Raw genomic sequence first — 115343 nt, 5'->3', positions numbered from 1 at the left:
CGAGCATAAGAGGGGAATATGACAACACTGACCAAGGCGGAACTCGCCGATCTGCTGTTTGAAAAAGTGGGCTTGAACAAGCGCGAAGCAAAAGACATGGTGGAAGCGTTCTTTGAGGAAATCAGGATGCAACTGGAACAGGGGGAAAGCGTCAAGCTTTCGGGTTTCGGCAATTTCCAGTTGCGCGACAAACCCCAGCGCCCCGGCCGCAATCCCAAAACCGGCGAAGAGATTCCGATCACCGCCCGCCGCGTGGTCACCTTTCATCCCAGCCAGAAACTCAAGAGCATGGTAGAAAAGACCTATCATGGAACACCACGTAACTAATTCCGAACTGCCGCCCATCCCGGCGAAACGCTACTTCACCATCGGCGAAGTCAGCGAATTATGCGGGGTGAAGGCGCATGTGTTGCGTTATTGGGAGCAGGAATTTACCCAACTCAAGCCGGTGAAACGCGGCGGCAACCGTCGTTACTACCAGCATCACGAAGTTCTGCTCATCCGCCGTATCCGGCAGTTGCTCTACGAGGAAGGTTTCACCATCAGCGGTGCACGCAGTCGTCTGGATCAGCACGCGATCAATCAGGAAGAGCGCAGCGCGAACATTCCTGGTGAATTCAACATGAGCTCGTTCAAGCGGGAATTGCGCGAAATCATCACACTGTTGCACGCCTAACGGCAAAAAATCAACAAAACTGCTTCAAGTAACGAACTTAGCTCTGCTATAATTCGCGCCCTCGGGGCGTAGCGCAGCCTGGTAGCGTACTTGCATGGGGTGCAAGGGGTCGGGAGTTCGAATCTCCCCGCCCCGACCAGTAGTAACAAGGACTTGCAACAGAAATGTTGCAAGTCTTTTTTATTTTGATCAGCGCGCTTTGAAGATACACACACCTCTCTGGTAACAAACATTGATTAATTCGCCAGTGCGGTTCTTATCGCCATTTGCGATTCCTCAACGCGAGGTAATTACATCGTATTCCACTTGGTGCAATATCCGTTGGGCGATATCTCGTCGTCATCGGGAATAACCTTGCACTTGCCCGGGTCCTGGCTACTCTTCCCCGCGATAAATTCAAGGCAGGTGTTGCAACTCATATTGTCTTTGGGCGAATTCTGGTATTTCAGCTGCGCACGCACGGTCGCGTTCGTCTGCGCGCTGGCCTGTCTGGGAATAACGACAAGCGGTATCAGTGCCAAGGCGATGCTGGCTGATTTCAGAAAATTTCGTCGTGTCATATCTGTGTTCATGCGGACTCCTTGCGATTCGCTTAACCGCGATGCGGTGTCGCCATAAGTGATGAAAGCAGGCGGCTCGTTCTGTCAGTTGCTCGTATCGATTCTACGACTGCTGTATGTCGCAGGCCAGTGCTGCTGCATTCATGGAATACATGCCAGCATGGTTATGCATGATCGCCCCGGATGGATTGCAAATCATTTCAGGCCGAATTTGTTTGTCCAGGAGGCCAACTATTCGTTAAATATTAATTAATATAAATTAACCATAATCCCAATATAATTTTTGGGGGCACTCGAAGAAGTACAACCAGATCGGCCATGTTCCGTACGCAGCAGCGATCAACGGGCGCGCCGTCAGCCAAACCTTGAGGTGATCGCCATGCAAGGATTGACCAGTAGCGAGGCACAGCAGCGGCAATTGCAGTATGGACCGAATGCCGTTGCAGAAGAGCGGGCCAATCCCTGGCTATCCTTCCTGAAGAAATTATGGGCACCCGTTCCATGGATGCTCGAAGTGACGATTGTGCTGCAGCTTGCACTGGGAAAACTGGATGAAGCCGCCATCATCGCCGCCTTGCTTGTATTCAATGCCATCCTCAGTTTTATCCACGAGAACCGCGCCAACAATGCGTTGACGCTGTTGAAAGGTCGTCTGGAAATCCAGGTGCGCGTACTGCGTGACCGGGTCTGGCAAAAAATCCCGGCACGTGAGCTGGTTCCGGGAGATGTGGTGCATCTGCGTATGGGTGATCTGGTACCGGCGGATGTCCGCCTGATGGAAGGGCAGATTCTGCTCGACCAGTCATCGCTCACCGGCGAGGCAATGCCCATCGAAGCCATGGCCGGAAAGACTGCCTATGCCGGCGTGATCGTGAAACGCGGGGAGGCCTCGGGAGAGGTCACTGCGATTGGCGCACATACCTATTTCGGCAAGACCGCAGAACTGGTGCGGAATGCCCGCACCACGAGCCATCTGGAAAATCTCATCTTCACCATCATCAAATATCTGGTGGCGCTGGACTTGGCTCTTGTTGCCGCCTTGCTGCTCTATACCCTGGCAAGCAACATCCCGATCACCGAAGTCATTCCGTTCGCCCTGATTCTGCTGGTGGCTTCGGTGCCGATTGCATTGCCGGCCACCTACACACTTGCAACTGCGCTGGGATCGCTGGAACTGGCCAAGAACGGCGTACTGGTTACGCGGCTATCTGCCATCGAGGAAGCCGCATCCATGGATGTGCTGGCGAGCGACAAGACTGGCACCATTACCCAGAACAAGCTGGCGCTTGAGGTGCTTTATCCCTATTCGCCATACACGACTCCGCAGTTGCTGCACCTGGCGGCACTGGCCTGCGACGACGCTACCCAAGATCCCATCGATATGGCGATCATCGAGGCTGCCCGGTCTCAAGGTCAGCTCGCCGATGTTCCGCGCAGATTGCACTTCGTGCCATTCGATCCGGAAACCAAACGTTCCGAAGCGCTGTTCGACCTGGATACGGGTAAGCTGAGAGTGATCAAGGGAGCGCCGCGCGTGGTTGCGGCACTGGTTCAGGGCAATGTGCAGATCGCCCAGGATGTCGAGCGGCTGGGGGCAGATGGTTCGCGCATGCTGGCCATTGCTGTGGAGACAAGCGACAGGGCGTTGCATGTTGCCGGACTGATCGGCCTGCAGGATCCGCCGCGCGAGGATTCACGGGCCCTGATCCAGGACCTGCATGATCTGGGGGTGCGCGTAGTCATGGTTTCGGGCGATGGACCGGCGACCGCACGTGCCATCGCCGGACAAGTCGGCATCGGACAACGTGTGTGCCCGCCTGAAAACCTGCGCGAAGAGATCCGGCGGAATGTGCTGGACTACGATGTATTTGCGCGGGTACTGCCGGAGGACAAGTATGCGCTGGTCCAGTCGCTACAACAGGCCGGCCATGTGGTCGGCATGAGCGGCGATGGCGTCAATGATGCACCCGCGCTTAAACAGGCCGAAGTGGGGATCGCGGTAGCCAATGCCACCGATGTTGCCAAGGCTGCAGCCAGCCTTGTACTCACCAATCCCGGCCTGTCCGATGTGCGGGCAGCGGTGGAGACCAGCCGGCGCATCTACCAGCGCATGCTGACCTATACCCTGAACAAGATCATCAAGACGCTGGAGATCGCGATCTTCCTGAGCCTGGGGGTGATGCTGACCGGCGTGTTCGTCATTACGCCGATGCTGATCGTCCTGTTGCTGTTCACCAATGACTTCGTGACCATGTCCATCGCCACGGATAATGTGGCCTATTCGAACAAGCCGGAACGCTGGGATGTGCCCAAGCTGATGCTGACGGCTGGTATCTTGGCCGGTTTTGTGCTGATCCTGTCCTTCAGCGTATTCTTTGCCGGCCGCGACTGGCTGCATCTTCCCTTGCCGCAATTGCAGACGCTGGTGTTCGTGATGCTTGCCTTCACCGGGCAAGGCAACGTGTACCTGGTACGCGAACGCCGGCACTTCTGGCAGTCGGCACCAAGCCGCTGGTTATTGCGGGCGTCGATTCTGGACATTGTTGTGGTCGGCATACTGGCCAGCCAGGGCATCCTGATGGCACCGATCCCGCTCGCTTTGGTCGCTGGAGTCCTGATCCTGGTACTCGGCTATTTGCTGATCATGGACTTCGCCAAGATCCGGATATTCAGGGCTATCGGTTTGTGACACCGGGCACAGGTTCCTGCACTGGCCCGGCTTTTCCTAGTTGACGTTGGCAATACAGGGCGAGACGAACAGGTGGCCTTGCCAGCCGCCATGAAGGGTGCGCGCAGCGACCAGCAGCCACATTACCGCGAGCACGATGCATAAAAATGTCCCGAAGATCGAAAAAGCCACGATGCCGAGTTGCGTTCCCAGCTTGAGTGTCGCGACAGTGTAGACCCCCAGCGGGAAAGTATAGCCCCACCATCCCAGGTTGAACGGAATCCCGGCGCGGAAGTGGCGGAACGTGATGAGGCTGGCAAGCAGCAGCCACCAGAGACCGGCTCCCCAGAGCAGTATGCCGGCAATCAGGCCGATGCCGGCCGCAATCGTCCCGATGCCGGCCATGCCATGCGCAGCCAGGATGGCGGGGGCATCCGCACCCAGCACCAGCATGCCGAGCGCGCCGGTTCCGAGAGGGCCCAGCGGCAACCAGCTCGATGCGGCCATGCTTTCCGGCGGTAACTTGTGCAATGCCATGCGCAGGATCAATATCGTGATGATGCCAAGCGCGACCGGAACGGAATAGGCCCACAGCACATAACTGGTGACGAGCATGATGAACTGATTGCCCGGGTCGCCCAGGTAGGGGGCAATCAGGCCACCGCTTGCTGCTGCAACTTCGGCCGCTACGATAGGCAGCAGCCATACTGCCGTCATCTTGTCCATGCGGTGTTCCTGACGCGTGAACATGAAGTAGGGCAGGAGCACGCCGCAGACGATAGATAAGGCGACGTCGAACCACCATAGTATCTGGGCGACGTCGATCATTCCGTTGCCCCAACGCGGCAGGCCGAACACGATAAAGCCATTGATGATCGTTGCCAATCCCATTGGGATGGTACCGATGAACATCGACACGATGTTATGGCTGAAAATGCGTTTGGCTTCCTGCCAGAACATGATCCAGCGGGCAGCGTAAAGCAGCGTGAACAGGCTGAACAAGCCGATATTGAATAACCACAACCATTCACCCATGGTCCGCATTGTCTGGCCTGCGCCCGGCACTTGAGGCAGTGCGAGCGCCAGGATGCCGGTCCCCATGGTGGAGGCGAACCAGTTGGGCGTGAACTGGCGGATCATCTCGCGCGGGCTTTCGAGTTGCGAGAGCGGGTTGAGATGGGCAGAAAGCGGCATAGCGGGCTTGGAGCTCATGAATCGTATTCCTTTATCAAATCGAGTAATGCATCTGCCGCCTTGCTGCGGTAGCGTTCCTTGTGGTGCATGGCGAAGAAGGGACGTGCCGGCAGTTCGAAGGGCATGGCGTGCAGGACGCCTGTCTTCAAGGCTCGTGCAACCACCAGCGCAGACAGAACGGCAACCCCGGCCCCGGATTCGACTGCTGTGCGTACGGATTCATTCGATGGCAAGGTCAGGGCAACGTCGAGACTGTCCGGATCCAGGCCGCGACCACGCAATGCCTCCGCAAAGGTCGAGCGCGTACCCGAACCCGATTCGCGCATGATCCAGCGTGCCGTCTTCAGCCATTCGTTATCGATCTGTGCGACCGGCTTGCAGCCGACCAGCAGTAATTGATCGTGCGCAATCGGCCAATGCGATATCGCAGCATCTTCGATCACGCCTTCGACGAAACCCAGCTCGGCGCTTCCGGCAGTGACACTGTGTATCGCTTGCTCCGTGTTGGCGATGGCAAGTTCTATCATGATCTGGGGGTGGCGCTCGTGGAAGCTGGCCAGGTGTCGAGGCAGCCAGTAGCCGGCGATCGTCTGGCTTGCAACCATGCGCAGTGTGCCGCGTTTCAACCCGCCGAATTCGGATAACACCAGTTCGGCACTGGCAGACCGGCCCAATACAGCCCGCGCTTCATCCAGGAAGATGCGGCCGACATCGGTAAGTTCGATCCTGCGTCCAATGCGATGGAATAAAACGACTCCATGCCGTTTTTCGAGGGCGGCGATGGCTGCGCTCGCGGCTGATTGAGTCACATTAAGCGCAACCGCCGCCTTGGTCATGTGTTCGCGTTCGGCGACGCCGACGAATATCCGCAATTGTTCCAGAGTCATTCTCGACCTCAATAATCAGACGCTAATATGCTCGAATATGATTAATTTATCAAATGAATTGTAGCGATTAAATCAATTATCAATTTCGATTGATTTGATTGCTGTCGCCGCGAGGATGGCGAGTGAGCCAGAAGCGATTATCGTTGTATCATTTAATACATAACGATGTAGCTAATGCGACAAAATATCAGATTTAAATTGATGAATATAAAGCTTTTTAATTTGGAACGTAAATTGACAAAGCATCGTTGCAGGTACAAAACATGCATTTCAAAAACGAAATCAGGAGATAACGATGCTCAAAATCGAATTGACGAAGATCTTGGCAGGTATGGCGGCATTAACTTTGATAGTAATAGTTGCACCAGTTCGGGCTGATGAGACCGCAATGGTCCCCGCCGCAAGTCAAACCGATCCCGAATTGCAGGTCACTCTATCTGACGCAATGCCGGACAAGAACGGTCATGCCAAAACGCCGGCAGGAGTCTATGCGGTGAACATGTCGGCAATGTCATCAAGCAATGTGCGGCCTGTCATGCGGCATATCGTCTTAATTAAATCGCCGGCACGATGTGCCGGCCTTATAGCTGCACTGAACCGCCAATCAAATGATGGATGGCAGAGCGAAAGGGATTACATGCGTCTATCGTCGTTATAATCCAGTTCGAGGTTCGGTACACATGCCGGAATCCCCTGGCGGAGTTTGTCGCGATGTGCAGGCATACCATCCGACAGGTGTGATCAGTTGAAATATCGAGGTGTAAAAGTATGATGAAAATCCAAAGTTCCTCTGCGGTTCCGGCTTGCGACGAAAGCGAGATCTATGAACAGTTATTGCCGCTCAAGGGTGCCGAAGTGCTTGAGCTTGGATGCGGCAAAGCCGAGAAGACGTTAAAAATCGCGCAGGCAGGGCCGGTGAAGAAGATCGTGGCGCTGGAAGTGGACGCAATCCAGCATGCAGAGAATCTGCGCCGCAGTGTGCCTGCAAACGTCAGATTCGAGTCAGGCGGGGCGCAGGCGATCCCGGCTGAGGGCGAGTCCTTTGATATCGTACTAATGTTCAAGTCGCTGCACCATGTACCTGTCGAATCGATGGATACGGCCATGCATGAAATATGCCGTGTGTTGAAGCGAGGCGGGCTGGCCTATTTTTCCGAACCGGTATTTGCGGGAGACTTTAACGAGATACTGCGGCTGTTCCATGACGAACGGATGGTGCGCGAAGCTGCATTTGCTGCCGTGACAAACGCTGTCGCATCAGGGCAATTTGCACTGGTAAGCCAGACATTCTTTTCAGCGCCGGTTCATTTTGAAAGCTTTTCACAGTTCGAAGAGAATGTCTTGCGTGTGACGCATACGCGGCATCAGCTTTCGCCCGATATGTACCGGCAGGTGCAGCAAGGATTCATGCGCCATATGACCGATGAGGGCGCAAGATTCGAGATGCCGATGCGGGTCGATTTGCTGCGCAAGAACGGGTAAGTTCGATGGCCTGAAAAACAAAAGCCCTGGAAGCCAGGGCTTTTGTGTGTTCCGGGACGGGAATTTACTTCAGTTTCTCGATGCCCAGCATCTTGAGGATGCTACCTTCATAGAACGGTTCGGAATTGCCTTTCTTCATTTTGCGGATGAAGTATTTCTCGAACGCGACCTTGGCGAGGTGCACCCATTTTCCTTCGGAGAACCAGTTCACGTTGCGGGGAGGAATTTGCGGAATTGCCACGAAGGCCACACCGCTTTCGCCGAAGTCGGCCAGACATACGGCGTTCCACGTTGCTTCAGTATCTGCCGGGGTTCCTTCCAGATCGGCATGGATGTTATGCACGGTGGCAGTCACCATGGATTCGATCATATAGCCCGTCTTGGGGGTGCCGCATGGAACCGGGGTGGCTTCCACCGGAGGAATGGCGACGCACACGCCGACTGCGAACACGTTCTTGTATTTCGGATTGCGCTGATGCTTGTCGACAATGATGAAGCCGCGAGGATTGGTCAGGCCTTCGATGCCAAACACTGCATCCACGCCCTTGAAGGCGGGCAGCATCATGCTGTAGCTGAACGGAAGCTCATGCTTCTTCTTTTCTGCGCCCATGTCGTCATGCTCGGTGACATACATCTTGCCGGCCTCGATCTTGGTGACTTTGGCATTGCAGATCCATTTGATGTGCTTGTCGCGCATGCCGGATTCCAGGATGCCGTTCGAATCGCCCACGCCACCCAGGCCAAGATGCCCGATGTATGGCTCGGAAGTCACGAAGGTCATCGGCACTTTGTCGCGAATCTTGCGCTTGCGCAGGTCGGTTTCCATGATGAATGCGTATTCGTAGGCCGGCCCGAAACAGGATGCTCCTTGTACTGCTCCGACTACGATGGGGCCTGGCTTCTTGCAGAAGTCATCCCAGACCTCATGAGATTTCATTGCGTGATCGACGTGGCACACGGAGTAGGTATGGCCTCCGTGCGGTCCCAAGCCTTCGACTTCTTCAAAAGCGAGTTTGGGGCCGGTGGCGATCACCAGGTAATCATAATCGATGCTCTTGCCGTCATTCAGTTCCAGCTGATTCTTGTCGGGATGGACACGTTTCACGCCAGTCGAGATGAATTCGATACCCTTGCGCTCCAGATAGCTGCGCACCGGGAACTCGATCTGCTTGCGGTCGCGCCATTTCACCCCGACCCAGGGATTGGAGGGCACGAAGTGGAAATTCTCGCTGTTGGAGACGACCGTGACCTGGTGCTTCTTGTCCAATTTGTCCCGCATCTCGTATGCGGCCGGCATGCCGCCGAGACCCGCTCCCATAATGACGATGTGTGCCATGATTTCTCCTTTTTATAAATCGATTGAAGGAACGAATTCCTGATTCATCTACTGCCTTGCTGCTTGGATCCAACCGGTTTGCTCGATGTTGAAATATCGTTTTCCTCTGGCGTTCCTTGTTCCTTGGCGAACAGCACGGCAGCCTTGACCCGCGACGACAGGTTCAGCTTGTTGAGAATGTGGCGCACATGCTGTTTTACCGTGTCATAACTGATCGACAAGGTAAGCGCGATGGCCTTATTGCTTTCCCCGCGGGAAAGCAATTGCAGGATCTCACGCTCTCGTTCGGTCAGCAGCTTGAGCGAGTTCCGGGGTTCTTGCCCGGATTGGTCGCCGCGGAGCATGTCGATCATCTTGACTGTCATGGTCGGGGCAACGACGAGTTCACCTGCAGCAACACGACGAATGGCATCCACCACTTCTTCCGGAGCCATGTCCTTGAGCAGATAGCCACGCACCCCGGCACGAATGGCATTGCCAAGATCCACTTCCGAATCACTCATGGTCAGCAGGACGGCGGGGACATTGCATCCTTCCTTGCGCAACTGCTCAATCATGGCCAGGCCATCCATCGGTTTCATGCGCAGATCCATCACCAGCAAATCAGGCTGCTCTTTGAGCAACTGGCGAAGTTCTTCGATGGTTCCGACTGCACCGAGCACGTTGAAGCCGTAACAGCGCGACAGCAATTCACTGAGTCCGCGCCGACACAGGCTCTGGTCGTCCACCAGTACGATTTTCAGTTCATCAGGCATGTACAGCTCTCCTATTCGTCCCCGGTTCAGGGAAGAATAATTGTACGCATGTTCCCAGCCCTTTGGTACTTTCGACTTTGATCTCTCCACCAATGCGTTGCGAGCGTTCGCGCATGATGATGATCCCATAATGGCCCTCTACGGGAGAGAACGTCCCGATACCGTTGTCTTCCACGGTAAAAACGTAGTAACCGCACAGATGATCGACGATCAGGCGGGCGTGGCTGGCATTGGAATGCTTGGCAATGTTGGAAAGTGCCTCGCGTACGATGTGGTAAGCCTGTATCTCATGTTCGAGGGGCAGGTCGAGGTCGGCAACGCGGATGGAGCAATCGAGCACGATGTTGTGCTGTTTGCGGAATTGCTCGCTCAGTGTTTGCAATGCCTGCAATAAGCCTGCAGGGTCCATCTCGCTGCGAAAATCGGTGATCAGCGTACGGACCGCTTTCTGGCCGATCTCCAGGGCTTCATCGATATCGCGCGTATATTTTGTCGCCATGACTTCATTGTTGTTGCGTATCGCGTCGCTCAACAGGGTGGTGTTCATGCGTGCGTAGTTGAGGGTTTGCGCCAGAGAATCGTGGATCTCGTTGGCGATCGACTGCCGCTCCATCAGCAATTCCTCCCGCTTGGCTTCACGGGTCGCCTTGATGTGCTCGAGCAGGGTGGCAAGCAGGTCGGAGAAACTGACCGCCATCGCGGAAGCGTGGCCGGAAGTCGATTGCGGGGTGTCGAAGAAGAGGGTGAAAACGCCGAGCATGACTCCGGGGGTATTGCGGCTTTCCAGCGGAATGGAAATGGCGGAACGGAACTGCCGGTGTGGCCGGTCGCTGTGCCTGGTTTTGCAGGTGTCGACTTCGGAAGAGCAGAGGCCATGCTTGAACGCGTCTTTGCCGCAATCTTCGCAATCCAGTTCGACGATACGTTCAGCCTCCAGCTCTTCGCCGGTCAATCCGACCGCGCTGATGACTTGCAGGGTCTGTTCGTCGGGGAGCAGGACGCGCACTACACAGGCCTTGGCTTTGATGAAGCTGGTGGCCGTTTCAAGGAAAGTGTTCAGCAGGGTTTTTAGATCATTGCTGCGCGATGAAGCGAATTCCTGCTCCACGCAGGTATCCAGTCCGCCGTTTCTGCCCGGCAGCACGAATTCGGGATCGCGCGTCCAATAGAACGCTCCATTGGGATCGGATTCGTCAATTGACTTAATCTTTCTGCTCATGATCCTGGCCTTCAGTGAATGGCAATAATGTCTGGTAAATCTCTCGACTACTGCTGAAAAAACATGCACCTAAACTGCCCCAATACCGTTGCATAGAGTATGCCGCTTTCCTTCCAATATCAATAAATCAGCAAGGGATTTTAATGCATTAGCCCATCAGGGTTATGATCCCACCCACCCTATGAGGTTATAGACGCTGCGTACGCTAATTATGCCTAATGCCACGCAATCGCCGCGATACACGCTAAGGGTATGAAGATCTGCATCGTTTCAGACAGTCATGACCACTCCAGCCCCCTCGCGGAGGCGATTGTGGAGGCGCAGTCTTCCGGGGCTCAGGCCGTCATCCACTGCGGCGATCTCATCGGCGCCAACACCCTGCGTGCTTCCCTTAAGCTGGGCCTTCCTATTCATGCCGTGCACGGCAATAACATCGGCGACATTGCTGCGTTATACCGCATGATGGCGAAATCCGCTGGTTTGTTCATTTACCATGGTCAGGAGGCTACGCTGGAACTCGGCGGACGCAAGATATTCGTCACTCATATGCCGCACCACGGCCAAGCCTTCGCTTGTACCGGAAACTATGACCTGGTTTGCCATGGGCACAGCCATACGGCCCATATCGGGATGCAGGCCAACGTCAATGGTGGAAAAAGCTGGCTGGTCAATCCTGGTTCGGTCGCCGGCATCGACGCGCCCGGTGTGCAGGCCGCTCCTACCTGGATATTGGGCGATCTTGAGCACATGCATTTTGAAATACGAACCCTGCAACAAGACGGGTCAGAGGCTTGACTGAGTCCATCCATCGCAGCCAATCAGGCCATCCTGAACATCGGCAGTGGCATGACGACAGCGCTGCAAGCTGTAGAAAGTTGCAAACAAGTGATTACGGCCGAGCGCAATACCAGACTGGCCGGTCGTACCGACTGTCATTACGTTCTTCGCCTGGAGGCGCCATCCCACCTATGGGCTGGAGGCCAATCTGAGATCACCAAGAAGCAGGACACAAAGTTCGCATTCCCAGTGGAGTACCATATCCCATCGCTTCATTGATACGCATTGCCTATGGCGACTCTGCCAAACAGGCCGGGCAGATTTTCCAGCCGAAGCAGCCAAAAGACATTGTGGGTCTGCAGGAAACACTGGTTTCATCAAACTCGATTAAGATAACCGCAGGGTTATAATTGTTCTGTTCCGATTTGATCAAGAAGGAGAGCGGTAATGCAACATTTCGAGCCCAAAGAAGCATACGAATTCCTGCAAGCCAATCCGGAAGCGGTATTCATCGATGTTCGCAGTGAAATGGAATATATGTTCGTTGGACATCCACGGGGTTCCATCCTTATTCCATGGGTGGATGGACCGGACTGGGAAATCAATCCGCTATTCGTCGCTCATGTGCGCAAGGCAGCCAGTGTTAATCGCCCTATCGTACTCATTTGCCGTTCTGGACGCCGTTCCGCCGATGCCGGCCTGGCGCTGGAAAATGCAGGCCTGAAAGACATCTACAACGTTACGCATGGTTTCGAAGGTGATCTCGATGACAGTCACCATCGCAATTCCCACAACGGCTGGCGGTTTGATGGGTTGCCTTGGGCGCAGACCTGAAACATGGGGCAGTGCATTTGCCCCTTTTTGCCATACGCTATAATCTCTCGGCCTGTTTACAATCAACTGATGAGGGTAACAACTTGGCATCGAATAAAGCACGCGCCTACTTTGCACTCAGAGGTTATCATTTTGATCCTGATGACATCACACGTCTGCTTGGCATCGAACCTACATCCGTTGACGCATCTGGCGCACGCAGTCCTCTTGATAAACCCGTGATCAGTTCATGGGAGCTATCAACGGAAACGATGACGGACAATATTGACGTTTATAAAATGACGGACGTCATCATCAAGAAGATCGAACCGGCCAAGGAAAAGATACTGCAGGTGATTAAAAGCCACAACTTATCGCCCAGAGTCGGCGTAATACTGGTGCTGTCGACAGATAAAGGCGCAACTCGTCCAGATGTCGGTTTCGGCGCTAGAACTATTCGTTTCCTGGCTGATATTGGCGCTTTTGCCGATGTGGATTGCCAGTTTGCTGAGCATATCTAGGCTTCGCCAGCGCATATGAAAAAGAAAAGCACGCTGTACCAAGCGTGCTTTTCCGAAACCAAATTCCGTCCTGAATTATTCGCGCGGCCTTCGACCATCTTTCAAGTGCCGCGCCGCTGATTGCCTTAAATATATCGTTATGGCCTCTTGGGAGTGGTGTATGGAACTTCCTTCTGATGCGGTTCCCATGTGGTTTCGTAGCCTACAAAAAACTGTCCTGGCTTGATTTCTTTCTGACGCGTGATCACGTGGAATGCGTGGCCATCTGGAACCTTGGGGCGGGTAAAGGGTTTCTTGTCATCACTCATGATCCTATCTCCTTGCTGGTTGAGAACGGGAGGAATTTTACTCTGGTTGCCAGTCCCTCCCACCTAACTGGCCGAACTGTACTATCTAGCGCGTGTAATGAGCTTTTTTCGGAATCACATGACGCACGCCTCCTTGGGGATTCTCGACATCACCCAGGTAGCGCGGAATGATGTGGATATGGACATGGAATATACTCTGCCCGGCCGCCGGTCCTATGTTGACGCCGATATTGTAACCATCAGGCTTGAATTCCTCGTCCAGTTGCATGCGCTCCTCGGCGATCAGCTTCATGCAGGCATTGACCTCTTCGGGGGTCAGGTCGAAAAAACTGGCGACATGGCGACGTGGGATAACCAGGGTATGGCCAGGGCTCACCGCATAGGTATCACGCGCACTGAAAGCAAGTTCATGCTGCAGCGATACGCCGCGCGGATCTTTGCAGAACAGGCATGGATTGTTCGGATCCCGCTTTTTTTCTGTCTTTTCTTCAGCCGACAACTTCTGTCCCCCATTCAACAGCTTGCGCTATTCGCAAGCGCCAGCGATCTTGCCTTATCCATTTGCTCCTCACAATGCCTTAAACAGAGTGGCTGGAGAGCATGCGAAAAACATTCGATAATCACTTCAAACTCATCGGCCACTTCTTCTGCAAGCCGAGTATCGTTTGTCAATTCTGCCAGTGCATTCTGTGCTGTCGCCTTGTTTACCCGGCATAGTACCGCCAGATGAATAGGAAGTTGCTGCTCCATACTGACCGTCAAAGCCTTTTCATATGAATTTATCGCTTCTTTCAGTCGATCAGGATTTTCTTCTGATTCGCCGAGATGATGCAAAGCGGCAGCCCGATTATTATGTGTGGCAGTCAGCTCCAATGCGTAATTGTCAGCGTCGAGTACGGCAAGCGCATTTTTATAGGCAACAATGGACTTCTGAAATTGACGGTTGCCTTTGAGCAATGTTCCGTACGTATGCAAAGTAGAACCCAGTTGATGCATGGTGCACATCCATTCTTCCGGAAACTCATCTCGAGTCCAAACCAGCAAAGCGTTGGTATAAGCATCGACGGCGATCTTTAACGGCTTGGTATCGTCAAGCAGCCGCCCCAGCGCCTGGTTGGCCGTGCCCAGGCTGTATTGCGTAGCTGCCCATTCCAATGGTGAAGACTCCTGTTTGAATTCCTCTAATGCACTGCTGAAACACTGGATGGCCTGTTCAAACGATTCAGCATCTCTCCGCTGCTGTCCCTGTGCTGCAAGGATATTCCCCAGATTATTATGGGTCTCAGCCCAGGCGAGAGGTTCCTGATCGCGACGAATATTGGGAGCGGGGCGGGCAGTAGCAGGTGTATCTATCAGCGATAGCTCAAGCGCCTCACGTAAGCTCTCGAAAATCCTTGAACTGAAACGGTGCTGCTCATAATTTCCCCGCGTGTAACGAAAATTGTCCGCTACCGCCACTTGGGTATCCGGTACAGCCGCAGCGGCCATATCTGCGCTCAGCAGGCCTGCTGCGTTCGCTATTGCACGTTTCAGTATCCTGTTTTCAGGATAAATTATGTAGTTTGTCGAGAATTTCATTTTGCCCGGTCGAGTATTTCATTTAAGTCCGGATCTGCGCCGACCGCTCCGCCAAGCTCGATCTCTTCCTCGGTAGCATCGCGTATCGACAAGACCTCCAACGTGAAAGTGACTTCTCTGCCGCAAAGAGGGTTATTGCCGTCGACAGTCAATGTCTTGTCGTCGAATCGGGTAACGATGAAGTTTCGGGGCTCACCCTTTTCATTTTCCATGGTGATAGTCATACCGACCTCGCGATACTCTTCCGGGACGTTTTCTATGCGATCGGTAAATACCAGTGATTCGTCTCTCTCGCCGTATAGCAGCGTGGTATCAATTGGCACATCGATGATGTCGCCTACTTTCTTGCCATATAGTGCCTTGGTTACGGCTTCAGACATCACATCATTCACGCCATGAACATAACCCAACGGATAATCCACAGTAACGAGTATGTCGCCGGTTTTGTTATCGATGACCTTGTAATTCAGTTCAACGAATTTTTCGTCTTCAATGGTATCTGACATATCGAATCTTTATATAAACCTTGTCTAAAATATGGTAGCGCCAAAGATTCTTACCTTGTCTTTTTCATAACCCAACACCAGCCTGCCCAGCCATTCGCCGGCTTTCTTCGAGCTTCTCTGTTTGTATAGCACGGTAACATGTTCACCACGACGTATGATGCCAAGATACTCATAGTCCGGTGACAGGTTCTTTGCCAGTTCACTTCTGGCAAATTGCTTTCCCATTTCAACCTCATTGGCGCCGGCAATCAGAGTGCTCGAAAAATTGCGTGTAAAAGCACCGTAGTTGCCTTCATTCGAGTATTTGACCAAATCCGCCCACATGGGATTTGCGAGCTCCAATATCTCTTCATCTGTCTTATCAATGATATTCATCCAGCCCGCTCCATTAAAAATATTTCACCTGATCATGATCTTTCATGGAAACAATTATTCCACGTTGGCGAAACAGATAAAAAGAGGACCAACAGGAATATGCCGGTCCTCATTCAATACACTGACAAGTTGTTGCAAATAGCTGCATGGGCTCGATTGAACAAAACGGCTAAATCAAGCCTGAAATTGCTTAGTGATGGCTTTCTGGGGGAGCTTTTTCTACATCGCCTACCAAGTGGTAGAGCGGTGCTTTTTCCATCGTGTACTCCCCCGTCTTGGGATCACGGCGGGAAACTGTCAGTACGTGCCAGTTCTCATCATCCAGCTTCATCGCATCACCACGGTAGTAGTAACCCGGCCAGCGCGTCTCCTTACGGAACAGCGTATGCTGGAATACACTTTCGGACGTCAGGAAACGATGCTTCAGCTCCCATGCGCGTAACAACTCGTGTATATCGGAAGCGGCGACTTTTTCCAGATCCTGCCCCAGGATGAACATCTTCTTGAGGCCGATATTCAGGAGCTTGTCGTTGGTCATGTAGTTAACACCAAAACCGCCACAGTACTCATCCATCAGCTTCTGCAAACGATCAAGCCCCTGTCTTGGATTGATGAAGTTGGGATTGACGCTACCCGCAACCACTTCGTTTTTATAAACGCTATAAGTTTCCAGAGGCTTGTAGATCTCTTCTTTACGGCGATTGATCTGAGCGTCAGAAACGCGGATGCCCGCTGCTTTGCCATCATCAATATATTTACAGGCAGCCTTGGCAGCCAGACGACCTTCAGTGAAGGAGCCTGATGAGAATGCGTGAGGTGTACCGCCAGCCGCATCACCCGCACCGAACAGACCTTCAACGGTCGTCATGCGGTTGTAGCCCCAGAAGTATTCTGGCGGAGATACATCTTCCGGCCCGGAAACCCAGGCGCCACAACCGGTAGCGTGCGAACCCATTACGTATGGCTCGGAAGTGGTCAGTTCGGGGTTTTCGTATTTCGGGTCAACGTCGGTGGCAGCCCAAAGTACTGCTTGGCCAACTGTCATGCCCAGGAAGTTGTGCCAGCCGATCTCTTCCAGATGCGGATCCTGGAAGGCTTCCATAGTGACCATGTGAATAGGACCGCGACCCGCATTCACCTCGGAGATGATTGCGTGGTTACGCAGACAGGTCGGAATGGGACGATGAGTACGGTGTGAAACTTCCGGATCCAGGTATTCCTTACCGACCATTTTCTGTAGCTCCGGGAACCACTTGGACTCGTACTCTTCACCGTAGGCATTCTGGGTGTAGGTCTTGAGATGCAGAAAGTAGGCACCTACGGGACCGTAACCATCCTTGAAGCGGGCCAGCACGATGCGGTTTTCCATCTGGGTCATCTTCGCACCCGCCTGGATCATAAGGCCATATGCGGAGCCTGATGACCATGGTGCGTACCAGACCCGGCCGGCACCTTCGCCCACGGATCGCGGCTTGAAGATGTTGGATGCGCCACCGGCACCGCAGATAACGGTCTTGGACTTGAATACGTGGTAGTTGCCCGTGCGGACATTAAAGCCCACGGCACCGGCAACGCGGTTCTCTTTCGACTCATCCATCAGGAGGTGCGTCACGCAGATGCGGTTGAAAACCTTGTCCGCTGACTTCTTGGCCGCTTCTGCAACGATAGGTTTGTAGGATTCACCGTGGATCATGATCTGCCAGCGGCCTTCACGCAGGAACGAACCCTTCTTCTCGTTGCGCATGATGGGGAGACCCCATTCTTCGAAGTTATGCACAGCGGAGTCTACGTGGCGTGCCATGTCGAACAGCAGGTCTTCGCGCACCATGCCCATCAGGTCGATACGCGCATAGCGCACGTGATCTTCGGGATTGTTCTCGCCAAAGCGTGTTCCCATATAGCAGTTGATCGCATACAGGCCCTGTGCGACCGCACCGGAACGCATGATGTTCGCCTTTTCGGCGATGACGATCTTCTTGTCCTGTCCCCAATATCTCGCCTCGAATGCCGCACCCGTACCGCCCAGGCCCGCACCGACAACCAGGATGTCGATATCGTCTTCAATAATTGTCTGGTAGCTCATTAGTATTGCACCCCTTTTTTGATTTCCAGGCCATTGGATTGCAGTGTGTGCAATCCACCGTCATCCATGCGGATATATTTAGGCTCATTGAACAGCAGTTGGCTGTCGCGCATCTCCTTGCTGGGGGCGGGCACCTTTGCGAGGTCCGGTGTCGCCGAGCCCCAGGGTTTGGTCGTGATGGGGGCTAACAACTCCATATCTTTTTTGCCGTTGCGGAACTTGATGCGCCATGCAATGGTGCCTTTTTCCTCATCCCGGATCACTCGTACCGAGTGACCGAGCGGTGCAAAGTCCGCATAACCGCGTACATCAATCGCATGGTGCGGGCAGGCTTTTACACAGGAGTAACATTCCCAGCACATGTTGGGTTCGATGTTGTAAGCGCGTCGAAGGGTTTTGTCGATGTGCATGATGTCGGACGGACAGATGTCAACGCATTCTCCGCAACCATCACAACGAGTCATATATACAAAGGTCGGCATAAGTTACTCCTCTAATTCTTATGGAAAATTGGTCAAGTCGGCATTAGTAGTGCTTTGCTCTTTCAGCCTTGATGCACAGCCCCATGTTTGGCGGGTTTTTGCCCATATACATAGGCACATCCGGAAACTTCCGCTGCACTTCAGGATCCGTCAGGTCATAGTCGGGAGGCAGATTCTCCCGAGAACCATCGGCCCGGGTAATTTTTTTCTGGTAGGCGGCAGCGGGCTTAAAGAACATGTGGGCAAACTTGGACCAATAAACGCCGCCAAAGAGAGCCGTGCTTGACAGGATGAACAAGGCAAAGAATATGGTTAATCCACCGCCAGTGAATGACCAGATCAGCGCGAAAGTCGAAGTGGCAAGCAGCGAGAGGATAAATAGATCAGCACGTTCGAACCGGAACCATGGAAGGCCTTCCGCAGACACATCAACGCGGATGAAGAACCAGAACCAGTATCCGCCAACGGCCAGCATCAGTGCACCGATATGCCAGAGCTGCGGCAGCAATACAGGTGTGGGCGTTGCCGGCGTGGGATAGCCAAAAATCATAATCGCGGTAGTCACGATGAAAATAATGGTTCCCCACATGGTCAACAGATGGGAAAGCCTGCGTCTGGGATTGCTGAATTCGCCAGAAGTCAGTACTTCGTTCACAAGCACCGAGGCGGCAATCGAGGCTTTTTCTCCACCACTCACTGACCGTTTTGCGCTCTTCTTCGCTTTTTCCGCATTTGCGAAAAAGTACTGCGCACTTTTCTTATGCATCATGTCAAGTATCGTCCCGATCATGACCAGCAGGACCATCAAGACGATATACCCCTGCATGACGTTGGTTGGAATTGATGCCGAAAGCTCGGCAAAGGGGTTGCTCGTGAACATTAGATTCTCCTCAATAATTGCAGACGAATGACCATCCTGAATGACCGGAATGTCCGCTGGCCTTACTTCGCGGAATGCCCCGTCAGTTTTACTTCCACCTTCTCATGCTCTTGCAGTCCCGCGTAGTATTTGCGCAATATCTCCAGTACTTCCGGGCGGCTGAATTCTGCCGGGACATCGGAGCCTTCGGAAAGCATCTTGCGCAGCTTGGTGCCGGAGAGCAGCAGGCGATCGGCATCATCGTGAGGGCAGGTGCGGGCGGAAGCCATGCCGCCGCACTTGTAACACCAGAACGTCCAGTCGATCTTGAGCGGCTGTGTTTCGAGCGCATCCTTGGGAATCTTGTCGAAGATATGGTGTGCATCGAACGGACCGTAGTAACTGCCGACCCCGGCGTGATCGCGACCGACGATCAGGTGCGAACAGCCGTAGTTCTGGCGGAACAACGCATGCAATAACGCTTCGCGGGGACCGGCATAGCGCATGTCGAGCGGGTAGCCGGCCTGGGCGATGGTCTTGGCGACGAAATAGTGTTTGGTCAGCGCCATGATGGCATGGGTGCGCACTTCGGCCGGTATGTCGCCTGGCTTCAGGTTGCCGAGCAGGGAGTGGATGAGCACGCCATCGCAGACCTCGATGGCCACCTTGGCCAGATATTCATGCGAACGGTGCATCGGGTTGCGCGTCTGGAATGCGGCAACCTTGCTCCAGCCCAGTTCGGTGAACAGGGCCCGCGTTTCTTTCGGCGTCATGAACAGCGTACCGTATTTCTGCGGGAAGCCACCTTGCGACAGGACTTTCACCGGTCCGGACAGGTTCACGGCACCTTGTTCCATCACCATCTTCACGCCGGGGTGTTCCATGTCGGTGGTGCCGAACACCGTGGCACATTCATGCGCCTTGTCGATGGAGTATTTTTCGGTGACCCGCATCGTGGCGAGGATGCTGTCGTCGTCCGGGTCGATGAGGGCGATATCCGTGCCGGTGGGGATGGTGTCTGCGGTGGGTTTGTCGGTGGAGAGGGTAATCGGGATGGGCCAGAACAGGCCGTTGGTCATGGTCATGCCGTCGCATACGCCTTGCCAGTCGGCATGGCTCATGAAACCGTCCAGCGGCGTAAAGCCGCCGATGCCGAGCATGATCAGGTCGCCTTTTTCGCGCGAACTCACGATTACTTTCGGATACGTGCGAGCCCGTTTCATTTCGGCGGTCAACTCTTCCCCCACCAGCAGCAAGGGTTTGAGATCGCCCCCGCCATGCGGGTTTACTAATGCCATACTTGCCTCCCTATTTCGGTTCAGCTACTTATGGAATCTCTGGTCAGCACACTAGAGCAACAAGAGCGGGGCGGCGATACCCCTCATGGGTTGAAGGTCACACCCCCCATATGGGTTATGTCTTCATCACTCATCACGGCTATGGCAGCACTGTGGTGCGATACGCATACTTGCCGCCCTGCAAAGCCGACTATTTTGGTGAGGCTGTCGCACCTCGATAATCACTAAATTACCAGCCATCCATGTCATCGACTCCATTGCACGACCCGTTTTCACCCCCCGTCGCGGATGCAAAGACCGAAATTCGCAATACCACCTGTTATATGTGTGCCTGCCGTTGCGGTATCCGTGTGCACCTGCGTAACGGCGAAGTTCGCTACATCGACGGCAATCCGGACCACCCGCTGAACAACGGGGTCATCTGCGCCAAGGGCTCTTCCGGCATCATGAAGCAGTATTCGCCGGCTCGTTTGACCAAGCCGTTGCGTCGCAAAGCAGGAACGGAGCGGGGTGCGGGCGAGTTCGAGGAGATCAGCTGGGAAGAGACGTTCTCCATCCTGGGCGAGCGCCTCGGCAAGCTGCGGGCGACCGACCCGAAGAAATTTGCGCTGTTTACCGGGCGCGACCAGATGCAGGCCTTGACCGGCTTGTTCGCGCGCCAGTTCGGTACGCCCAACTATGCAGCGCATGGCGGGTTCTGCTCGGTGAATATGGCTGCGGGCATGATCTACACCATCGGTGGCTCCTTCTGGGAGTTCGGTGGCCCGGATCTCGAGCGCTCCAAGCTGTTCATCATGATCGGCACGGCCGAAGACCATCACTCCAATCCGCTGAAGATCGCTTTATCGAAATTCAAGCGTGAAGGAGGTCGTTTCATCTCGATCAATCCGGTGCGCACCGGTTATTCGGCCATTGCGGACGAATGGGTGCCGATCCGCCCGGGAACCGACGGCGCATTGATGCTGGCGTTGATCCACGAGATCATCGCGCTCGGTCTGTATGATCGTGATTTCCTGGTGCGCTATACCAACTCCGGGCAGCTGGTGAACCTCGATGCCGAGCATGACGAGTTCGGCATGTTCGTGCGTACCGAGGTACCTCAGGAAGAAGGCTGTTACGATCCGCAGAACAAGCTTTGGTGGGATCGCAACACCGAGAAAGCGGTGGTCACGCATACCGAAGGCGCCGACCCGTACCTGTTCGGGGAATTCAAGATGCCGGACGGTACCAAGGTCAAGCCGGCTTTCCAGTTGTTGCAGGAGCGCGTCAAGGATTACACGCCGGAGTGGGCGGAGCAGATCACCGGCATTTCCGCCGAGACCATTCGTCGCCTGGCGCATGAGATGGGCATCACTGCGCGCGACCAGAAGATCGAACTGCCGATCGCCTGGACCGACTCCTGGGGCAAGGAGCACGAAACCGTCACCGGTAATCCGGTCTCTTTTCACGCGATGCGCGGACTGGCCGCTCATTCCAACGGTTTCCAGACGATACGCGCACTGTCCATCCTGATGACGTTGCTGGGCACCATCGACCGTCCGGGAGGCTTCCGCCACAAGACACCGTTCCCGCGTCCCATCCCGCCTTGCGCGCGTACGCCGAACGATCCTCGTGCGGTACAGCCGAACACGCCGCTGGACGGCATGGCGCTGGGCTGGCCGTCCGATCCGGACGATCTGTTCGTCAATCCGGATGGCAGTCCGGTGCGCATCGACAAGGCTTTCTCGTGGGAGTATCCGTTGTCGGTGCATGGCATGATGCACAACGTCATTACCAACGCATGGCGCGGCGACCCGTACAAGATCGACACGCTGCTGCTGTTCATGGCCAACATGGCATGGAACTCGAGCATGAACACGTCCGAGGTGCGCAAGATGCTCACCGACAAGGAGGAGAACGGCGAATACAAGATCCCGTTCATCGTGGTGTGCGATGCATTCCATTCCGAAACCACCGCGTTCGCCGATCTGATCCTGCCGGACACGACCTACCTCGAGCGTCATGACGTGATGTCCATGCTGGACCGCCCGATCTCCGAGTTCGACGGCCCGGTGGATTCGGTGCGCATTCCGGTGGTGCCGCCGACCGGCGAGTGCAAACCGTTCCAGGAGGTTCTGATCGAACTGGGTACGCGTTTGAAACTGCCGGCATTCGTCACCCAGTCTGGCGAGCGCAAATACCGCGACTATCCCGATTTCATCGTCAACTGGGAGACGGCGCCGGGATCCGGCATCGGTTTCCTGAGCGGCTGGCGCGGCAAAGGCGGCGAGAAATCGATACGCGGCGAGCCGAACCCCAACCAGTGGGAGATGTATGCCAAGAACGATTGCGTGCACCACCATGTGTTGCCGCGTTCCTACCAGTTCATGCGCAACTGGAACAAGGGCTATCTCGAATGGTCGCAGCGCAACGGCATCACGCGCTATTCCGAACCGATCCTGATCCATCTATATTCCGAGGTGTTGCAGAAGTTCCGCCTGGCTGCGCAGGGCAAGAGCATCACGCGACAGCCGCCCGCGCATCTGGCGAAGCGCATCGAGACTTTCTTCGACCCGCTGCCGTTCTACTATGAACCGCTGGAGACGCAGACCAGCGACAAGCTCAAATATCCGTTGACCGCGCTGACGCAGCGTCCGATGGCGATGTACCACTCCTGGGACTCGCAGAACGCCTGGTTGCGCCAGATCCACGCGCACAACTACCTCTACGTCAATGCGCAGACCGCGAAGAATGCGGGCATTGCCGACGGCGACTGGATATGGTGCGAGTCGCAATGGGGCAAAGTGCGTTGCATGGCGCGTTACAGCGAATCGGTGGAGCCGGGTACGGTATGGACCTGGAATGCCATCGGCAAGGCGGCAGGGGCATGGAACCTGTCGCCGGATGCGAACGAATCGCAAAAAGGGTTCCTGCTCAATCATCTCATTTCGGAAGAGCTGCCCGCCCAACACGATGGCAAGCGTTATTCCAACTCCGACCCGATCACCGGGCAGGCGGCCTGGTATGACGTGCGTGTGCGTATCTTCAAGGCGGAAGAAGGAGAGCCAGAGCAGACCTCGCCGCAATTCGAACCCATGAAGAAATATCCCGGCATGAAAGAACATCCGAGCTGGCTGGCATATTTTGGCGGCGGCAAGAAGAAAGGCGGTGCGCAATGATCCAACCCCGACACATCAAATCGAGAGGTTCGCTATGACTCAGCTCGCATTGGTCATCGACCTCAACGTCTGCGTGGGTTGTCATGCCTGCGTGACCAGCTGCAAGGAATGGAATACCTCCGGTTCCGCCGGACCTTTGTGCGATGAACGTCCTTACGAGGCCGATCCGACCGGCACCTTCTTCAATCGCGTGCAGACTTTCGAGATCGGCCAGTTTCCGCACAGCGAAACGCTGCACTTCCCCAAGTCCTGCCTGCACTGCGAAGATCCGCCCTGCGTGCCGGTGTGCCCGACCGGTGCATCTTACAAGCGCAAGGAAGACGGCATCGTGCTGGTGGATTACGACAAGTGTATCGGCTGCAAGTATTGCACCTGGGCTTGTCCGTATGGCGCACGCGAATTCGACGAGAAGCAGAAGGTGATGAAGAAGTGCACCTTGTGCGTGGATCGCATCTACGATCAGTCCCTGGCCGAGATCGACCGCAAGCCGTCCTGCGTGAAGGCTTGCCCGACCAGCGCGCGTCTGTTCGGCGATATCCACGATCCGGAATCGGCGGTATCGCAGGCGATCCGCGAAGACGGCGGCTATGCCCTGATGCCGGAGTGGGGCACTCATCCGGCCAACCATTATCTGCCGCGGCGCAAGACCAAGCTCAAGATACACGAGGACGAACTGGAGCGAGCGGATAACCCGCTCAAGGTGGATGGCCTGCTGCCCAAGCCGGGCAAGGGCGAGTCGTCCATGGACGATGCGTCTGCCTGGTAAGGATGACTTCCGGCATGATCCGTCCTGCGGCATTCTGTAATCCCCAAAGTGCCTGGTCATTTTGGGTGTAGATAAGTAACTTGATTGAGCGAAAACTATGAAGCCAGCTTTTTCCGTGATCTTTCTGACAACGCTGCTGGGAGCCGGGCAGGGCCTGTTCCTCGCGTTGTTCACACACCAGTCCTATGCGCTGTTCGGCTTGCTGCCGATGCAGTCCGATGCTTTTTATGGCTATGGCAGCACACTGGCCCTGCTGTTTCTGGCTTGCGGCCTGATCGCCTCGTTCTTCCACCTAGGGCGCCCGGAACGCGCGTGGCGTTCGGCCACGCAGTGGCGCACTTCCTGGTTGTCGCGCGAAGTGATCGTGTTGCCCGTGTTCATGGGCGTAGTCTTCCTGTTCGGACTGTCGCACCTGGCCGGTTATCGGCCTGAGATCGTGACTTTGCCCAGCGGCTTGCTGATCGATCTGTCCATCGTGATCGGCACCATTGGAACGCTGCTGGCGTTTTTGCTGTTCATCTGTACCGGCATGATCTACGCTTGCCTGCGATTCCTGCGCGAGTGGAACTCGCCGCTGACGGTCATCAACTACATCCTGCTTGGCGGCTCATCGGGATTCATCCTGGCTTCGTTCTATGCGGCTTCTGCCGCTCCGTCGCAGACTCATTTCTTTGTCGGCTGGGCGATCATTATCACATTGCTGGCCTTTGTCGGGCGCACTGCATCGCTGGTGCGCAATGCCCGTCTGAAACCCAAATCGACGATGCAGACTGCCATCGGCGTGAAGCATCCGCACATCGTACAGCGCTCGATGGGCGCTATGGGAGGCTCTTTCAATACACGCGAATTTTTCCATGGCAAGAGTCCAGCGTTCCTGCGGACGATCAAGCCGGTATTCCTGCTGCTGGCTTTTGCGGCCCCGCTTGCCTTGCTGGCGCTGGGAATGTCCACACCGTCATTGCTCGGTTTTGCGTTCGTGCTTCAATATATCGGCCTGCTGGCGGAGCGCTGGTTCTTCTTTGCGCAAGCCAACCATCCACAGAACCTTTATTATCAATGCGTCTGATGCTGATAGACGACTGGCAAATGTGAAGGCAGGCTGCATCGATGATGGCGGAGGCGAATAAATGAACCTGCAGGCTTACTGGCGCAATTTCACCAGCCGTTTCGATATGCGGGCCGGCACAGTCAAGGCCGATCTGCTGGCGGGCATTACCGTCTCGCTGGTTGCGATTCCGCAGTCTTTGGCCTATGCCCAGCTGGCCGGCGTGCCGGCCTATTACGGGTTATACGCAGCCCTGATTCCCACGGTGATCGGTGCTCTGTTCGGCTCTTCCAACCAACTGTCGACTGGGCCGGTCGCCATGACGTCGCTGTTGACAGCCGCCAGCATCGCGCCGCTTGCGGCGCACGGCAGCGACCTGTTCTACTCCTATGCCATCCTGCTGGCATTGATCTCCGGGATATTCCAGATCGCTTTCGGCGTGTTGCGCATAGGCATCCTGCTCAATTTCCTGTCTAACCCGGTGCTGATGGGCTTCATCAACGCCGCGGCTCTGATCATCGGTTTGTCGCAGCTGCCGACATTGTTGGGCATCCCGGCCGCACAATCGGAGCATTTCCTGCTCGATATCAGCCGGGTGGTCATGCATATCGACACCGCGCATGCATTGTCTCTGGGCTTCGGCGTGGTTGCGATCCTGCTGTTGCTCGGCTTCAAAAAATATGCGCCGAAGTTGCCTGGCGTGCTGATTACCGTAGCTTCATTGACCTGGGGCAGCTACGAGATTGACTATGCCGGCCTTGGGGGCAGGGTAGTGGGGGCCGTACCGCAGGGGCTGCCGACCTTGAGCCTGCCGCCGCTGGATTGGCATGCGACTATTGCGCTTTTGCCGGCTGGTTTTGTGATCGCCCTGATCAGTTTCATGGAGGCGATGTCGAGCTGCAAGGTGATCGCCATCAAGACGCGCCAGCCATGGGATGAGAACAAGGAACTGATCGGGCAGGGATTGGCCAAGGTTGCAGCCGCTTTCAGCCAATCGATGCCGGTGAGCGGATCGTTTTCCCGGTCGGCGCTGAACCTTGCCTCCGATGCCAGGACGCCGCTCTCGTCGTTGATTTCGGCGGCATTTGTGCTGCTCACCCTGATCTTCTTCACCTCGTTGCTATACCATTTGCCCAAACCGGTGCTGGCCGCGATCATCATGATGGCCGTGCTGAATCTGATCAACGTCCAGTCGATCAAGCATGCATGGCGGGCCAACAGGGACGACGGCCTTGCCGCAGTGGTGACCTTCTTTGCGACCCTTGCGTTCGCGCCGAACATCCAGAACGGCATTCTCACCGGCATCATCCTGTCCCTGTCGCTTTTGCTCTATCGCATGATGCGTCCCCGGGTGGCGGTATTGGGCTTGCACAGCGACGAGACCCTGCGCGATGCGATCCGTCATAACCTGCCTCCCTTGCATCCCAGGCTGGGGGCGATCCGTTTCGATGGTGCGATGCGCTTCGTGAACGTTTCATATTTCGAAGATGCGCTGCTTAAACTGGAGCGGGAGAATCCGGAGCTTTCCTGCATTCTGGTCCAGTCCAGCGGTATCAATGAGATTGATGCCTCCGGTATCGAGATGCTTAGTAACCTGCTGGATCGATTCAAGAGCAGCGGGATCAAGCTCGCCTTCAGCGGGCTGAAGAAGCAAGTCTCCGATGTGATGGATCGAACGGGCTTGACTGACAAGATCGGCAAGGAGAATATCTTTGCGACAGACAAGCAGGCGCTCGAAGGGCTGTGCCAGCGCCTGGACCAGCAGGTTGTCGATGTTTGAGCAGCATGGATTTCGAGGCTGAATAAATCGGAGGTTTGCTTGAGGTGTGAGGCAATTTGCGTCGTCGGCAACACCTTTATAAGCGGATGCTTAAAGATAACCCTAATGGGCTATCCGATTTTACCCTTGGTGGCTATGGACGCTGCAGGCTTGCATATCCCTATAATGCCACTCAGGATTTAGTGCAGCATCGCACTTTAAATTTATAAACAACTCGTGGGAGAAGAAACAATGAATTTCGATAAAGAGCTGAACGCACGCGGTATGTCCTGCCCATTGCCTATCGTGAAGACCAAGAAGGCGCTGGCCGAAATGACTTCGAACCAGGTGCTCAAGGTCATTTCGACCGATTGCGGTTCGGTCAAGGACATGGCTGCATTTGCCGAGCAAACCGGCAATCCGCTGCTGAGCCAGGAAGAGGCGAATGGCGAATACGTGTTTTACGTGAAGAAGAAGTAAGTCTTATCACCTCCAACCAATAGAACAAGGGGCAAGCATGGCAACCAAGAAAATGGCGATCATCGCCACCAAAGGCACTCTGGACATGGCGTATCCGCCGTTTATTTTGGGCTCCACCGCTGCCGCGCTGGGTTACGACGTACAGATCTTCTTCACATTCTATGGCCTGCAATTGCTGCGCAAGGATCTGTCCAGCGTGATGATCAGCCCGCTGGCGAATCCGGCCATGCCGATGCCGATACCGATGCCGGTGATGGTGCAGATGCTGCCCGGAATGGAATCCATGGCGACCATGATGATGAAGCAGAAGCTGAAGAAGCACGGAGTCGCTTCCCTGGAGGAACTGCGCGATCTGTGTCTGGAAGCGGACGTGAAGTTCATCGCCTGCCAGATGACGGTCGATCTGTTCGAATTCGAAAAGAGCGAGTTCATCGATCAGGTCGAATACGGTGGTGCAGCGACCTTCATGGGCTTTGCCGGGGATACCGATATCTGTCTGTTCGTTTGATTAGATTAGCAGTGGTTGTATCTTGAGATGCCATTCGGGTATCCATAATAACTAGGGAGAGAGACGCATGAGAATCAAGAAGATCGTAGCTACGCTGGCTTCATTTGGATTGATCGCATCACCGTTGGCGTATGCCACCGATGGTTACTTCTCGGATGGCTACGGCATGAAATCGATCGGCATGGCAGGTGTGGGGATTGCTCTGCCGCAGGATGCGATCGCAGCTGCCAACAATCCAGCAGGCATGGTGATGGTGGGTGATCGTATTGATATGGGAATTAGCCTTTTTAGGCCAGACAGAAGTGCTGAAGTTTCGGGTAGCCCTGGTTTCAAGAATGGCACGTTTGATGGTAACGGCCGGGCAAATTTCCTGATCCCCGAGTTCGGCTACAACAAGATGGTGAATAACAACACCTCACTGGGCGTCTCGGTGTACGGCAACGGTGGCATGAACACTCAGTACAACAATAATATGTTTAACGGCGCAGGCCCAGCTGGTATCAATATGTCGCAGCTTTTCATCGCTCCGACCTGGTCCATGAAGCTGAATCCTAGCAACTCCATCGGTGTTTCGCTGAATCTGGTTTATCAGACCTTCTCTGCTACAGGACTTCAAGCATTTCAGCCTTCGTCGAGCAATCAAGCTGCGGTTACCAATAACGGCACAGATACTTCCACCGGCGTAGGCGTCAAGTTGGGTTGGATCGGCGAGGTCACCTCGGCAATCACCTTGGGCGCGGCCTACCAGCCCAAGACCAGCATGAGCAAGCTCAGCAAATACAGCGGCTTGTTTGCCGAACAGGGCGGCTTCGATATACCGGCTAACTACGGCGTAGGTATCGCAGTAAAGGCCGCTCCGGCGACTACCGTCGCTTTCGACGTCAAGCAGATCAAGTACAGTGGGGTCGCTTCTGTGGCCAATACCGTTTCCCAAGGCGGTCCGCTGGGTGCCAATAACGGCATGGGTTTCGGCTGGCAGGACATGACGGTGCTCAAGATCGGTGTGAGCCAGGCAGTCAGTTCGACCCTGACGCTACGTGCCGGTTTCAGCCACAATAACCAGCAGATCCCTGCCAGCCAGACCATGTTCAATATTCTGGCACCGGGTGTGGTGCAGGATCACCTGACATTGGGGGCTACCTTTGTACGTCCGGACAAGTCCGAGATCACCGTGGGTTACATGCACGCATTCAAGAAGACCGTCAACGGGCCGAATTCTATGGCAGCTTTTGGCGGTGGCAGCGCGAACCTCACCATGTCGGAAGATTCGATTGGCATTGCTTACGGCTGGTAGTTGAAAGCAGTACTGGCAACGATGAAAAGCCCGCCCTTGGCGGGCTTTTTTATTTTGCCAAGTGGATAATTAGTACAAAATTCATTGCGTATGCATCTGGCCGGACGTATTATGAATTAGCAATTTCTAATATTGTGAGGTGCTAATCATGGACATCGAACAGAAACGGGCATTAGGTGAACAGGCTTATGCCAAAGCGCTCAGATACGAACTCGATTACGGATGTTGTCCGCAGTGCGTGCTGGCGACCGTGCAGGAAACCGTCGGTGGCATCGACGACCAGACGGTGAAGGCGAGCCATGGGCTTTCGGGCGGCGGCGGGCTGCTGGGCGAAGGCGTCTGCGGGGCGCTCACGGGCGGACTTCTGGCGCTGAGCGCAAAATATGGTCGCGACCGGGACAAGCTGGACCAGGGGCGCTATATAAACAATTTCAAGAAAGCGAAGGAACTGACCGAGCGTTTTCGCGAGGAATTCGGCGGTGTCACCTGCAGCCAGCTGCAGCAACAGTTCACCGGGCGTACCTACGACATGTGGAATGTCGACGAATACAAGGCTTTCGACGAGGCTAGGGGCCGGCAGTGTGCCCATGCCACCGGCACGGTGACGCAGTGGGTGGTCGAGATGCTATAGGAGCGCTCGATGGGCATATGCCGAATATCCGGTGTCACAGCAAGGCAATATGATTTGGCGAAAATGTCGCCAGCAGCCCATTCGGAAGATTGACGCAGATGGAGCAAGCGGCAGTGACATTGCAGGAAAGCATCGCGCGCCAGCGCAAAGAACTTTCCGATGTTTTGCAGGAGCCGCTGCAGCAGTTGGCGGCGCGATGCATGCCGGTCTGGACGGATCGCGCGCAGCTTGATCGGGTGCTGGCGGCAGGGTTGAAGATGCTGCCTTACGGCAGGTCGTTGTATGCGCTGGACACCAGCGGAATACAGATCAGCAGCAATGCCAGCGCAGAAGGCCTGATCGAGACAGCCATCGGTCGTGATCGCTCGAAACGTCCCTATATGAGCGAAGTGCTGCCGATTGCGGGGGCATTGCTTTCGGAAGCTTATATCAGCCAGCTTGGGCGGCGCCCATCGCTGACTGCGGTCCAGGTGGTGCGCGCTCCTTCCGGTGCGGTACTGGGATTCATCGCCACCGATTTCGATTTGCGCGACCTGCCACTGACCCACAAGCTATACGAAGAACCGGTCTTCTGGCGCCAGCTCAAGGGCGACCCATCCATTCGTGACAGCGTTTTCCACCAGAAACGCGTCGAGAGCGCCATGGACCGGCAGATCGATACTGTCCTGGGGGTGATCGAAGAGTTGATGGTTTATCACGGCGTGTACCACGTGATCCTGCATTTTTCGAGTAGCCGTGCGGTTGTCTGGGTGATGGCTGATCCATATCGATACCGGTTGCTGGATATCGATGCGCTGATCGACCCGGATATCTGCCTTGCCTACCCCAAGACTCCCTATCCGTCCGATGCGCTGGTGCCGCACCACCAGATACGTACCGTGCTGGACTCATTCCGGGCACTGCGTTTCATGGACGACATGTTCTACCTGCGCTCGGGCACCCTGAATCTCTTTAACGGCATCGTCGGCCTCACTTTTTCGTGCGATGGTTCGCATTACATACCCCACGACGAATTCCTGAAGGCGGGCTACGACTTCTGGGTGGGCAGCAAGTAACAGCTGCGGCAGCATCGGACTGACACCAGTGCTACGCGGAACTGGATGGTCAAGATGTGCCCAAGGGGGATTTTCAGCGGGCCAGGCTGATCCGATCCAGATAGCGTGCGCGATACAGCAAACGCGGCGGATGGGTCGGATCGTCCACAAAAGCTGAGCGGTCGTGCAGCACGTTGTTGCATAGCAATCCCATGCCCGGCTCCAGATGTGCCTTGAAGACATGGGGGGTGTCAGAGGCCAGCAACCTTTCCAATGCGGCGACTGCCGCCACCGTGGCGCTATCCTGCTTCCACTCGATGCTGCGGGTTCGCGCGGTATAGCGCATGTGCAGGTTCCCGGCCGCGTCCAGCGAAAACACCGGGCCGCTTTGTGCGGCACGCACTCCCTCATCCACCCGTTCGGGGATGGTCATTGCATCGGCCTGCATCAGTGCCCTGATATGCCTTGGATCTTCATCGCGGAGCAGGAGATAGGCCATCTCGTGGTCCATCAGCTGGTTTTCGCCGCCGCTGCTGGCGCTGCGCACGCAATGCAGAACCATGCCGCGGATCGTGCGATCCGGCGGATTGTAGTAGCCGTCGGTATGCCATTTGATCGGCCGGTCGGTGTAGGGGATGTAGTGTTGGCGCGTGCCGTTGTCGAATACGCGAATTTCCGAGATGCCGTCCTCGCCAGCCAGCCAGTTGGCATCGAGATGCGCCAGGCCGAACTGCAGGCCCAGCAGGCGCGGGATCTCGGTGTCCGCATCGTGCACCGGGCTGGCGTAGATCACCATGTTGCAGCGGCGTAGGCGATCGGCGATCGCGTCGTATTCGATCTGCGTCAGCGCGCGAGGGTCGCGCACCTCGACGACCAGTTCATCGGCGGAGTTCGGGGCATCAGCGAGCTTCTGTTCGCGCCAGCGCCGGTAGTTTTCGGCATCGTCGAGATCGAATGGGGTGCTCATTCAATCCCCGCTGGAGGAGGCACGGCGACGGCGTGGCTGTCTGGGTTCGGTTTCGTTCAGGCCGCGCAAGGTCTTGTCAACCATTTGTATCGCTTCGGGCGCTTCAAAGCTGATGATCTGGTCGATGATCCAGCCGCTGTCGGCGTCATTCATGATTCCGCCTATGCAATACGCAAGATAGCGATAGAAGGCGTAAGAGGGGCCGTTCTCGTCGTAACTGAAGTCGGCGTATTCGCCGGCGCGCTGGTTGAGCAGGTCGATGAAATCCTGCTTGCACTGCTTCAGGTCGCCGACAAGCAGGCGACTGCGGTTCTCGGCATAGGTTTCGGCGACCCGGTTCGCCAGATTGCCTGTAAAAATCTGGCGGTCTGCCTCGGAAAGCGTCCGATAGGCGATGCGATCGGCGGAGAGGATGAGGAATATCAGGAATTCGGCGAGGAAATCGAAATACCGTGGCCCGGCCTCGATCTCGAATTTTGCCTGGCGGGTATTGTTCAGCGCATTATTGGCAATGCGCGACACGACGAACGCCAGGGCATCGGATATCTCTTGCGGAGTATGTGCGCGGCCTTCCTTGAACCAATTGCTCTTGATGCGCAACGCCGTTCAGCCTTTACGGATGTAGAACTCGTGCAACCCGGGCGCAGCCTCTACGGATTCGAGCAGGGTCATGCCGGTCGCGGAAGCCCAGCCGCCGATGTCGGATTGCACGCCCGGACAATCGCTGACCAGCTTCAATATTTCGCCAATCTGCATCCCGTTCAGGAGTTTTTTCGCTTCGACGATGGGGCCTGGGCAGACCGCTCCGCGTATATCCAGCGTCACATTGGCATTGTGCGCATGCCCTTTGCCTTTCTGGATGTGATAGCCGGTGCCGCCATCGGGCATCTTTTCGGTCTTCAGAATCTGGTTGCCGGTCTGTTTTGCCCAGGCGAACAGGTCGTCCGGTGTGCCCGGACAGTCCGATACCAGCAGCAGAACCTGCCCGGCGGCAAGCTCGTCGACCATGCGTTTTGCGCCGATCAGCGGTCTGGGGCAGGAAAGCCCCTTCATATCAAGCACTACATTTACCATATCCATTTCTTTCTCCATTAGTAGCCGCCCTTGCCCAGCGGTTGCGTCAACCCGGCGACCTTGGCGGCCTGTTTGGCCGGGCCGATAGGGAACAGATCGTACAGGGCTTTGCTGTCTGCCTCGGGCCAGAATTCGTTGATCCCCTTCAGCATGTTGCGGAAGTTGGGGGTATGACCGTTCTCGCGGTATTGATCGCGCATGTAATTGATGACATCCCAATGTCTGGGCGTCAGTTCGATACCTTCGGCAGCGGCGATGACCTTGACGACCTCTTCGCTATAATCCGGCTCCAGCAAATAGCCTTCCGCATCAGTTTCCAGTTCGTTGCCCGCTACTGTGTATCCCATCGTACTTTCCTTTCATCAAGAATGTCATTCCAGTCCGGAAATGACTTTATACGGTATGAAAATACCGCAACCAAATCTTCGTTCCTTGCCGAGCCCGGCATATTGCACCCGCAGCGAATCTTCCGGTTTGAGATCGTGCAATACCAGGCTGTAGCCGCTGATCGAACGGCTTCCATCTGTCAGCGTATGGCGCTGTCCGCAGATCAGATTCGCTTCGACCTCCATTGCAGCCAGGGCCGCTTCGATTTCCTTTACAAATGCGATTTCATCCTCTGCGCCGGTTACCAGGTGCGCATGCAGGGTGGGGTAGTGTTGTATCGGTCTTGTCTTGCATGAGCCCAGCAGCAATTCGCTCCCGGCCACGCGTACGCGCTTCTGGGACAGGTCGGCGGCGATAGCCGCAAGTGCAGCGGGGAGCCGCAGTGCCAGTTTGGCGCGTTTGGGTATCAGCATCCCTTCATTGCTTGCCGACATGCGCAAGGGGATCACGCCTACGTTTTCATCTCCGGCCAGCTGCGGCGCGAGCTGGGTCAACGCGTTCCAGAGCTCGTAGTGATAGGTAACCGGCAGTGTCCCGCCGCTTATCTCGAACACCAGGTCGATCATGTCAAGGCGCGGGGCGGTCACTTGTTGCCTTGCGTGGCCGCCCATTGATGCATGGTGTCGGCCCATTGGGTTGCGGTTACAGGGTCAATATCGAAGATGGTGAAGCGCTTGCCTTCGCGGATGCGAACGCGCAACATGCTCATACCGCCTTCCGCATGGTCGATCTGCTGCAGATCGATCTGCTGCCCGCCCAAAGGGACATTGATTTTGCTCAGTTCGGTGATTTTCGCCATATTTGTTCTTCAATCGTTTGCAGGAATGAATCGGAAAGCGTATCGGCGAACCCAGTATATGCGATCTGTCCCCAGTCTATCGCCAATACTGCCCAGTTTGGAATACTACTGGGGAAGTGAAAAGTACCACCCTTAAGGGTTATTTTGCATAGCCGCTACGGGTGATGGTTAGGCTTGAAGTAGCGCCGTACCATGCGGAACCATTAAGAAACCGGGTCGGTTAGTAGTATTTGTGCCAGAGCCCGTACGACACCGTCATTCCAGCCCCTCGCCGGGCAACATAGCGCAACGCGACTTGAAAGGAAAATATCATGGCGAAAAAGATGCATAGCACTCCGAATCTGGATGAACTCGAAAAGGGTCAATGGCCAAGCTTTGTGACCGGCCTGAAACGTCTGGCCAAGGAAAAGGATCTCATGGTCGACTTGCTGGGACAACTGGAGACCTCGTACAAGACTCGCAAGGGTTTCTGGAAGGGTGGCACGGTCGGCGTATTCGGTTATGGTGGCGGCGTGATCCCGCGCTTTACCGAACTCAAGGACGAGAATGGCCAGGCGATTTACAAGGATGCCGCTGAATTCCACACGCTGCGCGTCATGCCTCCTCCCGGCATGCATTACGATACCGACACACTGCGTAAATTCTGCGATATCTGGGAAAAGCACGGTTCCGGTCTGATTGCATTTCACGGCCAATCCGGGGACATCATGTTCCAGGGATGCAGCACGGAGAATGTGCAAAAAGCCTTCGACGAGATCAATGAAATGGGTTTCGATCTCGGTGGCGCCGGTCCTGCAGTCCGCACTTCGATGTCTTGCGTTGGCGCGGCCCGTTGCGAGCAATCCTGTTACGACGAAGCCCAGGCACACCGTGCCGTACTGAATACCTTCCTTGACGATCTGCACCGTCCTTCCTTGCCGTACAAGTTCAAATTCAAGTTCTCGGGCTGCCCGAACGACTGCATGAATGCGATCCAGCGCTCCGACATGGCCGTGATCGGTACATGGCGGGACAATATCCGTACCGATGAGGGACTGGCGAAGAAGTGGTTCGCCAAACACGGCATGGATGAACTGGTTAACGATGTGGTTGCGCGCTGCCCGACCAAGACTTTCCAGGTCAAGGAGATCAAGAAGATCAAGAAGGGCGAACACATCACCAGCGTGGCCATCAGCGACACGCATGCCGTCGAGATCAACAACCAGGACTGCGTGCGCTGCATGCACTGCATCAATGTGATGACGGGCGCACTGGCTCCCGGCAAGGACAAAGGCGCGAGCGTGCTGGTAGGCGGCAAGAGCCACCTGAAGATCGGCGGCCTGATGGGTACCGTGGTGATCCCGTTCATGAAGCTGGATACCGAAGAGCAGGTCGAGAAACTGGTCGATTTCGCCCAGCGCACCATCGACTTCTTTGCCGAGAATGCTCTGGAGCACGAGCGTACCGGCGAGATGATCGAGCGCATCGGCCTGGCCAACTTCCTCGATGCGATGGAGATCGATGTTGATCCGGCCATGATCAATTCTCCGCGCATGAACCCGTATGTCCGTACCGACGGATGGGACGACGAAGTCGCCAAGATCAAAGCCAAACAGCAAGCAGCCTGAGGAGATAGAAGATGAATGCACCTTTACAGATGCGCAAGCCGAAAGAGACTGGCGTACCGGACAACAAGAAATATCTGCATCCGTTGCTGGCAAAGAACTACGGTAACTGGAAATACCACGATCGTCCCCGCCCCGGCGTGCTGCACCATGTCTCCCACAGCGGCGACGAAGTATGGTCGGTGCGTGCCGGTACGCAGCGCCAGATGGACGTCTATACCATCCGCACGCTGTGCGACATCGCCGACAAGTTTGCCGAAGGCCGCGTACGCTTCACCATCCGTTCCAATATCGAGTTCATCGTGTCGGACGAGAAGAAAGTCGCGCCGCTGATCGCCGAGCTGGAAAAGCACGGCTTCCCGGTCGGCGGTACCGGCAATTCCGTAACCATGATCGCGCATACCCAGGGCTGGCTGCATTGCGACATTCCCGGCACGGATGCTTCCGGTGTGGTCAAGGCGCTGATGGACGAGCTGATCGTCGAATTCAAGCGCGAAGAGATGCCGAACCGTGTGCACCTTTCGACTTCGTGCTGCGAGATCAACTGCGGCGGTCAGGCCGATATCGCCATCATCGTGCAACACACCAAGCCGCCGGTCATCAACCATGACCTGGTTGCCAACGTGTGCGAACGCCCGGCTGTCGTTGCGCGTTGCCCGGTTGCGGCGATCCGTCCTGCAATGGTGAACGGCAAGCCGTCCCTGGAAATCGACGAGACCAAATGTATGTGCTGCGGCGCCTGCTATCCACCTTGCCCGCCGATGCAGATCAACGATCCGGAGAACTCCAAGCTGGCGATCTGGGTGGGCGGCAAGAACTCGAATGCGCGCGGCAAGCCTACATTCATGAAGATGGTTGCATCCGGTTTCCCGAATAATGCACCGCGCTGGCCGGAAGTTTCCGAGGCCGTGAAGAACATCCTGCGTGTGTACAAGGAAGATGCGCGTCCATGGGAGCGTTTGGCTGACTGGATCGATCGTATCGGCTGGCCGCGTTTCTTCGAGAAGACCGGATTGCCTTTCACCAAGTATCTGATCGATGATTGGCGTGGCTCGCGTTACAACCTGAATGCGTCGACGCATATCCGTTTCTGAGCGAGGGACCTGAATGAAATTCGGAATCGTCGTCAATGAAGGGCCGTACCAGCATCAGGCAAGTGACTCGGCTTATCTGTTTGCCAAGGCGGCCATCGAGAAAGGACACGAAGTATGGCGTGTGTTCTTCTATCACGATGGCGTCAACAATGCCTCGAAGCTGACCGAGCCGCCTCAGGACGATCGGCACATTGTGAACCGCTGGGCCAAGCTGGCGGAAGACAACAAGATCGATCTGGTGGTCTGTGTGGCGGCAGCCTTGCGTCGCGGTATCAAGGAAGAGAACCTGGCTCAGGGATTCCGTATCTCCGGCCTGGGGCAACTGGTTGAAGCCGGCATCAAGTGTGACCGTCTGGTCACCTTCGGCGACTAAGGGGAAGCGAAATGAGTGACGCGAAAAAATTCATGTTCGTCAACCGCAAAGCGCCTTACGGCACGATCTATGCCTTGGAGTCGCTGGAGGTGGTATTGATTTCCGCCGCCTTCGACCAGGATGTGTCCCTGGTATTCCTGGACGACGGCGTATACCAGTTGAAGAAGGGGCAGCAGACCAAGGGCATCGAGACCAAGAACTTCTCGCCGGCCTATCGTGCCCTGGAAGATTACGATGTAGAGAAACTGTACGTCGAGAAGGAAGCCATGGAAGCGCGTGGCCTCACTGAAGAAGACTTTCTGGTGCCCATCACTGTGCTCAGCCGCGCCGAGATGGGAAAGCTGATGGATGAACAAGACGTTGTCTTGAGTTTCTAAGGGGAACCCATGCTACATATCATCAATAAATCTCCCCTGACCGGCAACACGCTGGATAGCTGTCTGAATACGGCGACAGGCGGGGACATCCTGCTCATCGAGGATGCCGTCTATGCGGCGACTCGGGGAAGTGCCGTCGAGGCCAGGTTGCGTGCTGCACTGGGGAAATTCAAGATTCATGTCTTGATGCCCGACCTTGAGGCTCGCGGCATGGGAGATCGGCTCATGGAAGGCGTTTCGCCAGTAGATTATGGCGGTTTCGTCGAGTTGACGGTCAATAACAAAAACTGCCAATCCTGGCTTTAATTTGCAACACACAGAAGGAGAATCAACATGGCAAGCATCGAAGTTGGCGGTAAAAGCTACGAAACGGACGAAGAGGGTTATCTGATCAATCTGTCCGACTGGAACACTGATGTGGCGAATTACATCGCGCAGACCGAAAGCATCAATATGACCGAACAGCACTGGGAAGTCATCAATTTCCTGCGTGAATATTTCGAGGAATATCAGATCGCTCCGGCAGTCCGCGTCTTGACCAAGGCGATCGGCAAGAAACTCGGCGCAGAAAAGGGCAACAGCGAATACCTGTATGGCCTGTTCCCGTATGGTCCAGGCAAGCAGGCGTGCAAGATCGCCGGTCTGCCAAAACCGACCGGTTGCGTTTGATTCAGAGCCAGAGACAGGGAATCCTCCATGGCGAGCATCGTCTTCGCGATCCTGTTTTATCTCGCTACGCTGTTGCTTGTCGTAGGGGTGCTCTTTCGTATTAGCACCTACGCCGGCACACCGGCTCCGCTGAAGATACCGACCACGCCCGCACCGACCACAACGGGCGGCGTGGTGTTGCGCATGACTCGGGAAGTACTGTTTTTCGAGAGTCTGTTCAAGGCGAATCTGTGGACCTGGGTGCTGGGCTGGTTGTTCCATGGCAGTCTGGCGCTGGTGATCCTGCGCCACCTGCGCTATTTCACCGACCCGGTATGGGATTGGGTCGCATTCATACAGCCGTTCGGCATGTATGCGGGTATCACCATGTTGCTTGGCCTGTGCGGATTATGGGCGCGCCGCCTGTTCGTCGAGCGTATCCGGTACATCTCCACACCATCCGATCACTTGATGTTGCTGCTGCTGATCGGCATCGCCGCTTCCGGTTTGTCGATGAAGTTCATCGCGCACACGGATGTGATTTCGGTGAAAAACTTTTTTATCGGCTTGATGCGTTTCGACATCAAGCCGTTGCCAGCTGATCCGTTGCTGGTTGTGCATTTATCGTTGGTTGTGCTGCTCCTGGTCGTGTTCCCCTTTAGCAAATTGCTGCACGCACCAGGAGTCTTTTTCTCTCCAACCCGCAATCAGAAGGACGATCCTCGCGAGAGGCGTCATATCGCCCCTTGGGCGAAGAGTTTCGAGGTCAGCGAATGAGCGATATCACTGCACCAGCCTATCGCACCATCCCCATCATCCCGGCCCTGAAACCGGGCGCGATGGAAGGCAAGGGGCCTTTTGTCGCCAGCGACAAGCTCAACGAGGCCATCGGTTTTCCCGGCCAGCTGGTGGAAGACTGGCATGACCGCGCCATCGCCAGAATGGGCGAGCTGCTCACAAAATACCGTTCGCTCAAGGTGTTCATGGATGCCTGCGTGCACTGTGGCGCCTGTTCGGACAAGTGCCATTATTTCATCGGAACGCAAGATCCGAAGAACATGCCGGTGGCCCGCCAGGATCTGTTGCGCAGCGTATACCGCCGTTATTTCACCTTGCCCGGCAAACTGTTTCCCAAACTGGTCGGTGCGCGCGACCTGACCCGCGAAGTGCTGGACGAGTGGTACAACTATTTCAACCAGTGTTCCGAATGCCGCCGTTGCTCAGTGTTCTGCCCTTATGGCATCGATACGGCTGAAGTCACCATGGCGGCGCGCGAGATACTCGATTCGGTCGGTTACGGCCAGAAATATTCCAACGAGATCATCGGCAAGGTGCACAAGATCGGCAACAACCTCGGTTTGCCCGGTCCGGCGCTGCAGGATACGCTGGAAGGGCTGGAGGAAGACGTTAAGGATGCCACCGGTATCGACGTGCGTTTCCCAATGGATGTCAAAGGCGCAGAAGTGCTGCTGATCACGCCGTCCGCCGATTTCTTTGCCGAGCCGCATATCGACAGCCTGATCGGCTATGCCAAGGTGTTCCATGCCACGGGCACCAGCTGGACGCTGTCGTCAATGTCGTCGGAGGCCGGTAACTTCGGCATGTTCATCGGCAACTACGACCAGTTGCGCGCCATTGCCATGCGTATCCGTCAGGCTGCGCTGGAGCTGGGCGTCAAGCGCATCGTGGTAGGCGAGTGCGGCCATGCCTGGCGCGTGGCGTACAGTTTCTGGAATACCTTGACCGGCGTGGGCGACGGTGCGGATCCCAACGACCGGTTCGCGCAGATGCTGCAGAAACAGCTGGATCATCGCTACAAACAGCCGGCACATATCTGCGAATTCACCTGGGACATGATCCAGGACGAGCGTCTGACCTTCGATAAAACGGCCAACGACAAATACATCATCACGTTCCACGATTCCTGCAATGTGGCACGCGGTTCGCGCATGGGGGATCTGCCCGGAGGCCAGTTCGAGATCCCGCGCAACATCATCAAGGCAGTCGCCAACAACTTCGTCGAGATGGCGCCCAATACCACGCGCGAGCAGACGTTCTGCTGCGGCGGCGGCGGCGGCCTGCTGACCGACGATCTGCTCGATTTGCGCGTCAAGGGCGCATTGCCGCGCATGGAAGTGCTGCAACAGGCGGTGGACGAGCACGGCGTCAATTTCATGGCGACCATCTGCGCCATCTGCAAGGCTCAATTTACCAAGGTCATGCCCATCTACGGATTCGATAGACGGATGGTGGGCGGCGTGCATCAACTGGTCAGCAACGCGATCCAGTTGGGTGCGAAATAAAGAGGAGATAGGCAAATGTCAGTAACAACCGAGACACCGCAAAAGATTACATTCCGTCGTTACAAGGATGGCGATAATAAGGTGCGCCGTCTGAACGAGAAGATCTTTCAGGCAGGATATTCCTATAAATGCCCGACCTATATCCAGTCTACGCCTCCATGCCAGGGCAGCTGCCCGGCTGGCGAAGATATCCGTGGTTATCTGGCCATCGTGCGCGGCACCGAAAAGCCGCCGGTCGGTGCGGACGGCAAGCCGCTCATGCCGTGGCAGGAATACGCCTGGCGTCGCCTGACCGAGGCCAATCCGTTCCCGTCCGTGATGGGACGCGTGTGTCCGGCGCCATGCGAAAGCGGGTGTAATCGTAACGAGGTGGAAGACCACGTCGGCATCAACTCGGTAGAGCATTTTCTCGGCGAATACGCAGTCGCCAACAAGCTCAAATTCAACAAGCCCAATGTTGCGTCCTCCGGCAAGAAGGTGGCGATTCTCGGCGGCGGTCCTGCCGGCCTCTCCTGTGCCTATCAGCTGGTGCTGAAAGGGCATGAGGTCACCATTTTCGACGAGCACGAATATCTCGGCGGCATGATGCGCTATGGCATTCCTGGTTTCCGTACTCCGCGCGATGTGCTGGATGCCGAGATTCAGCGCATCCTCGATCTGGGCGTGAAGACGCGCATGAAGACCCGCGTCGGCACCGATATCACCATGGACCAGATCCGCAAGGAGTTCGATGCCGTATTCCTCGGCATGGGAGCGCAGGCCGGCCGGGCATTGCCCATTGCCGATGCGCTGGCGCCCAATGTGGTTACCGCGACTGCCTTCCTGAAGGCATTCAACGACGGCCGTTTGCAGCATGTGGGCAAGCGCGTGGTGGTGGTTGGCGGCGGCGATACTTCCATCGACGTGGCGACCGTGGCCCGTCGCTTGGGACATATCGCACATGCCAAGCCGACCGACGCCGAACTCGCCATCGCCGGCCGCATGGCCCACGATGTGGCTGACATCTCCGCCAAGCAGGGTGCCGAAGTGACGCTGACCTCGGTGTTCAACATCGACAAGATGCAGGCCAACAAACACGAGATCGAGCAGGCGCTGGCGGAAGGCATCCATATTCTCGGCAGCCTGGTGCCAATCGGCATTGTGCGCGACGCGAATGGCCGTGCCACAGCGCTGCGGGTTGCCAAGTGCGAAGCCAAACTGGCTGGCGGCAAGCTGGAGATCAAAAACATCGAAGGCAGCGAGCACGACATCGAGGCAGACCTGATCGTTTCCGCGATCGGCCAGGCGGTCGACTTCACCGGATTGGAGCAGTTCAACAACGGCAAGGGGGCAGTCTCTACCGACCGCAACTATGTGGTGAACGGACAGCCGGGAGTGTTTGCCGGCGGCGACGTGATTCGTCCGCACTTGCTGACGACGGCGATCGGCCACGGTTCCATTGCGGCCGACGGCATCCATAACTTCCTGCTGGGCCGCGATCTGGAGAAGCGTCCCAAGATCGATGCGCACCAGTTCGATCTGATGCGCAAGCTGGTCGAAAAGGGAATCGAGATCAAGGAATCGCACGAACCGATGCGCGGTACGTTCAAGTCCGATGTCGCGGTGCACAACTTCGACAATCGTTCGGACCGTTACATCATCCCGCACGACAAGCTGTTCCTCGGCCATTTCTCCTTCGTTTCGCGCAACCAGCGTAACGTGATCACGCTCGACAAGGAGAGTGCTCTGGGCAATTTCCAGGATCGCCTCGGCGTGCTGGACGAGAAACAGGCTGTCGCTGAGGCCAAGCGCTGCATGAGCTGCGGCATGTGCTTCGAATGCGACAATTGCGTGGTGTATTGCCCGCAGACTGCCGTGTATCGGGTCAAGAAGACGGAATCCACCCTGGGCCGTTATGTCGCCACGGACTACGACAAGTGCATCGGTTGTCACATCTGTGCGGATGTGTGTCCGACCGGCTATATCCAAATGGGCCTGGGTGAATAATGAAGCTGCTCGCATCTCTGCTGCTCTGCCTGTTCGTCTCGGTGGCCTGGGCTGCCGAAGGAGATACTCCCAAGCTGGATATCGGCAAGGGAGGGCAGTGCGTAAGGGATCCGCAATGGATGCGCAAGAACCATATGCATCTGCTAATGCACCAGCGCGACGAGACGGTGCGGAAAGGAAACCGCATAGAGCAGGACGGCCTCAAGAACTGCGTGGAGTGCCATGCCAGTTTGAGCGACAACAGCGTGATCGCACGCGATGACAGCTTCTGTGTGGGCTGCCACCGCTATGCGGCGGTCAAGATCGACTGTTTCGAATGCCATGCCAGCAAACGCCGGACAGCGCTCGTCATGAAGGATGGGAAATGAGCGATCTCAATACACAACGCAGGCAGTTCCTGAAGACCTCGCTGGGGGCGGCTGCAGTCGCGATCGCCCCGGGCATGCTGTTGTTCGATACCGCACATGGCAAGGCAGAGGCAGGCAGCAGCAAGGTGCGCTGGGGCATGCTGATCGACACTGCGCAGTGCAAGGATGGCTGTAACGATTGCGTCACTGCATGCAACAAGGAGAACGGTCTTTCCGGCGGCACCGCTGCGACCGATTCGCAATGGATACGCAAGATCGAGCTCAAGGATATCCGCAGCGGACGCGAACTGTCGCTGCCGATGATGTGCCAGCATTGCGAGGAGCCTCCCTGCGTGGATGTATGTCCGACCGCGGCTTCCTTCAAACGGGCCGATGGCATCGTGCTGGTAGACAGGCATCGCTGCATCGGCTGCCGCTATTGCATGATGGCCTGTCCCTACAAAGCGCGCTCATTCGTGCATGAGCCGTTGCAGGATCAGAAACCGGACGTGCCGCGCGGCAAGGGAACCGTTGAGTCGTGTACCCTGTGCGTGCATCGGCTGGACAAGGGGCAACAGAACACAGCCTGTGCAGAGGCGTGCAAGAACAAGGCGATCCTGTTCGGCAATCTGAACGACGAGAACAGCGAGATCGCGCAGAAGATACGCAGCGTCGCATCCGTTCAGGTGCGTGCCGACTTGCAGCTGAATCCCGGCATCCGTTACCAAGGACTGTAAATCATGGCAGATCTGACCGCACTACGCTTCAGGAACCGTTTGTACTATGTGCTGCTCGCAGCAGGCGGTTTGGTCGCCCTGGCAGGCCTCTATGCCGTGCATATGATGGAATCGCACGGGCACATCATCACCGGCATGAACAACCAGATCGTATGGGGCATGCCGCATGTCTTCGCCATCTTCCTGATCGTCGCCGCATCCGGGGTGCTCAATGTCGCCTCCATCGGCTCGGTGTTCGGCAAGAGCATCTACAAGGCGCGCGCGCCGCTGGCCAGCCTGTTGTCGATCGCCATGCTGGCGGGCGGATTGACCGTGCTGATGCTTGATCTGGGCCGACCGGACCGCCTCATGGTTGCTGCCACCAACTACAATCCCACATCCGTGTTTGCCTGGAACGTGCTGCTGTATTCAGGCATGTTCTCGCTGGTGGCCATTTATTTGTGGACGATGATGGAGCGGCGCATGAATCAATGGTCGAAACCGGCGGGGCTGGCCGTGTTCGCCTGGCGCTTCATCCTCACCACCGGCACCGGCCTGATCTTTGCCTTCCTGACCGCGCGTCAGGCCTACGGTTCGGCCTTGCTGCCGCCGATGTTCATCGTGCTGTCCTTTGCCTGGGGGCTGGCAGTGTTCCATGTGGTTCAAAAGGTGATCTATGCGTGGAACGAAAAAACGCTGGATCCTGCGATCCTGCAGCGCACGAAGAACCTGCTGGGCATATTCGTCATCGGTTCGATGTACTTGGTCGCCACCTACCATCTGACCAACCTCTATTTTGCGCATCAGAGCGGCTTCGAGCACTTCATCCTGGTGGATGGCGGCGTCTATCCAACCCTGTTCTGGTGGGGGTATGTCGTACTCGGCAACCTGCTGCCGTTGCTGCTGATCTACCTGCCGGGGCTGGGCAAGACCGGGTGCGTGGTGGCCGCATCGTTGCTGGTGGTGGCGGGCGCATTCGCGCTGCTGTATGTGTTCATCATCGGCGGGCAGGCCTATCCGCTCAACATTTTCCCGGGTTTTACCGTCAGCAGCAGCTTCGGTGATGGGCAGATCGCGAGCTATCATCCGTCGATCTACGAATTCCTGCTGGGGCTGGGTGGTTTGGCGATCGCCTTCATCATCACCACTGTCAGCGTGCGCGTGCTGAATTTCATGCCGCAAGACAAAGCCTACATCCCGGACTGAACCGCTCAGAAGGGCTGCCATGAACCGCATGCTGATTTCGGCAGCACACAAATCCTCCGGAAAAACCATGGTCAGCATCGGCCTGTGTGCGGCGCTGCGCGCGCGCGGCCATGTCGTGCAGCCGTTCAAGAAAGGCCCCGACTATATCGACCCGATGTGGTTGTCGCAGGCGGCCGGGCATGCCTGCCGCAATCTCGATCTGTACCTGATGGAAGACGACGATGTGGTTGCCGCTTTTGCTCGCCACAGCGCGGAAGTGAATTTGGTCGAAGGTAACAAGGGCTTGTACGACGGCCTTGCGCTGGATGGCAGCAACAGCAACGCAGCCCTGGCCAAGCTGCTCGACCTGCCAGTGATGCTGGTGATCGATGCGCGTGGCATGACACGCGGCATCGCACCGCTGATCCTTGGTTATCAGGCATTCGATAAGGACATCCGCATTGCCGGAGTGATCCTCAATAACCTCGGCGGCAGCCGGCACGAAGCCAAGCTGCGGGCAGTCATCGAACATTACACCGATGTGCCAGTGGTGGGCGCGATCCAGCACGATGAGCGGCTCAGCATCATCGAACGCCACCTGGGCCTGATGCCGAGCAATGAATCGATCGCCGCAACTGCCAAGATCAGGCAGATCGGCGATGCCATCGCAGAGCAGGTCGATCTGGACAAACTGCTGACACTGTCCCAAAAAGAACCATTGCAGGTGCCGCATGTCGCCGAAGTGGTGGCGATGCCCGTCGGCGAGAGAGTGCGCATCGGCATTGCGCGCGACCGCGCCTTCGGTTTTTACTACGCGGACGATCTTGATGCGCTGGAAGCGGCGGGGGCGGAACTGGTGCCTTTCGATGCGCTCAACGATGTGCACCTGCCGCAAGTGGACGGGCTGTATATCGGTGGCGGCTTTCCGGAGGCCTGTGCCACCGAACTGGAAGCGAACTCATCCCTGCGTGCCGAGATCCGGCAGGCTATCGGCAGCGGCCTGCCTGCCTATGCGGAATGCGGCGGACTGATGTACTTGTCGCGCAGTATCAGCTATGAGGGGCGCACCTTCGAGATGGTCGGCGCGATCCCGGGGGACGTGAAGATGCATGCCAGGCCGATCGGCCGCGGCTACGTGCATCTGCGCGAGGATGAGGCGCACCCGTGGCCGCGCCCGAATGCGCCGGCCAAACAGATCAAGGCGCACGAATTCCACTATTCCAGCCTGGAGAATCTTCCGCCCGACACGCGCTTCGCTTACCATGTCGAGCGCGGTTATGGGATAGATGGCCAGCGCGACGGACTGATGTTGAACAACCTGCTGGCTTCATATACCCATTTGCGCACCATTGGCAGCTGCTACTGGGCGACGCGCTTCGTTGCTTTCATCCGGCGCTGCAAGGAAAGACAGAACCGAACCACCTCAACCAACGAGAAAGCAATATGACCCAGAACCGTTACCAGGCTGCCATTGCGGCCTTCGACAAGGCCAATGCCGAAGACCCGAACAAAGAGATATTCAACGGCAAGGAATACCCCAAGGAACTGCTGTATGCCCAGCGCATGACCGAGATGCAGGAGCGTTATGCACCGGAAGCTTCGGAAGCGGTCAAGCTCGCCGTGCGCGCCCAGCATATCCAGCGCTGGAAATCCCCGCGCAGCAATTTCCCGATGGACAGGCAGGGCTACCTGCAGTGGCGCACCGGACTGTACAAATTCCACGCCGAGACTGCAGGAAGGCTCATGAAAGAGGTGGGTTACGACGATGAGATGATCGAACGCGTGAAGACCATCGTCAGCAAGAAAGCCTTGAAGATGAATCCGGAAACGCAGCTGATGGAAGACGTGGTGGATCTGGTGTTCATCGAGCATTACATGTTGCATTTCGCCGGGCAACATCCCGAATATGACGAGGTGAAGTGGATCGAGATCATCAAGAAGACCTGGCAGAAGATGTCGGCCCGCGCGCACGATTTCGCGCTGGCAGGCAAGATCAAGCTGCCGGAAGCGCTGGTGCCCCTGATCCTGAAAGCAGTAAAAGGCTGACGTGGACTTCCTGCCCGTATTCCATAACGTCAAAGGCAAGCTGTGCCTCGTGGTCGGGGGCGGCGAAGTCGCCAAGCGCAAGGCCGGTGTGTTGCTGGAGGCTGGCGCTAAGGTGCGCGTGGTCGCGCCAGAGATCGATCCAGGCCTGGCCAAACAGCAGGGTATCGAACCTGTCGTCGCGCGCTTCGAGGCAAGACACCTCGACGGCGCGACGCTGGTCATCGCCGCCACAAACGACCGCAGCGTCAACCAGCAGGTCTCCGAACTGGCCCAGGGGCGCAACATCCCGGTGAATGTGGTGGATGACCCGGAATTGTGTTCGATCATCATGCCGGCCATCCTTGACCGCTCGCCGCTGATGGTGGCCTTCTCCAGCGGCGGCGCTTCGCCGGTGCTGACGCGCATGATGCGCGGCAAGCTGGAGACGGTCATCCCGCAAAACTACAGCCGTCTGGCTGCTTTTGCCGAACGCTTCCGCGAACTGGTCAAGACTCGCGTCACCAATCCCGCCAAGCGCCGCATCTTCTGGGAGAACGTGCTGGAAGGCGTGGTCGCTGAAAAGGTGCTGGCCGGCGACGAAAGCAGCGCAGAGGCGATGCTGCAGCAAATGCTGAAGGACGAGGACAACATCCAGCGTGGCGAAGTCTATCTGGTCGGTGCCGGTCCCGGCGATCCCGATCTGCTCACCTTCCGGGCGCTGCGCCTGATGCAGAAGGCCGACGTCGTGGTGTACGACAATCTGGTGTCCAAGCCCATCGTCGAGATGACGCGGCGCGACGCGGAACGCATCTTCGTCGGCAAGAAACGGGCCGACCATACCCTGCGCCAGGAAGAGATCAACGAACTGCTGGTACGTCTGGCCAAGGAGGGCAAGCGCGTATTGCGCCTGAAAGGCGGAGACCCTTTCATCTTCGGGCGGGGTGGCGAGGAGATCGAGACCCTGGCAGCGGAAGGCATTCCGTTCCAGGTGGTCCCCGGCATCACCGCTGCTTCCGGCGTCGCATCCTACGCCGGCATCCCGCTGACCCATCGCGATCATGCCCAATCCTGCATGTTCGTCACCGGCCACCTCAAGGACGGCACGATGAACCTGGACTGGGAGGCGCTGGCCCGCCCCAGGCAGACCGTGGTGGTCTACATGGGTTTGCATGGGCTGGAGACGCTGTGCGGCGAACTGGTCAGGCACGGCATGCCGGACAGCACGCCTATCGCCATCGTGCAGCAGGGCACGACGCAGAACCAGCGCGTCATCATCGGCACATTGGCGACATTGCCCGGCATCGCCGAACGCGAGAAGCCGCAGGCACCGACGCTCATCATCGTCGGCGGCGTGGTCACGCTCCGCGAAAAGCTGGCGTGGTTCCATCCACAACAATCATAAAGCTTCATCAATTCAATAACGGCAAACAGGGAGAGGCAAGATGATCAGAGTGTCGATGAGAGGTGTGCTGCTGTCCGTATTGTTTCTGTTCAGTGGCGTTCAAGCCCAAGCTGCGGATGCGTTGCTGAAACCATTCGTGCTGGCTTCCAAAGGGGCCGGTACGGTGGCCGAGAAAACGGCTCAGGTAAAGGCCGCCCTCACCAGCGCCGGATTTACCGTGGTCGGCGAATATGCTCCCTTTGCCGGAGCGGATATCGTGGTCGTCACCAGCGACGAACTGAAGAAGAATGCGGCGGCCTCGGAATTCGGCGGCTACGGGGCAATACAGCGGGTGTCGGTCACCGAAGCCGGCAAGGAAGTGCAGGTGAGCTATACCAACCCGGTGTACATGGCGAACGTGTATCGCATGCAGGGCGACCTGGGTACGGTAGCGGCGTCGCTTGCCACTGCGCTGGGCAAGGTGGAAGAGTTCGGTGCAGAAGGCATGACCGCCAAACAGGCGCGCAAATACCATTACACCATCGGCATGGAATACTTCGACGAACCGAGCGTGCTGGCGGAATACGGCAGTTATGAAGAAGCGGTACAGGCAGTGGATGCAAAACTGGCCAGCAACAAGAACGGCGTCGGCAAGGTCTATCGCGTCGACATTCCCGGCAAGCAGGAAAGCGTGTTCGGGGTGTCGCTGAAAGGCAGCGGCGACAACAAGTACATGGACGACCAGTACATCATGTCCGAGATCGATTTCCACGATGTGAAGTCCACGGCACACCTGCCGTATGAAGTGCTGGTCTCGGGCAACAAGGTTTACGCGCTGTATGCCCGTTTCCGCATCGCCATCGATTTCCCCGATCTCAGCATGATGGGGAAACACAGTTTCATGAATATCATGAAAACGCCGGAGGCGATTCGTAACGCATTGCAGAACACGGTCAGGAAATAGCCGGAACAGGAGGGCATATGTCTACAGAGCTGTTGGCAGCAGTCAAGGCAGGCGCGATCACTTCGGCACAACGCATGTTGGCGGCTGGAGCGGATGCCAATTTTCGGGATGCGGAGGGGGCTACGCTGCTCATGCTGGCCGCGCATGCCGGCGACCTGCCCATGGTGGAACTGCTGATCGAAAGCGGTGCCGATGTGAATGCGGGCGATGCGCAAGGCTGGATGCCGTTGAGCAAGGCGGTGTACAACCCGGAATTGAAGCGCGGGTTCGCAGACGTGGTCAAGGCACTGATCGATGCCGGAGCCAATATCGAATCGGCCATCGGTTACGGTGTGCGCCCGTTGATGCTGGCGGCAGGCTATGGCGAGACCGCCGTGGTCGAACGGCTGCTGGATGCCGGTGCGGACGTGCTGGCCTGCAACGAAGGCGGCTACACTGCGCTGATGATGGTGAAACAGAAGCATTATGTGGATGTCATCAACCTGTTGCATGAGGCCGAACAGCTTGCCGGCGTCGGGGAGGGGAGTTGCGCGAGCAAGAACACTCCCGGTTCCAACGTCATCACCTTCATGAAACGCCCGACTGCCTGAATCTTCGCCCATCTTGCACGCAACGGAACGAGACTGACCATGCCCTACTTTATCTACCAGGTAACCGAGTTCCCCTTCCGGCAGCTCAAGAAACTGGAACAGCACGATGCCTACCGGACTGCATCGGTACGAGTCAAGCAGTTGCGCACCGAGCTTGCCGTCGGCTCGCCCGCGATGATCAAGATGATCCATGCCGAATCGGAGTTGCAGGCCGAGGATCTGCTCAACCAGGTGCGCGATCCCGCCCCGGAGCTGGGGGACGACTAACCTCCATGGACGAGACTGCCTTCCGGCAGAGGTTGTCCGGCATGATCGAACGTCCATGCACGTTCGGAAAAGCAGTTCTGGCGCGCTGTGTGGCATGCAGCCGTTCGGAACGGATCCAGATCGCCGAGCGCGAGGTCGTCAGTTGCCGGGATGCAGCCAGCCTTTCGCGCTGCACTTCTCTGCACGAACGCTTGCGCCACAATTTTTCCTTTGCGCTCAGGAAGACTTCGGAGCATGCGGTACTGTCGCATGCCCAGGAGATGCGCATCCAGTGCGGCGGCCTGAAAGGATTACATCAGGTCCTGTACGACGATTGCGAAGTGGAGGATGTGGATGCGCTGCTCGCCTCGATCCTCATGCGATGGGGAGATTTGGCGGATTTACCTTATTCCGAAGTCGTGCATGCTGCGGCCCTGTGCTACAAGGGGCGGCACGGTTGATGGCTGACAGCGGCAAGTGCCGGGCAGCTATCTTGGGTCGAAAGTGGGCGAGTATTTTTGCAGGACCGGTTTCATCAGCAGGTCTTCCTTGATGACATGATTGATTAACCAGTCGCGCAAAAAGCCGGTGAAATGTTCGGTCGCTTCGGCCGACCAATCTGGCCCCATTGCGGCAATCTCGCCTTTCATCTGGTCAAGCTGCTTCAGCAACTCCTGGTGAGACTGATTCAGATGCGGAACCTGCGTATATTTCACCGCTGCGGCAATCTTCTCTTCCCGGTCAAAGTGCACGCGAGAATATTGAGTAAGGCTGTCGAGCGCGGCGGACAATTCGTTTCGATTCCGCTTTACCAAGGCTTGTTCGACCTTATTGATGATCTCGATAAGATATTTATGGTCGGAATCGATGATGTTGTTTCCGACGCTCAACTGGGCGCGCCATACCAGACTCATGAAGTATTTCCTGGAATTCGATATCGTGTATGGTAGCAAAGATCGAAGGGCGCCTGCCAATCAATCCCTATACCGATTTCAATGTGTGGAACGGTCTTCCGGTGCGCGCTGGGGGAAAAGCAGCAGGCAGGCAACAATGAATACGATGAGTGCCGCAGAAGCCGAGTAGCGGCTCAATGCAAGGCCCCCGGCATCCACTGGCTTGTCGAGAAGATCGCCGACCACGGCGCCAAGGGGGCGGGTAAGGATGAAGGCTGACCAGAACAGCAGGGTTCTGGAAATTGTTGTCCAGCGCCAGGCCGCAACCAGCACCGCCAGCAGGCTGCCGAAGACGAGTGCTCCGCCGTCGTAGCCGATCCCTGCGCTATCGGCCGTCCAGTCTCCCAGCGCGGTCCCCAGGGTTTGCGAAAACATGATCGTTACCCAATAGAACATTTCTGATTTTGGGGAGATGACCGTTTCGATGGAAACAGAGCCAAGCGATCTGTACCAGACGGCCAGCGAGGCCATCAACAGCACAAACAGCAGGGTGGTGCCCCCTGCATAGCCTATCCCGAGCGAACGATCAGCGAAATCGGCCAGTGTGGTTCCGACCGTGGTCGTGGCGATGATGGTTGCCCAGTACAGGAATGGATGAAAACGCCTGATACTGATCTGGGCTGCTACAGTGATAAAAAAGATCGCCGAGAATATCGCCGTTCCGACCAGGTAGCCCAGGCTCATCGACATGGAGACGGCATCGCCACCGGTCTCCCCCAGGGTAGTGGCCGCAATCTTGACGATCCAGAAGGTCGCCGTGACCGCAGGGACCTTGCTTAAAATCCGTTCGTTATTATTGTTCATGGCGAACTTTGATCAGGCCAGTTGCTGCTGCAATGCAGCACGCAACTCATCCACTTCCTGCGGCCTGTCCAGCACCTCGCCACTGATCCAGAAAGTATCCTCGGCGCGTGAACCCAGCGTGTTGATCTTGGCGCTGCGCAGTTCGATGTGGTGTTTTGCCAGCAGGTAGGCGATCCGGGCCAGCAGGCCGGGACGGTCGCCGGCCACGATGGACAGGATATGCTGCCCCTTCTCGTCGCGCGCAATGCCGACTTGCGGCACGATGGGGAAGTGCTTGAGCTGACGGCTGACCCGGCCGACATTCGGCGCTGCGGGCGGCGTGCTGTCGGCGAGTTGCTGTGCCAGTTCGTATTCGATGTAGTTCATCACGTCGCGATACACCGTCTTGCTGTTGTTCGCATCCATCACCAGGAAGCTGTCCAGCGCATAGCCGTGCTGGGTGGTGTGTATCTTTGCCTCCATGATGTTGTAGCTCATGCGTGCAAAGAAATTGCAGATGCGGGCGAACAGATAGGGGCGGTCCTGCGTGTAGACCAGTATCTGCAGGCCTTCGCCGATGCGGCTCAGGCGTGCCTTGACGACCGGGACGTCGCTGTTCACGCGATGCGCCAGCATGCGGGTATGCCAGGCGATCTCGTGCGGTTCGTGGCGCAGGAAATAATCCGCATCGAACTGGGCCCAAAGCAATTCGTAAATATCTGGATGGATGGCGTACAGGCTGAGCGTCTCGGCGCTGCGCTTCCTGATTTCGCCCACCAGGTCGGCGACCTTGCCGCTGGTCATGAAGCGGCGCGTGGCGTGATACAGACTTTCCAGCAGCTGGCCTTTCCAGGCGTTCCACACTTTTGCACTGGTGCCGCGTATGTCTGCGACGGTGAGCAGGTAGAGTGCGGCGAGGTAGCGTTCGTTCCTGATCTTGGCGGCGAATGCGGCGATCACATCCTGGTCCGAGAGGTCCTGCTTCTGCGCCGTAGCGGACATGGTGAGGTGATGCTCCACCAGCCACACGACGAGATCGGCATCTTCGCGCATCAATCCGTGCTGCTTGCAGAAGCGCGCGGCATCGACGCGGCCCAGGGTGGCGTGGTCGCCGCCCCGCCCTTTGGCGATGTCGTGGAATATGCCGGCGATGTAGAGTACTTCCGGGCGGGCAAAATCGTGGATGAGCTTGCTGCACAGCGGATATTCGTGCGCGTATTGCGGCAGCGTGAAGCGGCGCAGGTTCCGCACCACCATCAGGATATGTTCGTCCACGGTATACACGTGGAAAAGATCGTGCTGCATCTGGCCGACGATGCGGCCGAAGGGAGGCAGATAGCGCCCGAGGATGTCCTGCTGGTTCATGCGTCGCAGCGCGTGCGTAAGGCCCTGCGGCTGGCGCAGGATGGCCATGAACAGTTCGCGATTGCGCGGATCCTTGCGGAAACCGGAACCGATGGTCTTGCGTGCGCGCCACAATGCGCGCAAGGTCTGGGCGGAAAAACCGGTCAGGCGCGGGTGCTGTTCCAGCAGCAGGAAGCTTTCCAGGATGGCGGTCGGTTGCGTCTCGAACAGCGCTTCATCCCGAGCCTCCAGCTTGTCGTCGCGGGCAACGAAGCGATCGTTCAGGGGGAAGGTCTCGGCAGCCGGGAAGATGCGCGCGCGCATGGTTTGCAGCAATACGGCATTGAGTTGCAGCACGGCCTGTTTGGTACGGTAGTAATGCTGCATCAGGTGTTCGCTGGCGCGACGCTGGGCGCTGGCAGAGATGCCGAGCTGCTCGGCAAGGGCGGTCTGGTATTCGAACAGCAGGCGGTCGTCGTGCCGGCCGGACAGGTAATGCAGGCGGATGCGCAGGTCCTGCAGTAGGTGTTCGTGATGCGCAATCTGGCGGGCTTCGGTGGGGGTGATAAGGTCGGCCTGCGCCAGTGCCTTCCAGGTATGCCCGAAGCCGCAGGCGCGCGAGATCCACAGCACCGACTGCAGATCGCGCAATCCTCCTGGGCTTTCTTTCAGATTGGGTTCCAGGTTGTAGTCGGTATCCACAAAACGGGTATGGCGCTGTTCCTGTTCCTGAACCTTGGCGAGGTAGAAGGCTCGGCGGCTCAGATGCGCTGCCAATGTCTCGCGCATCTCCAGGAACAGGGCGTGATTGCCGGTGATATGGCGGGCTTCGAGCAGATTGGTCTGTACCGTCACGTCCGAGGACTCGGCCATGCAATCGCCGATTGTGCGTACGCTGTGGCCGACCTCCAGCCCGATGTCCCAAAGGTTGCCGACCAGCTCCTGCAGGCGTTGCTGCAATGCCTGGTCCGGTTGTGCGGGCAACAGGATGAGCAGGTCGATGTCGGATTTCGGGTAGAGCTCGGCGCGCCCGTAGCCGCCTACGGCGACCAGCGCCAGCTCCGCCGGCAGGTCGAGCTGGCGCCAGACCCGGCGCAGATGTTCATCGACCTGTTTCGAATGGGCCAGCAGGTAGCGTGTCGGCTGGGGATGGGCGAGATAGTCTGCCTGCAGTTCGCCACGTGCTATGCGCAGACTGTCACGTATTTCCGCTATCGACATCGCGCTGCCGGAATCAGGCCGGGATGGGGGGAGAACCAGCGGACAGGGTCAGCACTTCGAAGCCGGTTTCGTTGACCAGGATGGTATGTTCCCATTGTGCCGACAGGCTGTGGTCCTTGGTGACGATGGTCCAGCCGTCGCCAAGCTGCTTGATGTCTTTCTTGCCGGCATTGACCATCGGTTCGATGGTGAAGATCATGCCGGGCTCGAGCTTGACGCCTGTGCCGGCCTTGCCGTAGTGCAGCACCTGCGGTTCTTCATGGAACTTGCTGCCGATGCCGTGGCCGCAGAATTCGCGCACGACGCTGTAGCCCAGCCCCTCGACGAACGTCTGGATGGCATGCCCGATGTCGCCGAGGTGGGCGCCCGGCTTGACCATGCGGATGCCGCGCCACATCGCTTCATAGGTGACTTCGCACAGGCGTTTGGCCTGGATCGACGGCTCGCCGACGCAGAACATGCGGCTGGTGTCTCCGTGGTAGCCGTTCTTGATGGTGGTGATATCGAGGTTGACGATATCGCCGTTCTTCAGTTTTTTGTCGCTGGGTACGCCGTGGCACACCTGATGGTTGATCGAGGTGCAGATGGATTTGGGATAGGGGGTATGTCCGCCCGGTGCGTAGTTGAGTGGGGCAGGGATGCAGCCTTGCACGTCCACCATGTAGTTGTGACACAGCCTGTCGAGCTCAGCGGTAGTGATGCCGGCTTGCACGAAGGGCGTGATGTAGTCGAGTACCTCGCCGGCCAGGCGGCCTGCGATGCGCATCTTTTCGATTTCCTGCGGGGTCTTGATGCTGATGGGCATGATGTCTATGGAAGAAACGTACAGCTGCGAGGATAGATGATAGAACGCAGCAGCACAACATTTTGCGCAGGTACGGCAATGAAAAAGGCACGCTGGAAGCGTGCCTTTTTCATTGCGCCATGCGGTGGAGTCTAGCGTTTGTTGCCGTTGGGGTTGCTGTTATGGCCACGGCCAAGGGCGAAGCTGGTGCCCTGGGGGCGTCGCGCACCGGCGTGCTGTCCGGTCGGGGCACGGTTGCCATTGACATTGCCGTTCGCATTGCCTTGCCCGAAGTTGTTGCCACGCGGGCCGGAATCGTTGCTGAAACGGCTGTGCTTGTGGCCTTCGCGGCGCTGTCCTTGCGGATGCCCATGACGGCTGTCCGGGGCGGAATGGCGACCGAAGCCGCCACCGTTGCTGCGGCCTGCGCCGCTGCGCGGTTGCGAGGAAGCGGGCCTTGGCTTGAACTTGGGCTCCAGGCCGGCGATGGTGTGCGGCTGGATGGCTTGGCCGGTGTAACGTTCGATCTTTTTCAGGTGCATCGCGTCGCGGTTGGACGCGAACGAGACGGCGATGCCGGAAGCGCCGCCGCGGCCGGTGCGGCCGATGCGGTGTACATAGTCTTCAGCAAACTTGGGCAGGTCGAAATTGATGACGTGCGAGATGCCGGAGACGTCGATCCCGCGTGCGGCGACGTCAGTGGCGACCAGCACGCGCACGTTGCCTTTACGCAGGTTGAGCAGCGTGCGGTTGCGTTCGCGCTGGTTCATGTCGCCGTGCAGGGCGGCGGCAGCGTGGCCTTGGGCGGACAGCTCGTCAGCCAGCGTGTCGGCGTCGCGTTTGGTGGCGGTGAACACCACCGCCTGGTTCAGTTCCACGTCGCGCAGGATGTGGTCGAGCAGGCGGTTCTTGTGCGCCATGTCGTCCACATACATCAGGCGCTGTTCGATGTTCTCGTGGCGCGCCTTGCTCGAAGTGATCGAGATGCGTTTGGGTTCTTTCAGCAGGCGTTGGGCCAGGTTGCCGATCACGCCGTCCAGCGTGGCGGAGAACAGCAGGGTCTGGCGTGTCGCCGGCGTGGCTGCGGCGATGCGCTCCACATCGTCGATGAAACCCATGTCCAGCATGCGGTCTGCTTCGTCCAGCACCAGCATCTCCAGTCGCGAGAAATCGATGCGGCCGCGTTCGATGTGGTCGATCAGGCGGCCCGGTGTGGCCACCAGGATGTCAACGAATCCCGACAGCAGCTTGTTCTGCAGCGGATAGGGCATGCCACCGAGGATGCTCACCACCTTGACGCGCATGTTCTTGCCGTACTTGTTGGCAGCGTCGGAGACCTGTTGCGCCAGTTCGCGTGTCGGGGTCAGCACCAGGATGCGCGGCCCCTTGCTGCGCACGGCCGATTCGACCGACAGGCGTTGCAGGGCTGGCAGGATGAATGCGGCGGTCTTGCCGGTGCCGGTCTGGGCGGAAGCCATCAGGTCGCGTCCGGCCAGCGCTTCGGGGATGGCCTGTGCCTGGATCGGCGAAGGCACGGTGTAGCCGGCGTCCTGCACGGCTTTCAGAATGGCGGGAGTCAGTCCCAGCGTGGCGAAAGAGGCGACGTTTTCGGCAGCGGCAGGTGCTGCAGTTTCAATGATATTTTCAGACACAGTTGTTCCTTAATTTTTTATAAGACACAGCGCATGCATGGCTCAAGGCCATACAATGAAATTCAGCAGGGGGTGAACCTCTACCGGCGCAAACAAACATCGTCGCTAACCGGTGAAGCCAGGCGCATCCAGAAGGGATGCCAGAGGGTCAGAAAACGATGGACTCAATGCCGTCCAGGGAACGGCAAGGCGCGCATTATACTCAGCGACGGAATAAAAGCCAGCGTTATGTTGGGGGTCTGGAAGACATTGGACCAGGCCTGGATTGCGAGTATATTTGCGCCGGAACATCGATTGAATGCAGATTGCTGGTTTCGCGATGGGGAGAACGGGGATGAAATGGCATATTGTGGCGTTTGCCGCATTGCTGATCGCCGGTTGCGGCAAGCAGCAGGAAGAAACCTATCAACCAGTCTTTTCCGAACGCGGTGCAAACGAGCCTAGGGAGTATGTCGTGGGCATCCATCCCCTGCACAACCCAAAGCGCATGGTCGAGGTATACGGCCCGCTCATCGACTACCTTAATACGGCCGTTCCCCAAGCTCGTTTCCGGCTGGAAGCTTCGCGCAATTATGAAGAGTTCGAGAAGCGGCTCTACGGCGGGCAATTCGATTTTGCCATGCCCAATCCCTACCAGACCGTGCGTTCGCTGAAATACGGCTACCGCGTATTCGGCAAGATGGGAAACGACGAAATGTTCCGCGGCATCATCCTGGTGCGCAAGGACTGCGGCATCCGCAAGGTGGCAGATCTCAAGGGCAAGGCAGTGTCATACCCGGCCTTGTCTGCGTTAGCGGCAACGATCATGGTGCAGTATTATCTGCACACGCACGGCATCAACGTGAACAAGGACATCGAGAACCTGTATGTCGGTTCGCAGGAATCTTCCATCATGAACGTATTGCGCGGCCATGTGGCGGCAGGGGCGACGTGGCCTGTCCCATGGAAGACTTTCCAGCAGGAAAATCCTGAGATGGCGGCGCAACTGGAAGTCAAGTGGCAGACCGGGACATTGCCGAACAACGGCTGGGTGGTGCGCGACGATATCCCGCCAGGACTGGCTGCGAAAGTAGGCAAAGCGCTGGTTGACCTGAAACAGGCTCCGGAGGGACGCGCGATGCTGGAAAGAATGGGCATCACCGGATTTGAGCGGGCCGGCAACGAGACTTATGACCCGGTGAGGCAATATCTCAAGGTCTTTTCCGAAACCGTGCGGCCCGTCGAATACTGATGAAGATCGGCAAACACATCAGCCTGTTGTGGCGAGGGTCGATACGGAGGCAGCTGATCCTCGGCTTTGCTCTGGCTTCGCTCGCATTGATGCTTGGCTTCGGTTACCTGACGCTGGAACAGCAGCGAGAGGCCCTGTATCGGTCCTCCGAAGAACGCGCTTCGTCGCTGGCCCATGCGCTCGCCATCAGCGGAACCTCATGGGCCGTGGCGAATGACCTGATGGGCTTGCAGGAGGTGGTGCAGGGATTCGCCCGGACGCAGGATCTGCAACGGGCGTATTTCGTGAATACGCACGGTGAGGTTCTGGCCTCAACCAATCCGGACGAAGTCGGATTCTTCGTGACGGACAAGGTGAGCCGCGACATGCTGGTTTCTTCCGCCAGGGACCAGAGCATACTGGTGAACCAGCAGAACCTGATCGTCGTGGCGCATCCGGTGATGGCCGAAGGCAGGTTGCTGGGTTGGGTACGGGTGGAAATGTCGCGGGATACGGTGAACGCAAACCTGTCCGCGCTGACCCGAACCTGGGCAGAGTTCATCCTGATCGCGGTGCTGGCAGTGTCGCTCATTGCGCTGGTGCTGGCGCGGAGACTGACGCGCGGCCTGGATCATCTGATGCAGGTCGCTGCCGCAGTCGAGCAAGGCCTGGGCAAGCGTCGTTCCGACATCGGCCGGCTTGACGAGATTGGGGTACTGGCGCGCCATCTCGACAGCATGCTGGATGCACTCGACCAGCAGAGGAAGGTGATACATGAAAGCGAGGCGCGCTACCGTTTCCTCGCCGACAACATTTCCGATGTGATCTGGATCGCGAATCTGGAGACCAAGACCTGGGTGTATATGAGTCCCTCGGTCGAAAAATTGCTTGGCTACAGTGCGGAAGAGGTGATGGCAATGCCCTTCGCCCAATTGCTGTCGGCCGATTCCCAGGCCAATGTGCGGGAATGGATAGCCGAGCGCAGCCAGGCGTTTCTGGACGGCAGTGAAGGGGATCACGTGTATACGGACGAGGTCGAGCAGTATTGCCGCAACGGCGATAAGTTGTGGACCGAGGTGACGACGCATTTCGCCAGAAGCGATGCGGGCGAACTGATCCTGCTTGGGGTGACGCGCAACATCACCGAGCGCAAAAGGGCAGAAGAACAGATACGCAACCTGGCTTTCTACGATGCGTTGACGCAATTGCCCAATCGCCGCCTGCTGCAGGATCGCTTCAACCAGGTACTGTCGGCCTGCAGGCGCAACAACCGCTATGCGGCACTGATGTTCATCGACCTGGATAATTTCAAGCCGCTGAACGACGAACATGGGCACGATGTGGGCGATATCCTGCTGGTCGAAGTGGCACACCGCATCGTCGGCTGTGTGCGAGAAGTCGATACGGTTTCGCGTTTCGGCGGCGACGAATTCATCGTGATGTTGAGCGAGCTGGACGCCGACCGGACGATCTCGATGACTCAGGCCAGTGTGGTCGCCGAGAAGATCCGGCAATCGCTGGGCGAGGTTTACCGGCTTGGTGTGGCGCAAAGTGACGGCCGGCCGGACCGCGTCATTGAGCATCACTGTACCGCCAGCATCGGCGTGGTGCTGTTCAGCAATCACGGCGCCACCCAGGAAGACCTCATCAAGCTGGCCGATGCGGCCATGTATCAGGCCAAATCTGCCGGCCGCAACCAGGTGTATTTCGCTGACATATAGTTGTCATATGGATGGCCTTGCTCTGTGCTAGAATGCGCCCCCTTTGAATTCTGCACAGGTAGTACGACATGTCCCGCGCCCTTCGCAACATCGCCATCATCGCCCACGTTGACCACGGCAAGACCACTCTCGTCGACCAGCTCCTGAAACAGAGCGGCACCTTCCGCGACAACCAGAAAGTGGATGCCCGCGTGATGGACAGCAACGATCTGGAAAAGGAGCGCGGCATCACCATCCTGGCGAAGAATACCGCCATCGAATACAACGGCACCCACATCAACATCGTCGACACCCCGGGACACGCCGACTTCGGCGGCGAGGTGGAGCGCGTGCTGGGCATGGTGAACGGCGTGCTGCTGCTGGTGGATGCGGTGGAAGGCCCGATGCCGCAGACCCGCTTCGTGACCAAGAAAGCGCTGGCGCTGGGCCTGAAGCCCATCGTGGTGATCAACAAGGTCGACCGCCCGGGTTCGCGTCCGGATTGGGTGCTGGACCAGACTTTCGACCTGTTCGACAAGCTCGGCGCCAACGATGAACAGCTCGATTTCCCGGTGATCTACGCTTCCGGCCTCAACGGCTGGGCTTGCCTGAACCTGAACGACGCTCCCTCCAAGGGCGGCAACGCTTCCGACATGAACCCGCTGTTCGACACCGTACTGAAGCACGTGCCGACACCTCCCGGCGATCCTGAAGCCCCGTTGCAACTGCAACTCGCCGCGCTGGACTACTCCACTTTCACCGGGCGCCTGGGCGTCGGTCGCGTGCTGAACGGACGCATCAAGCCCGGCCAGCAAGTGGTGGTGATGAATCACGAGAAGCAGGTCGGCTCCGGCCGTATCAACCAGGTGCTGGGTTTCCAGGGGCTGGATCGCGTGCCGGTGGAAGGCGCCGAAGCAGGCGACATCATCATCATCTCCGGCCTGGAAGACATCGGTATCGGCGTCACCATCTGCGACAAGGACAAGCCGGTCGGCCTGCCCATGCTGACGGTGGATGAGCCGACGCTGACCATGGACTTCATGGTGAACACCTCGCCGCTGGCGGGCACCGAAGGCAAGTTCGTCACCAGCCGCCAGATCCGCGACCGCCTGACCAAGGAACTGCTGACCAACGTCGCTTTGCGCGTGGAAGACACGCAGGATGCAGACGTATTCCGCGTCTCCGGCCGCGGCGAACTGCACCTCACCATCCTGCTTGAGAACATGCGCCGCGAAGGTTTCGAGATGGCCGTGGGCAAGCCGCGCGTGGTTTACAAGGAGATCAACGGCGAGAAATGCGAGCCGTACGAGAACCTGAGCATCGACCTGGAAGACGAACATCAGGGCGGCGTGATGGAAGAGATCGGCCGCCGCCGCGGCGAACTGACCAACATGGAATCGGACGGCCACGGCCGTACCCGCCTGGAATACCACATCCCGGCGCGCGGCCTGATCGGTTTCCAGTCCGATTTTATGACCATGACGCGCGGCACCGGCCTGATGAGCCATGTGTTCGACGATTATGGTCCGACCAAAGCCGACCTGCCGGGGCGTCACAACGGCGTGCTGATCTCGCAGGAAGACGGCGAAGCGGTGGCCTATGCGCTGTGGAACCTGGAAGATCGCGGCCGCATGTTCGTGTCCCCTGGCGACAAATTGTATGAAGGCATGATCATCGGCATCCACAGCCGCGACAACGACCTCATCGTCAACCCGATCAAGGGCAAGAAGCTCACCAACGTGCGCGCTTCCGGTACCGACGAAGCGGTGCGTCTGACCACCCCGATCAAGTTGACCCTGGAATCGGCCGTGGAATTCATCGATGACGACGAACTGGTGGAACTGACCCCCAAATCCATCCGCATCCGCAAGCGCTACCTGAAGGAACATGAGCGCAAGCGCGCGACAAAATCCGAATAAATCGGGATGGACGGTCTTCAATGACAAAGGGCGCGCAAGCGCCCTTTGTCATTTCATCTTGATTTATACTGCCTGCTCGTTCACGACAGGAGAAGAGCTATGAAAAGACCGCTTTATTTCATTGGCCTCATGTTTGTTGTCGCGGCAGCTCATGCCGAGGTGCAGGGAAAGGAAGTCAGCTATGAAGCCGACGGCACCAGGCTCAAGGGGTATGTCGCCTACGACGACGCGGTACAGGGTAAGCGTCCGGGCGTACTGGTGGTGCACGAATGGTGGGGCCTCAACGATTACGCGCGCAAGCGCGCCCGCATGCTGGCGCAGCAGGGTTACACCGCACTCGCGCTCGACATGTACGGCAACGGCAAGATGGCGCACCATCCGGACGATGCGCAGAAGTTCTCCAGCGAAGTAAGCCAGAACGAAGCCTTGGCCAAGGCACGCTTCGAGGCCGCACTTGCGCTGCTCAAGCAACAGAAGACGGTGGATGCCGACAACATCGGGGCCATCGGCTATTGTTTCGGCGGATCGGTGGTGCTGAACATGGCGCGCCTCGGCGAGCCGCTCAAGGTGGTGGAGAGCTTCCACGGCGGGCTGAAGACATCGCATCCGGCTGAGCCGGGCGTGGTGAAGGCGCGCCTCGCCTCATTCACCGGCGAGGCCGATCCGTTCATCCCGGCCGAACAGGTCGCGGCATTCCGTCAGGAGATGGAGAAGGCCGGCGTTACTCCTCTGGTGGTGACCTATCCGGGGGCAATGCACAGCTTCACCAGTCCGGATGCGGACAAGCTGGGCAAGGAGTTCAAGTTGCCGATGGCCTACGATGCTGCCGCGGACAAGGATTCCTGGAGCAAGGGCATGGCGCTCATGAGCGAAGCGTTCAAGGCTAAATAGCAATTTGACTGGTAAGTGATATGACGCTGGACGTAATTCTGATCGTTGCCGCGCTGGTGTTGCTGGCCGTGCTGTTGGCGATGCAGTTCAGGCAGCCCGCACGGGCTGCGCAGATGCTGGAGCAACAGCATCGCGCCATGCTGACCGACCTGCATGATGGCCTGAACAAGCAGGGTGATCGCCTGATCGCGGCACAGGCAGCCGAATCGGAACGGCTGCGCGCTGCCGTGAGCGAAGAATTGCGCGCCACCCGCGATGCGATCAATACGCTGCAAGCCAGGCAGGACGGCCTGCGCAGCGAGATGCTGGCGCAGACGCTGGCGAAGCTGGCGGAGCAGGGCCGTGCCGATCAGGAACTGATCCAGAACTCGTTCCGCAATGCCACCCAACACCTGGCAACCAGCATCGAGACGCTGAGCAAGACGGTGGACGGTCGTCTGGAGCAGATCGGCGGCAAGGTCAACGAGCGGCTGGATGAGGGTTTCAAGAAAACCAACGAGACGTTCGTCAGCGTGATGGCGCGGCTGGCGACCATCGACGAAGCGCAGAAGAAGATCGACGGCCTCACCACCAATGTCGTCAGCCTGCAGGAGTTGCTGGGCGACAAGCGCTCGCGCGGCGCGTTCGGCGAGGTGCAGCTGGAAGGGCTGGTGCGCAACATCTTGTCGCCGCAGGCTTATGAGATGCAATACACTCTGCCCAACGGCAGCCGCGCCGACTGCGTGCTGAAGCTGCCGGAACCGACCGGCATGGTGGCGGTGGATTCCAAGTTCCCGCTGGAAAACTATCACCGCATGTTCGACGCGGCGAGCCCGGCGGAAAAACTGGTGGCGGAAAAACAGTTCAAGGCCGACGTGAAAAAGCATGTGGACGACATCGCCGGCAAATACATCATCCCGGATGTGACTTCGGATGGTGCAGTGATGTTCATTCCTGCGGAGGCAGTGTTTGCCGAGATCCATGCGCATCATTCCGATATCGTCGATTACGCCATGCAGCGCCGGGTGTGGATCGTTTCGCCGACCACGCTGATGGCGGTGCTGAATACCGCACGTGCCGTGATGAAGGACGTGGAGACGCGCAAGCAGGTGCACATCATCAAGGACGAACTGGGCAAGCTGGGCAAGGAATTCGGACGCTTCGACGAGCGCATGAAGAAGCTGGCTGACCACATCCGCCAGGCACATGAAGACGCGCAGGATGTGCGCACCACCAGCCAGAAGATTTCCAAACGCTTTACCAGCATAGAACAGGTGGAACTGGAGCATATTGCTGCCCTGCCGCCCGATATTACGGCAGCTGATCTCTGAATGACTCTTGGGGAGTAAAGCAATGGCGAACCCGACTCATACATGGAAATTCTTCCGCGCCGGCGGGTTCGACCAGGTGCAACTGGATAATGGTGCCGACCTGCTCGCGTTACCCCGGCTCGATCAAAAGCTGTGGGTGGCTTTGAGCTGTCCGACGCGCGGAATCGAATTCGATAACCGCACGCTGGATATGATCGATGCCGACGGTGACGGGCAGGTGCGTGCCAACGAGGTTCTGGCTGCGATCAGCTGGGCCGGTGCGCTGCTGAAGAATCCCGAATTGCTGGTGAATGGCGCGGATAGCCTGGCGCTTGCCGACATCGCGGACGACAGCGAAGAAGGCAAACAGGTGCTGGCTTCCGCGCTGCATATCCTGAAGAGCCTGGGCAAACCGCAAGCAACCTCGATATCGCTGGCGGATATGGCGGATATCGAGAAGTTCCTGGCCGGTTTGCAGTTCAACGGCGATGGCGTGATCTGTGCCAAACAGATCGCGGACACTGCGCTGAGCGCGACGGTCAACGACATCGCGAAGACATCAGGTTGGCTCGCCGACATGAGCGGCGACAACGGCATCAGCCAGGAGATTTCCGACAGGTTCTTTGCCGATGCCAGGGCTTATGCGGCCTGGTATGCGCGAGGCGAGGCCGACGCAACGGTATTGTTTCTGGGCGCGGACAGCCGGGCTGCGGCAGAAGCGTTGCAGGCGGTGCATGAAAAAGTCGACGACTATTTCACCCGCTGTCAGCTGGCGAGCTACGACGCACGTGCCGCAGCACCATTGAGCCGCTCCGTCGAGGATTACCAGCAGTTGGCTGCGAAAACATTGTCTGCCCGAAATGAAGAAATGGCCGGCTTTCCGCTGGCAACCATATCGGCGGACAAACCGTTGCCTTTGATTGCAGGGATCAACCCAGCCTGGCACGCCAAAGTCGAAGCGTTGCGTGTACATGTAGTGCAGCCCTTGCTGGGCGACAAGCCAGGCATCACGGCGGCCGAATGGACGGCGTTATGTGCAAGATTTGCGACTTACGATGCATGGCAAAGCGCGAAACCCGCATCGCCGGTAGGCGAACTCGGCATCGCCCGCCTGCGCGAGATGCTTGCCAGCGATCATCAGGCTCGGATCGATGCGCTCATTGCGCAGGACAAGGCAGTCGAGTCCCAGATCAAGTCCATCCGTTCGGTGGAGCGCCTGATCCGCTATCGGCGCGACCTGTTCCGGCTGGCGAACAATTTCGTGTCGTTCCGCGAATTCTATTCCGGCAAGCAGAAAGCAATCTTCCAGGCTGGTACGCTCTACCTGGATGGTCGCAGTTGCGAGCTGTGTATCAAGGTAGAGGACGTGAATGCGCATGCCACCTATGCCAACACCAGCGGCGTGTGCCTGGCCTACTGCGAGCTGGTGCGCAACGGCGGATCCGAAAAGATGAATATCGCTGCCGCATTCACGGCGGGAGATTCGGATTTCCTGATGGTAGGACGGCATGGCGTGTTCTACGACCGCAAGGGACAGGATTGGAATGCCACCATCGTGCGCATCACCGATCACCCCATCAGCATCCGCCAGGCATTCTGGTCGCCCTACAAGAAAGTATCCAGGGTCATCAGCGAGCAATTGCAGAAGTTCGCCGCATCCAAAGCCAATGCGGTACAGGAAAAGATGGTCAAGGCGGTCGTGGAGAGCGGCAGCAACGCCGTTGCTGCGGTACCCGGTGTGCCGCCCAAAGTGCCTTTCGATGTCGCCAAGTTCGCCGGTATCTTTGCCGCGATAGGATTGGCGATCGGCGCCATCGGCGGAATCATCGCCTCCATCGTCAGTGGTATATTCAGCCTGAAGCTATGGCAAGTGCCATTGGCTGTGGCAGGCCTGATGCTGGCAGTTTCAGTCCCCTCCATGTTGCTGGCCTGGTTCAAATTGAAACGCCGCAACCTTGGCCCCATCCTGGACGGCTGCGGCTGGGCGATCAATGCCAGGGTACGCATCAACATCCCGTTCGGCACCTCGTTGACGGCCTTGCCCAGTCTGCCAGCAGGTGCACATCGCTCGCTGGTCGATCCGTACGCGGAAAAGAAGCCGTTGTGGCCTTATATCGTTATCCTGTTGCTGATTGCAGCGCTGGCGTGGGCCTGGCAGGCAGGATATTTTTCTTGATGGATTTGCATAGAGTAACTCGATGAAGATCGCAATCGCACAGATCAATTGTACCGTTGGCGACCTGGCCGGCAATGCCGCCAGGATTGCGGATTATGCGCAGCGCGCCAAGGCACAGGGCGCGGACCTCCTGCTTACGCCGGAACTCGGGCTATGCGGCTACCCTCCCGAGGATTTGTTGCTGCGCGACGGCTTCTACCATGCTTGCGATACAGTGCTGCGCGAGCTGGCGCAGCGGGTGCAGGGCATCACCGTGCTCGTCGGCCATCCGCACAAGGTCGGCAAATCCTGCTACAACGCGGCTTCGGTCCTGCGCGACGGTGCCATTGTCTCCACCTATCACAAGCATTCGCTGCCGAACCACAGCGTGTTCGACGAAGAGCGCTATTTCACCCACGGCAACGAGGCGTGCGTGATTGAGATGGGGGGCGTCAAATACGGCATCATCATCTGTGCCGACGTCTGGCACGAGCATGCGCCATTCCGTGCCAGGGAAGCGGGGGCGCAAGTCCTGCTGGTATTGAATGCCTCGCCGTACCACTTCGACAAGCAGGCCACGCGCTATGAGACCATCCGCGAACGCATCGGCGAGATCGGCGTGCCGGTCATCTATGCCAATCTGGTGGGCGGGCAGGACGAACTGGTATTCGATGGCGCCTCCTTCGTCATGGATGAAGACGGCGAGCTGACGCACCAGTTCCATGCTTTCGAAGAGGTGCTGGGCTTTGTCGAGATGCAGGGAAGCAAGCCGATCCCAGGTGTATGCGAGAACGTGGTGAAGGACGAGGCCAGCATCTACCGCGCCCTCTGCGTCGGCGTGCGCGACTATATCCAGAAGAACCGTTTCCCCGGTGTGCTGCTGGGCCTGTCCGGCGGCATCGACTCCGCGCTGACGCTGGCCGTGGCGGTCGACGCGCTGGGCGCGGACAAGGTGCTCGCCGTGATGATGCCGTCGCCGTACACCGCGCAGATCAGCATCGACGATTCGCGCGAGATGGTGAAACTGCTCGGTGTGCGCTACGAAGAGCTGGATATCGTGCCGACTTTCGATGCGCTGCAGCAGACGCTGGCGCCGATGTTCCAGGGCCTGCCCGCGGATACCACCGAAGAGAACCTGCAGGCGCGCATCCGCGGCACGCTGCTGATGGCGATCTCCAACAAGACCGGCTCGCTGGTGCTGACCACCGGCAACAAGTCCGAAATGACGGTCGGCTACTGCACGCTGTATGGCGACATGGCGGGCGGTTTTGCAGTGATCAAGGACGTGAGCAAGACCTGGGTGTATCGCCTGGCCAGGTGGCGCAACGCGCAGGGGCATGTGATCCCCGAGCGCATCATCACGCGGCCGCCCAGCGCCGAGCTGAGGCCGGACCAGACCGACCAGGACAGCCTGCCGCCGTACGATGTGCTGGATGCGATCATGGCCTGCTATGTCGAGAAGAACATGAGCATCCCCCAGATCGTGGAGCAGGGTTATGCCGAAGCCGACGTGCTGCGCGTGGTGAAGCTGATCCGCATGGCCGAATATAAGCGCCGACAGGCACCCGTCGGGGTGCGCATCACGGATCGCGGCTTCGGCAAGGATTGGCGCTATCCGATCACAGTACGTTATCGAGACGACTTTTAGTTATACTTGCAGCAAACATTCCGGGAGAACAATATGAAAAAGATCGAAGCCATCATCAAACCGTTCAAGCTCGATGAAGTTCGTGAAGCTTTATCCGAGTTGGGGGTGAGCGGGCTGACAGTCACCGAGGTCAAAGGTTTCGGGCGCCAGAAAGGGCATACCGAGCTGTATCGCGGTGCGGAATATGTGGTGGACTTCCTTCCCAAAATCAAGGTTGAAGTGGTGATCAGCGCCGCCATGCTGGATGCGGCGGTCGAAGCCATCGTCAAGGCGGCCAATACCGGCAAGATCGGCGACGGCAAGATTTTCATCACCCCGGTGGAGCAGGTTATCCGCATCCGTACCGGCGAGACCAACGAATCGGCGCTGTAACTGCCCCGACTACTGTGCCCGGCGGGATCTTTGAATGTCGATCTGCCGGCAAAACCCTTCCGCTCGGCCCAGCCTGAATGAGCCTGATTCTGCTCAAACGCAATGAGATCGTGGCCGGCATGCCGGCCCCCTGGCCTATATACGACCAGAATTACACGCTGCTGCTGGGGCGGGGTGAGCTTGTCCGGGATGAGGCGCACATCGATGCGCTGCTGGCCGGCGGTGCCTGCCACGAATTGTCGTGGGACGTGCCGGAAGGCGAGCAGCCGGAAGAACGTCAGCCGGTGCAGGAAGAGCCGCTTGCCAGATCATCCGGCGCCAATGGAACGAAGACAGCTTTCACTTTCGAGGACTTGAATCTGAAGGTGGAAGACAAGCTGCAGCTCGAACCCCCGGCGCAGCTCACTCGCGAACGCTTCACCGTCAAAGTGATCGGATTCCTGCGCGGAACCAGTTTGCTGGTCACCATGCCGATCACCGCCAATGGCCTCAGGCTCCAGCTCCTAGAGAAGGAAAAATTGGTGATGCGCTCTTTTTCTGGGCAGAATGCTTTCGGATTCGCCTGCACCATCGAGCGGATCATCAAGATTCCCTTTGAATACATGCATCTGTCGTTCCCGGAGCAAATCCAGGGCATCATGATCCGCAAAGCGCCGCGCGTAAAAACGCGCATCATCGCGGCAGTGCGCGACAGCAAATCTGCAGAGGCGGAGCAGGTGTCGGCGCTCATCTCGGATATCAGCGCCAACGGCGTGTCACTGGAGGCCAAGGCTGCGCTTGGCGAAAAAGGCGATATCCTCAACCTGTCATTCCGTGTACAACTGCACAATATCGATGCCTACCTGTCCCTGAAGGGGATCATCCGGGCCATCTCTACCGCCGATGCTGGCGACTCCGCAAGAACGGGCATGGTGCGCCACGGTATCGAATTTCAGGATTTGCCGCCCAATGACAGCGTCATCCTGCAGAGCCTGATCTATCAACAGATGATCGAAAACCCGCACAAGTTGGCGTAGGCGGGATCAGCAAGCGGAGTTTCAGACGGTTCGCCATGCCCGTTCCCGCGACGGGAGGACTTCCGCCCGCTTTCGCAATCCCGAATCCAGCCGTTGAGTCGAAGCGCCGCTTCGGTTACAATGCGCGCCCTGTTTATCCGGCAACCGCGGGATAAACGGTAATTCGCACACTCGTTCATGTTGGGGTGTCCCTTCTGGGGATCAGGCTGGCGGGTGGAAGACTTAACCCTTAACGATTGGAGTAATCAAATGGCTGTAACTATGCGTCAAATGCTGGAGGCGGGTGTCCATTTCGGTCACCAGACCCGTTTCTGGAATCCCAAGATGGCCCCCTATATCTTCGGCCATCGCAACAAGATTCATATCGTCAACCTGGAAAAGACCGTCGTGATGTTCAACGACGCGCTGAAGGAAGTACGCAAGATCGCAGCGAAAAAGGGCACCATCCTGTTCGTTGCTACCAAGCGTCAGGCGCGCGAGATCATCCGCGAAGAAGCCCAACGCTGCGGCTCTCCCTTCGTCGACCACCGCTGGTTGGGGGGCATGCTGACCAACTTCAAGACTGTGCAGACCTCCATCAAGCGCCTGCGCGACCTGGAAGCAATGATCGAAGACGGCAGCATTGAAAAAGTCTCCAAGAAAGAAGGCCTGATGTTGCGCCGTGAACTGGAAAAGCTGGATCGCAGCCTGGGCGGCATCAAGGATCTGCAAGGCCTGCCTTCCGCCATCTTCGTGATCGACGTCGGCTACCAGAAAGGTACCGTTACCGAAGCGCAGAAACTGGGTATCCCGGTCATCGGCGTGGTGGACACCAACCATAGCCCGCTGGGCGTGGACTACGTGATCCCGGGCAACGACGACTCCAGCCAGGCGATCCGCCTGTACGCGCGCGGCGTGGCCGATGCGATCCTGGAAGGTCGCGAGCAGGCACTGAACGATCTGACCGCACAAGTCGCTGAAAGCGCCGCATAAACGGCCTTCCCGCAACGAGGGGGCGCAAGCCCCCTTTTTTGTAACCTGAATTTAGTTGAAATCATTAGGAGTGTGACATGGCAGAGATCACCGCAGGTATGGTGAAAGAACTGCGCGAGGCGACTGGCCTCGGCATGATGGAATGCAAAAAGGCGCTGGTCGAGACCAACGGCGACGCCAAGGCGGCAGAAGAGCTGCTGCGCATCAAGAGCGGTGCGAAGGCCAGCAAGGCAGCTTCGCGCGTGACGGCAGAAGGCGTGATCGGTTCGTTCCTGGCGGCAGACGGCAAGACCGGCGCCGTGGCGGAAGTGAACTGCGAAACCGATTTCGTGGCCAAGAACGACGATTTCATGGCGTTTGCCAGGAACGTGGCGCAAACCGTGGCGCAAAAGAATCCCGCAGACATCGATGCGTTGCTGGCATTGCCTATCGCCAACGGTTCCGATACGGTCGAAGAGACCCGCAAGGCGCTGGTGATGAAACTGGGCGAAAACCTGTCCGTGCGCCGTTTCGAGCGCTATGAAACGACCTCCGGCAAGCTGGCGACCTACCTGCACGGCAACAAGATCGGCGTGATAGTGAACTTCACCGGCGGCGACGAGTCCTTGGGCAAGGATCTGGCGATGCACATCGCCGCGAGCAAGCCGAAGTCGGTCGATGCATCGGGCGTGAATCCGGAAGACATCGCCACCGAGCGCCGCATCGCGATCGAGAAGGCCAAGGAATCCGGCAAGCCGGAAGCGATGCTGGAAAAGATCGCCGAAGGTACCGTGCAGAAGTTCCTCAAGGAAGTCACGCTGCTCGGCCAGGTGTTCGTCAAGGCCGAGGACGGCAAGCAGACCATCGAACAGTTGCTGAAGAACAAGGGCGCTTCGGTGACCGCCTTCCAGATGTTCATCGTCGGCGAAGGCATCGAGAAGAAAGTGGAAGATTACGCTGCTGAAGTCGCCGCCGCTGCCGCTGCCGCGAAAAAAGGCTAAGAGGAAACGATACCCATGACCGCTCCCGCCTACAAGCGCATCCTGCTCAAACTCTCCGGCGAAGCCCTGATGGGCGACGACAGCTACGGCATCAACCGCGCGGTCGTCGAGCGCATCGTGGCGGAGATCAAGGAAGTGTCCGGGCTGGGTGTGGAAGTGGCGATGGTGATCGGCGGCGGCAACATCTTCCGCGGCATGGCACCTGCCGCTGCGGGAATGGACAGGGCGACCGCCGATTACATGGGCATGCTGGCCACGGTGATGAACTCGATGGCATTGCAGGACGCGATGACGCGCGCCGGGCTGGAATGCCGGGTGCAATCGGCGTTGAGCCTGGAGCAGGTGGCCGAGCCGTTCATCCGCGGCAAGGCCCTGCGTTATCTGGAAGACGGCAAGGTGGTGATCTTCGCGGCGGGTATCGGCAGTCCGTTCTTCACCACCGATACCGCTGCTGCCTTGCGCGGGGTGGAGATGTCCGCCGATGTGGTGATCAAAGCCACCAAGGTGGATGGCGTATACACCGCCGACCCGAAGAAAGACCCCAAAGCGACGCGATACCAGAAGGTGAGCTTCGATGAGGCCATTGGCAAGGACTTGAAAGTGATGGATGCGACAGCGCTGACGCTGTGCCGCGACCAGAAGCTGCCTATCATCGTGTTCAGCATCTTCAAGGAAGGTGCATTGAAACGGGTGGTGATGGGGCAGGACGAAGGAACTCTCGTACACTGTGATTGAATAGAAATCCGAATTTCATCGCCAGCTGGCGGCTCGCGCCTTGCCCGGCCGGGAAATTTGAATTTTTGTAAGCATCCTTGATGGAGAATGAAGATGATTGCTGACATCAAAAAGAACGTCGAACAGAAGATGCACAAGTCGCTGGAGGCATTGAAGGCGGACCTGGGCAAGATCCGTACGGGTCGCGCGCATACCGGCATCCTGGACCATGTGATGGTGGACTACTACGGCAATCCGACGCCGGTGAACCAGGTGGCGAACGTCACGCTGACCGATGCGCGCACCATCGGTGTGCAACCTTACGAGAAGAACATGGTTGGCCCGATCGAAAAGGCGATCCGCGACTCCGATCTGGGCCTGAATCCGGCCACCAACGGTGACTTGATCCGCGTGCCGATGCCGATGCTGACCGAAGAGCGCCGCCGCGACCTGATCAAGGTGGTCAAGAGCGAGGGCGAGAATGCCAAGGTCGCCGTACGCAACATCCGTCGCGATGCGAACGAACAGCTCAAGAAACTGCTCAAGGACAAGGAAGTCGGCGAAGATGAAGAGCGTCGCGCGCAGGAGGAGGTTCAGAAATTGACCGACCGTTTTGTCGCCGAGATCGATAAATCCTTGCAAGCCAAAGAAGCTGACTTGATGGCGATATAGGCGAGCCGTCGATACGATAATGGCGTTGCCCTTCTTCAGTTCCACCCGCACCATCCCCGACATCACTGCTGTCCCGCGTCATATCGCCATCATCATGGATGGCAATGGGCGCTGGGCGAAGCAGCGCCTCATGCCTCGCGTCATGGGGCATCAGCGTGGCGTGGAAACGGTGCGCGAAATGGTCAAGGCCTGTCGCCAGATGGGGGTCGAATATCTCACGCTGTTCGCCTTCAGCAGCGAGAACTGGCGCCGCCCTGCCGACGAGGTCTCGTTCCTGATGCAGTTGTTCCTGAAGATGCTGGAGCGTGAAGTGAACAAGCTGCACGAGAACAACATCCGCCTGAAGGTTATCGGCGATCGCAGCCGCTTCGATGCCGAACTCGTGCGCCATATCGAGGCAGCCGAACATCTTACGGCGGGCAACACCAGTCTGACCCTGACCATCGCGGCCAATTACGGCGGGCGCTGGGACATCATGCAGGCGATGCATGCGCTGAGCCAGGCGCATCCGGAGCGAGCCACCGCGTTTGCCGAGGAAGAACTCACCCCTTATCTTTCCATGCACTATGCCCCCGAACCGGACTTGTTCATCCGTACCGGCGGGGAACAGCGCATCAGCAATTTCCTGCTGTGGCAACTGGCCTACACGGAACTGTATTTCACCGACACCTTATGGCCGGCGTTCGACCGGGCAGCGCTGGAGGCGGCCATCCAGTCATACCAGAAGCGCGAGCGCCGTTTCGGGCGTACCAGCGAACAATTGAGCGAGGACAAGAAGAATGCTTAAACAACGCATCATTACAGCCAGCATATTGTTTGCCTTGTTCCTTGGCGCGCTGTTCGGTTTGCCCACGATAGGCTGGCAAGGACTGGTGCTGCTCATGGTGGGGCAGGGCGCGGTGGAGTGGGCGCGCCTGTCGGGCTTGAAAGGCCATGCCGCCTCGGCCTATTGGTTGTTCACCCTGGCGACGATGGGCGGCATGATGTGGTTCGACGGTAGCGTGGCGCCAAGCCAGCAGAGCTTGCTGCATCTGGCCTGGTATTCCCTGGCCGTGCTGCTCTGGGTGCTGGTGGTCCCGGCCTGGCTGATCGCAGGATGGCGCCCGCAGAGCCGCTGGTTGCTGGGCGCGGTCGGATGGGTCGTGCTGTTGCCGACGGGATTGGCGATGCTCGATCTGCGCGCATTCAGCCCCTGGGTGCTGCTGTTCGTGATGACGGTGGTGATGATGGCGGATATCTCGGCCTACTTTGCCGGCAAGCGCTTCGGCAAGAACAAGCTGGCCCCGGCCATCAGCCCCGGCAAGACCTGGGAAGGGGTGGCAGGCGCAATGCTCGGCGTGACGGCCTATGTGATCGTCGTGGTCTGGTCGAGCGGGCTGTACAAGCACTATCCGCTGTTCCCGGGGATCATCGTTGCCGGATGGTGGTGGGTGGCGCTGGCAGTGATCGGTGACCTGTTCGAATCCGCCATCAAGCGCCAGGCTGGCGTCAAGGATAGCGGCGCGTTGTTGCCGGGACACGGCGGGTTGCTGGATCGTATCGATGCATTGACCTCCACGCTGCCGTTCGCGGGCCTTGCGCTGATCCTGCAAAGGCTGGAATGAACACGCTTACGCGCCTCACTGTACTCGGTTCCACCGGCAGCATCGGCAAGAGCACGCTGGATGTGGTCGCACGTCATCCGGACAGATACCGGATCGTTGCGCTCACCGCGCAACGGCAGGACGAACTGCTATTCGAGCAATGCCGGCGTTTCCAGCCCGTTTACGCGGTGCTGCTGGACGAGGGGGCGAGCGAGCGATTGAGCAAACGGCTGGCTGCGGCCGGAATCGACACCGAAGTGCTGTGCGGCACGGCGGCACTGGAACGGGTCTCGACCTTGTCGGAGGTGGATGCCGTGATGGCGGCCATCGTCGGCGCAGCGGGCATGCCGCCGACCCTGGCGGCAGCGCGAGCCGGCAAGAAAATCCTGCTGGCCAACAAGGAAACGCTGGTGCTGGCCGGGCATCTGTTCATGGAAGCGGTGCACCGCAGCGGCTCGGCCCTGTTGCCCATAGACAGCGAACACAACGCCATCTACCAGGCCTTGCCGCGCGGATATGCCGGAGACATGAAGCAAAGCGGCGTACGCAAGATCCTGCTGACCGCGTCCGGCGGTCCGTTCCGCAACGCCACCCTGGAACAGCTGCAGCATGTCACGCCGGAGCAGGCCTGCGCGCATCCGAACTGGAGCATGGGGCGCAAGATATCGGTGGATTCGGCCAGCATGATGAACAAGGGGCTGGAAGTGATCGAGGCGCACTGGCTGTTCAATGCGCCCGCCGACGATATCCAGGTGGTGGTCCATCCGCAGAGCGTGATCCACTCACTGGTGCAATACGTCGACGGCTCGGTGCTGGCCCAGCTCGGCAATCCCGATATGCGTACTCCCATCGCCTATGCCCTGGCTTATCCCGAGCGCATCGATGCCGGGGTGACGCCGCTCGACCTGTTCCAGGTGGCAAAACTCGATTTTGCCGCCCCGGATTTCAGCCGTTTTCCCTGCCTGGCGCTGGCATATCAGGCATTGCGGGCAGGCGGGACGATACCCGCCTTGCTGAACGCGGCGAACGAAGTGGCCGTCGCCGCCTTCCTGGAGCGGCGCATCTCCTTCCTCGACATCCCGCGCCTGATTGAAAACGTGCTGGGCGAAGTGGCGCGCGCCGAAGTGCATGCCTTGCAGGATGTGCTCGATGCCGATGCCGCAGCACGTTGCGCAGCGCAGGAGTGGATTGGGCGATGAGCACCTTGCTTGCATTCGTCGTCGCGATCGCTATCCTGGTGGTGTTCCACGAGCTTGGGCACTATGCGGTGGCGCGTTTGTTCGATGTGAAGGTGCTGAAATTCTCCATCGGCTTCGGCAAATCCATCTACTCCAGACGCATAGGCCGCGGCGAGACCGAGTGGGTGATTTCCGCGATCCCGCTCGGCGGTTACGTCAAGATGCTGGACGAACGCGAAGAGGAGGTGCCCGAGCACGAGTTGCCGCGGGCCTTCAACCGCAAACCGGTATGGCAGCGCATGGCCATCGTGGTGGCCGGCCCGGTCGCCAACCTGCTGCTGGCGGTTGCCCTGTATTTCGTCCTGCTGGTCCACGGGATACCCGGCATCAAGCCGCTGCTGGGCGAGATCGCGGCAAATTCCCCGGCGGCAACGGCTGGCCTGCAAAGCAAGCAGACGATCGTCAGCATCAACGGCCAGCCGACGCCGAGCTGGCAGGAGATACGCTGGATCCTGCTCGATCTGGTGTTGCAGCAGAAGGCCGCCAACTTCGAATTGCAGGACAGCCAGGGAGGCAGGTCGTTCCGGGTGATGGAGGTGAGCAGCCTGACGGCAAGCGACCTGGACGGCGATTTCATGCAGAAACTCGGCCTGCAGCCCTATCAGCCGCCGGTCTATCCAGTCATCGGCAAGCTGGTCGAAGGCGGAGAAGCGCAACGTGCCGGATTGCAGGTAAACGACCGGGTGCTGAGGGCGGATGGACGGGATGTCGCGCTGTGGGATGACTGGGTGAACCTGGTTCGCAGCCATCCCGGCATGCCGATGGAGGTGAAGATCGAGCGCGCAGGTACCATTTTGAAACTCAGTCTGACACCCGCGGTCATCGACGAGGGCGGCAAGAAGATAGGCCGTATCGGCGCGGCGGCCATGATCGACAAGCCCGCATTCGAGGCGATGCTGACCAGGGTGCGTTACCCGCTCCGGGCCGCTTTTCCCGAGGCACTGCGCCGGACTTGGGAGACCGCCATGGTGAGCCTGAAGATGATGGGCAAGATGGTGCTGGGTGAGGTGTCGTTGAAGAACCTCTCCGGTCCCATTACCATCGCCGACTATGCCGGACAGTCGGCACAGATGGGGATCGGGGCCTATATCGGATTCCTCGCCCTGATCAGCATCAGCCTGGGCGTGTTGAATCTGATGCCCATACCTTTATTGGATGGCGGCCATTTGCTGTATTATTCCGTGGAATTGCTCAAAGGCAGCCCGGTTTCCGAGGGGGTGTGGGAAGCAGGACAAAGAGTAGGGATTGCACTGTTGGTTACCATGATGGCTTTTGCGTTGTATAACGATATCAGCCGCCTGATTTTAGGTTGAACACAATAATGAATTTGATAAAACTGGCGGGTTTGTTTCTGTTGTTGTACAGCACATCTGTTTTGGCGATCGAACCGTTCACCATCAAGGATATCCGTGTTGAAGGTGTCCAGCGGACCGAACCGGGTACGGTGTTCAGCTATCTGCCGGTCAAGGTGGGCGACGTCATGGATGACCAGCATGCGACCGCATCGCTGCATGCCTTGTTCGCTACCGGGTTTTTCAAGGATATCGAACTGAGGATGGAGGATGGCGTCCTGATCGTGGTCGTGAAAGAACGGCCGACCGTGGCCAGCGTTGAAATCACTGGCGTGAAAGAGTTTCCCAAGCAGCAATTGATCGATAACCTCAAGTATGTGGGGCTGGCGGAAGGGCGCATCTTCGACAAATCGGCGCTGGAGAAATCCGAAAACGAATTGAAGCGCCAGTACATTGCGCGCGGCAAATACTCCGTGGTGGTGAAAACCGTGGTGAAAGACCTGGAACGCAACCGCGTGGCGGTAAGTTTCAACGTGGAAGAGGGCGGCTCTTCCAAGATACGGCGCATCAATATCGTGGGTAACCAGGTATACAGCGAGAAAGAACTGATCGGCGTGATGCAGCTTACCACCCCGGGCTGGTTCACCTTCTTTACCAAAAACGACCAATACTCCAAGCAGAAGTTGTCTGCCGACATGGAGAGCCTGCGTTCTTACTACATGAATTCCGGTTACATGGACTTCAACATCGAATCGACGCAAGTGTCGATCTCGCCGGACAAGAAAGACATCTATATCACCCTGAATATTTCGGAGGGTGAGAAATACACGGTTTCGGACGTCAAAGTGGCGGGAACCCAGGCTGTGCTCACGCACGACGAGATACTCAAACTGATCAATCTCCACCCGGGCGATGTATTCTCGCGCGATGCCGTCACCGAATCCACACGCAAGATATCGGAACGTCTCGGCGAAGAAGGCTATGCATTTGCCAACGTGAATGCGGCACCCGACGTGGATAAGGAAAAACACCAGGTGGCATTCACCTTCGTGGTCGACCCCATGCAGCGCGCCTACATCCGGCGCATCAACATCACCGGCAATGACAAGACCAGGGACGAAGTCATACGCCGCGAGTTCCGCCAGATGGAAAGCGGCTGGTTCTCCACCTCCAAGATCAAGAAATCCAAGCAGCGCGTCGACAAGCTGGATTACTTTTCCGAGGTGAATCTCGATACTTCGCCGGTACCGGGAACCAGCGACCAGATGGATGTCAACATGAAGGTCACCGAGAAAACGACCGGCAGCTTCCAGATCGGCGCGGGTTACAGCAGTCTGGAAAAAGTGACGCTGATGGGCGGCATCACGCAGGCCAACGTATTCGGTACCGGTAACGTGCTGTCCACACAGGTCAATACCAGCAGGTTCAACCAGGTCTATTCGGTCAACTATACCAACCCTTACTACACCGACGATGGCATCAGCCGGGGATTCAACTTCTATAAGCGCAGGACCGATACCACCATGCTGGCGATCATGAGCCAGTACACGTCGGATACTTATGGCGCAGGAGTCAGTTATGGAATCCCGATCAACGACGACGAGATGTTCCATCTGGGCGTGTCGCTGGAGCAGACCACGATCGGCCTGACTCCCTATAGTCCTCCGCAATTCACAAGTTACATCAACACCTTCGGTCCGACGAACAAGAATGAGATAGGTAATATTGGCTGGTCGAGAGATACGCGCGACAGCGCAATCTATACTACATCCGGAACGATACAACGCTCTTTCATCGAATTCAGCATCCCTTCGTCCGACCAGCGATATTACAAATGGACCTATCAGAATCAGTGGTTCCATGGGCTCACGCGCAATCTGACCCTGATGACGAATGGGGATGTCGGGATCGCGGGCGGATATGGTGGAATGCCACTTCCATTCTTCAAGAACTTCTATGCAGGCGGTGTTGGTTCGGTGCGCGGTTATGATCCGAATACCCTGGGTCCTCGCGACATGTACGGATTCTCGATGGGCGGTAACAAGCGCCTGGTGGGGAATGTCGAGCTGATGTTCCCGATGCCGGGGATGGAAAAAGATCCCTCGGTGCGACTGAGTGCATTTGTAGATGGCGGTGAGATAATAGGCTCCGGCGGACAGACGCCGGGAACAGATGGGATGCGCTATTCTTCCGGTATCGCGTTGACCTGGTTCTCTCCGGCGGGACCGCTTAAACTGAGTTGGGCGCGGCCTTTGAACAATCAGCCGCAAGACAACATACAGCCTCTCCAGTTCACCTTGGGCTCGATGTTCTGACCTATTCGAAGGAGCATGAAATGAAGACGTTATTTTGTGCAGGTTTGATGTTTTTCTCCTGTGTCATACAGGCTCATGCGGACGGCTCGCGCATCGGCGTGGTCGATACCGAGCGCATCCTGCGCGAATCCGAGCAGGCCGTCCGTGCCGAGAAGAAGATCGAGCGCGAATTCGCCTCCCGCGATCAGGAGATCAAGAAGCTGATCAAGCAAAGCAAGGATCTGCAGGCCTCTCTGGAGAAAGACGGATCGAACATGTCCGATCCGGTGCGCCGTACCAAGGAACGCGAACTGGCCAATATGAACCTGACGCTGCAGACGCTGCAGCGCGAATTCCGCGAAGACCTGAACCTGCGCAAGAACGAAGAGCTGACGGCGGTACTGGCCCATGCGGACAAGGCGATACGGGAGATCGCGGAGAGCGAGCAATATGATGTCATTTTGCAGGAGGCGGTCTACCGCAACCCCAAAGTGGATATCACGGACAAGGTTCTGAAGTATCTCGCCAACGAGGCGCCCGATAAATCCGAGAAGTGACCTGAAAGAATCGTTTTGATGGAACGTACAGCCTACCGACTGGCAGACATCGTAGCGCGTTTCGGCGGGCAGGTGATGGGAGATGCCGATACCCAGGTGCGGCAGATCGGCACACTGGAGCATGCGGCGGCCGGCCAGATCACATTCCTGGCCAATGCCAAATACCGCAGCCAGCTCGAACGCAGCCATGCCTCTGCGGTGATTTTGTCCAAGGCCGATGCGGATGCAACATCGATGCCGCGTATCGTTTGCGACAACCCCTATTCGTACTTCGCCAGGCTTTCGGCATTCCTCAATCCGTTGCCGGAATGCATACCCGGCATCCATCCTTCGGCGGTCATCGGTAAAGACGCGCAGATATCCGGGCAGGCCCATATCGGCCCGCATGTGACGATAGGGGCAGGTGCAGTGATCGGTGCGGGCACGGTGGTGATGGATGGGTGCAGTATCGGCGAGCGCGTGACCGTGGGGCAGCACACGCGCTTGTACCCGAGAGTGACGGTCTATCACGACTGTATCGTCGGCAACCATGTCATTGTGCATTCCGGCGCGGTGATCGGCGCGGACGGCTTCGGCATCGCCATGGAAGAAGGCAGATGGCTGAAGATTCCGCAGATCGGCCGTGCGGTCATCGGCGACCACGTCGAGGTCGGGGCGAACACGACCATCGACCGCGGCGCGCTGGACGATACGGTGATCGAGGAGGGCGTGAAGCTGGATAATCAGATTCAGATCGCGCACAACGTGCGCATCGGCGCGCATACCGCCATCGCAGGCTGCGTGGGCATCGCCGGCAGCGCCACGATCGGAAAATATTGCCGAATCGGCGGCAGCGCCGGCATCCTGGGGCATCTGCAGATCGCGGATCATGTCGAAATCGCTTCTTTCACGCTGATCGGAAAATCCATCACCGAAGCAGGCAGCTATGCCGGAGTGTTCCCATTCAGCAAGAACGAGGAGTGGCGCAACAATGCAGTGCATCTGCGGCATCTGGGCGATCTGGTCAAACGCGTCAAGGTATTGGAAAAAGAGCTGGAATCATTAAAAGGGGAGAGAGTATGAGTACCGCGATGGACATCCATGAGGTGTTGCAGCATTTGCCGCACCGCTATCCGTTCCTGCTGATCGATCGAGTGCTCGAAGTCGTTCCGAACGAAAAGATCGTGGCGCTCAAGAACGTTTCCATGAACGAACCGTTCTTCCCCGGGCACTATCCGCATCATCCGGTGATGCCGGGCGTACTGGTGATCGAGGCGATGGCGCAGGCTGCCGCCATCCTGTCGTTCAAGACCATGGGCACTTTGCCCAGCGACGATTCGGTGTATTACTTCGTCGGCATCGACAACGCGCGCTTCAAGCGCCCAGTCAGTCCCGGCGACCAGTTGATCTTCACTGTGACGATAGGCATGAACCGGCGCGGTATGTGGAAATTCATCGGCAAGGCTGAGGTGGATGGCCAGGTCGCCGCCGAAGCCGAACTGATCTGCACCCTGCGGACCAAGTAATGGACAGCTTGCGCCACCCGACCGCGATCGTGCACCCGCATGCCAAACTGGCCGACGATGTTTCGGTCGGCGCCTATTCCATCATCGGCGAGCACGTCGAGATCGGCGCCGGAACGGTGGTCGGGCCGCATGTGATCATCGACGGACACACCACCATCGGCAAGGGCAACCGCTTTTTCCAGTTCAGCTCCATTGGCGAGATCCCGCAAGACAAGAAATACAAGGGTGAACCGACACAGTTGATCATCGGCGACAACAACACCATCCGCGAAAATTGCACCTTCAACCTGGGCACCGTGCAGGACGGCGGCGTCACTTCCATCGGCAGCGATAACTGGATCATGGCATACGTGCATGTGGCGCACGACTGCCACATCGGCAACCACAACGTTATCGCCAACTCCGTCCAGTTTGCGGGCCATGTGACGGTCGGCAATCACACCCTGATCGGCGGCATGAGCGGCATCCACCAGTTCGTCCGCATCGGTGATTTCGCCATGATCGGCTTCCAGACGCGCTTGTCGCAGGACCTGCCGCCGTTCGTGACTGCCGTCGGCAATCCGGCCGAAGCCAAGGGGCCACATCAGGAAGGTCCCCGCCGTGCCGGTTATTCGGCCGCCCGTCTCGACATGATTAAACAGATGTACCGCACCTTGTATCGCGCCGGCAGCAGTTTCGATGCGGCCAAGCAGGAGATCGCGGGCCTGCGCGGGCAGGTACCCGAGGCCGATGCGGACTTGGAGAATATGCTGACCTTCCTGGGCAATGCCAGCCGCGGCATCGTTCGTTAACATCCCATGAATTCAACTACCAAAACCATTGCCATGGTCGCCGGCGAAGCTTCGGGCGATCTCCTTGGCAGCCTGCTGATGGGCGCCATCAAACAGGTTGCTCCGAATGTGCGCTTCATCGGTATCGGCGGTCCCAAGATGCAGGCCGAAGGGATGGAAATCCTGTTCCCGATGGAGAAGCTGGCGGTGAACGGCTACCTGGAGGTGCTGCGGCATTACCGCGAACTGGTCGGGATCCGCCGCGATTTGCGCGAGCGCTTCATCGCACAACCGCCGGATATCTTCATCGGTGTGGATGCGCCGGATTTCAATCTCGACCTCGAACTGGCGTTGAAGCAGCATGGCATCACCACCGTCCATTACGTCAGCCCGTCCATCTGGGCATGGCGCGGCGAGCGCATCCACAAGATCAGGCAAGCGGTGTCGCATATCCTGGCGCTGTTTCCGTTCGAGGCGCCGCTGTATCAGCAAGCTGGGGTTCCCGTCAGCTATGTCGGCCACCCGCTGGCAGACATATTGCCCGAAGTGCCCAAGCGTGCCGAGATGCGCGAACAGATGCGCATCATGCCCAAGAGCGCAAAGGTGTTCGCCTTCCTTCCGGGCAGCCGCCAGGGCGAAGTACGCCGCCTGGCCAGGACCTATATCGAGACGGCGAAGTTGATCCTGCAGCAACTGCCCGAGGCACAATTCCTGGTCCCTCTGGCCAGCCGCGAGACTCGTACCATATTCGAGAACGAGATTTGGAAACAGGAAGCGCAGCAGTTGCCCATTACCCTGCTGTTCGGCCACGCGCACGATGCCATGATCGCCGCCGACGGCGTGCTGGTTGCTTCGGGTACCGCCACGCTGGAAGCTGCGCTGCTCAAGCGCCCCATGGTCATCACCTACAAGATGTCCGGCCTGTCCTACTGGCTGGCCAAGCGCAAGCAGTATCTGCCTTATGTGGGATTGCCGAACATACTGGCCGGAAAATTTGTCGTGCCGGAGATATTGCAGGATGATGCTACGCCGGAGAACCTTGCGCAGGCGTTGCTGAATCTGATCAACAGCAAACAGGCGGTGGCGGAACTGGAACAGATATTCACCCAGATGCATCAGACCTTGCGCCAGGACACCGCACAGAAAGCGGCGGCTGCCATCCAGCCCTATCTGGCATGAACAATATCCTGCTCGTCTGCGGCGTGGATGAGGCAGGACGGGGGCCTTTGGCGGGGCCGGTGAGTGCGGCTGCCGTCATCCTCGATGCTGCCCGTCCGATCGCTGGCCTGGCCGATTCAAAGAAGCTTTCCGAAAAGCAGCGCGACCTTCTGGCCCCCATCATTCGCGAGCGCGCCCTGGCCTGGGCCGTAGCCCATGCCCAAGTGGACGAGATCGACCAGCTCAATATCCTGCAGGCGACGCTGCTGGCGATGCGACGTGCTGTGGAGGGACTGAGCCTGCGGCCGCATCAGGTGCTGGTGGATGGCCTGTATTGCCCGCAGACCGGCATTCCGAGCGAGGCCATCGTCAAGGGCGACAGCAAGGTTGCGGCAATCTCGGCCGCGTCCATCCTGGCCAAGACCGCACGCGACGAACTCATGTTGAATCTGCATGAGCGATATCCGCAATATGGCTTCGATGGCCACAAGGGCTATCCCACCGCAGCCCACCTCGCCGCGCTGCGCGAGCACGGGGTTTCCGACGTGCACCGCCGAAGTTTCAAGCCGGTACGCGACCTGCTTTCCCCCTCGGGACAACAGGGTAAATAGCCTGCGACTTGGCGTCCGCCAGACGGGAAGTAGTATCATTCAAAGCGGGCAGAGGGATATCCGGTCTGCCATGCTTGTTCGACAACCCATTTGAATCCACTGCATACCATCATGACCCTGTTCAAACTCATCCATCTCGTCGCCGTGCTCATCTGGGTCGGTGGCATGTTCTTCGCCTATGTCGTGTTGCGTCCGGCAGCTGTTGAAGTGCTGCAACCGCCGGAGCGGCTGCGTTTGTGGAGCAACGTGTTCCGACGCTTCTTCAGCTGGGTGTGGGGCGCGGTGGCGGCGATCCTTGCCAGCGGGCTATACATGATCTATCTGTACGGCGGGATGTCGGGAGCCCCGCGTTTCGTCCATGTCATGTTGCTGCTTGGGCTGATCATGATGGGCATCTATGGTTATGTATTTTTCGCCTGCTATGTGCCGCTCAGCCTGCATGTCGCCAAGGAGCGCTGGAAAGAGGCGGGCGAGATACTGGGCAAGATACGCAAGCTGGTCGGGGTGAACGTGATATTGGGCTTGCTTACCGTATGCGTCGCAGTGATCGGGGCGATGCCAACCTGAGGTGGCCGTCATCGAGCATTCGGCCACATGCCGGATGCTTGGCGCTGCCTTATTCATCTGATGGATAGCGGTCGGGAGCGGATATGACAAGTGTGTCAAAATCTTTGCACTGGCGGATTGCCTCAAGACTGCTGGTTGCCTGGCTGGTCCTGTCTGCGATAGCTGGTTCGGCTGCCTACTATTTGGAACAGGGGCGACTCGACGATTTCGTGTCCAGGCTGGTTGGGACAGAAGCCAGCCGGATCAGTGCCCGTATCGCCCCGAAGGCTTTTGAAAGCCAACTGGACCGCTATCTTCCCGCAATCGAAAAGACCCTGGCCGAGTCGCGCTTCGTCGGTATCCGCCTGTATGGCGCCCAGCAGAAAATACTGCTGGAACGCTGGAATACCTTGGATGCGAAGGTGGCGGAGGACGTCGCTGCCCATCACCATCGCTTCCTGGGTATTTCAGGCAAGCAGGCGCGTAATTACTGGATAGACGAAAAACTGTACATCCAGTCGGTCCAGCCATTGTCCGAAGGTAAACAGACCTACGGTTACCTGGAAGGCATCTATCAGGTCGATGCACACGTCACTGCCGCGCTGATACATCACATCGAAGATGTCGTGATCGCCGTGGTGGTCATGGTCACGCTGACGAGCCTGGTGCTGTATCCCGTCATCCTTTCCCTCAACCGCCAGACAATCCGGCTGGCGGACGATTTGCTGCAGACCGATCTGGATCTGCTCCAGACGCTGGGCAGTGCCATCGCCAAGCGCGATTCCGATACCGATGCCCACAATTACCGTGTCACGCTTTATGCAGTCAAGCTGGCCGAGTTCCTCAACCTGAAGCGCGCAGAGATCCAGTCGCTGATCCTGGGAGCGTTCCTGCATGATGTGGGCAAGATTGGCATACCCGACCATATTCTGCTTAAGCCGGGTGACCTCACCCCGGAAGAGACCAGAATCATGCGGACGCATGTCGAACTGGGCGCGGACATAGTCAGTCATTCGAACTGGCTGCGCAGATCCAGGGAGGTGGTTCTGGGGCATCACGAGCGCTTCGACGGCAAGGGTTTTCCGCGCGGTGCCCGCGGCGAATATATCCCGCTGATCGCCAGACTCTTTGCGGTGGTGGATGTCTTCGACGCCCTTACGTCGCGCCGCCCATACAAGGAGCCGATCCCGTTCGACGAGTCGTTGCGCATACTGCGCGCCGAATCGGGCAGTCATTTCGATCCGGACATCCTTGCGGCCTTCGAGAAGATCGCGCCGGAATATTACGAACAATTCTATCTGGCCGATGAAAGGTCATTGCAGGCGATGCTGCAGAATGTCATGGCGAAATATTTCCTGATGGAGATCCCCGGCTGACCTGTTCGCGTTTCGGCGATATGCCTTGGTCAGACGATCCGATTCGGGTTTTATTCTCCCAATTCCATTCGCCTTACATAATGGCAGGTGTAACCATGAGGGTGCTTGACCAGGTATTTCTGGTGATATTCCTCGGCACGGTAGAAAGCGCGATAAGGCACAACTTCGGTGACCAGCCTGGCTTTCCATTCGCCTGAAGCTTCCACCGTCCTGATCACTTCCTCTGCGGTGTGCTTCTGCATCTCGTCGAGATAAAAAATCGCCGAGCGGTATTGTGTACCGATGTCGTTACCTTGCCGATTGGGCGTGGTCGGATTGTGCATGCGGAAAAATTCGAACAGCAGGTGGCGGTAGGTCAGCCGTCGCGGATCGAACACGATCTTCAGCGATTCGGCATGGCCGCTGTTGCCCATTTTGACCGTCTCATAGGTGGGATCCTGTGTGGCGCCACCGGTATAGCCGACGGTTGTTTCCAGCACGCCATCGATCTGGCGCACCAGTTCCTCCATGCCCCAGAAACATCCGCCCGCAAGGTAAGCTGTCTGGCTGGTGTCGTTCATCATATTGCTCCTTTCGCTCCGGCATGGCTTTCAGCAGTCGCAGGAAGCATGCCGGGACCGCCCCTGTGCGGAGCCGAGGCCGCGGCAAATCATAGTCACCGTACGGGTTGCTGCACAAGAGTTTTTCGCGGTAGCATCATTCCGTACGCCCAGCGTACTCATGATCCACCGGGACTTCCTTGGGCGATACTTGACAATTATGCAGGACAATAAAGTACCTCAAAAGAGTTATACGCCTACATACCTTATAGGTATGGACTTCGATCTGGGGTGCGTGCCTAATTGGTTTACATATCGGTTGCTTCTTGTATGTCGGCTGATATAAGGGTGGTTTTTGGAATATTACTTGCATTCAACGAATAATCAGGAGATCAAAGAACTATGAAAACTATTCTGATCAGCATGGTCGCATCAATCGGTCTGGTGGTTGCAGGCTCCACTCTGGCGGCAGACATGCCGGCGGCTGGCAAGGCAAAATGCGGCGCCTGCCATTCCATCGACAACAAGATGGTCGGCCCGGCATGGAAGGATGTGGCCAAGAAATATAAAGGCGACAAGGATGCGGCCGGCAAGATAGCTGCCAATGTAACCAAGGGTGGCGCATTCGGCTGGAAGATGGGCAACATGCCGCCCAAGGGCATGGGTGCAACGGATGCCGAGATCAAGAGCCTGTCGGAATTTATCGCCGGGTTGAAGTAGGGCGTTGTTGCTGCAACTTTTCAGGAGCGTCATGCCGAGGCAAGGCCGCGCAACGGGTTTTGTCCGATCATGGCGCCCTGATGTCGAATGTAAAAGGCCGCATTCAGCCGCAAGCGAGATCGCCGGAACTCAGGCAGCACGCAGCGGTGAGCAGATTGACTGAAATACTGGAGGTGGGCATGTCGCACATCAAATGGGCAATGTTGATTGCAACGATGATGGTCAGCATGACTGCCCATGCAGCCGAAGTCCTCAGAATCGAAATACCTCCGGAAATACAGTCGCAGGTCAGGATGCTTGGATGCGATGCTTGTCACGGCTGGACGCGAACCAAATTCGGGCCTGCCTGGCAGGACGTAGCCGATCGATATCGCGGCCAGACCAGCTATGCCTACAAGGGATTCAATATCGACAGTGAAGGCGAGAAGCTGCCGCTGGTAGCCGGGTTGGTGAAGAAGATATCAAAGGGCGGCAAAGGCGAGTGGAACGAATACATTCCCATGGCGCCCAACGATCCGCAGGGAATTCATGCGAAAGAAATCACCAATATCGTCAATTTCATCCTGTCGATTCCCCCCAAGAAATAACCTTCGCAGAACGCAGCGAATGAGTGCCCTGGCATCGGTGGAGCCTCGTTGCGACGTATCGTCATTCTGAATGAGGAGCGCCGAGCCTCTTCTTGAGAACAATATTTTTAATAAGCAATTGATTATAAATACACTTATCAGATGTCGGACAAATCGCGACCGACTCTAAGCAGCAATATTCACAAGAATCGCTCTTTCAACATGGCGTTGTCACAATTCATGATCGCCGTTTGAATATGGGGGCGCACTTCTGGACAATATTTTCATGTTGTTGCATCTAAGGGACAGCCTTCCGGCGCTGTACTGGCAAAAATCGTGATTCAAGTTAGAATGGCCCGTCTATCCTTACATTGTTGTTTTAATTCCCGGGGGAAAAAATGAAGAAAACTCTGCTTTCAATGCTCTTGCTTGGATGCGCTGCACAGGTGTATGCAGCCGATTCGATCAAGCTGGCTATCACCGGCCCCTTTTCCGGCGGTTCTGCTCCGATGGGCGCATCCATGCGCGACGGTGCAAAACTGGCCATCGCCGAAATCAACGCGGCAGGCGGTATCGCCGTCGGCGGCAAGAAACTGAAGATCGAGGTCATCGAGCGCGATGACGAAGGCAAGAACGACCGCGGTGCGCTGGTTGCCCAGGAACTCGCTTCGATGGACGACCTTTCCGGCGTGATCGGCTCGGTCAATACCGGCGTCGTGATGGCGGGCGACAAGCATCTGCAGGAAAAAGGCATCACCAAGATCATCACTCCGGCGGCAGGCTCCGCCTCAATGACGCAGTGGGCAGACAAGACTGACAAGCCGGGCCCGAAAGACCTGTCCATCTTCCGCTTTGCCGCACATGACGGCATCCAGGCTGCCATGGTGGTGGAAGAGGCGATCAATCGCAAGCTCACCAAGGTTGCGCTCCTGCACGATTCGACCAACTACGGCGTCTCCGGTCGCGACGACCTGCTGGCGCAGATCAAGGCCCAGGGCAACAAGCTGGAAGTGGTTGCCACCGAGAAGTTCAACATCGGCGACAAGGACATGACGGCGCAATTGCTCAAGGCCAAGACAGCCGGTGCACAGGCGATCCTGATCTGGGGTATCGGTCCCGAACTCGCCGCAGTCGCCAACGGCATGGACAAGATCGGCCTGAAAGTGCCGCTGATCGGCGGCTGGACGCTGTCGATGTCGAACTATATCGACAATGCCGGCAAGAATGGCAACGGTACCTTGATGCCGCAGACCTTCATCGAAGAGCCCATCACGGCGAAAGCCCGCAGTTTCATCGACGGCTATCACAAATCCTACAAGGTCGATCGCATCCCTTCCCCGGTTTCCGCCGCGCAGGGCTACGACGCCGTGTATATCTTTGCCGCTGCGGTGAAGCAGGCGCAAAGCACCGACACCAGGAAGATCAAGGAAGCGCTGGAAGACCTGAAGGAGCCGGTCAAGGGCGTGATCGCCACCTGGAAGCACCCGTTCTCGAAGTGGAACCCGGCTGACGAGCAGACCCACGAAGCCTTCCGTCGCGAGAATGCGGTCATGGGTATGGTCAAGGATGGTCGAGTGGTCTTTGCGAACGAAGCCGACAAGCAACGCCTCATCAAGCAAGAGAAGTAATCCATGGATGTAGTCCTCCAAATGGGGGTAAGCGGGGCCCTGATGGGCCTCGTTTACGCTCTGATCGCCTATGGCTTTCAACTCACGTTTGCCACCAGCAAAAGCATCAACTTCGGCCAGGGCGAGCTGGTCATGCTCTCGGCCTTCATCAGCCTGACCTTGCTCAACCTTGGGCTGCCTTACTGGCTGATGGTCCCCGCCGGCCTGCTGTGCGGAGTCCTGCTCGGTCTGGTGGTGGAACGCCTGGCCGTGCGTCTAGCACTCGAACAGAAGAGCGAAGGCTGGATATTGATGACCATCATCCTCGGCCTGTTCGGGTTTTCCGCGGCCGAGAACATCTGGGGCAGGGACGATCATCCCTTCCCGACGCCGATTTCTTCCGACCCCATGCATTTCTTCGGTATCAGCGTCACGCCGGTCGAACTGTCGGTCGCGATCGGAGTGCTGTCGGTGATGGGCCTGATCGAACTGTTCAAACGCAAGACCCTGTGGGGCAAGGCGTTCGAGGCGGTCTCCGCCGATCGCGATGCGGCCGAACTGATGGGCATCTCGGCGAAGCGAACCATCATGCTCTCATACGGATTGTCCGGCATGGTCGCCGCGATGGCCGGCATCCTGGTTTCCCCCATCACCACTGTCGGCCCGACCATGGCGTCGGCGCTCATCCTGAAAGCGTTCTCCGTGGCCGTGGTGGCCGGGCTCGATTCCGGCTTCGGCGTGGTGCTGATCGGCCTGTTCCTGGGAGCGCTGGAAAGCCTGGCAAGTTTCTATATCGGCAGCGGCTGGCGCGAAGCACCCGGCCTGATCCTGCTCATTTTGGCTCTGGCCATGAAACCCAACGGGGTGTTTGGCAAGGCCAGCATAAGGAAAGTATAAGTTGAAAAGAATCCTGCTCGTCAATGGCGCAGAACTCGTCGCCTTCATCCTTCTTGCCTGCATCCCGCTTGCTGTCAGCAACGCCTATGTACTGGGACTGCTGACGCTGCTGGCCATCTACGGCATCCTGCTGATCGGGCTCGACGTCAGCGTCGGCTATCTGGGGCAGGTGAACCTCGCGCACGCTGCCTTCCTCGGCCTGGGTGCCTATGCCGGCGGCTTGTGCGTGATGACGTTCGGCTTCACCCTGTTGCCCGCCTTGCTGGCCAGCCTGCTGGTCGGCTTTGCGTTCGGCGGCTTGCTTGCTTTCCCTGCGTTGCGCCTGGAAGGGCCGCAATTCGCGCTGGCCACGCTCAGTTTCTCCGCACTGACCGCCACGACGCTGAACGAACTCGAGAGCATCACGCAAGGCGCGCAGGGGCTGCAGGTGGACCGGCCGCTGCTGTTCGGCTTCCATCTCGATCCGCAGAGTTTCTTCTGGCTGTGCCTGGTCCTGCTGGCATTCACCTGGGTCGCCATGAAGAACCTGCTGCATTCGCAATGGGGCAGGGCGTTCGAGGCATTGCGCGACAGCCCCATTGCCACCGATGCGATGGGAGTTGGCGTATTCCGCCACAAGGTGGCGGCGTTTGCGCTCGGTTCCGGGCTGGGCGGTTTGGCCGGCGGCCTGTACGCCTTCAATTTCCAGTTCCTGCAGCCGAACAGCTTCGTCTATGAACTGATGGTGATCCTGCTGCTCGGCGTGGTGCTGGGCGGGCGCAAGAGCCTGTGGGGCGCGTTCGTCGGCGCCTGCCTGATCGTGCTGCTGCCCAACCTGCTGTCCAACCGCTCGCTGTTCCAGGTGTTCTCCTTCATCGGGCTGTTTTTCGCGCTGATGGCAGGAACGGTCACCTTCCGCAAGCAGCGCAAGATCACTTTCCAGGTCGCGGCCCCCATCGTCAGCATGACCCTGCTGGTTGCCGGCAGCCTGCTGGTGGTGAATACCGAAGACTGGCGCAAGGCGATCTTCGCGCTGATGCTGTTCTCGGTCGTGGTGGGCTTGCCCGAAGGTTTGATGGGCTTCGCCGGCAAACAGTTGTCGCGGCTGTTCAAGGTGCCTGCACGTCCCTTGCCCGCGCCTTCCACGCTGGAATCGGTACTGCCGAAAAAAGAAGAGAGCGGGCTGCTGCTGGAGCTCGTCGAGGTCAAACGCCACTTCGGCGGCATCAAGGCGGTGGACGGCGTGTCGATGCAAGTGCTGGCCGGCCATGTGCACGGGTTGATCGGCCCCAACGGTTCCGGCAAGAGCACGCTGGTGAACGTCATCTCCGGCCTGTATGCGCCGAGTGCAGGGCAGTTGCGACTGCGCGGCGAAGACCTGCCCAAAGGCAGCCTGTTCAAGGTATCCAGGGCCGGGGTCGCACGCACCTTCCAGAACCTGCAGTTGTTCGCCGAATTGAGCGCGCTCGAAAACGTCATGGTCGCCTGCGAAGGCGCATACAGGAAATCGCTGCCGCTCGTCCTGCTGGGTTTCGCCTACGGCGAGGAACACAAGGCACAGGCGGATGCGCTGGCCCTGCTCGAACTGGTCGGCCTGGCGAACGAGGCGAGGACCAAGGCCAAGGACCTGCCATACGGTGCACAGCGCTTCCTGGAGATCGCGCGCGCGCTGGCGCGCAAACCCAAGCTGCTGATCCTGGATGAACCCGCTGCGGGCCTGGCGCATCCGGATGTCTTGAACCTCATCGAGATCGTCCGCAAGATCCGCGCGCGCGGCATCACCACCATCCTGATCGAGCACCACATGAGCGTGGTGAACGAGGTCTGCGATTTCGTCACCGTCCTCGACGAAGGAAAGATCATCGCGCAAGGCCTGCCCGATGACGTCAAGCGCGATCCCCACGTGATCGCCGCTTATCTGGGCGACAGCAAGGAAGCATCGACCTCGTCCAGGAAACTCGGCGAATCCACCATGCTGCGCGTCGAAAACCTGCATGCCGGCTATGGCGCCAGCGAAGTGCTGAGCGGCGCCAGTTTCGAGGTGAGGACGGGTTCCGTGGTCGCGCTGATCGGCGCGAACGGCGCCGGCAAGACCACGGCCATGCGCGTGCTGTCCGGCATGCTGAAACCGAGCAAGGGCAAGGTGCTGCTGGATGGCAAGGAAGTGCAGCATCTGGGCGCCTCCCGGATCTCGCGCCTCGGTCTGGCGCACTCGCCGGAAGGGCGCAAGATATTCGCGCCGCTCTCGGTCGAGGACAACCTGCTGCTCGGCGCGTATACCCGCCTGCCCAAGGTATTCGGCTTCGCATCCAAAGCCGGTGCGGACCTGGAAAAAGTCTATGCGCTCTTCCCGCGCCTGCACGAAAGACGCAAGCAGGCGGCTGGCACACTGTCCGGCGGCGAGCAGCAGATGCTGGCCATCGGGCGCGCGCTGATGGCCAACCCCAAGATCATCCTGCTGGACGAACCTTCCATGGGCCTCGCACCGGTCATCGTGCAGGAAGTCTTCGTCATCATCAACAAGCTGAAGGAGGCCGGCATCACCATGTTGCTGGTCGAGCAGTTTGCCAAGAGCGCGCTGGAGGTGGCCGACTATGCCTACGTGCTGGAGCACGGCCGCATCGCCGTCGAGGGCACACCGGAAGAACTGGCCAAGAACGAGCGCGTACTGGCGGCTTATCTGGGTTGACGGCACGGAGGCATCAGCCTGGATTTGGCATCGAACATCTGGCTGCACGGCAGCTTTCGGAAAGGGATCGGGATGCTTGAAGAAATGATCAGGAAATTCAGGGACGCGGAAGGGCGCTCGGAATTCGTCATCGCCGTCGTCTGCGACATACGCAATTTCTCCGGCTTCAGCGTCGGCCGCCAGGCGCCGGAGATCGCGATGTTCATCCGCAAGTTCTACGAGAAGCTGCTCAGCGTGTATTTCACCGATGCGGTGTTTGCCAAGCCCACCGGCGACGGCCTGCTGATGGCCTTCAGGTACAAATACGACCAGGCCGACCTGCTGTCGGTCGCCGAGTCCGTGCTGCGGCAATGCCAGAAGGCGATCAACGATTACCCGACCATGTTCACCGACGATCTGATGATCAACTATCCGCTGCCCGAAAGGATAGGCTTTGGCGTCGCGCGGGGCACCGCGTTCTGCCTGTATGCGGGCGAGGAGGTCATCGATTATTCCGGCCAGATCCTGAACCTGGCGTCCCGGCTGAACGACCTGGCCAAACCGGGCGGGATCGTGGTCGACGGCGCCTTCCTGCTCGACGTCATTCCCAAGGCGCTGCAAGGCGACTTCCACATGGAAGAGGTCTACATCAGGAGCATCGCGGAAGATTCCCCGCATACCGTTTTCTGCTCGAAAGACGTGGTCATCCCGGAATCCGCCAAGACCCCGATCAATTCGCACACCTGGGAAAAGGTCGAACGTGTCGTGCCGTACGGGCAGATCAGGAAAGTATCGAGCATCTACTCGATCCAGATGCCGGTCGAACCGGCTGCCAAGGACAAATGCAAGATCAAGATGTCCTGGAAGAGCATCGTCAATCCGGGACACCTGACCAGCATAGAAGTGACCGACTTCTCGCTGATCAAGGACGCGGAGGGGAACCGGATCACCTTCGACCTGGCCAGCGAACGCGAACGCCTGGCAGACGAGGAACTGAAGTCGGATAGCGAAGTGACGATCTGCGTGCACTACGTGGCCAAGATCGTTCCCGCCAAGGCTGCGGCCAAATAAGCAGCGGACAAGACATCGGATATCGCAAGACGTGTGCTGCTCCAGTACACGTCTTTTGTTTTTTGAAGAGCGGGTCGGGCATACTTTTGCTGTCAGGCTCCGTCCTGCGGGTTTATGCCGCATAATTGACGGCAAGCGACCTTGCTTGAGAGGCTGGCTGCGGCCCGGAGGGGTAGAAGGAACATCCATGGAAATATATGCTTACTGGTTCTTGTTGGCGTTGATACTGATCGGCCTGGAGATGGCAACAGGCACCTTTTACCTGTTGATGATCGCCATCGCGATGGCCGCGGGTGGATTGGCGGCCTTGCTCGGTGCCGGCATCAGCTGGCAGCTGGTGCTGTGTGCGTTGATGGTGGTCGCGGGCACCGTCGTTTTGCGGCGCTGGAAAAGCGGCCGGCCCAGGGAAACGACCGATGCCGGCCTCGATATCGGCCAGCCGGTGAAGGTGCTCAAATGGAACGACGACGGGACGGCGCGCGTGCACTATCGCGGCGCCGAGTGGGACGCGGAAACCGAATCGGTCGAAGCGCCGCACGACGGCCTGTTCTACATCAAGGCGGTGCGGGGCTCCAGCCTGGTCCTGACGCATCGCAAACCGCAGCAACATTAAGGAGGAAACATGGAAATCGCCCTGTTCATACTGGTTGCAGCCATCATCTTCATCGTCAAGGCGCTCAAGGTCGTGCCCCAGCAGCACGCCTGGGTGGTGGAACGCCTGGGGCGCTTCCATGCGGTGCTGTCCCCCGGCCTGAACATCGTCATCCCGTTCATCGACAGCGTCGCCTACAAACACCTGCTCAAGGAAGTCCCGCTCGATGTACCCAGCCAGATCTGCATCACCAAGGACAATACCCAGTTGCAGGTCGACGGCATCCTGTATTTCCAGGTGACCGATCCCCGGCTGGCCTCCTACGGCACCAGCAACTACATCATGGCGATCACACAGCTGGCGCAGACCACCTTGCGTTCGGTGATCGGCAAGATGGAGCTGGACAAGACCTTTGAAGAACGCGACGACATCAATCGCGCCGTGGTGGCCGCGCTGGACGAGGCAGCCACCAGCTGGGGCGTCAAGGTGCTGCGCTACGAGATCAAGGACCTGACGCCGCCGAAAGAAATCCTGCATGCCATGCAGGCGCAGATCACCGCCGAGCGCGAGAAGCGCGCACTGATCGCCGCCTCGGAAGGGCGCAAGCAAGAACAGATCAACATCGCCACCGGCGAACGCGAAGCCTTCATCCAGCGTTCAGAAGGCGAGAAACAGGCGGCGATCAACACTGCACAGGGCCAGGCTGAAGCCATCAAGGCCGTCGCTGCGGCCACCGCACAGGCGATCCAGCAAGTCGCACAGGCCATCCAGTTACCGGGGGGCATGGATGCGGTCAACCTCAAGGTCGCGGAAAAATACGTCGAAGCCTTCGGTAACGTCGCCAAGGAAGGCAACACCCTCATCCTGCCCGGCAATCTGGCGGACATGGGGACGATGGTGGCGACTGCGATGAGTATCGTGAAGGCGCAGAAATAGCGGGCGCGAAACCGGTGTATGCTTGTCGGCGCAAGTCGGCATCACGCCAGCGGCAGTTGAAAACAAGAATCGGGGGAGTTGCAAATGGGAGAGAATGAAGTGCAGCGCGAGATGGACCAACTGAGTGCGTTGATCGATAAGCTGGAAGCGAAAGCCGCGATCGGCCAGGCAGTCAGGCAGGCGCGGGAGACCGGTTCACCCGCCAAATTGCGCGATGCCTATTATTCCGTGGCGGACCCTGAGCTCAGGAACAAACTGATCTCGACCACCGGGAGGCTCGACCAGCTTTACCTGATCAAATGCGAGCAGGATGTATCGCTGGCGAAGGAGGGTGTGTCAAAGGCGGAAGCGAAGGCAGGACAGCACCCCTGGCCGCTGCTGGCGGCGGCCTATATCGGGCCGGTGGTGATCGGTCAATGGGGATTGGGGCTGTTCGGCGCGATCGGCGGGGCGGTCCTGGGTTATTTCCTGGGCCAATGGGTCTTCGACATGACCAAAAAAGAGAATGCCCGCGAGATCGACGAAGCGAAACACCTGCTGGCATCCGCACTCCGCTGCAGCGAAGCCGCCAAGGTCGATCCCTACCTGTTCAGCGCGGCGGAACAGCAGGGCGGCCAGCGCGAGAACTGAGCCGGTGCCGGCCTGGCCGGCGATACTGCAGGACCGACGCACTACAGCCTGAATCGATGTGCCATGTTCTGCAAGGTCGAGGACATGTGCTCGAGATGGGCGGCCGAACTCGACACCTCCGCAATCACCGAACTGTTGCCCTCCGTCATCTGGGCGATCTTTTCCACGTTATGCGTGATCTCGGTGCTGGCCATGCTTTGTTCCCTGGTAGCAGCGCTGATCTCCCCGATCATCGACACGATCTGGTGGGAACCGTCCTTGATCCTGTTCAGGGCGTCATGCACGCTCTTGACCTGCACCACCCCCTCGTCGACATAGCCTCTGCTGGCAGACATGCCTTGCGTGGCAGCCGAGATCTCCTGCTTGATCGAGTCGATCATCTCGGCGATCCGAAGCGTCGCCTGTCCTGTCCGTTCCGACAACTTGCGCACTTCGTCCGCCACCACGGCAAAGCCACGCCCCTGTTCGCCGGCGCGCGCCGCTTCGATGGCGGCGTTCAGGGCCAGCAGGTTGGTTTGATCGGCGATGTCCTTGATCACCTGCACGATGCCGCCGATCTCGGTCGAATGATCCTTGAGGGTGACGATTGCCTGTGACAGGTCATTCACGGAGTCGGCGATGCGGGCGATCTTGCTGGAGGCTTCCTGTATCAGTCGCTGTGCATCTTCCGACAGGTCGCTGGCGCCAGCCGAGGCGCTCTCGGTTTCCTGCGCGCGTTCGGCAACCAGGGTGATGCTGACGGTGACTTCTTCCACGGCCGCCGCTGTCGAGGAAGCAGCCTCGCTTTGCTGCTCCGAGTTGTGCGCAGCCTTGGCCGAGTTGGCCGCCAGTTCGCTGGAGGCATCGGCCACCGCCTCGGCAGCCTTGACGATGGCATTGACGAAACTGCCGAATTCTTCCGCCACACTGTTGACGCCCTGTGCCAGCGCAGCGATCTCATTCCCGGCAAGGGCTGCGCGTGCGATCTCCAGCCCCACGAACAAGGCACCGATGACCTCGCCGGAGCGTCCCTTCACCGGGTTGTACTGGGTCATGTAGTCGGTGCCGAACAGTCTGGCGCGGCCAGTGAAGGCCTGTCCCTTGAGCAAACTGCCATAAGCAGGGCGGGTACTGTCGAGCATCGTGCCGACCACACGCGTGCCGTTCTGCATCTTCAGGCAAGTGGCAATCCGGACGAAGTCTTCGCCGCGTCGAGCAAAGATTGTCGCCACGCCTTTCGTCTCGGCGAACAAACGATCCACCTGGCTGAAGTTCATGTTGAGTATCGTCTGCTCGTTCTTCAGCGCCGGCACCTGGGTCTTTCCCACCGTCTGCATGGCTTCGGGATGCAACGAGAAGCCGCCCTGGAAATAAGCGGAGAAGGTCTTGGCCAACTGGTCAACCCGCTGCAGCAACGCAGCCTCGTCCTGCACCGCCTCTTTGCGGGCTTCCTGCCATACGACCCGGGCCGTGATGTCTCCCTTGCCCAGCCTGGCCAATTGTTCTGCGATGTCCCTCAGGCTAACGAGCTGGCGCGCGATCAACCAATAGAAGATCAGCGCTGCGACCAGCGCCGTTGCCACCCCGGTCACCAATATCGCCCAGGAAGATTGCACTTCAAGAAGCTGTACCAGCAGCGCAAAGGAAAGCTCGGCGATGAGCAAGGCTGCAAGGCAATAAAGCGCGAACTTGTATTTGAGCTGGAAATTTTCAAAGCGCAGATTCATATTTTTTATCCCTGAATGCCGGCATATCTGATGGCCATCGATTGCGGTTTTGCCGCATGTTGACACGTTAGCAGGCAGGACAGAAAGGCAAGTGATGAATTGAGGCGGAAATCCCGGTTATTTCTTGAAAACAAAAGACAAATATCGAATGCCGAAATGGCGTGGCGAGAATGTGCACAGGCAAGAAAAATGGAATTTCGATGCGCAAAACAAGGCCGTATGCGTGGACGAACCGGTTCGGTTTAGCTGAAGGTCTATATCTTTTGGCATATATGACAGCAGGGTCATTGCTGCTAGTCTTCGCTGCGAAGTATCGATAGCACCTGCAGCACAAGATCGTTGTTCATTCATTCAATAGACCAAAGGGGAATGTTGTGAAGAATTTTCTGAGACTGGCCGCAATTCTGGGACTTGTCGCTTCAATGACCACCGGTTGCGCCAATCATGCCACCGCCAATGTCAGTCCGTCGACCAACCTGTCGGCGCTGAAAACCATGTACGTGAAGAAGATCCCGGCCGACGGACGCAAGATCAACGAGCTGGTTGCCGACAAATTCCGCAGCAAGGGCGTCACCGTCACCACCGGTGAAGAAGCTCCGCCGGCCAACGTCGATGCGGTGGTCGTCTACATCGACAAATGGATGTGGGACATGACCATGTACATGCTGGAACTGACCATCAACATCAACGATCCGAAGACCGGTGCCCAACTGGCCACGGGCAACTCGCTGCATACCTCGCTGACACGCAAGTCGCCGCAAGAGATGGTCGACGAGGTCGTCGACAACATCTACCAGAACAAGAAATGAACGAACCGATCACCGGGGCAGCCTGGCTGCCCCGTGTTGTTCATCGCCCCCAATAATTCAATCGACCCGAATGGAGCAGACTAAATGTTGAACTACCTGAAGACATGCGCGCTGGCAGCGATCATCGCCTTATCGGCAACCCCGGCCTGGGCTGGCAATTATTCGGAAGTGACCAGATCGGCGCTGATCATCAATGCCGGTTACGCCAAGGAAAAGAACGCCTGTACCTCGCCATGGTATACCGCCGTCATGAATGGAACCGGATGCTCGGAAGGACATAAGGCCTATCGCCTGGCCTACGACTACCAGTTCACCCCCACGTGGGGCATGGAAGCGAGTTACGGGGATTTCGGCAATGCCCAGGGATATGGCACGGTACTCATGACGGGCGTGCCTTACCAGTCCAACTGGTCGCTGAAATCCGGAGGATGGGCGTTTGCCGGCACGGGCACCTTGCACGTGGGCGACTCCGTCTCGTTCTTCGGCAAGATCGGCGTCGCGCGCGCCGAGTTCCAGGAAAAGCTCAACACCAGCAACAACTACACCGGCGTGTCATTAAACAATATCGGCATCGTCAATTCGGCCAAGAACGCCCTGACCTACGGCATCGGCTGCCAGATCGACATCAGTTCCAGCTTCGCCATCCGTGCGCAGTTCGAGAATTTCGGCACCTACGATGTCTACGGCCAATATGGTCTTCCGGGCACCGCGAAAGTGACCCTCACCATGGCATCCGCCGGCCTGGTCCTCAAGTTCTGACGCAACCCTGCACCCAGGTTCGAGCTGCCTTTTCCGGCATGCCGCATCGTGCGCGTACGGCATGCAGAAAAGCATTTCGAACCGGGATCATTGATTTTCCCGGCTCGCCCATAGCCGCTCCGACCCTTCCTGCGTGTCATATACCCCCGTAACTTTCCTCAACTATTGCGGTCTATGTAACCCCGCAACATCACAAGTCAGGAGGTTCATCATGGCGCAACTCCATTTACCTCGCATGTCCCACTTCCTCGGATGGGAAACCTTGACCCACAGTCATATCTCGGTCTTGAAACTGTTCTTCCTGTATGCATTGCCGCTCTCCGTGCTGCCGCCGGTCATGATCCATTACGCCGGCGTCACCTACGGCCAGCATGCAGGGATGGTGCTGAACGAGAGGCAACTGCAGACCATCGGTTTCGTGTTCTTCATTGCCGAACTGGCGATGACCTTCCTGGTTGCCTACGTCATCCAGCGCCTGGGCGAAGTGGTGAGCATCAAACCCTCCTTTGAGGATGCCTACAAACTCGCAGTAGTGGTGCCGACACCGTTATGGATCGCGCCGTTATTCCTGTTCATCCCCAGCGTGATCGTCAATGTCACCGCAGGCGCAGCGGCGATGGTCCTTTCCGGCATGCTGATCTTCTTCAGCCTGCCATCCATCCTCAAGGTCGAGGAAGAAGGCCATGCCATGCTGCTGTCCGGCTCCATCCTGGCAGCCGGCATGGTGGCATGGGCTGCGATGATGTATCTCACGCTGCTCACCTGGAGCTTTGTCACTTCCAACCTGCTGCTGATGCACTGAAGCGGCCGGCTGCAGAGCGGGGAAGGCGCAAGTCTTCCCCGTTTTTTTTGCGCCGGTTGCCACAAGGAAGCGCTCATAATTGACATCAGAACGTTCGTTCTGTATCTTCGGCAAGATGTATCTCATGCATGGGGCTGCTCCGGGACGCAGCAAAAACGGGCGTTTCCGGTGCGACACGGCAGCTTGAATCCGGATTCAACAGTTTTTCGAAGTGCCTGATCTGATTAACGTATTGATTGAGGAGATGTAGATGACCGAGGTGAAGAAGGTGAAATTGACACCCGATGAGATTCGCACTGCGAAGAACGCGGCAGCCGCAACAAAGACTTTGACCCTCGCCAACAAATCGATGCTCGCAGCCAACCAGGCAGCGGCAGAAGCCAGACAGGCACTGGAAGCCAGACAGGTCATCGCAGCACAAAAGGAAGAAGCTGCCAATGCAGCGCAAGCCGCTTATGCGGCAGCCGTAGAGAACCAGGCCAGCGCCGAGCAGCAGATGCGCGCCGCGCAGGAAGCCGGTGAAAGGGCGCGTGCAGATGCCGAAGCCGCGAGGATCGCCCGCATACAGGCGGCACAGGAAGCAGCTGCCGCCAAAGAACTGGCAAAGGAACAAGCAAAGCAACGTGCGCTGGAAGCCGCCGCAGCCAAACAGGCTGCTGCAGAAGCGAAGAAAAAAGCGGCAGAGGAAGCGGCTGCGTTGAAAAAAGCGCAAGCCGAAGCCCGGAAGAGGGCGGCCGAAGAGGCCGCGGCGCAGAAACAAGCCGAGGCCGAGGCCAGGAAGCTCGCCGCCGAGCAGGCCGCGGCAGCGAGGAAGGCGGAAGCCGAAGCCAAAAAACAGGCAGCAGCGGAAGCCGCCGCATTGAAGCAAGCGGAAGCGGAGGCACGCAAGCTGGCCGCGCAACAAGCAGCGGCCGCGAAAAAAGCCGAGGCCGAAGCGAAGAAGCAGGCCGCAGCAGAAGCCGCAGCGCAGAAGAAAGCAGAAGCGGAAGCCAGAAAACTCGCCGCGCAGCAGGCCGCTGCCGCCAGGAAGGCTGAGGCCGAAGCGAAGAAACTGGCTGCAGCTGAAGCGGCCGCGCTGAAGATCGCACAGGCCGAGGCCAGGAAAGCCGAGGCCGCAGCAATGAAACAAGCAGCAGCAGAAGCAGCGGCGTTGAAGAAAGCCGAAGCGGAAGCGCGCAAGCTGGCGGCGCAACAGGCCGCTGCCGAAAAGAAAGCGGAGGCCGAAGCCAGGAAGCAGGCCGCGTTGGAAGCAGCGGCGATCAAGAAGGCGGAAGCCGAGGCCAAGAAGATCGCCGCACAAGAAGCGGCGGCGGCAAGAAAGCTGGCAACCGAACAAGCCAGGCTGGCCGCACAGGAACTTGCCGCAGCGAAGAAAGCGGAAGCCGAAGCGCGCAAAGCGGCAGCGGCACAGGCAAAGCAGATCAAGCAGGAAGAAGCCGCAGCGCGCAAGGCTGCGGCAGCGCTGAAGAAGGCCGAGGCCGCCGCCAGAAAAGCCGCATTGGTTCCACCCGAACCAGTCTGGCCGTTCCCCGACGAGGAAAGCACGCAAGTCAGTTCGCTTTGATGAAGCGGAACAATCTGCCGGAGGCGAATCGTTTAGCGACGCTTATGCAAAATCGACACCGGTAGTCATCCTCACACAACCCCATAAGATTTGTGCCTTTGAACGCCCTGCACAGCAAGGCGTTTTATTTTTGTAAAGAATCTCTGATACAGTATTACGATTTCCAAAATCGGGACTGAACCATGCACGGAACCGCGGAGAACGTTGAAAAGATCCTTGGCAACATCCAGCTGCCGGCCTGTCCTGCGATCATGCAGGACATCATGGCGGAAGCGCGCAAGGACGAACCGGATTTCAATCTCATCTCCAGGATGGTCGGCAACGATCCCGGTCTCTCGGCCGCCGTGCTGAAGCTGGCCAATTCACCCGCCTTCAGGCGCAACAGCAGCATCAGCTCCATCCCGCAGGCAGTCTCGGTACTCGGCTTGAAAAAGATCATGCTGGCGGTGAATGCCTTGTACCTGCGCAACAGCGTCAGCGCCACCGATCCGGACGTCCGGGCATTCCTGGAAAAGTTCTGGGACAAATCCAACTGCACGGCCGAGGCCGCCTCGATGCTGGCCAAGGCGCTGCCCGGCATTTCGAGCGAGGATGCCTACACCGTCGGCCTGTTCCACGACAGCGGGGTGCCGCTATTGATGCAGCGTTTTCCCGATCATCCATTCGACGACGCCTTGCACGAAGGCGATTGGGAAAGCATCCACCGCAAGGAAGAAGCCATGCTCAGCACCAATCACGCGGTGGTGGGCAACATGCTGGCGCGCAACTGGGGCTTGCCTGCGGACATCTGCCAGACCATCCTGCATCACCACGACCTGAGCATCTTCACCGATCTTTCGCATCAAGCCTCCAACATGGTGCGCAGCTTCATTGCGGTATTGCTCCTGGCCGAGCACATGGCCAGCGTCTATATGGGATTTGAAGAGGAAGGCACGATGGGGCAACTGCCTGCCCACGCCCATGCCCTCAACCACATCGGCATGGAGCCCGACGAATTCCACGAGACAGCACTGGATATCCTCGGCGAGATGCGGCAGTACCGGAACTGACATTCCCCTTCGCCATTCCCGTCGTTGCAAGCAGACTTCTTGCGGGCAGGCGGCGTGACATGGCAGCACTGCTGTAGCACAGGATAATTCAGCGTGCCCTTGGTATGATGCACGAATGACAACCACATCCGCCCCCATTCATCGTCTGGCATTGCGCGTGCGCGAGATCGCGCAGCTGTTCAATTCAATGGACCCGACACCGTTCCTGAACAAAGACCTCGACCCCCAGGCGAATGAATTCATCGAATCCTGGGCATCGAGTCATTCGCTCAACAGCCGCTTCCACCTCACCATCCACATCGAACACTGGCCGGAGCAGGGCGATCCGACCGAGATGCTGACCAGCGCGATCCACAACCACTTCCTGTACCAGGCCGAACGTACCCGCCGCAGGCTGCATCAAGTGCTGAAGCAAGGCCGCATCAGCATGGCGATCGGCATCATCTTCGTCTCCAGCTGCCTGATCGCAGCCGATTTCATCGGCGACCTCGGCCCCAACGCCGGCTATCGCATCGCCCGCGAAAGCCTGACCATCGTCGGCTGGGTCGCCATGTGGCGGCCGATGCAGATATTCCTTTACGACTGGTGGCCTATCCTGCGCAAGATACGCCTGTACCAGAAACTGGGCAGCGCGCATGTGCAGGTGGTACCGGGCAAGTGAGGGCAGGGGGCTGAGCGGAAAAGGATTCCGAGCCTGCTCCTTCAGACGACGATGCCATGAATGTTGATGGAGCAAAGGAGGCCGAGCATGAAAACACTATTGATCACCGGCGCCAACCGCGGCATCGGGTTGGAATTCTGCAAGCAATATGCAGCCGATGGCTGGCGCGTGCTGGCCTGCTGCCGTGATCCCGGCAAGGCGGATGAGCTCAACAGACTGGCGGCCCGCCATCCCGACCTGATCAAACTCCACGCCCTCGATATCACCAACCATGCGCAGATCGAACAGCTGGCGAAGACGCTCTCCGGAGAATCTATCGACCTGCTGCTCAACAATGCCGGCATCTATCCGGCGGCGGACAAACACGGCTTTGGCCATACCGATTATGCGGAATGGATGGCTGCCTTCAACATCAACACCATGGCCCCGCTCAAGATGGTCGAAACGTTCGTCGAGCAGATCGCGCGCAGCAAACTCAAGCTCATCGTCACCATCACCAGCCAGATGGGCAGCATGGACGATAACAGCAGCGGTGGCAGTTACCTGTATCGCAGCAGCAAGGCCGCCGCCAACATGGTGGTGAAAAGTCTCTCCGTCGACCTGAAAGCACAGGGCATCACCTCGGTGGCCTTCAACCCCGGCTGGGTCAAGACCGACATGGGCGGCCCCAATGCCATGATTGAAGTCGAGCAAAGCGTGGCCGACATGCGCAAAGTGATAGCCGGTCTCACCCTGGCGGACTCGGGCAAATTCATCGGCAATGACGGGGTGGTGATTCCCTGGTGACTTATCTTGCCGGATCGCATGATATGGACTAAGATTAGTCCACTTAGTCCATGCGAGGTATATCATGTCAACCGTCAACATCCATGAAGCCAAGACCCAGTTTTCGCGTATTGTCGAGCAGGCGGAGGCGGGAGAGGAGATCGTGATCGCGCGTGCCGGAAAGCCGGTGGCACGCCTGGTGTCCCTCGCCTCTGCGCCAAAGTCTCGCAAGCTGGGGCTGGGCAAGAAACGTTTCACTTTCCCGTCAAGCTTCGACAACCTGAATGCAGGTGAAATAACCGACATGTTCGAGCAGGGCAAGTAATGGCCCGGCACGTGTACCTGCTGGATACGAATGTACTACTGGCAACGTTGCTTGCCCCCGAACGCTTGCCGCAAGAAGTCGTTGCGGGGGTATCCGATTCATCCAACACCGTCTATTTCAGCTCGGCCAGCATTTGGGAGATCGCAATCAAGCGCTCCCTGAACCGCGCGGATTTCGATTTTTCTCCAGAGGATATTCACCGCCTTGCGCTGGACACTGGGTTCACCGAATTGACGCTGAAAGGTGAGGATTGCTATTCCCTGGTGGATTTGCCCTGGCATCACCGTGACCCGTTTGATCGCTTGCTGATCGCGCAGGCGCAATCGTTACCGGCCTATCTACTCACCACCGATGGCGTGCTAAGCCAATACTCTGAACTGGTCGTGCATCTGACGTTGAGGCCATGATTGATCTGAGGTGGAGCCAGATCAACACGCAGTTGCCTAAGATTGCGCTCCCTGTTAATTCCTTATTTTCATAAACATTCAGGAAGTTCAGGAATTGCCACGAGACCATTAAAAGACTATATTCGGTTCGAGTAATTCAAGGGATTAAATCATGCGCTCAACCAACATCAAACCCATCAGCTATCTCAAGGCCAACGCCGCCGAAGTGCTGCAAGAACTGGCCGAAAAGCGCGAGCCCTACCTGATCACCCAGAACGGCGAAGCCAAAGCCGTCATCCAAGACATCGCCTCATACGAAAACACCCAGGAAACGCTGGCCCTGCTCAAGATACTGGCACTGGGCAACCAGGAGATCGAAGCAGGCAAAGTCACCCCGGTGGCCGAGGTCGCACGTCGTCTTAGAGCCAAGAAAACCGCCGCCGCATGAGCTTCAAAGTCCTGCTCACCCAAGGCGCAGAGCGCGACCTGGAAAGCATCTACGACTACATCGCCGAGCACGACAGCCAGAAGAACGCAGACCATGTGCTGGATAAATTGCTGGAAGTCGTGGCGACACTGTCCGCATTCCCCGAACGCGGCACCCACCCAAAAGAACTGATCGCACTGGGCATCCGCGAATATCGCCAAGTCCACTTCAAACCCTGGCGCCTCATCTATCGGGTGACCGGCAAACAGGTATTCATCTACATCATCGCAGACGGACGACGTGACATGCAGGCATTGTTGTCGCGCAGGATGCTTGGTGTATAGCTAAACTGAAGTACCTGATGGTCTTGGTGAAGGTCTATATCTTTTGGCATATGGGCGAGAAGGGACTTTGCTGCTAGGCTTCGGGGTGGTGGGGTGAGGCCGAAAAGTATTCCGATGCTGACCCCGTTTCGCTATTCACGAGTGACAGGAGGGAAGGCTGGCGCGGATTCTACCTTGCCCGGGGGCAAATCGTCTTTACCGCCTTATCGCCTCCCAGAGTGGGAGCGCTCCTTGTCCGCTTTAGGTAAACTGGGCTCCTCTTTTTCAGGACAAGTTCCAATGAAAAACACTCACCCTCTGCAAGGCAATGAAGCGGCAGAACGCATTGTTCGATATTTCCAGGCCAATGGCTTCGCCGGCATAACCGAGGCGCTCATTATCCGGATAAGCCTGAAAGCCGGTCACAGAGAGGAAATTGAGTCGGCATTCGAAACGGCGCATGAACAGGAGATCACCCCGCCTGTGCAGCAGTATTTCGAGATACAAACCTTCGGGCATTTCTCGGATTTTCGCAGCCTCGCCGCAGCGAAATCAGCCATTCAAACCGATTTTACCGAAGCCCTGCGCATGGAGGTTCCACGGGTGTTCTTCGATCCGGCCCCCGTCGTGATCGATGATGCGATGGCGACTGGCACCAAGTACGATGTGCTGATGAAGATCACGGACAACGTCGACGGATACGCGATCGGCATCCTCCTGAATGATCCGGACACTTCGTTCCTCGAATATATCGGAACTCATCGCGGAAACGATTGGCAACAGATCATGGGTAACCTGGAAATCACGGCAGCATCCCTGGCTTCTGAAATCAAGCTCTGAATTACCTCGACAAACATCTCGTTCCGATAAGTTAAACCCCCTGAAGATGCCCGTCATTACTGGCCTGCAGGCCTGCAATGTATATCGCAATAGTCAGGCAAAATCAAAACGGCGCGGCTAGGACCGAAGCAAAAAGGTCTATACCTTTTGGCATATGGTCTGGAAGGGGCTTTGCTGATAATCTTCGGCGCGTTGGATGGTCGGGTGAGTTGAAAAGTATTGCGAACCCGACCCTTTAATTTGCTCTCAATCTGGGCCTTCTTAATTTAACTGGAATTTTTTATGGCAAAAAATCATTCACCAGTCTCAGATTCTCAATTGGACCTAGATGCAGTAGATGATTTGCTTGTGTTATGCGAAGAAGTGACTCGCGCCACACCTGAAGGTGCTCGTCGGTTCATTGAACCAGCGCCAGGTGTTTTATCGCGAGCAAAATCAAATCAGCACCATATTGTTTTTGGGCGACGCGGGTCGGGAAAATCAAGCTTGTTGAGAAAATCAGCGGCAGATCTAACCATTGATCGACGTCCGATAGCTTTTGTAGATATGGAGACATTCAAAGGTCATTCTTACCCTGATGTACTCATCAGTGTTCTAATTAAAAGCCTTTATGAATTTAAGAATTGGTTAGATAGTGCAGCTACAGCACCTGCTAGTAAAAAAACCTTCTGGAAAAGATTATTTGATGCCATTCCCAAGAGGCCGCCATTTAATAAAACACACACAGCAAGTTTGTCGGACGAACTTGACACGCTCATCAAGGATTTGGAGCATCAACTAAGGGAGCCGGAATCAAGCGAGAAGCAGACCAAACAGACTCGAGCAGATGAACAAACTGCCGGAGGGGAATTGGCAGTTGATGGAGGGGTGCCTGGTACAACCGTCAAAAGTAAGGTGAGTGCTGGGATCAAAGCTGCGAACTCAACCGAAGAGCAATCAAAATATATTTCCCACAAGGTTGAGTACCTGCACCAGAACATTCTTCGCTTCCAAAGTTTCTTTAGTAGCTTATCCAAACTCTCTGATGGTGCATCGTTTTTAATTCTGGATGATCTTTATCACATTCGTAAATCAGACCAAGCGAAGGTTATCGATTATTTTCATCGAGTCGCAAAGGGAAATAATTTGTGGTTGAAGGTGGGGACAATCAAGCATCGTAGCCAGTGGTATCAGCATTCAGACCCACCTATTGGCATGAAGCTAGGTGACGATGCAAAAGAAATTAACCTAGATATCTCTCTTGAGAAATTTGGAACCCTACGTGACTTTCTAAAAAAGATTCTAATGAATCTAATGGCGGAAACACCGCCTTTGACAGTAAAAGGGCTGTTAAATCCAACCGCTATTGATAGATTAACAATAGCGTCGGGCGGCGTAACAAGAGATTTTATTGGCATATTTGCATGTGCCATTGCGCATGCTAAAAATCGAGACGCTGAACACCATCGGGGCCCAAAAGTTGGAGCAGAGGATGTAAACCTCGCAACAGGTGATTACGCACCACTGAAGCAAGAAGAATTCAAGCTGGATACAGATGCGGAGCGTGAGGAATTGGAGGCTGCCTTTGCATCGCTTGTTGCATTTTGCACAGAGGATTCGAAATGCAATGTGTTCTTGATTCCGCAAAAGCTTGCCGGACCGGTCAGAGAAGCAATTGATCAACTCATCGATTTGCGGTTGATACACCCAGTAAAGTCAAGAGTGACCTTGAAAAGAGGTGCTGCTGGTGAATTGTTTGAAGCCTATATGTTGGATTTAAGTCAGTACACAGCATCAAGAAAGGTGCATGAATTTCAAATTGTTGATCTTAGCGCTACTGACAAAGATGAATCAATTCGTAAAGCTTCTTTAGTGTATTCCGGCAGTTGATACCTAACGACAGATTGATTAACGCTGTCATGTTCGAATGGAATTAAACGTGCAAGTATGGCGGTAGTATTTTTTCATTGAAATTGTTTCAGTAATCAATCCAAATAGGCATAATCCGCACCCCGTAAAAATCACCCATAGACCTCTCTCCGCAGAGGTCTATTTATTAACTCAGTAGATCAATCCATGCTTCCATCCATCGAACAACGCCTAGCCGCCGAGATCGCGGCCAAACCTGCTCAAATCGCTGCTGCCATTGCCCTGCTGGACGAGGGGGCAACCGTGCCTTTTATCTCGCGCTATCGCAAAGAGGCGACCGGCGGGCTGGACGATACGCAGCTGCGTTTGCTGGAAGAGCGGCTGCGTTATCTGCGCGAGCTGGAAGAGCGCCGCGCGGCCATCATTGCCTCGATCACCGAGCAGGGCAAGATGACGCCGGAGTTGCTGAAAGCGGTGTCGCTCGCTACTGACAAGACGCATCTGGAAGATTTGTATCTGCCCTACAAGCCCAAGCGCCGCACCAAGGCGCAGATCGCGCTGGAGGCGGGGCTTGAGCCGTTGGCGAACGACTTGCTGGCGAATCCGACGCTGAATCCGGAAGAGGAGGCGGCCAAGTATCTGCGTGAACCATTCACCAGCGAGGCGGGCGATGCCAACCCCGGCGTGGCGGATACCAAGGCGGCGCTGGATGGTACACGGCAGATCCTGATGGAGCGCTTCGCCGAGGATGCGGGTTTGCTGCAATCGCTGCGCGAATATGTGCAAGAGCACGGCGTGGTGCAATCGAAAGTCATCGAGGGCAAGAACGACGCGGCGGAGAAGTATGCCGACTATTTCGATTATTCCGAATCCATCAACACCATTCCTTCGCACCGCGCGCTGGCGGTGTTCCGCGGCCGCCGCGAAGAGATGCTGAATGTCGAACTGCGCCTGGATAGCGAAGCAGAAAAACCCACCTGGGCCTCGCCGCACAACCCGTGCGAGATGCGCATCGCCGCACGTTTCAACATCAAGGACATGAACCGGCCCGCCGACCGCTGGCTGATGGACACCGTGCGCTGGACCTGGCGCGTGAAGATGTTCATGCATCTGGAAACCGAATTGATGGGCGCGCTGCGCGGCAAGGCCGAGACCGAGGCCATCAACGTGTTCGCCCGCAACCTGAAGGCGCTGCTGCTGGCGGCACCGGCCGGGCCGCGCGTGACCATGGGGCTGGACCCCGGCCTGCGCACCGGCGTGAAGGTGGCGGTGGTGGACGAGACCGGCAAGGTGGTGGCGACCGATACCATCTATCCGCACCAGCCACGCAACGAGTGGAACGTCTCGCTGGCGATACTGGCGGCATTGGTGAAGAAGCACAAGGTGGAGCTCATCGCCATCGGCAATGGAACGGCATCGCGCGAGACAGACAGGTTGGCGCATGACTTGATCAAGTTTTGCGGGAGCGCCGATGCTCCGTCAGGTCGTCATTCCGGCGAAGGCCGGAATCCAGCCAATAAGACGGGCGGCGCAGCAGACAACACCAATGATGTCGTCACCCTTGCGGGAGGATCTGTTGATCAACTGGATTCCGGCCTTCGCCGGAATGACGGTGGTTTGAAATTGACCAGCATCGTCGTTTCCGAAGCGGGCGCGTCGGTGTATTCCGCGTCCGAGTTCGCTTCGCGCGAATTGCCGGAGCTGGATGTAAGTTTGCGCGGTGCGGTGTCCATCGCGCGCCGCCTGCAGGACCCGCTGGCCGAGCTGGTGAAGATCGATCCCAAATCCATCGGCGTGGGCCAATACCAGCACGACGTGAGCCAGGTGCAGCTGGCACGCTCGCTCGATGCGGTAGTGGAAGACTGCGTGAACGCGGTGGGCGTGGACGTGAACACGGCCTCGGTGCCTTTGCTGGCGCGCGTCTCGGGCCTGACCAGCAGCGTGGCGCAGGCCATCGTGAACCATCGCGACCTCAAGGGCAAATTCAACAGCCGCGCCGAACTGCGAGAAGTGCCGCGCCTGGGCGACAAGACCTTCGAGCAGGCGGCTGGCTTCCTGCGCATCATGGGCGGCAACGATCCGCTCGATGCCTCGGCGGTGCACCCCGAATCGTATCCGCTGGTGCAGCGCATCCTTGAGGACATCAAGCAGGACATCAAGGGCGTGATCGGCAACAGCAGCCTGCTGAAATCGCTCAATCCGTCGAAGTATGCGAACGAACAGTTCGGCGTGCCGACCATCACCGACATCCTGAAGGAGCTGGACAAGCCGGGTCGCGACCCGCGCCCCGAGTTCACCACGGCGACATTCAAGGAAGGTGTGGAAGACCTGAAGGACTTGGAGCCCGGCATGATCCTCGAAGGGGTGGTGACCAACGTGGCGGCGTTCGGGGCGTTCGTGGACATCGGCGTGCACCAGGACGGGCTGGTGCATATCTCGGCGCTGGCCGACAAGTTCGTGAAAGACCCGCACACCGTGGTGAAGGCGGGACAGGTGGTGAAGGTGAAGGTGCTGGAGGTGGACGTGAAGCGCAAGCGCATTGCGCTCACCATGCGCCTGACCGACACGCCGGGGCAGGCGGGCGGCAAGCCCGAAGGTCAGCGTCCGCAGCGCGACGAACGCGGGCAGGGCAGGCCTGCGGGTGGCAAGCCGAACCGCGCTCCGGCGAACGAGCCGGTGAGTGCGATGGCCGCGGCGTTCATGAAACTGAAAAAGTAGCCGGACGGGCTGGCGGTCTTACTGGTTGAGCGACCTGGTGATCTTCTTGAAGCCGAGCGTCGATACCTTGTTGATGTCCAGGTATTCGCCGGTGACGTCGAGTTCCGCGACCACGCCGTTGTCGCGGCACCATTTGACCCAGGCGGACTGGCCGATGCGCGAATTGCCGGGCAGGCCCACCAGTTTGTAGAGCGTGCCGCTGCGCGTCTTGGCCGTCATGGTATCGAGGCTGAATTCGATGATCGCGCTGGAGGCGCGCCCCTGGTTGTTCGTTGCGTCGTGCCCCCAGGCATGGCGGGTGCAGGTGCCATCCTGCGTGGTGACCTCCATCACGCGCCAACGGCGCAACGAGATTTGATTCCGGTCATCCTGGATTTCGTTGAGTTGCATCACTTATCCCGATATGTCCATTGAGCGGTTTTTCCTCGCGGCCTGACAGGCTGCCGAACCGGCGCAGCGCACGATACCCATATCGTCGAATATGGTCAATGCGCATTGCCGACGCGCGGGTAAAACGGCAAGGCGGTCAGGCCGAATTGAAGCCGAGCAGCTTGATCAGGCTGCGTTTCGCGGTGACCGAGACGGGGCGGTTGTCGTCACTGACCACCTTGTTGCGCCCGCTCTCCTTGGCCAGGTACAGGGCCTCGTCGGCCGCGGCCAGCAGCCGCTGCGCCAGCGTCCGGTCGTCGCCTTCCTGCTGGTCGGTGACCTGGGCGACACCGATCGAGATGGTCACCTTCAGTTCGTTGTCGGCGTCGATCCGGCAGGGCTGCGCGTCCACCGTGCGGCGGATGCGTTCGGCGATCTCGCAGGCATGGCGCAATCCGGTGTGCGGCAACAGCACGACGAATTCCTCGCCGCCATAGCGGGACAGCACATCGTTGCTGCGCAGCTGGGCCTTGATCAGCCCGGTCACATGACACAGCACCCGGTCGCCGGTGCCGTGGCCATGGCTGTCGTTGATGCGCTTGAAGCGGTCGATATCCAGGAACATGCAGGAGAGCGGAGTGTGATGGCGGCGCACGTTCTCCGCCTCTTCCTGGCAGCGCGTCTCCAGGTAGCGCCGGTTGAAGATGCCGGTCAGCGGGTCGGTCAGGCCGACCAGCTTGAGCCGTTCGTGGTTGAGCGAATTCTCCAGGCAGATCGAGAAGATGTTGGCCAGCCGCTCGATGAAATCGGTGCTGCTGTCGGCGGTGAAACGTTCGGCCCTGCTGCTCGCCATGTTCAGGCTGCCGATCGGTTCGCCCTGCCGCATCAGCGGCAGCAGGATCATCGAGCGGCAATCGGCCGGCCACGGGTCGAAGATGGCGCGCGGCAACTCGGCATCGAAGGGCCCCAGGTAGGGATAGCGCCGCGCATCGTCCGCATCGAGCTTTTCCAGCAACACCAGGCCGGGCATCTCGGCGCCGCCCGCTTGTGACCTCTCCAGGATGCGCCTGATCTCGTGTTCCGGATCGCACAGCACCAGGGTGATCGCATCGGTCTCGCAGGCGGTCTTGTAATCGTCGAGGATCACCTGGATGAGTTCGGGCAGGGTGCGGGTGCCGATCAGCTGCTTCTCGAACTGGTCGAGGCGGCGCCATTTCTTCTCGTTCAGGCGTGCCTCGTCCATCAGCGACTGGAGCTGTTTGCGCAGGATCTTGATTTCGGCGTGAGGATCGATGCTCATGGAGGCGATGCGATTTGGGCTGGCGTTCCGAATCAGGCAAGGCTCAATTCTAGGCGCAAACGCCAAACCTGTCGCGCTTTCGCCACGCTTTCCCGGCCTATACTCATAATGGTTTTGTGACTTTCATCACGGCCGGGTCGTCTTCGCTGCTCTTGATGGCGAAGCCGAGGCGGGTCATCAGTTTCAGCATGCGGTGGTTGTTGTTCAGCACTTCGCCCTCGATGGTGGACAAGCCCTTGGAGCGCGCGGCCTCCATCAGCGAGACCATCAGCTTCTGCCCCAGTCCCTTGCCGGCCATGTTATCCGCGATCACCAGCGCGAATTCGCAGGTGTTGCCGTCCGGGTTGATCGCGTAGCGGGCGACGCCGATCTCCACTTCGACGCCGGCCTCGTCGACGACGGCGATCAGCGCCATCTCGCGGCTGTAATCGAGCTGGGTCAGCCGCGCCAGCATGTCCTCGGTCAACTCCTGCACGCTGTTCATGAAACGGAAATATTTCGATTCCTCGGACAGGTCGTGCACGAAGCGCTTGACCAGCGCGGCGTCCTCCGGACGGATGGGGCGGATGGTGATGTCGGTGCCGTCGGCCAGTTGCCATTGGCTGACCAGGTGGGTGGGGTAGGGATAGATCGCCATGTGCGCATAGCGGTCGGCGCTGGGCTGGCGGTATTCCACGACCACGCGCGCATCCGCCGCCAGTGCGCCTTTCTCGTCGAGGATCAGCGGATTGATGTCCATCTCGCGCAGCAGCGGCAGTTCGCACACCATCTCCGACACGCGCAGCAGCACGTCTTCCAGCGCATCGATATTGGCGGGCAGCATGTTGCGGAAGTCGCCCAGCATCCTGGAGATGTGGGTGCTCTGGATCAGGTCCTTGACCAGGAAACGGTTCAGCGGCGGCAGGGCGACCGCGCGGTCGCCCATGATCTCGACCGTGGTGCCGCCCGCACCGAAGGTGATCACCGGGCCGAAGATCGGATCGGTGGTAACGCCGATCATCAGTTCGCGGCCGTTCGGCTTGACCACCATCGGCTCGATGGAGATGCCGTCCATCTTGGCGTTGGGCCGGTTGTGCTGCACGTTGTCGAGGATGTGCTGGTAGGCGGCACGCACCTCGTGCGCATTCTCCAGGTTGAGCACGACGCCGCCGGAATCGGACTTGTGCGTGATGTCGGGCGAGTTGATCTTCATCGCCACGGGGAATCCGAGCTGTTGCGCGATCAGCAGCGCCTCGCCGGGCGAGTGCGCGACCATGGTACGGGCGACCGGGATGTTGAAGGCGGCGAGCAGCGCCTTCGATTCCATCTCGTTCAGCACCTTGCGGTGTTCCAGCATCGCGCCTTCGATGATCAGGCGCGCGCTTTCCACATCCGGCTCGATGTGGTGGGAGAGCGGGCCGGGCATCTGCATCAGCAGCTTCTGGTTATGGTAGTAAGCATACAGGTGCGAGAACACCTCGACCGCCGGTTCCGGCGTGCGGAAGTGGGGACGGTGCGCCAGGGTGAATGCCTTGCGCGATTCCAGCACCTGCGTCTCGCCCATCCAGCAGGTCAGCAGCGGCTTGTTGTGGGTGTCGGTGTTGGCCAGGTCGATCAGCACCTGCGCCGATTCCAGCGGCTTGGTCATCGCCTGCGGGGTGAGGATGACCAGCACGCCATCGACATTCTCGTCGTCCAGGCAGGCCTTCACGGCGTGGTAATAGCGGTCCGCCTGCGCGTCGCCGATGATGTCCACGGGATTGCAGTGCGGCCAGTTCGACGGCAGATGCTGGTTGAGGTATTCGACGGTGCTGTCGGACAGCGTGGCCATGGACAGTCCGAGGTCGGCGGCGCGGTCCGCGGCCATCACGGCTGGCCCGCCGCCGTTGGTGACGATGGCGAGCCGGTTGCCCACCGGACGGAAGCCGCAGGACAGCGCGCGGGCGGCGGTGAACAGCTGCGTGACGGTCTGCACGCGCACCACGCCGACACGGCGGATGGCGGCGTCGAACACGTCGTCGGAGCCGACCAGCGAGGCGGTGTGCGACATGGCGGCCTTGGAGCCGGCAGGATGGCGGCCGACCTTGACCAGGATCACCGGCTTGATGCGTGCGGCGGCGCGCAGGGCGCTCATGAAGCTGCGCGCATTGCGGATGCCTTCGATGTACATCAGGATGCTGTGGGTATTGGGGTCGGACACCATGTAATCGAGGATCTCGCCGAAATCCACGTCGGTGGAGGACCCCATCGATACGACGCTGGAGAAGCCGACATCGTTGAGGGTCGCCCAGTCCAGGATGGCCGTGCAGAGAGCGCCGGATTGCGAGATGAGCGCGATGTTGCCGATGTTCGCGCTACCCTTGTTGAACGTGGCGTTGAGGCCGATGGAGGGGCGCATGATGCCAAGGCAGTTGGGACCGATCAGGCGGATGTTGTAGCGCTGTGCGGTCTCCAGCAGCTGGCGTTCCAAAGCTGCGCCCTCCGGGCCGATCTCGCCGAAGCCGGCGGTGATGATGACCGCCGCCTTCACGCCGTGCAGGCCGCAGTCCTCGATGATGCGGGGGACGCTGGCAGGCGGCGTGGCGATCACCACCAGTTCTACCGGCTGCGCGATCTCGCCGATGGAGGCGTAGGCGCGTTGTCCTTGCACTTCGGGGTGTTTCGAGTTGATCGGATACAGCGCACCCTTGAAACCGCCCTGCAGCATGTTCTGGAACACGATCTGGCCGACCGAATCCGGCCGGTCGCTGGCGCCGAAGACGGCGACGGATTTCGGCGCGAACAGGGGGTTGAGATAATGCTTGCCCATGATTTTTCACCTTGGGTGATGGATTCGTTGGGTATGATAGCACCGTGGCATTACAGATCAGATGACATGCAGACCGCATACATTACTCATTCGCTCTGCCTCAAGCACGACATGGGTTCCCACCATCCGGAAAGCCCGGCACGCATCCATGCGATCGAAGACCAGCTGATTGCTTCGGGGCTGTTCGGTTATCTGCAGCATCACGAGGCGCCGGAGGCGACGCGCGAACAGCTGCTGCGCGTGCACGACGCCGGCTACCTTGATGCCATCGCCGCCATGGCGCCGCAACAGGGCAGGGTGGATCTCGACGGCGACACCTCGATGAACCCGTTCACTTATCCGGCGGCCCTGCGCGCTGCCGGAGCCGCCGTGATGG

The 115343-nt window shown here is 57.9% G+C and carries 118 protein-coding genes, 1 tRNA gene and 1 pseudogene (2 of these 120 cut by a window edge); 89 read left to right on the top strand and 31 right to left on the bottom strand.

Features of this window, described 5'->3' with window-relative positions; all coding sequences use genetic code 11:
* The 4 genes from pheT to L6418_RS07405 form a co-directional block, all read left to right on the top strand.
* Window positions 1-9, top strand: partial view of a phenylalanine--tRNA ligase subunit beta gene (gene pheT, locus L6418_RS07420; protein ID WP_237246291.1) — the 3' end only. The gene continues 2346 nt to the left of window position 1, outside the view; only the last 9 of its 2355 coding nucleotides appear in the window; its start codon lies off the left edge, out of view; its stop codon occupies window positions 7-9.
* Window positions 10-18: 9 nt separating this feature from the next.
* Window positions 19-327 carry an integration host factor subunit alpha gene (locus tag L6418_RS07415; RefSeq protein ID WP_237246290.1) on the top strand — a complete coding sequence of 103 codons (309 nt, stop codon included), beginning with the start codon at window positions 19-21 and terminating at the stop codon, window positions 325-327.
* Entirely contained in the window at window positions 308-676 is a 369-nt protein-coding gene (locus L6418_RS07410; RefSeq protein ID WP_237246289.1) for a MerR family transcriptional regulator, read from the top strand. Before L6418_RS07415 ends, L6418_RS07410 begins: the two co-directional genes overlap by 20 nt.
* Window positions 677-738: 62 nt before the next feature.
* Window positions 739-815, top strand: a tRNA-Pro gene (locus L6418_RS07405).
* 151 nt (window positions 816-966) lie between these two features.
* On the opposite strand, the gene L6418_RS07400 is transcribed toward L6418_RS07405, so the two are convergent.
* Complete coding sequence (locus L6418_RS07400; protein WP_237246288.1) at window positions 967-1248, bottom strand: high-potential iron-sulfur protein; 282 nt, start codon at window positions 1246-1248, stop codon at window positions 967-969.
* Between the two features lie 367 nt (window positions 1249-1615).
* Between L6418_RS07400 and L6418_RS07395 the strand changes: the two genes are divergently transcribed.
* Window positions 1616-3925, top strand: coding sequence for a plasma-membrane proton-efflux P-type ATPase (locus L6418_RS07395; protein ID WP_237246287.1), 2310 nt, complete (start codon window positions 1616-1618; stop codon window positions 3923-3925).
* Between the two features lie 36 nt (window positions 3926-3961).
* Here L6418_RS07395 and L6418_RS07390 read toward each other — a convergent pair whose 3' ends face one another.
* Together L6418_RS07390 and L6418_RS07385 are read right to left on the bottom strand one after the other, a co-directional pair.
* Entirely contained in the window at window positions 3962-5116 is a 1155-nt protein-coding gene (locus L6418_RS07390; RefSeq protein WP_237246286.1) for a TDT family transporter, read from the bottom strand.
* Window positions 5113-5985, bottom strand: a complete 873-nt coding sequence (locus L6418_RS07385) for a LysR family transcriptional regulator (RefSeq protein WP_237246285.1) — start codon at window positions 5983-5985, stop codon at window positions 5113-5115. Before L6418_RS07385 ends, L6418_RS07390 begins: the two co-directional genes overlap by 4 nt.
* A gap of 295 nt (window positions 5986-6280) precedes the next feature.
* Between L6418_RS07385 and L6418_RS07380 the strand changes: the two genes are divergently transcribed.
* On the top strand, window positions 6281-6643 hold the full coding sequence (locus L6418_RS07380) for a hypothetical protein (protein ID WP_237246284.1): 363 nt from the start codon (window positions 6281-6283) through the stop codon (window positions 6641-6643).
* 110 nt (window positions 6644-6753) lie between these two features.
* The gene (locus tag L6418_RS07375; protein WP_237246283.1) at window positions 6754-7467 is read left to right on the top strand and encodes a class I SAM-dependent methyltransferase; all 714 of its coding nucleotides are present in this window, start codon (window positions 6754-6756) and stop codon (window positions 7465-7467) included.
* Between the two features lie 64 nt (window positions 7468-7531).
* Here L6418_RS07375 and L6418_RS07370 read toward each other — a convergent pair whose 3' ends face one another.
* The 3 genes from L6418_RS07370 to L6418_RS07360 are packed head-to-tail and all read right to left on the bottom strand — an operon-like array spanning window position 7532 to window position 10777.
* On the bottom strand, window positions 7532-8803 hold the full coding sequence (locus tag L6418_RS07370) for an NAD(P)/FAD-dependent oxidoreductase (protein WP_237246282.1): 1272 nt from the start codon (window positions 8801-8803) through the stop codon (window positions 7532-7534).
* Window positions 8804-8847: 44 nt separating this feature from the next.
* Window positions 8848-9558: a response regulator transcription factor gene (locus tag L6418_RS07365; protein ID WP_237246281.1), complete on the bottom strand. Its 711-nt coding sequence runs from the start codon at window positions 9556-9558 to the stop codon at window positions 8848-8850.
* Window positions 9551-10777, bottom strand: a complete 1227-nt coding sequence (locus L6418_RS07360) for a sensor histidine kinase (RefSeq protein ID WP_237246280.1) — start codon at window positions 10775-10777, stop codon at window positions 9551-9553. The genes L6418_RS07365 and L6418_RS07360 overlap by 8 nt, the downstream gene beginning before the upstream one ends.
* 252 nt (window positions 10778-11029) lie before the next feature.
* Between L6418_RS07360 and L6418_RS07355 the strand changes: the two genes are divergently transcribed.
* The 3 genes from L6418_RS07355 (at window position 11030) to L6418_RS07345 (ending at window position 12888) form a co-directional block, all read left to right on the top strand.
* Window positions 11030-11572: a YfcE family phosphodiesterase gene (locus L6418_RS07355; protein ID WP_237246279.1), complete on the top strand. Its 543-nt coding sequence runs from the start codon at window positions 11030-11032 to the stop codon at window positions 11570-11572.
* A gap of 429 nt (window positions 11573-12001) precedes the next feature.
* Window positions 12002-12388 carry a rhodanese-like domain-containing protein gene (locus L6418_RS07350; RefSeq protein ID WP_237246278.1) on the top strand — a complete coding sequence of 129 codons (387 nt, stop codon included), beginning with the start codon at window positions 12002-12004 and terminating at the stop codon, window positions 12386-12388.
* A complete protein-coding gene (locus L6418_RS07345; protein ID WP_237246277.1) occupies window positions 12373-12888 on the top strand; it encodes a DUF4279 domain-containing protein in 516 nt (171 codons plus the stop codon). The genes L6418_RS07350 and L6418_RS07345 overlap by 16 nt, the downstream gene beginning before the upstream one ends.
* A 137-nt stretch (window positions 12889-13025) precedes the next feature.
* Here L6418_RS07345 and L6418_RS07340 read toward each other — a convergent pair whose 3' ends face one another.
* The 9 genes from L6418_RS07340 to sat form a co-directional block, all read right to left on the bottom strand.
* Window positions 13026-13196, bottom strand: a complete 171-nt coding sequence (locus tag L6418_RS07340) for a hypothetical protein (protein ID WP_237246276.1) — start codon at window positions 13194-13196, stop codon at window positions 13026-13028.
* Window positions 13197-13281: 85 nt separating this feature from the next.
* Complete coding sequence (locus L6418_RS07335; protein WP_237246275.1) at window positions 13282-13695, bottom strand: HIT family protein; 414 nt, start codon at window positions 13693-13695, stop codon at window positions 13282-13284.
* Between the two features lie 14 nt (window positions 13696-13709).
* On the bottom strand, window positions 13710-14774 hold the full coding sequence (locus tag L6418_RS07330) for a tetratricopeptide repeat protein (protein ID WP_237246274.1): 1065 nt from the start codon (window positions 14772-14774) through the stop codon (window positions 13710-13712).
* Complete coding sequence (locus L6418_RS07325) at window positions 14771-15280, bottom strand: peptidylprolyl isomerase (RefSeq protein WP_237246273.1); 510 nt, start codon at window positions 15278-15280, stop codon at window positions 14771-14773. The genes L6418_RS07330 and L6418_RS07325 overlap by 4 nt, the downstream gene beginning before the upstream one ends.
* A 24-nt stretch (window positions 15281-15304) precedes the next feature.
* Window positions 15305-15655 carry a hypothetical protein gene (locus L6418_RS07320; RefSeq protein WP_237246272.1) on the bottom strand — a complete coding sequence of 117 codons (351 nt, stop codon included), beginning with the start codon at window positions 15653-15655 and terminating at the stop codon, window positions 15305-15307.
* 190 nt (window positions 15656-15845) lie between these two features.
* Window positions 15846-17738, bottom strand: coding sequence for an adenylyl-sulfate reductase subunit alpha (gene aprA / locus L6418_RS07315; RefSeq protein WP_237246271.1), 1893 nt, complete (start codon window positions 17736-17738; stop codon window positions 15846-15848).
* On the bottom strand, window positions 17738-18220 hold the full coding sequence (gene aprB / locus L6418_RS07310; RefSeq protein WP_237246270.1) for an adenylyl-sulfate reductase subunit beta: 483 nt from the start codon (window positions 18218-18220) through the stop codon (window positions 17738-17740). Before aprB ends, aprA begins: the two co-directional genes overlap by 1 nt.
* 43 nt (window positions 18221-18263) lie before the next feature.
* On the bottom strand, window positions 18264-19100 hold the full coding sequence (locus tag L6418_RS07305; RefSeq protein ID WP_237246269.1) for an adenylyl-sulfate reductase: 837 nt from the start codon (window positions 19098-19100) through the stop codon (window positions 18264-18266).
* A 62-nt stretch (window positions 19101-19162) separates the two neighbouring features.
* Complete coding sequence (sat, locus tag L6418_RS07300; RefSeq protein WP_237246268.1) at window positions 19163-20377, bottom strand: sulfate adenylyltransferase; 1215 nt, start codon at window positions 20375-20377, stop codon at window positions 19163-19165.
* A 257-nt stretch (window positions 20378-20634) separates the two neighbouring features.
* Between sat and L6418_RS07295 the strand changes: the two genes are divergently transcribed.
* The 9 genes from L6418_RS07295 to L6418_RS07255 all read left to right on the top strand — a co-directional run bounded on the left by L6418_RS07295 (window position 20635) and on the right by L6418_RS07255 (window position 31073).
* Window positions 20635-23535 (top strand): molybdopterin oxidoreductase family protein, encoded by a 2901-nt coding sequence (locus tag L6418_RS07295; protein ID WP_408641575.1) that lies wholly within the window; start codon window positions 20635-20637, stop codon window positions 23533-23535.
* Window positions 23536-23569: 34 nt separating this feature from the next.
* Entirely contained in the window at window positions 23570-24301 is a 732-nt protein-coding gene (locus L6418_RS07290) for a 4Fe-4S dicluster domain-containing protein (RefSeq protein WP_237246266.1), read from the top strand.
* Window positions 24302-24416: 115 nt separating this feature from the next.
* Window positions 24417-25367, top strand: a complete 951-nt coding sequence (locus tag L6418_RS07285) for a DmsC/YnfH family molybdoenzyme membrane anchor subunit (RefSeq protein WP_237246265.1) — start codon at window positions 24417-24419, stop codon at window positions 25365-25367.
* A gap of 61 nt (window positions 25368-25428) precedes the next feature.
* Entirely contained in the window at window positions 25429-27126 is a 1698-nt protein-coding gene (locus tag L6418_RS07280; RefSeq protein WP_237246264.1) for a SulP family inorganic anion transporter, read from the top strand.
* 231 nt (window positions 27127-27357) lie between these two features.
* On the top strand, window positions 27358-27585 hold the full coding sequence (locus tag L6418_RS07275; RefSeq protein ID WP_237246263.1) for a sulfurtransferase TusA family protein: 228 nt from the start codon (window positions 27358-27360) through the stop codon (window positions 27583-27585).
* A 37-nt stretch (window positions 27586-27622) separates the two neighbouring features.
* Window positions 27623-28093, top strand: coding sequence for a sulfur carrier protein DsrE2 (gene dsrE2, locus L6418_RS07270; protein ID WP_237246262.1), 471 nt, complete (start codon window positions 27623-27625; stop codon window positions 28091-28093).
* A gap of 67 nt (window positions 28094-28160) precedes the next feature.
* Window positions 28161-29387: an OmpP1/FadL family transporter gene (locus L6418_RS07265; protein WP_237246261.1), complete on the top strand. Its 1227-nt coding sequence runs from the start codon at window positions 28161-28163 to the stop codon at window positions 29385-29387.
* A 148-nt stretch (window positions 29388-29535) separates the two neighbouring features.
* Window positions 29536-30018: a C-GCAxxG-C-C family protein gene (locus L6418_RS07260; protein WP_237246260.1), complete on the top strand. Its 483-nt coding sequence runs from the start codon at window positions 29536-29538 to the stop codon at window positions 30016-30018.
* A gap of 98 nt (window positions 30019-30116) precedes the next feature.
* On the top strand, window positions 30117-31073 hold the full coding sequence (locus L6418_RS07255) for a PDC sensor domain-containing protein (RefSeq protein WP_237246259.1): 957 nt from the start codon (window positions 30117-30119) through the stop codon (window positions 31071-31073).
* Window positions 31074-31146: 73 nt separating this feature from the next.
* Here L6418_RS07255 and L6418_RS07250 read toward each other — a convergent pair whose 3' ends face one another.
* Genes L6418_RS07250 through L6418_RS07225 form a run of 6 tightly spaced genes read right to left on the bottom strand, consistent with a single transcriptional unit; the run spans window position 31147 to window position 34279 of the window.
* Window positions 31147-32019, bottom strand: a complete 873-nt coding sequence (locus tag L6418_RS07250) for a TauD/TfdA family dioxygenase (protein WP_237246258.1) — start codon at window positions 32017-32019, stop codon at window positions 31147-31149.
* On the bottom strand, window positions 32020-32619 hold the full coding sequence (locus L6418_RS07245; protein WP_237246257.1) for a hypothetical protein: 600 nt from the start codon (window positions 32617-32619) through the stop codon (window positions 32020-32022).
* Between the two features lie 6 nt (window positions 32620-32625).
* Window positions 32626-33099 carry a sulfurtransferase TusA family protein gene (locus tag L6418_RS07240; protein ID WP_237246256.1) on the bottom strand — a complete coding sequence of 158 codons (474 nt, stop codon included), beginning with the start codon at window positions 33097-33099 and terminating at the stop codon, window positions 32626-32628.
* 11 nt (window positions 33100-33110) lie between these two features.
* Window positions 33111-33440: a TusE/DsrC/DsvC family sulfur relay protein gene (locus L6418_RS07235; RefSeq protein ID WP_237246255.1), complete on the bottom strand. Its 330-nt coding sequence runs from the start codon at window positions 33438-33440 to the stop codon at window positions 33111-33113.
* Window positions 33441-33464: 24 nt separating this feature from the next.
* Window positions 33465-34067 carry a type I-MYXAN CRISPR-associated protein Cas6/Cmx6 gene (cas6, locus tag L6418_RS07230; protein WP_237246254.1) on the bottom strand — a complete coding sequence of 201 codons (603 nt, stop codon included), beginning with the start codon at window positions 34065-34067 and terminating at the stop codon, window positions 33465-33467.
* Entirely contained in the window at window positions 34064-34279 is a 216-nt protein-coding gene (locus L6418_RS07225; RefSeq protein ID WP_237246253.1) for a DUF6967 family protein, read from the bottom strand. The genes cas6 and L6418_RS07225 overlap by 4 nt, the downstream gene beginning before the upstream one ends.
* Before the next feature lie 311 nt (window positions 34280-34590).
* Between L6418_RS07225 and dsrA the strand changes: the two genes are divergently transcribed.
* Genes dsrA through L6418_RS07130 form a run of 19 tightly spaced genes read left to right on the top strand, consistent with a single transcriptional unit; the run spans window position 34591 to window position 50579 of the window.
* On the top strand, window positions 34591-35886 hold the full coding sequence (gene dsrA / locus L6418_RS07220) for a dissimilatory-type sulfite reductase subunit alpha (protein WP_237246252.1): 1296 nt from the start codon (window positions 34591-34593) through the stop codon (window positions 35884-35886).
* Between the two features lie 11 nt (window positions 35887-35897).
* Window positions 35898-36977 (top strand): dissimilatory-type sulfite reductase subunit beta, encoded by a 1080-nt coding sequence (gene dsrB / locus L6418_RS07215; RefSeq protein ID WP_237246251.1) that lies wholly within the window; start codon window positions 35898-35900, stop codon window positions 36975-36977.
* 13 nt (window positions 36978-36990) lie between these two features.
* The gene (gene tusD / locus L6418_RS07210) at window positions 36991-37350 is read left to right on the top strand and encodes a sulfurtransferase complex subunit TusD (RefSeq protein ID WP_237246250.1); all 360 of its coding nucleotides are present in this window, start codon (window positions 36991-36993) and stop codon (window positions 37348-37350) included.
* Between the two features lie 11 nt (window positions 37351-37361).
* Complete coding sequence (gene tusC, locus L6418_RS07205; protein ID WP_237246249.1) at window positions 37362-37727, top strand: sulfurtransferase complex subunit TusC; 366 nt, start codon at window positions 37362-37364, stop codon at window positions 37725-37727.
* Between the two features lie 9 nt (window positions 37728-37736).
* Complete coding sequence (tusB, locus tag L6418_RS07200) at window positions 37737-38033, top strand: sulfurtransferase complex subunit TusB (protein ID WP_237246248.1); 297 nt, start codon at window positions 37737-37739, stop codon at window positions 38031-38033.
* A gap of 27 nt (window positions 38034-38060) precedes the next feature.
* Window positions 38061-38396: a TusE/DsrC/DsvC family sulfur relay protein gene (locus L6418_RS07195; protein ID WP_237246247.1), complete on the top strand. Its 336-nt coding sequence runs from the start codon at window positions 38061-38063 to the stop codon at window positions 38394-38396.
* Between the two features lie 27 nt (window positions 38397-38423).
* Window positions 38424-39152: a respiratory nitrate reductase subunit gamma gene (locus tag L6418_RS07190; protein ID WP_237246246.1), complete on the top strand. Its 729-nt coding sequence runs from the start codon at window positions 38424-38426 to the stop codon at window positions 39150-39152.
* Window positions 39149-40678 (top strand): sulfate reduction electron transfer complex DsrMKJOP subunit DsrK, encoded by a 1530-nt coding sequence (dsrK, locus tag L6418_RS07185; RefSeq protein WP_237246245.1) that lies wholly within the window; start codon window positions 39149-39151, stop codon window positions 40676-40678. Before L6418_RS07190 ends, dsrK begins: the two co-directional genes overlap by 4 nt.
* Window positions 40679-40693: 15 nt before the next feature.
* Window positions 40694-42664: an NAD(P)-binding protein gene (locus L6418_RS07180; RefSeq protein ID WP_237246244.1), complete on the top strand. Its 1971-nt coding sequence runs from the start codon at window positions 40694-40696 to the stop codon at window positions 42662-42664.
* Window positions 42664-43032 carry a hypothetical protein gene (locus L6418_RS07175; RefSeq protein ID WP_237246243.1) on the top strand — a complete coding sequence of 123 codons (369 nt, stop codon included), beginning with the start codon at window positions 42664-42666 and terminating at the stop codon, window positions 43030-43032. Before L6418_RS07180 ends, L6418_RS07175 begins: the two co-directional genes overlap by 1 nt.
* Entirely contained in the window at window positions 43029-43748 is a 720-nt protein-coding gene (gene dsrO, locus L6418_RS07170; RefSeq protein ID WP_237246242.1) for a sulfate reduction electron transfer complex DsrMKJOP subunit DsrO, read from the top strand. The genes L6418_RS07175 and dsrO overlap by 4 nt, the downstream gene beginning before the upstream one ends.
* A 3-nt stretch (window positions 43749-43751) precedes the next feature.
* Window positions 43752-44933, top strand: a complete 1182-nt coding sequence (gene nrfD / locus L6418_RS07165; RefSeq protein ID WP_237246241.1) for an NrfD/PsrC family molybdoenzyme membrane anchor subunit — start codon at window positions 43752-43754, stop codon at window positions 44931-44933.
* 19 nt (window positions 44934-44952) lie between these two features.
* Window positions 44953-46359 carry a cobyrinate a,c-diamide synthase gene (locus L6418_RS07160; RefSeq protein WP_237246240.1) on the top strand — a complete coding sequence of 469 codons (1407 nt, stop codon included), beginning with the start codon at window positions 44953-44955 and terminating at the stop codon, window positions 46357-46359.
* A complete protein-coding gene (locus L6418_RS07155; RefSeq protein ID WP_237246239.1) occupies window positions 46356-46958 on the top strand; it encodes a DUF4202 domain-containing protein in 603 nt (200 codons plus the stop codon). The genes L6418_RS07160 and L6418_RS07155 overlap by 4 nt, the downstream gene beginning before the upstream one ends.
* A 1-nt stretch (window position 46959) precedes the next feature.
* Complete coding sequence (gene cysG, locus L6418_RS07150) at window positions 46960-48339, top strand: siroheme synthase CysG (RefSeq protein ID WP_237246238.1); 1380 nt, start codon at window positions 46960-46962, stop codon at window positions 48337-48339.
* Window positions 48340-48379: 40 nt separating this feature from the next.
* Window positions 48380-49282 carry a hypothetical protein gene (locus L6418_RS07145; protein ID WP_237246237.1) on the top strand — a complete coding sequence of 301 codons (903 nt, stop codon included), beginning with the start codon at window positions 48380-48382 and terminating at the stop codon, window positions 49280-49282.
* Between the two features lie 17 nt (window positions 49283-49299).
* Entirely contained in the window at window positions 49300-49872 is a 573-nt protein-coding gene (locus tag L6418_RS07140) for an ankyrin repeat domain-containing protein (protein ID WP_237246236.1), read from the top strand.
* A gap of 39 nt (window positions 49873-49911) precedes the next feature.
* Window positions 49912-50139, top strand: coding sequence for a hypothetical protein (locus L6418_RS07135; protein WP_237246235.1), 228 nt, complete (start codon window positions 49912-49914; stop codon window positions 50137-50139).
* 5 nt (window positions 50140-50144) lie between these two features.
* On the top strand, window positions 50145-50579 hold the full coding sequence (locus L6418_RS07130) for a hypothetical protein (RefSeq protein WP_237246234.1): 435 nt from the start codon (window positions 50145-50147) through the stop codon (window positions 50577-50579).
* A gap of 27 nt (window positions 50580-50606) precedes the next feature.
* On the opposite strand, the gene L6418_RS07125 is transcribed toward L6418_RS07130, so the two are convergent.
* The 5 genes from L6418_RS07125 to L6418_RS07105 all read right to left on the bottom strand — a co-directional run bounded on the left by L6418_RS07125 (window position 50607) and on the right by L6418_RS07105 (window position 56855).
* Window positions 50607-51032: a bacteriohemerythrin gene (locus L6418_RS07125; protein WP_237246233.1), complete on the bottom strand. Its 426-nt coding sequence runs from the start codon at window positions 51030-51032 to the stop codon at window positions 50607-50609.
* A 78-nt stretch (window positions 51033-51110) separates the two neighbouring features.
* Entirely contained in the window at window positions 51111-51875 is a 765-nt protein-coding gene (locus L6418_RS07120) for a hypothetical protein (RefSeq protein ID WP_237246232.1), read from the bottom strand.
* 12 nt (window positions 51876-51887) lie between these two features.
* Window positions 51888-54419, bottom strand: a complete 2532-nt coding sequence (locus L6418_RS07115) for a [protein-PII] uridylyltransferase (RefSeq protein WP_237246231.1) — start codon at window positions 54417-54419, stop codon at window positions 51888-51890.
* A gap of 13 nt (window positions 54420-54432) precedes the next feature.
* Window positions 54433-55248: a type I methionyl aminopeptidase gene (gene map, locus L6418_RS07110; protein ID WP_269807843.1), complete on the bottom strand. Its 816-nt coding sequence runs from the start codon at window positions 55246-55248 to the stop codon at window positions 54433-54435.
* Between the two features lie 107 nt (window positions 55249-55355).
* Window positions 55356-56855, bottom strand: coding sequence for a DEAD/DEAH box helicase (locus L6418_RS07105; protein WP_237246229.1), 1500 nt, complete (start codon window positions 56853-56855; stop codon window positions 55356-55358).
* Window positions 56856-57189: 334 nt separating this feature from the next.
* On the opposite strand from L6418_RS07105, the gene L6418_RS07100 reads away from it, so the two are divergent.
* The 26 genes from L6418_RS07100 to L6418_RS06975 all read left to right on the top strand — a co-directional run bounded on the left by L6418_RS07100 (window position 57190) and on the right by L6418_RS06975 (window position 85323).
* The gene (locus tag L6418_RS07100) at window positions 57190-58086 is read left to right on the top strand and encodes a phosphate/phosphite/phosphonate ABC transporter substrate-binding protein (protein WP_237246228.1); all 897 of its coding nucleotides are present in this window, start codon (window positions 57190-57192) and stop codon (window positions 58084-58086) included.
* Window positions 58086-59786 (top strand): diguanylate cyclase, encoded by a 1701-nt coding sequence (locus L6418_RS07095; protein WP_237246227.1) that lies wholly within the window; start codon window positions 58086-58088, stop codon window positions 59784-59786. Before L6418_RS07100 ends, L6418_RS07095 begins: the two co-directional genes overlap by 1 nt.
* Window positions 59787-59854: 68 nt before the next feature.
* Entirely contained in the window at window positions 59855-61684 is a 1830-nt protein-coding gene (typA, locus tag L6418_RS07090) for a translational GTPase TypA (RefSeq protein WP_237246226.1), read from the top strand.
* A gap of 99 nt (window positions 61685-61783) precedes the next feature.
* Entirely contained in the window at window positions 61784-62575 is a 792-nt protein-coding gene (locus L6418_RS07085) for a dienelactone hydrolase family protein (protein WP_237246225.1), read from the top strand.
* A 20-nt stretch (window positions 62576-62595) separates the two neighbouring features.
* Window positions 62596-63885, top strand: a complete 1290-nt coding sequence (locus L6418_RS07080) for a DNA recombination protein RmuC (RefSeq protein ID WP_237246224.1) — start codon at window positions 62596-62598, stop codon at window positions 63883-63885.
* Window positions 63886-63907: 22 nt separating this feature from the next.
* Window positions 63908-66040, top strand: coding sequence for a hypothetical protein (locus L6418_RS07075; protein WP_237246223.1), 2133 nt, complete (start codon window positions 63908-63910; stop codon window positions 66038-66040).
* A gap of 22 nt (window positions 66041-66062) precedes the next feature.
* Window positions 66063-67667 (top strand): NAD+ synthase, encoded by a 1605-nt coding sequence (locus tag L6418_RS07070; protein ID WP_237246222.1) that lies wholly within the window; start codon window positions 66063-66065, stop codon window positions 67665-67667.
* A 33-nt stretch (window positions 67668-67700) separates the two neighbouring features.
* Window positions 67701-68039 carry a P-II family nitrogen regulator gene (locus tag L6418_RS07065; RefSeq protein ID WP_237246221.1) on the top strand — a complete coding sequence of 113 codons (339 nt, stop codon included), beginning with the start codon at window positions 67701-67703 and terminating at the stop codon, window positions 68037-68039.
* A 77-nt stretch (window positions 68040-68116) separates the two neighbouring features.
* Window positions 68117-69055, top strand: coding sequence for a flagellar brake protein (locus tag L6418_RS07060; protein ID WP_237246220.1), 939 nt, complete (start codon window positions 68117-68119; stop codon window positions 69053-69055).
* Window positions 69056-69304: 249 nt separating this feature from the next.
* Complete coding sequence (gene rpsB / locus L6418_RS07055; protein WP_237246219.1) at window positions 69305-70027, top strand: 30S ribosomal protein S2; 723 nt, start codon at window positions 69305-69307, stop codon at window positions 70025-70027.
* Between the two features lie 77 nt (window positions 70028-70104).
* A complete protein-coding gene (gene tsf, locus L6418_RS07050; RefSeq protein ID WP_237246218.1) occupies window positions 70105-71007 on the top strand; it encodes a translation elongation factor Ts in 903 nt (300 codons plus the stop codon).
* A 15-nt stretch (window positions 71008-71022) separates the two neighbouring features.
* Window positions 71023-71742 carry a UMP kinase gene (gene pyrH, locus L6418_RS07045; protein ID WP_237246217.1) on the top strand — a complete coding sequence of 240 codons (720 nt, stop codon included), beginning with the start codon at window positions 71023-71025 and terminating at the stop codon, window positions 71740-71742.
* A 93-nt stretch (window positions 71743-71835) separates the two neighbouring features.
* Entirely contained in the window at window positions 71836-72393 is a 558-nt protein-coding gene (gene frr / locus L6418_RS07040) for a ribosome recycling factor (RefSeq protein WP_237246216.1), read from the top strand.
* 19 nt (window positions 72394-72412) lie between these two features.
* Window positions 72413-73180: an isoprenyl transferase gene (locus L6418_RS07035; protein WP_237246215.1), complete on the top strand. Its 768-nt coding sequence runs from the start codon at window positions 72413-72415 to the stop codon at window positions 73178-73180.
* Complete coding sequence (locus tag L6418_RS07030; RefSeq protein ID WP_237246214.1) at window positions 73173-73997, top strand: phosphatidate cytidylyltransferase; 825 nt, start codon at window positions 73173-73175, stop codon at window positions 73995-73997. Before L6418_RS07035 ends, L6418_RS07030 begins: the two co-directional genes overlap by 8 nt.
* Window positions 73994-75175, top strand: coding sequence for a 1-deoxy-D-xylulose-5-phosphate reductoisomerase (gene ispC / locus L6418_RS07025; protein WP_237246213.1), 1182 nt, complete (start codon window positions 73994-73996; stop codon window positions 75173-75175). Before L6418_RS07030 ends, ispC begins: the two co-directional genes overlap by 4 nt.
* A complete protein-coding gene (gene rseP, locus L6418_RS07020; protein WP_237246212.1) occupies window positions 75172-76527 on the top strand; it encodes an RIP metalloprotease RseP in 1356 nt (451 codons plus the stop codon). Before ispC ends, rseP begins: the two co-directional genes overlap by 4 nt.
* 8 nt (window positions 76528-76535) lie before the next feature.
* On the top strand, window positions 76536-78821 hold the full coding sequence (gene bamA / locus L6418_RS07015) for an outer membrane protein assembly factor BamA (RefSeq protein ID WP_237246211.1): 2286 nt from the start codon (window positions 76536-76538) through the stop codon (window positions 78819-78821).
* Between the two features lie 20 nt (window positions 78822-78841).
* Entirely contained in the window at window positions 78842-79357 is a 516-nt protein-coding gene (locus L6418_RS07010; protein WP_237246210.1) for an OmpH family outer membrane protein, read from the top strand.
* Window positions 79358-79375: 18 nt separating this feature from the next.
* A complete protein-coding gene (lpxD, locus tag L6418_RS07005) occupies window positions 79376-80419 on the top strand; it encodes a UDP-3-O-(3-hydroxymyristoyl)glucosamine N-acyltransferase (protein ID WP_237246209.1) in 1044 nt (347 codons plus the stop codon).
* Complete coding sequence (gene fabZ, locus L6418_RS07000; protein WP_237246208.1) at window positions 80416-80862, top strand: 3-hydroxyacyl-ACP dehydratase FabZ; 447 nt, start codon at window positions 80416-80418, stop codon at window positions 80860-80862. Before lpxD ends, fabZ begins: the two co-directional genes overlap by 4 nt.
* Window positions 80862-81653, top strand: a complete 792-nt coding sequence (lpxA, locus tag L6418_RS06995; RefSeq protein WP_237246207.1) for an acyl-ACP--UDP-N-acetylglucosamine O-acyltransferase — start codon at window positions 80862-80864, stop codon at window positions 81651-81653. Before fabZ ends, lpxA begins: the two co-directional genes overlap by 1 nt.
* A gap of 6 nt (window positions 81654-81659) precedes the next feature.
* Window positions 81660-82811 (top strand): lipid-A-disaccharide synthase, encoded by a 1152-nt coding sequence (gene lpxB / locus L6418_RS06990; protein ID WP_237246206.1) that lies wholly within the window; start codon window positions 81660-81662, stop codon window positions 82809-82811.
* Window positions 82808-83401 (top strand): ribonuclease HII, encoded by a 594-nt coding sequence (gene rnhB, locus L6418_RS06985; RefSeq protein ID WP_237246205.1) that lies wholly within the window; start codon window positions 82808-82810, stop codon window positions 83399-83401. Before lpxB ends, rnhB begins: the two co-directional genes overlap by 4 nt.
* Before the next feature lie 111 nt (window positions 83402-83512).
* Entirely contained in the window at window positions 83513-83968 is a 456-nt protein-coding gene (locus L6418_RS06980) for a CopD family protein (RefSeq protein ID WP_237246204.1), read from the top strand.
* 83 nt (window positions 83969-84051) lie between these two features.
* Window positions 84052-85323, top strand: a complete 1272-nt coding sequence (locus L6418_RS06975; RefSeq protein ID WP_237246203.1) for an HD-GYP domain-containing protein — start codon at window positions 84052-84054, stop codon at window positions 85321-85323.
* Window positions 85324-85373: 50 nt separating this feature from the next.
* On the opposite strand, the gene msrA is transcribed toward L6418_RS06975, so the two are convergent.
* Window positions 85374-85886 (bottom strand): peptide-methionine (S)-S-oxide reductase MsrA, encoded by a 513-nt coding sequence (gene msrA / locus L6418_RS06970; RefSeq protein ID WP_332875541.1) that lies wholly within the window; start codon window positions 85884-85886, stop codon window positions 85374-85376.
* A 378-nt stretch (window positions 85887-86264) separates the two neighbouring features.
* On the opposite strand from msrA, the gene L6418_RS06965 reads away from it, so the two are divergent.
* The 10 genes and pseudogenes from L6418_RS06965 to L6418_RS06925 all read left to right on the top strand — a co-directional run bounded on the left by L6418_RS06965 (window position 86265) and on the right by L6418_RS06925 (window position 95528).
* A complete protein-coding gene (locus tag L6418_RS06965) occupies window positions 86265-86582 on the top strand; it encodes a c-type cytochrome (RefSeq protein WP_237246202.1) in 318 nt (105 codons plus the stop codon).
* Window positions 86583-86761: 179 nt separating this feature from the next.
* Entirely contained in the window at window positions 86762-87169 is a 408-nt protein-coding gene (locus L6418_RS06960; RefSeq protein WP_237246201.1) for a c-type cytochrome, read from the top strand.
* Window positions 87170-87546: 377 nt separating this feature from the next.
* On the top strand, window positions 87547-88776 hold the full coding sequence (locus L6418_RS06955) for an ABC transporter substrate-binding protein (protein ID WP_237246200.1): 1230 nt from the start codon (window positions 87547-87549) through the stop codon (window positions 88774-88776).
* 3 nt (window positions 88777-88779) lie between these two features.
* Entirely contained in the window at window positions 88780-89652 is an 873-nt protein-coding gene (locus L6418_RS06950) for a branched-chain amino acid ABC transporter permease (RefSeq protein ID WP_237246199.1), read from the top strand.
* Window position 89653: 1 nt separating this feature from the next.
* A pseudogene (locus L6418_RS13470) lies at window positions 89654-91552 on the top strand (ABC transporter permease subunit); the annotation flags it as partial.
* 51 nt (window positions 91553-91603) lie between these two features.
* Window positions 91604-92320, top strand: coding sequence for an ABC transporter ATP-binding protein (locus tag L6418_RS13465; protein ID WP_332875556.1), 717 nt, complete (start codon window positions 91604-91606; stop codon window positions 92318-92320).
* A 72-nt stretch (window positions 92321-92392) separates the two neighbouring features.
* On the top strand, window positions 92393-93370 hold the full coding sequence (locus L6418_RS06940) for a hypothetical protein (protein WP_237246197.1): 978 nt from the start codon (window positions 92393-92395) through the stop codon (window positions 93368-93370).
* A 187-nt stretch (window positions 93371-93557) separates the two neighbouring features.
* The gene (locus tag L6418_RS06935; protein ID WP_237246196.1) at window positions 93558-93983 is read left to right on the top strand and encodes an NfeD family protein; all 426 of its coding nucleotides are present in this window, start codon (window positions 93558-93560) and stop codon (window positions 93981-93983) included.
* Between the two features lie 9 nt (window positions 93984-93992).
* A complete protein-coding gene (locus tag L6418_RS06930) occupies window positions 93993-94898 on the top strand; it encodes an SPFH domain-containing protein (protein ID WP_237246195.1) in 906 nt (301 codons plus the stop codon).
* 84 nt (window positions 94899-94982) lie between these two features.
* A complete protein-coding gene (locus L6418_RS06925; RefSeq protein ID WP_237246194.1) occupies window positions 94983-95528 on the top strand; it encodes a hypothetical protein in 546 nt (181 codons plus the stop codon).
* A gap of 41 nt (window positions 95529-95569) precedes the next feature.
* Here L6418_RS06925 and L6418_RS06920 read toward each other — a convergent pair whose 3' ends face one another.
* On the bottom strand, window positions 95570-97234 hold the full coding sequence (locus L6418_RS06920; RefSeq protein WP_237246193.1) for a methyl-accepting chemotaxis protein: 1665 nt from the start codon (window positions 97232-97234) through the stop codon (window positions 95570-95572).
* Between the two features lie 374 nt (window positions 97235-97608).
* Here L6418_RS06920 and L6418_RS06915 point away from each other — a divergent pair, with 374 nt between their 5' ends.
* The 14 genes from L6418_RS06915 (at window position 97609) to L6418_RS06850 (ending at window position 110510) form a co-directional block, all read left to right on the top strand.
* Complete coding sequence (locus tag L6418_RS06915; protein WP_237246192.1) at window positions 97609-98043, top strand: hypothetical protein; 435 nt, start codon at window positions 97609-97611, stop codon at window positions 98041-98043.
* Between the two features lie 84 nt (window positions 98044-98127).
* Window positions 98128-98802 carry a hypothetical protein gene (locus tag L6418_RS06910; protein WP_237246191.1) on the top strand — a complete coding sequence of 225 codons (675 nt, stop codon included), beginning with the start codon at window positions 98128-98130 and terminating at the stop codon, window positions 98800-98802.
* 211 nt (window positions 98803-99013) lie between these two features.
* A complete protein-coding gene (locus L6418_RS06905; protein ID WP_237246190.1) occupies window positions 99014-99604 on the top strand; it encodes a YIP1 family protein in 591 nt (196 codons plus the stop codon).
* 250 nt (window positions 99605-99854) lie between these two features.
* On the top strand, window positions 99855-101168 hold the full coding sequence (locus L6418_RS06900) for a hypothetical protein (protein ID WP_237246189.1): 1314 nt from the start codon (window positions 99855-99857) through the stop codon (window positions 101166-101168).
* Window positions 101169-101350: 182 nt separating this feature from the next.
* Complete coding sequence (locus tag L6418_RS06895) at window positions 101351-102217, top strand: HDOD domain-containing protein (RefSeq protein ID WP_237246188.1); 867 nt, start codon at window positions 101351-101353, stop codon at window positions 102215-102217.
* Between the two features lie 115 nt (window positions 102218-102332).
* A complete protein-coding gene (locus tag L6418_RS06890; RefSeq protein ID WP_237246187.1) occupies window positions 102333-102878 on the top strand; it encodes a hypothetical protein in 546 nt (181 codons plus the stop codon).
* A gap of 87 nt (window positions 102879-102965) precedes the next feature.
* Window positions 102966-103664, top strand: coding sequence for an SDR family oxidoreductase (locus tag L6418_RS06885; protein WP_237246186.1), 699 nt, complete (start codon window positions 102966-102968; stop codon window positions 103662-103664).
* 64 nt (window positions 103665-103728) lie between these two features.
* A complete protein-coding gene (locus L6418_RS06880; protein ID WP_237246185.1) occupies window positions 103729-103968 on the top strand; it encodes a type II toxin-antitoxin system Phd/YefM family antitoxin in 240 nt (79 codons plus the stop codon).
* Window positions 103968-104375 (top strand): type II toxin-antitoxin system VapC family toxin, encoded by a 408-nt coding sequence (locus L6418_RS06875; RefSeq protein WP_237246184.1) that lies wholly within the window; start codon window positions 103968-103970, stop codon window positions 104373-104375. Before L6418_RS06880 ends, L6418_RS06875 begins: the two co-directional genes overlap by 1 nt.
* A gap of 151 nt (window positions 104376-104526) precedes the next feature.
* Window positions 104527-104802 carry a type II toxin-antitoxin system Phd/YefM family antitoxin gene (locus L6418_RS06870; RefSeq protein WP_237246183.1) on the top strand — a complete coding sequence of 92 codons (276 nt, stop codon included), beginning with the start codon at window positions 104527-104529 and terminating at the stop codon, window positions 104800-104802.
* Window positions 104799-105125 carry a type II toxin-antitoxin system RelE/ParE family toxin gene (locus L6418_RS06865; protein WP_237246182.1) on the top strand — a complete coding sequence of 109 codons (327 nt, stop codon included), beginning with the start codon at window positions 104799-104801 and terminating at the stop codon, window positions 105123-105125. The genes L6418_RS06870 and L6418_RS06865 overlap by 4 nt, the downstream gene beginning before the upstream one ends.
* A 279-nt stretch (window positions 105126-105404) precedes the next feature.
* Window positions 105405-105944, top strand: a complete 540-nt coding sequence (locus L6418_RS06860; protein ID WP_237246181.1) for a hypothetical protein — start codon at window positions 105405-105407, stop codon at window positions 105942-105944.
* 282 nt (window positions 105945-106226) lie between these two features.
* Window positions 106227-107813, top strand: a complete 1587-nt coding sequence (locus L6418_RS06855; RefSeq protein WP_237246180.1) for a hypothetical protein — start codon at window positions 106227-106229, stop codon at window positions 107811-107813.
* Between the two features lie 186 nt (window positions 107814-107999).
* Window positions 108000-110510: a Tex family protein gene (locus tag L6418_RS06850; protein WP_237246179.1), complete on the top strand. Its 2511-nt coding sequence runs from the start codon at window positions 108000-108002 to the stop codon at window positions 110508-110510.
* Between the two features lie 18 nt (window positions 110511-110528).
* Here the strand turns inward: L6418_RS06850 and L6418_RS06845 are convergent, their stop codons facing one another.
* The 3 genes from L6418_RS06845 to L6418_RS06835 form a co-directional block, all read right to left on the bottom strand.
* Entirely contained in the window at window positions 110529-110900 is a 372-nt protein-coding gene (locus tag L6418_RS06845; RefSeq protein ID WP_237246178.1) for a hypothetical protein, read from the bottom strand.
* 136 nt (window positions 110901-111036) lie between these two features.
* Window positions 111037-112179, bottom strand: coding sequence for a DUF484 family protein (locus L6418_RS06840; RefSeq protein ID WP_237246177.1), 1143 nt, complete (start codon window positions 112177-112179; stop codon window positions 111037-111039).
* A 103-nt stretch (window positions 112180-112282) separates the two neighbouring features.
* Window positions 112283-114967, bottom strand: coding sequence for a bifunctional acetate--CoA ligase family protein/GNAT family N-acetyltransferase (locus L6418_RS06835; RefSeq protein WP_237246176.1), 2685 nt, complete (start codon window positions 114965-114967; stop codon window positions 112283-112285).
* 66 nt (window positions 114968-115033) lie between these two features.
* Here L6418_RS06835 and L6418_RS06830 point away from each other — a divergent pair, with 66 nt between their 5' ends.
* On the top strand, window positions 115034-115343 hold the 5' portion of the coding sequence (locus tag L6418_RS06830; RefSeq protein WP_237246175.1) for a histone deacetylase family protein. The gene runs 614 nt beyond the window's last position; only the first 310 of its 924 coding nucleotides appear in the window; its start codon is at window positions 115034-115036; the stop codon falls past the right edge of the window.

The organism is Sideroxyarcus emersonii (assembly GCF_021654335.1).
Classification (GTDB): domain Bacteria; phylum Pseudomonadota; class Gammaproteobacteria; order Burkholderiales; family Gallionellaceae; genus Sideroxyarcus; species Sideroxyarcus emersonii.
Note: the sequence above shows the minus strand (reverse complement) of the source record. Positions and strands in the feature narration are given on the sequence as shown.

Coding starts and splice junctions, on each gene's coding strand:
- L6418_RS07415 (WP_237246290.1), top strand. CDS start 19: ATGACAACACTGACCAAGGCGGAACTCGCCGATCTGCTGTTTGAAAAA.
- L6418_RS07410 (WP_237246289.1), top strand. CDS start 308: ATGGAACACCACGTAACTAATTCCGAACTGCCGCCCATCCCGGCGAAA.
- L6418_RS07400 (WP_237246288.1), bottom strand. CDS start 1,248: ATGAACACAGATATGACACGACGAAATTTTCTGAAATCAGCCAGCATC.
- L6418_RS07395 (WP_237246287.1), top strand. CDS start 1,616: ATGCAAGGATTGACCAGTAGCGAGGCACAGCAGCGGCAATTGCAGTAT.
- L6418_RS07390 (WP_237246286.1), bottom strand. CDS start 5,116: ATGAGCTCCAAGCCCGCTATGCCGCTTTCTGCCCATCTCAACCCGCTC.
- L6418_RS07385 (WP_237246285.1), bottom strand. CDS start 5,985: ATGACTCTGGAACAATTGCGGATATTCGTCGGCGTCGCCGAACGCGAA.
- L6418_RS07380 (WP_237246284.1), top strand. CDS start 6,281: ATGCTCAAAATCGAATTGACGAAGATCTTGGCAGGTATGGCGGCATTA.
- L6418_RS07375 (WP_237246283.1), top strand. CDS start 6,754: ATGATGAAAATCCAAAGTTCCTCTGCGGTTCCGGCTTGCGACGAAAGC.
- L6418_RS07370 (WP_237246282.1), bottom strand. CDS start 8,803: ATGGCACACATCGTCATTATGGGAGCGGGTCTCGGCGGCATGCCGGCC.
- L6418_RS07365 (WP_237246281.1), bottom strand. CDS start 9,558: ATGCCTGATGAACTGAAAATCGTACTGGTGGACGACCAGAGCCTGTGT.
- L6418_RS07360 (WP_237246280.1), bottom strand. CDS start 10,777: ATGAGCAGAAAGATTAAGTCAATTGACGAATCCGATCCCAATGGAGCG.
- L6418_RS07355 (WP_237246279.1), top strand. CDS start 11,030: ATGAAGATCTGCATCGTTTCAGACAGTCATGACCACTCCAGCCCCCTC.
- L6418_RS07350 (WP_237246278.1), top strand. CDS start 12,002: ATGCAACATTTCGAGCCCAAAGAAGCATACGAATTCCTGCAAGCCAAT.
- L6418_RS07340 (WP_237246276.1), bottom strand. CDS start 13,196: ATGAGTGATGACAAGAAACCCTTTACCCGCCCCAAGGTTCCAGATGGC.
- L6418_RS07330 (WP_237246274.1), bottom strand. CDS start 14,774: ATGAAATTCTCGACAAACTACATAATTTATCCTGAAAACAGGATACTG.
- L6418_RS07325 (WP_237246273.1), bottom strand. CDS start 15,280: ATGTCAGATACCATTGAAGACGAAAAATTCGTTGAACTGAATTACAAG.
- L6418_RS07320 (WP_237246272.1), bottom strand. CDS start 15,655: ATGAATATCATTGATAAGACAGATGAAGAGATATTGGAGCTCGCAAAT.
- aprA (WP_237246271.1), bottom strand. CDS start 17,738: ATGAGCTACCAGACAATTATTGAAGACGATATCGACATCCTGGTTGTC.
- aprB (WP_237246270.1), bottom strand. CDS start 18,220: ATGCCGACCTTTGTATATATGACTCGTTGTGATGGTTGCGGAGAATGC.
- L6418_RS07305 (WP_237246269.1), bottom strand. CDS start 19,100: ATGTTCACGAGCAACCCCTTTGCCGAGCTTTCGGCATCAATTCCAACC.
- sat (WP_237246268.1), bottom strand. CDS start 20,377: ATGGCATTAGTAAACCCGCATGGCGGGGGCGATCTCAAACCCTTGCTG.
- L6418_RS07290 (WP_237246266.1), top strand. CDS start 23,570: ATGACTCAGCTCGCATTGGTCATCGACCTCAACGTCTGCGTGGGTTGT.
- L6418_RS07280 (WP_237246264.1), top strand. CDS start 25,429: ATGAACCTGCAGGCTTACTGGCGCAATTTCACCAGCCGTTTCGATATG.
- L6418_RS07275 (WP_237246263.1), top strand. CDS start 27,358: ATGAATTTCGATAAAGAGCTGAACGCACGCGGTATGTCCTGCCCATTG.
- dsrE2 (WP_237246262.1), top strand. CDS start 27,623: ATGGCAACCAAGAAAATGGCGATCATCGCCACCAAAGGCACTCTGGAC.
- L6418_RS07265 (WP_237246261.1), top strand. CDS start 28,161: ATGAGAATCAAGAAGATCGTAGCTACGCTGGCTTCATTTGGATTGATC.
- L6418_RS07260 (WP_237246260.1), top strand. CDS start 29,536: ATGGACATCGAACAGAAACGGGCATTAGGTGAACAGGCTTATGCCAAA.
- L6418_RS07255 (WP_237246259.1), top strand. CDS start 30,117: ATGGAGCAAGCGGCAGTGACATTGCAGGAAAGCATCGCGCGCCAGCGC.
- L6418_RS07250 (WP_237246258.1), bottom strand. CDS start 32,019: ATGAGCACCCCATTCGATCTCGACGATGCCGAAAACTACCGGCGCTGG.
- L6418_RS07240 (WP_237246256.1), bottom strand. CDS start 33,099: ATGGATATGGTAAATGTAGTGCTTGATATGAAGGGGCTTTCCTGCCCC.
- L6418_RS07235 (WP_237246255.1), bottom strand. CDS start 33,440: ATGGGATACACAGTAGCGGGCAACGAACTGGAAACTGATGCGGAAGGC.
- L6418_RS07225 (WP_237246253.1), bottom strand. CDS start 34,279: ATGGCGAAAATCACCGAACTGAGCAAAATCAATGTCCCTTTGGGCGGG.
- dsrA (WP_237246252.1), top strand. CDS start 34,591: ATGGCGAAAAAGATGCATAGCACTCCGAATCTGGATGAACTCGAAAAG.
- dsrB (WP_237246251.1), top strand. CDS start 35,898: ATGAATGCACCTTTACAGATGCGCAAGCCGAAAGAGACTGGCGTACCG.
- tusD (WP_237246250.1), top strand. CDS start 36,991: ATGAAATTCGGAATCGTCGTCAATGAAGGGCCGTACCAGCATCAGGCA.
- tusC (WP_237246249.1), top strand. CDS start 37,362: ATGAGTGACGCGAAAAAATTCATGTTCGTCAACCGCAAAGCGCCTTAC.
- tusB (WP_237246248.1), top strand. CDS start 37,737: ATGCTACATATCATCAATAAATCTCCCCTGACCGGCAACACGCTGGAT.
- L6418_RS07195 (WP_237246247.1), top strand. CDS start 38,061: ATGGCAAGCATCGAAGTTGGCGGTAAAAGCTACGAAACGGACGAAGAG.
- L6418_RS07190 (WP_237246246.1), top strand. CDS start 38,424: ATGGCGAGCATCGTCTTCGCGATCCTGTTTTATCTCGCTACGCTGTTG.
- dsrK (WP_237246245.1), top strand. CDS start 39,149: ATGAGCGATATCACTGCACCAGCCTATCGCACCATCCCCATCATCCCG.
- L6418_RS07180 (WP_237246244.1), top strand. CDS start 40,694: ATGTCAGTAACAACCGAGACACCGCAAAAGATTACATTCCGTCGTTAC.
- L6418_RS07175 (WP_237246243.1), top strand. CDS start 42,664: ATGAAGCTGCTCGCATCTCTGCTGCTCTGCCTGTTCGTCTCGGTGGCC.
- dsrO (WP_237246242.1), top strand. CDS start 43,029: ATGAGCGATCTCAATACACAACGCAGGCAGTTCCTGAAGACCTCGCTG.
- nrfD (WP_237246241.1), top strand. CDS start 43,752: ATGGCAGATCTGACCGCACTACGCTTCAGGAACCGTTTGTACTATGTG.
- L6418_RS07160 (WP_237246240.1), top strand. CDS start 44,953: ATGAACCGCATGCTGATTTCGGCAGCACACAAATCCTCCGGAAAAACC.
- L6418_RS07155 (WP_237246239.1), top strand. CDS start 46,356: ATGACCCAGAACCGTTACCAGGCTGCCATTGCGGCCTTCGACAAGGCC.
- L6418_RS07145 (WP_237246237.1), top strand. CDS start 48,380: ATGATCAGAGTGTCGATGAGAGGTGTGCTGCTGTCCGTATTGTTTCTG.
- L6418_RS07140 (WP_237246236.1), top strand. CDS start 49,300: ATGTCTACAGAGCTGTTGGCAGCAGTCAAGGCAGGCGCGATCACTTCG.
- L6418_RS07135 (WP_237246235.1), top strand. CDS start 49,912: ATGCCCTACTTTATCTACCAGGTAACCGAGTTCCCCTTCCGGCAGCTC.
- L6418_RS07130 (WP_237246234.1), top strand. CDS start 50,145: ATGGACGAGACTGCCTTCCGGCAGAGGTTGTCCGGCATGATCGAACGT.
- L6418_RS07125 (WP_237246233.1), bottom strand. CDS start 51,032: ATGAGTCTGGTATGGCGCGCCCAGTTGAGCGTCGGAAACAACATCATC.
- L6418_RS07120 (WP_237246232.1), bottom strand. CDS start 51,875: ATGAACAATAATAACGAACGGATTTTAAGCAAGGTCCCTGCGGTCACG.
- L6418_RS07115 (WP_237246231.1), bottom strand. CDS start 54,419: ATGTCGATAGCGGAAATACGTGACAGTCTGCGCATAGCACGTGGCGAA.
- L6418_RS07100 (WP_237246228.1), top strand. CDS start 57,190: ATGAAATGGCATATTGTGGCGTTTGCCGCATTGCTGATCGCCGGTTGC.
- L6418_RS07095 (WP_237246227.1), top strand. CDS start 58,086: ATGAAGATCGGCAAACACATCAGCCTGTTGTGGCGAGGGTCGATACGG.
- typA (WP_237246226.1), top strand. CDS start 59,855: ATGTCCCGCGCCCTTCGCAACATCGCCATCATCGCCCACGTTGACCAC.
- L6418_RS07085 (WP_237246225.1), top strand. CDS start 61,784: ATGAAAAGACCGCTTTATTTCATTGGCCTCATGTTTGTTGTCGCGGCA.
- L6418_RS07080 (WP_237246224.1), top strand. CDS start 62,596: ATGACGCTGGACGTAATTCTGATCGTTGCCGCGCTGGTGTTGCTGGCC.
- L6418_RS07075 (WP_237246223.1), top strand. CDS start 63,908: ATGGCGAACCCGACTCATACATGGAAATTCTTCCGCGCCGGCGGGTTC.
- L6418_RS07070 (WP_237246222.1), top strand. CDS start 66,063: ATGAAGATCGCAATCGCACAGATCAATTGTACCGTTGGCGACCTGGCC.
- L6418_RS07065 (WP_237246221.1), top strand. CDS start 67,701: ATGAAAAAGATCGAAGCCATCATCAAACCGTTCAAGCTCGATGAAGTT.
- L6418_RS07060 (WP_237246220.1), top strand. CDS start 68,117: ATGAGCCTGATTCTGCTCAAACGCAATGAGATCGTGGCCGGCATGCCG.
- rpsB (WP_237246219.1), top strand. CDS start 69,305: ATGGCTGTAACTATGCGTCAAATGCTGGAGGCGGGTGTCCATTTCGGT.
- tsf (WP_237246218.1), top strand. CDS start 70,105: ATGGCAGAGATCACCGCAGGTATGGTGAAAGAACTGCGCGAGGCGACT.
- pyrH (WP_237246217.1), top strand. CDS start 71,023: ATGACCGCTCCCGCCTACAAGCGCATCCTGCTCAAACTCTCCGGCGAA.
- frr (WP_237246216.1), top strand. CDS start 71,836: ATGATTGCTGACATCAAAAAGAACGTCGAACAGAAGATGCACAAGTCG.
- L6418_RS07035 (WP_237246215.1), top strand. CDS start 72,413: ATGGCGTTGCCCTTCTTCAGTTCCACCCGCACCATCCCCGACATCACT.
- L6418_RS07030 (WP_237246214.1), top strand. CDS start 73,173: ATGCTTAAACAACGCATCATTACAGCCAGCATATTGTTTGCCTTGTTC.
- ispC (WP_237246213.1), top strand. CDS start 73,994: ATGAACACGCTTACGCGCCTCACTGTACTCGGTTCCACCGGCAGCATC.
- rseP (WP_237246212.1), top strand. CDS start 75,172: ATGAGCACCTTGCTTGCATTCGTCGTCGCGATCGCTATCCTGGTGGTG.
- bamA (WP_237246211.1), top strand. CDS start 76,536: ATGAATTTGATAAAACTGGCGGGTTTGTTTCTGTTGTTGTACAGCACA.
- L6418_RS07010 (WP_237246210.1), top strand. CDS start 78,842: ATGAAGACGTTATTTTGTGCAGGTTTGATGTTTTTCTCCTGTGTCATA.
- lpxD (WP_237246209.1), top strand. CDS start 79,376: ATGGAACGTACAGCCTACCGACTGGCAGACATCGTAGCGCGTTTCGGC.
- fabZ (WP_237246208.1), top strand. CDS start 80,416: ATGAGTACCGCGATGGACATCCATGAGGTGTTGCAGCATTTGCCGCAC.
- lpxA (WP_237246207.1), top strand. CDS start 80,862: ATGGACAGCTTGCGCCACCCGACCGCGATCGTGCACCCGCATGCCAAA.
- lpxB (WP_237246206.1), top strand. CDS start 81,660: ATGAATTCAACTACCAAAACCATTGCCATGGTCGCCGGCGAAGCTTCG.
- rnhB (WP_237246205.1), top strand. CDS start 82,808: ATGAACAATATCCTGCTCGTCTGCGGCGTGGATGAGGCAGGACGGGGG.
- L6418_RS06980 (WP_237246204.1), top strand. CDS start 83,513: ATGACCCTGTTCAAACTCATCCATCTCGTCGCCGTGCTCATCTGGGTC.
- L6418_RS06975 (WP_237246203.1), top strand. CDS start 84,052: ATGACAAGTGTGTCAAAATCTTTGCACTGGCGGATTGCCTCAAGACTG.
- msrA (WP_332875541.1), bottom strand. CDS start 85,886: ATGATGAACGACACCAGCCAGACAGCTTACCTTGCGGGCGGATGTTTC.
- L6418_RS06965 (WP_237246202.1), top strand. CDS start 86,265: ATGAAAACTATTCTGATCAGCATGGTCGCATCAATCGGTCTGGTGGTT.
- L6418_RS06960 (WP_237246201.1), top strand. CDS start 86,762: ATGTCGCACATCAAATGGGCAATGTTGATTGCAACGATGATGGTCAGC.
- L6418_RS06955 (WP_237246200.1), top strand. CDS start 87,547: ATGAAGAAAACTCTGCTTTCAATGCTCTTGCTTGGATGCGCTGCACAG.
- L6418_RS06950 (WP_237246199.1), top strand. CDS start 88,780: ATGGATGTAGTCCTCCAAATGGGGGTAAGCGGGGCCCTGATGGGCCTC.
- L6418_RS13465 (WP_332875556.1), top strand. CDS start 91,604: ATGCTGCGCGTCGAAAACCTGCATGCCGGCTATGGCGCCAGCGAAGTG.
- L6418_RS06940 (WP_237246197.1), top strand. CDS start 92,393: ATGCTTGAAGAAATGATCAGGAAATTCAGGGACGCGGAAGGGCGCTCG.
- L6418_RS06935 (WP_237246196.1), top strand. CDS start 93,558: ATGGAAATATATGCTTACTGGTTCTTGTTGGCGTTGATACTGATCGGC.
- L6418_RS06930 (WP_237246195.1), top strand. CDS start 93,993: ATGGAAATCGCCCTGTTCATACTGGTTGCAGCCATCATCTTCATCGTC.
- L6418_RS06925 (WP_237246194.1), top strand. CDS start 94,983: ATGGGAGAGAATGAAGTGCAGCGCGAGATGGACCAACTGAGTGCGTTG.
- L6418_RS06920 (WP_237246193.1), bottom strand. CDS start 97,234: ATGAATCTGCGCTTTGAAAATTTCCAGCTCAAATACAAGTTCGCGCTT.
- L6418_RS06910 (WP_237246191.1), top strand. CDS start 98,128: ATGTTGAACTACCTGAAGACATGCGCGCTGGCAGCGATCATCGCCTTA.
- L6418_RS06905 (WP_237246190.1), top strand. CDS start 99,014: ATGGCGCAACTCCATTTACCTCGCATGTCCCACTTCCTCGGATGGGAA.
- L6418_RS06900 (WP_237246189.1), top strand. CDS start 99,855: ATGACCGAGGTGAAGAAGGTGAAATTGACACCCGATGAGATTCGCACT.
- L6418_RS06895 (WP_237246188.1), top strand. CDS start 101,351: ATGCACGGAACCGCGGAGAACGTTGAAAAGATCCTTGGCAACATCCAG.
- L6418_RS06890 (WP_237246187.1), top strand. CDS start 102,333: ATGACAACCACATCCGCCCCCATTCATCGTCTGGCATTGCGCGTGCGC.
- L6418_RS06885 (WP_237246186.1), top strand. CDS start 102,966: ATGAAAACACTATTGATCACCGGCGCCAACCGCGGCATCGGGTTGGAA.
- L6418_RS06880 (WP_237246185.1), top strand. CDS start 103,729: ATGTCAACCGTCAACATCCATGAAGCCAAGACCCAGTTTTCGCGTATT.
- L6418_RS06875 (WP_237246184.1), top strand. CDS start 103,968: ATGGCCCGGCACGTGTACCTGCTGGATACGAATGTACTACTGGCAACG.
- L6418_RS06870 (WP_237246183.1), top strand. CDS start 104,527: ATGCGCTCAACCAACATCAAACCCATCAGCTATCTCAAGGCCAACGCC.
- L6418_RS06865 (WP_237246182.1), top strand. CDS start 104,799: ATGAGCTTCAAAGTCCTGCTCACCCAAGGCGCAGAGCGCGACCTGGAA.
- L6418_RS06860 (WP_237246181.1), top strand. CDS start 105,405: ATGAAAAACACTCACCCTCTGCAAGGCAATGAAGCGGCAGAACGCATT.
- L6418_RS06855 (WP_237246180.1), top strand. CDS start 106,227: ATGGCAAAAAATCATTCACCAGTCTCAGATTCTCAATTGGACCTAGAT.
- L6418_RS06850 (WP_237246179.1), top strand. CDS start 108,000: ATGCTTCCATCCATCGAACAACGCCTAGCCGCCGAGATCGCGGCCAAA.
- L6418_RS06845 (WP_237246178.1), bottom strand. CDS start 110,900: ATGCAACTCAACGAAATCCAGGATGACCGGAATCAAATCTCGTTGCGC.
- L6418_RS06840 (WP_237246177.1), bottom strand. CDS start 112,179: ATGAGCATCGATCCTCACGCCGAAATCAAGATCCTGCGCAAACAGCTC.
- L6418_RS06835 (WP_237246176.1), bottom strand. CDS start 114,967: ATGGGCAAGCATTATCTCAACCCCCTGTTCGCGCCGAAATCCGTCGCC.